Origin of the sequence: Sphingobium sp. LF-16 (genome assembly GCF_003711185.1) — a bacterium.
GTDB classification, from domain to species: Bacteria; Pseudomonadota; Alphaproteobacteria; order Sphingomonadales; family Sphingomonadaceae; genus Sphingobium; species Sphingobium yanoikuyae_A.
Genome location: NZ_CP029335.1, coordinates 2,718,776 through 2,834,118, shown reverse-complemented (window position 1 = coordinate 2,834,118; position 115,343 = coordinate 2,718,776). Strand labels below are relative to the sequence as shown.

Below are 115,343 nucleotides of genomic sequence, written 5' to 3'. Positions count from 1 at the left end.
CCCTTGTCGACAGCGAAATTGACAGCCCGCGCGCGGATCAGCCGCATCGCGCGCTGGGCATCCTGCAACGGCACGTCCTGCCGCTGCACCCAGCCTTCGCCGGGCAGGCGATAGAGCAGGATGAAGGCGGTGATGCCCTGTTCGTTGAGCCAGGCGGCCTGGCTCGTGCCTTCATTGTCATAGGACAGGAAGCCATAGCCGCCGCCCGGCACTACCAGCATCGCCGCGCCATTGGGGCGGGCAGGGCGGCGCACCACCAGCACTGGGCGGGCGATCCCCGTCACCCAGCGATCGGACTTGGCCGGGTCTTTCGACTGATCGTCGATCTTGCGGACGATCCGCGCGCCCGTGTTTCCGGGCGGCGGGCCGGGCCACAGCTCGATCACCTCGTCGGCCGTCGTCGTCTGCGCGGCGGCAAGGCCGGGCAGGGCGGCAAGGCCGGCGGCGGCGATCAGCGCGGTGCGGCGATCCAGCAGGGTCATTGCTCTTCCTCCATGGCGTTGGCGCGGGACGGCGCATCCTTGATCGGCGACATGGCCGCGCCGATCGCCTGCGCGGCGGCGCGCACCAGGTCATTGCACTGCTCGATGCTCGCCCGGTTGGCGGCGCCGTCGACGAAGGGCATGGTCAGCGATGCACGGGCGATCCCGCCGACCAGGATCGGCGCCGACAGGTCGGTGATGCCGGTCAGCATCGGGCTGGGAGACACCGCGCCGCCCGCCGCGACGGCGGCGTCCAGCCGCGCGACCAGATCGCCTTCCTCGAACTGCGGATCACTCGCCCGGATGTCCTTCAGCATCGCCTCGCGATTTTCGGGCGACTGGAAGGCGAGCAGGATGCGGCCGGAATTGGAGCGGTGCAGCGGCCGGCGATAGCCCACGCGCACTGCAAAGCCCGACAGGCCCGGCGCCTCGATCGCGATGATGACGACCATTTCCGCGCCCGACACCACCGCCATATGACAGCTTTGCCCGGCCTGCCGCGCCAGTTCCTGCATGACCGGCAGGGCGGTCGAGGCAAGGTCGCGAATCGGCGGCTGGCTCATGCCCAGGGTGAACAGCCGGTTGGTCAGGCGATAGCCATCCTCGGCGCGGGCGATATAGCCATGTTCCTCCAGCACCTGGAGCATGCGGAAAATCTCGCTGACCGACCGGCCGAGCGCGGCGGAGATGTCGGACATGATCAGCGGCTCGCTGGAACCGGCCAGAAGCTCCAGAATTTCCAGCCCTTTCTTCAGGGCCGGCGCTTGGTAGCGCGCCTTGCCTTCCATCCCGATCCCCTCACCAATCGGGCGCTATCTCGCCTTTGGTAGCGCCATCATCTGTTGGTCCTTCCCTACACACCATCTACAGGTGAAATCAATTTTTATATTTCACAAATTGGAAACGGAGAGTAATAGGGCGCCGCGTTGGTATCGCTCCCAATAGGGAAATATCACGGCAGGGGAATATGTTTTTGCCGCGGCATCGCGGCGCCGAATCGATCAGTGCTCCGACCAGGGGCCAGGGGAGAGGAAGGGACCAAATGTTCAAGAATTTTAACGTGCCGTCGCGTGCGGAATTGCTCGCCGGTATCTCGCTCGCCAGCGTCATGCTGGGGTGCAGCGTCCAGGCGCACGCCCAGGATGTGGCTGCGGAACAGTCGAGCGATGCTCCTGCGTCCGAAGATGGCATCGTTGTCACCGGTGTCCGCGCCAGCCTTTCCAGCGCCCAGTCGATCAAGCGCAACAGCGACGTGATCGTCGACTCGATCGTCGCCGAAGACATTGGCAAGCTGCCCGACCGGAATGTCGCCGAAGCGCTGCAGCGCATCACCGGCATCCAGGTCCAGCGTCAATATGGCGAAGGCAGCTCGGTCGCGATCCGCGGCCTGACCCAGGTCCGCACCGAACTCAACGGCCGCGACATCTTCACCGCCTCGGGCGCCAACCAGCTGAACCTGGAAGACATCCCGTCCGAACTGCTGTCGGGCATCGACGTCTACAAGAATCCGTCGGCCGATCTGATCGAGGATCAGCTGTCGGGCACGATCAACTTCCGCACCCGCAAGCCGTTCGACTTTGACGGTCTGAAGGTCGCCGCCACCGCGACCCAGAGCTATTTCGACCTGACCGACAAGTTCAAGCCGTCGGCCTCGCTGATGGTCAGCGACCGCTGGGACACCGGCATCGGTGAAATCGGTATCCTCGCCAGCGTCTCCTTCCAGAAGACCGCCTTCCGTCAGGACACGATCTCGACCGAGCCCTTCTACACGCTCGATCCGACCAACGCGACCGACGCCGAAGTGCTGGCGAGCCTGGGCCGCACCGGCCAGACCACGACCCTGCCGCATGGTACCGGTATCGGCGAAGTCTATGGCGATCGTCGTCGCCTCGGCACCGATGTCGCGCTCCAGTGGCGCCCCAGCGACACGCTGGAGCTGACTGCCGAAGTCTTCCGTTCGGACTACAAGTTCCGTTTCGACGACTATAGCTTCTTTGCCTACAGCTCGGGCAGCGCAATCATCCCGCAGCCGGGCGCTGCCTTCACCTATGCCGACAATGGCGATTTCGAGAGCGGCACCTTCATCGACGTGCCGGTCGGCAACAACACCAGCGCCCAGACCCGTCATTCGACGACGACGGACTATTCGCTGAACCTGAAGTGGAAGCCGGTCGACAATCTGACGATCACCGCCGACGGCCAGTATGTCGATGCCAAGACCAAGAATCTGCGCTCGATCTTCGGCCTGAACGGCGTTGCCGACACGCTCTATCAGGATATTTCGGGTTCGATCCCGGTCGTGAACATCGGTTCGGAAACCGGCCTCACCAACCCGGCGACCTACACCAGCGCCTTCTATCTCGATAACCTCAATGAATCGAAGGCGTCGGACAAGACCGCGCGCCTCGACGCCGAATATCGCTTCGATGCCGGCATCCTGTCGTCGATCAAGGCCGGCTTCCGCTATGCCGACCGCAAGAACCGCACGATCGACACCGGCTATCGCTATACTGGCCTGTCGGGCATCCCCAGCGAACTGGAAACGGTTGACCTGGGCGACTTCTTCCGCGGCGACGCCGACCTGTTCGGCAACATCATCGCCTTCAACCGCGGCATCATCCGCAACTATCAGAACACGCTCGACACGCTGGGCATTGCCAGCGCGCCGGCCTATACCCAGAGCGGCACCAACCAGCAGCGGCAGAAGACCTTCACCGGCTATGCCACCGCCTTCTTCAAGGCCGATCCGATCGACGGCAATATCGGCGTCCGCGTGGTCCGCACCAATCTCGACGTGTCGGGCTATTATCAGCAGACCCCGATCGTGCTGGACGAAAATGGCAATGAAGTCAGCGGCCCGACCGTGTTCAACCCGATCGCCGTGTCGCAGGATTATACCTCGGTCCTGCCGAGCCTGAACCTGCGCGTCCACCTGACCGACAATCTGCAGCTGCGTTTCGCCGCCGCGAAGAACATCTCGCGTCCGACCTTCACGCAGCTCAACCCCAGCCTGACGATCAGCGAACCGGGCGCCGCGCAGCAGGATCAGATCCACACGGCCAGCGGCGGCAACCCGTATCTGAAGCCGATGAAGTCGGACAATCTGGACGCGACGGTGGAATGGTATTTCTCGCGGACCGGCTCGCTGACCGCAGCGGCTTTCTACAAGAATATCAAGAACTACATCCAGACCGCCGTGTCCTATCGCGACGTCACCTTCGACAATGGCAACAGCTATGAATATGAAGTGACGTCCTACAACAATGTCGCCAAGGGCAAGGTGAAGGGCTTTGAACTCGCCTATCAGCAGTTCTTCGACTTCCTGCCCGGTCCGTTCGACGGCCTCGGCATGCAGGCGAACTTCACCTATGTGGACTCGCAGGCACCGTCGCCCGCCACCAGCGGCCCGGTCACCAACGTTCCGCTCGAACTGCTGTCGAAATATAATTACAATATCGTCGGCATCTACGAGAAGGGCGGCCTGTCGGCCCGCGTCGCCTATAACTGGCGCAGCAAATATGTCGTGACCACGGCGGGCAACGGCACCGGCAGCCTGCCGGTGTTCAACAAGCCCTTCGGTCAGCTCGATGCGTCGATCAGCTATAATGTGACGCCGCAGTTCGCGCTGGCGCTGGACGGCACCAACCTGACCAACACCCGTCGTGCGACCTATTTCGGTATCGACAGCCGTCCGCGTGACGTGGTGGTCAATGACCGTCGCATCAGCCTGACGGCCCGGATCACCTACTGATCCGCATGGGAGGCGTGTAGCCTCCCCCGACTGCGCAGGCCCGATCCCAACAGGGACGGGCCTGCCATGTTCGCCAATAGAGAGGATGGGTGATGCAGGCAGATGCCAGGGTAGACAGACAGGAAGATAGCGGCGCCACAAGGATGGCGGTCATGCTGACGATCGGCCTCTTCTTCCTCTGGGGCCTTGCCAATAATCTCAACGACGTGCTGATCGCCCATTTCCGGCACGCCTTCGCCCTTTCGGACTTCGCCTCGGGCCTGGTCCAGTCGGCCTTTTATCTGGGCTATTTCTGCTTCGCCATTCCCGCCGCGCTGACGGCGCAGCGTTTCGGCTACAAGGCGACGGTGATCCTGGGCCTGCTGCTGTTCGCGCTTGGCGCCTTGCTGTTCCTGCCGGCCTCCGCCGCGGTCAGCTATCCCTTCTTCCTGTTCGCCCTGTTCGTGATCGCCAGTGGCCTGGCTTTCCTCGAAACCGCCGCCAATCCGATGGTCGCGGTGCTGGGCGATGCCGCCGGTGCCGCCCGCCGCCTCAATCTCGCCCAGGCGTTCAATCCGCTCGGCTCGATCACCGGCGTGGCGCTGGGCGCGACGCTGATCCTGTCCGATGCGCCGGCACAGGGCGCCGCTGCTGCCGCGGCCGTGCGCCTGCCCTATCTGCTGATCGCGCTGGTCGTGCTGGCCTGGGCGGCTCTGCTCGCGCGCACCTCCTTCCCGAAGGCGGCGGTGGAGGGCCATGCCGGCGCCACTTCGCCGCTGGCCGGCTATCGCCAGTTGCTGCGTCGTCCGCGCTATCTGGCCGGGGTCGCAGCTCAATTCTTCTATGTCGGCGCGCAGGTCGGCATCTGGAGCTATCTCATCCGCTATGCGCAGGCGGCGCTGCCGGGCATCACCGCCCAGCATGCCGCCTGGCTGCTGACCCTGTCGCTCGGCCTGTTCATGGCCGGTCGCTTTGCCGGTGCGGCGCTGCTCTCCCGCTTCGATGGCGCGCGGCTGATGCGGCTGTTCGCGCTCGTCAATCTCGGCCTCGCGCTGGTCGGTTCGGTCTGGCTCGGCCTGCCCGGCGTCGTCGCGCTGGTGGCGGCCAGCTTCTTCATGTCGATCATGTATCCGACCATCTTCGTCCTCTCGCTCGACGGCCTCGGCCCGCTGACCAAGCCGGGCGCATCGATGATCGTCATGGCCATCATCGGCGGCGCGGTGCTGACGGCCGTGATGGGACTGATTTCCGACCTGGCCGGCACGATCAACGCCGCGATGGCGGTGCCCGCTTTCTGCTTCCTGGTGGTCGCGGACTATGCCCATCGCATGCGGGGCAAGGGCGGGGCGGCATGATCGACGCCCATGTCCATCTCTGGCAGCTTGGCTGCAACGATTGCAGCTGGCCCGGCGAAGACCTGCCGGCGATCCATCGCGATTATGGGCTGGATGATCTGCTCGTGCAGCTAGATGCCAACAAGGTCGACGCCGCGATCCTGGTGCAGAGCCAGGAATCGGATGCCGACACCCATTGGCTGCTGTCACTCGCTGCCGAAACCGATCGCATCGCCGGCGTCGTCGGCTGGGTCGATCTTACGGGAGACGTCGCCGCTCGCGTCGCCGCGATGCAGGTCGCCGGGCCGCTGGTCGGCATCCGTCCGATGATGCAGGGCCGCGCGCCCGACTGTTTCGACGATCCGGCACTGGTACCCGGCTTTGCGGCGCTCGCCCGCGAAGGGCTGGTGCTCGACGCGCTGGTGCGGCCGCAGCATCTTGCCTCGCTCGCCCGGCTGGCCCGGCGCCAGCCCGACCTCAGCATAATCGTCGATCACGCCGCCAAGCCGCTGGTCGGCGACGCGATCCCGACGGACTGGCGCGCCGCCATGGCCGATCTCGCCGCTTGCCCGAATGTCGCCTGCAAGCTGTCGGGCCTGCTGACAGAGCTGGCGCCGGGGGCAGGGGAGGGCGCCGCCGCTCCCTTCACCGCCGAACTGCTCGCCCTGTTCGGCCCGGATCGCCTGCTCTGGGGCAGCGACTGGCCGGTGCTGACCCTCGCGTCCGACTATGCCGCCTGGCTCGATCTCGCGCGCACATCGCTGCCGGTCGTGGCCCATCGCGCCATCTTCGCCGACAATGCCGCGCGCCTCTATAGCGTCACGCTGGGAGCCGCCGCATGATCGATTTTCCCACCCTCGGCATGGGCACCGCGCCCATCGGCAATCTCTATCGCGTCGTCAGCGATGCGGAGGCGCGCGCCACCCTCGACGCCGCCTTCGCCGCCGGCATCGCCTATTTTGACACCGCCCCCCATTATGGCTTTGGCCTCGCCGAACGGCGGCTGGGTGCGGCGCTTGCCGACCATGACCCGCAGAACAAGGCGCGGGTCTCGACCAAGGTCGGCCGCCTGCTGCGGCCCACCGAAGCGCAGGGCGAACGCCATGGCTTCGTCGATGCCGACCCGTTCGAGCCGCATTTCGACTATGGCCATGACGCCGTGCTGCGCTCCTTCGAAAGCAGCCAGAAGCGCCTGCTCCGCGACCGGATCGACCTGCTGCTCGCCCATGATATCGGCCGCCTGACCCATGGCGACGCGCATGATGATCATCTCGCCGCCTTCCTCGACGGCGGCTATCGGGCGATGCGTGACCTGCGGGACGCCGGCGCGATCGGCGCGATCGGCATCGGCGTCAACGAGGTCGCGATCTGCCACGAATTGCTCGACCGGGTGGAACTGGACGCGATCCTGATCGCCGGCCGCTACACCTTGCTCGATCGCGGCGCGGAGGAACTGCTCGACCGCTGCGCCAGCGCCGATGTGCAGGTCATCGTCGGTGGCCCTTATAATAGCGGCATCCTCGCCCGTGATCTCAGCGGCCCGCTCCATTTCGATTATGCCGCACCGGACCCGGCGATCCTCGCCCGCGCTCATGCCATGGCGGCGCTCTGCCGCGATGCCGGCGTTGCGCTGCCCGCCGCCGCGCTGCAATATCCGCTGCGCCACCCACAGGTCATGGCCGTGATCCCCGGCCTGGTCGGCGCGGATCAGGTCCATGACACGATCGCCCGCCTGGGCGCCTCCATTCCAGACACGCTCTGGCCGGCGCTCGACGCCGCCGCCCGTGCCCATCCTCTTGCCAAGGCCCACAGCCATGCTTGAACATGACAGCCGCCTCATCCTGCTGCACCCTAACGACAATGTGCTGATCTGCGTCAGCGCGATCGAGGCGGGCGATATCCTGCCCGTCGCCGGTGGCACCATCCCCGCGCGCGAAGGCATCGCGATCGGCCACAAGATCGCCCGTATGGCGCTGGCGCAGGGCGACAAGGTCATCAAATATGGCGCGCCGATCGGCTCGATGACCGCGCCGGTCGTCGCCGGCCAATGGGTCCATATGCATAATATGAAGAGCGATTATATCAGCAGCCACACCCGCACCGCGCTGGAGCAGGGCGCATGATCCAGGGCTGGCTCCGTTCCGACGGGCGCAAGGGCATCCGCAATGTCGTCGCCGTCGCCTATCTGGTCGAATGCGCGCACCATGTCGCGCGCCGCATCGTAGACAAGGCCGATGATCCCGATGTCCAGCTGATCGGCTTCCCCGGCTGCTATCCCAACGCCTATGCGGCCAAGGTGATGGAGGCGATCGCCACCCATCCCAATGTCGGCGGCCTCGTCATCGTCTCGCTCGGCTGCGAAAGCTTCAACCGCGAAAAGCTCCGCGCCGTCGTGGAGGCGAGCGGCCGTCCGGCCGAGCTGCTGGTGATCCAGGAAAAGGGCGGCACCGCCGCCACCATCGCCGCCGGTCTGGAAGCGGTCGAGCGGGTGCGGGCGCAGATCGCCGGGGTCGAGCGCGTGCCGATGGGCGTCGAGGAACTGGTCGTCGCCACCATCTGTGGCGGGTCGGACGGCACCAGCGGCATCACCGCCAATCCGGCGGTCGGCCGCGCCTTCGACCGGCTAGTGGCGGAAGGGGCAGCCTGCATCTTCGAGGAGACCGGCGAACTGGTCGGCTGCGAGAAGATCATGGCCGACCGCGCCGCCACGCCCGAACTCGCCGCGGCGATCGAGGCCTGCGTGCAGAAGGCGGAGGCCTATTATACCGTCATGGGCTTTGGCAGCTTCGCGCCGGGCAATGCCGAAGGCGGCCTCACCACCCAGGAGGAAAAATCCATGGGTGCCTACAGCAAGTCGGGCAGCTCGCGGATCGACGGCATCTTGAAGCCGGGCGATATCCCCCCGATGGGCGGCCTCTATCTGCTCGACGTCGTGCCCGATGGCGAGCCGCGCTTCGGCTTCCCCAACATCTCCGACAATGCCGAGATCGTCGAGCTGATCGCCTGCGGCGCGCATGTCACCTTGTTCACCACCGGGCGCGGATCGGTGGTCGGATCGGCGATCTCGCCGGTCATCAAGATCTGCGCCAATCCCGAAACCGGCCGCCGCCTGGCCGCCGACATGGACGTCAATGCCGGCCGCATCCTGGAGGGGGAAGCGACCCTCGATCAGGTCGGCCAGGAAATCTATGATGCCATCCTCGCCGTCGCGGCGGGCGAGCGCAGCCTTTCCGAACAACTGGGCCATCAGGAGTTTATTTTGACCTACAAGGCTTTCGATCCCATCGGTCCCGAATGTCTGCCGATGGTGGCGCGCGCATGAGCGCCCCGCAGAACGGCCGCCTCGCCGGCAAGACCGCGCTCATCACCGCCGCCGCCCGCGGCATCGGCCGGGCTTCGGTCGAGCGTTTCGTGGCGGAGGGCGCGCGCGTCTTCGCCACCGACCGCGATCTTGATGCACTCGACGGGCTGGAGGGCTGCGAGCGGCTCGCCCTCGACGTCACCGACGGCGCTGCCGTGCGCGCACTGGCCGCAGACATCGGCCCGATCGACATCCTCGCCAACATTGCCGGCGTGGTCCATGCCGGCAATATCCTGGAATGCAGCCAGTCCGACTGGGACTTTGCCGTCGCGCTCAACATGACCGCCCAATATCACACCATCTCGGCCTTCCTGCCGGGCATGGTGGAAAAGGGCGCGGGCGCGATCGTCAACATGTCCTCCATCGCCAGCTCGGTGAAGGGCATCCCCAACCGCTTCGCCTATGGCGCGACCAAGGCGGGCGTGATCGGCCTGACCAAGGCGGTCGCCGCCGATTTCGTCGGGCAGGGCATTCGCTGCAACTGCATCTGCCCCGGCACCGTCGACACCCCCTCGCTGCAGCAGCGGCTGCACGACACCGGCGATTATGAAGCCGCCCAGACCGCCTTCGTCGCGCGCCAGCCGATGGGACGCCTCGGCAAGGCGGAGGAGATTGCCGGCCTGGTCCTCTATCTCGCCAGCGACGATGCCGCCTTCACCACCGGCGCGGTCCATGTGATCGACGGCGGCTGGGTGATGTGATGCGTCATGTGTTGCTGATCGACCTGGCCGACGATGCGGCCGCCATCGCCCAATATGAGGCATGGCATGCGTCCGGCGCACTGCCGCCGGCCATCGGCGCCAGCATCCGTGCCGCCGATGTCCGGGCGATGGATATCTATCGCAGCGGCAACCGGCTGGTCATGCTGATGGAGACCGGCCCGGATTTCGACCCGGCGGCCAAGGCGGCGGCCGACGCCGCCGATCCGGCGGTGCAGGCCTGGGAAGCGGAGATGGACGGCGTCCAGCGGCCGTTGCCCTGGTCCGTCCCCGGCGCCAAATGGACCGCCGCCACCCGCATATTTTCCCTAGACGAACAGCCCTGAGAGACCCGATCTGATGCGCAATCTTCTTCCCCTGCTCACGGGCGCCATGCTGCTCGCAACCCCCGCGCTCGCCCAGAATGGCGGACAAGTGCCGCATATCGAGAGCAAGAATGGCCGCCATGCCCTGATCGTCGACGGCGCGCCCTTCCTGATGCTGGGTGGCCAGGTCAATAACAGCAGCAATTATGCCGCGCCCCTGAAGCAGGTCTGGGACCGGCTCGACAGCATCCATGCCAATACGGTCGAAGTGCCGGTCGCCTGGGAGCAGCTTGAGCCCAAGGAAGGCCAGTTCGACTATAGCTTCGTCCAGACCCTGCTTGACGAGGCGCGCGCCCATGACAAGCGCATCGTCCTCCTCTGGTTCGGCGCCTGGAAGAATACCGGCCTTGCCTATACCCCCGACTGGGTGAAGCTCGACAATCGCCGCTTCCCGCGCATGAAGACCGCCGATGGCAAGGATCATGGCGTGCTTTCGCCCCATGGCGCGGCCACGCTGGCGGCGGACAAGCGCGCCTTTCTGAAGCTCATAACCTATGTGCGCGACCATGATGCGCAGAATACGGTCATCATGGTGCAGCCCGAAAATGAGGTCGGCAGCTACCAGAATCCCCGTGACTTCAGCGCCGCCGCGCAGAAACTGTTCGAAGGCCCGGTCCCGGCCGAACTGACCCGTGCCCTCAAGAAGCCGGCGGGCAACTGGAAGAGCGTGTTCGGCGACACCGCCGATCGCACTTTCAATACCTGGTACACCGCCCGCTATATCGAGGAACTGGCCAAGGCCGGCAAGGCGATCAAGCCGCTGCCCATGTATGTGAACGCCTCGCTGACCGATCCCTACAAGCCGGTCGACCCGATGACCGTGTCGAGTGGCGGGCCGCAGGGCGATGTGATCGATATCTGGAAGGCGGCGGCACCCTCGCTCGATTTGGCCGCGCCCGACATTTATGACCGGGGCAGCCGCAACGTCTTCAAGCATCTCGATCTCTACACCCGTCCCGACAATGCGCTGATGGTGCCGGAGATCGGCAATGCCGCCGAATATGCCCGCTATTTCTGGTCGGCGCTGGGGCGCGGGGCGATCGGCTTCGCGCCCTTCGGCATGGATGATGCCGACTATTTCAACTATCCGCTCGGCGCCAAGAGCTTCGACGACGCGACCATCCACGCCTTCGCCTCGAAATTCGGTGTGCTCGGCGCGGCGATGCGTCCCTGGGCCAAGATCGCCTTCGCCCACCCGACCTGGGGCGCGGCGCGGCCGGACGACGGCACGCCGCTCAGCACCACCATGGGCGACTGGACGGTGACGGCCAGCTTTGGCCAGTGGCAGTTCGGCCAGCGCGAATGGTTCCCCAATGCCGACACCCCGGCCTGGGACAAGGCGATGGTCGGCGGCATGGTCGTGGCGCAGCTTTCGGCCAACGAATTTCTCTTCACCGGTGACCATGTCCGCGTCCAGTTCGGCTCGCGCGAAGGCGCCCCGGCCAACGGCATGATCGTCAAGGTCGAGGAAGGCCATTTCGAAGGCGACAACTGGGTCTTCGATCGCATCTGGAATGGCGACCAGACCGATTATGGCCTCAACATCATCGACAAGCCGGTCTGGCTCAAGGTGACGATGGGCCGCTATCGCTAAGCAGCACGCGACCCAATTCCTCCCCAAGCTTGCTTGGGGAGGGAGACCGCCGCAGGCGGTGGAGGGGCACAGGCCCAATAGCGCAGCACTAAGAGGCACCTGCCCCTCCGTCAGCGCTTCGCGCTGCCACCTCCCCGTTCCGGGGAGGAATGTCCGACATTGATCGCCTGCGGTCGTCTGGCGGCGCTTTCCTATTCGGTCTTTCTCTGATCTATCCTGCCGGATGAAACAGGCCGCTCTTCCGACATCACGCCTTTTGCCGGTTCGCTATTCGGCGTCGCGCGCGCCGCCCGGCGCCGGTCCGACTGTCGCCTTGCTGTCGCTTCACTGTCGCCTGACTGTCGCGTCAAAGGAGCGTCAGTGTAGCGCCACTGTCGCTTCGTCGGCGCGTAACAGGCGCATTGCGCCCATTTTCGGCCCGCCAGCGCTGGCTATCGACACTATGAACTTTCAACTGTCGCGTCGGTGTGACCCTATCCCAGCCAGGCCAGATCCCAGCCAGATCAGGGCCCGGTCGCGCAGTTCGCTCGCCGGGACATTGGTGGTCAGGATCATCGCCCCTTCCTCGGGCAGCGGCGGTTCCAGCGTGGCGAGCTGGCTGTCGAGCAGGCTGGCGGGCATATAATGGCCCGGCCGGTTGCCCAGCCGCGCCAGCAGTTCGTCGCGGTCATTGTCGAGCAGGATGAAATGCACCGGCACGCCGATCGCCGCGCGCAGCCGGTCGCGATAGGCGCGCTTCAATGCGGAGCAGGCCGCCACCGCCACGCCCTGCGCCGCCACCGTCCCGGCGATCGCCGCGCCCAGCCGGTCGAGCCAGGGCCAGCGATCATCGTCGGTCAGCGCCTGCCCGCCGCGCATCTTCTCCACCGCCGCCGCCGAATGATAGCTGTCCCCCTCCAGGAAGGGGCAGTCCAGCGCCTGGGCCAGCATCGCGCCCAGCGTCGACTTGCCACAGCCGCTGACCCCCATGACGATGACGGCGCGTCCCACGGCTTTGGGCGAAACGGGGGCAGGGTCGGCGGAAATCGGCAAGCGGGCGTCCTTGGTCGCTGGGGCAGGGGGATTGGTTTTTCCGCTATAAGGCCGCGCCACCCCGCAGGAAAACTACGACCTTTGTCGCAAGTGCCAAGCCGCGACCGCTCCCCTAGCCATGCACCATCTATAAAAATGAGGATGGGAGGCGGACATGATCGGACGCAGCATGATCGCGGCTTTGCTGGCGGCAACAACGCTTGGGGCACCGGCCTTCGCCGCGACGACCTCGGTCTTCCCGGTCGCGCCGGCCGAGCCCCATGCGGTGACGGTGAAGGCCGTCGGCGACGGCCGTGCCGACGACAGCGCCGCGATCCAGCAGGCGCTCGACCAGGCCCGCGACGCGACCGGCCATGGCATCGTCTTCCTGCCATCGGGCACCTATCGTATCACCCGCTCGCTGATCGTGCCGGCGGGCGTGCGCGTCTATGGCGTCGGCCCGACCCGCCCGGTGATCCTGCTCGGCGCCAACACGCCGGGCTTCCAGCAGGGCGTGTCGACCATGGTGATCTTCGCCGGCGGCGATCAATATCAGGTCGGCAAGGTGCCGGTCCCGGTGCCGACCGTCGTGCCCCGCGACAAGGTCGTGCGGGATGCCAATTCGGGCACCTTCTATTCGTCGATGAGCAATGTCGATATCGAGATCGGCGCCGGCAATCCGGCCGCCGCCGGCGTGCGCTTCCGCATGGCCCAGCATGCTTTCTTGAGCCATATGGAATTCCGCCTCGGCACCGCCTTTGCCGGCGTCTATCAGGCCGGAAACGTGATCGAGAATGTCCATTTCCAGGGCGGCCGATACGGCATCGTCACCGAAAAAACCTCGCCCGCCTGGCAGTTCACCCTGCTCGATTCGACCTTCGACGGCCAGCGCGACGCGGCGATCCGCGAGCATGAGGTCGACCTTACCCTCGTCAATGTCGCGATCAGGAACACGCCGGTCGGGATCGAGATCGACCGGGGCTACAGCGACAGCCTCTGGGGCAAGGATGTCCGGTTCGAAAATGTGTCCAGGGCCGGGGTCGTCATCTCGAACGAGAAGAATGTCTTCACCCAGGTCGGATTCGAAAACGCCCTGGCGGTCAACAGCCCGGTCTTCGCCCGCTTCCGCGACAGCGGCAGGACGATCGACGGCAAGGGCAAGGCCTATAGGATCGCCAATTTCTCCTATGGCCTCGCCGTGCCCGCACTCGGCCACACGGGCGACTATGCCACCACCGCCGACATTCAGCCGCTCTCCGCCATGCCGGCGCCGCGTGCGCCCGCGATCCGCGACCTGCCGCCGATGGACCAGTGGGTCAATGTCCGCACCCTGGGCGCAGTCGGCGACGGCAAGGCGGACGACACCGCCGCCCTGCAAAAGGCGATCGACGCCAACCGCATCCTCTATTTCCCGACCGGCTTCTACAAGGTGACGGACAGGCTGACCCTACGGCCGGACAGCATCCTCATCGGCCTGCACCCGGCCATCACCCAGCTCTTCATTCCCGACAATAACCCCAAACATGCCGGCCTCGGCGCCGTCCTGCCGATCCTCGAAAGCCGCAAGGGCGGCGACAATATCCTCTCCGGCCTTGGCCTTTTCACCGGCCGGGTGAACCCGCGCGCCTCCGCTCTGCTCTGGCGATCGGGCGAACAGAGCCTGGTCGAGGACGTCAAGATCATGGGTGGCGGCGGCACGCCCACCGCCGATGGCAAGATGCTCGGCACGCTGCGCGTCAACACCGGTGATCCGGTCACCGACAGCCGGCTCGACGCCCAATATCCCAGCATCTGGGTGACGGATGGCGGCGGCGGCACCTTCGCCGATGTCTGGAGCCCCAACAGCTTTGCCCAAGCGGGCTTCTACATCACCGACACCGACACGCCCGGCCATGTCTATGAAATGTCGGTCGAACATCATGCCCGCAATGAATTCGTGCTCGATAACGTCCATAATTGGGAGTTTCTGGCACCCCAGACCGAGCAGGAGGTCGATGATGGCCCCGACGCCATCTCGCTCGATATCCGCAACTCCAGCAACCTGCTGTTCGCCAATTATCATGGCTATCGCGTGACCCGCACCTATGCGCCGGAAAAGAGCGCGGTGAAGATCACCAACTCCGGCAATATCCGCTTCCGCAACGTCCATGTGAATGGCGAGAGCGGTTATGCCACCTGCGACGATGAAGGCTGCGGCACCTTCCTGCGCGCCAGCAAATATCCGTTCGACAATGCGATCGAGGATGTCAGCCGCAAGCTGCTGGTGCGCGAGCGTGAGTTTGCCGCACTGGATATCGGCCCGGCCGGCAGCGCGGTCCCTGCGGTCGCGCCTTCGGGCACGAAGGTCGAGAAGCTGGAGGATGGCTTCTGGTCGATCTCCGGCGCGGCAGTCGATGCACAGGGGGCGCTCTATTTCATCGATCGCCGCTTCCAGCGCATCCACCGTTGGAGCGAGGGCAAGGGGCTGGAAATCGTCCGCGACCATGCGCTCGATCCGGTCAATCTCGCCATCGACGCTTCGGGTCATGTCATGGTCCTGTCCTCGCTCGGCGCGAAGGGCGGCGCCTATTCTTTCGACCCGGCTGGCCCCAAGGACGCGCTGACGCTGATCCAGCCGACTCCGGTGCGCAGCACTGGCGCGGGCAAGACGCTGCTGCCGGTCAACTGGTGGAATAATGGCGAGTTTCGCGACCAGCTCGACCCCAAGACCTACGAGTTCACGACGCTGGCCGAAATGTTCGCCCGTGACGTCGGCACGCCCAAGGCCAAGGAATATGTCTCACCCGACGGCAGCCTGTCCTTGCCGGCCTTTCGCGTCTGGCAGCAGGGGCCGATCGATCACACCGGCTGGCGCTGGTCCGACGGGCTCAACGCCAATGGCTTCGTTTCCGGCAAGATCGGCGATCGCCTGTTCGTCACCAACGGGTCGGAGAATATCACCTATAGCGGCACGGTAGGGCCGGGCGGCACGCTGACGGCGCTCAAGCCCTTCGCCAATCGCGGCGGCGAAAGCGTCGCGGTGGACGGGCAGGGCAGGGTGTTCGTCGCCAATGGCCAGATATTCGTCTACGGCCCCGACGGCAAGGAAACGGGCCGGATCGATGTGCCCGACCGGCCGCTCCAGATCCTGTTCGGCGGCCCCGACAAACGCACGCTTTTCATCCTGACGCATCACGCGCTCTACGCCGCAAAGCCCTGAAAAAGCGACGGTTCGCCGCCGCCTACGACCTATGTCGTAAGTGCGGTGGCGACCGCTCGGGATTAATACTCACACAATAGCCCGCCATGGGCGCGCCGACGCCGGGAGGGCGCCTGGTGACAAGAGGGGAAGAGGAATGAACGTGCAGATCGCAATCCACCGGCATATGGCGGGCGTCAGCCTGGCCGCCGTCGCCATCATGGCGCTGGCCGGCACCGCCCAGGCCCAGACCGAACCGGCGGCCGAACCCGTGCCGCAGGCCCAGACGAGCGATGCGCCTGCCGCACAGAGCGCCGACATCATCGTCACCGGATCGCGCATCACCACCAGCGGCTTCAATGCGCCGACGCCCACCACCGTCATCGGTGAGGAGCAGATCGCCAACAACGCCCAGCCCAACATCTTCAACACCATCGCCCAGCTGCCCTCGCTCCAGGGCTCGACCGGCGCCGCCACCGGCACCTTCTCCACGTCCAGCGGCCAGCAGGGCCTCAGCTCCTTCTCGCTGCGTGGCCTGGGCGCGATCCGCACCCTGACCCTGCTCGACGGCCAGCGCGTCGTCGGCGCCAATGTCACCGGCGTGCCCGACATCTCGATGTTTCCGCAGCTGCTGGTGAAGCGCGTCGATGTCGTCACCGGCGGCGCGTCGGCCTCCTATGGTTCGGATGCGGTCGGCGGCGTCGTCAACTTCATCACCGACACCCATTTTGAAGGCTTCAAGGGCAATATCCTGGGCAGCATCACCAAATATGGCGATGACGAAACCGCGCTGGTCCAGGCCGCCTACGGCAAATCCTTCATGGATGATCGCCTGCATGTCGTCGTCAGCGGCGAATATGACCATGAAGGCGGCGTGGGCGCCGGCGACTTCGGCACCGATCTGGCCGGCAGCCGCAACTGGTATCGCGCCACCACGCTGATGAATACCGGCCAGACCAACAATGGCCTGCCGCAATATAATTACCGCGACTATGCCCAGCCCTATCAATATGCCCGCTACGGCCTGATCAACAATGGCCCGCTGCAGGGCATAGCCTTCGACCAGAATGGCAATCCCTATCAGTTCAACTATGGCTCGAACGGTACGCCGACCGGCACCGGCGCGGTCACCAACTGCTATCGCGGCAACAGCTTCTGCGAGGGCGGCGACCTGTCGGGCGCACCCGGCTCGGGCGCCTCGCTCAAATCCTCGCTGGAACGCATCAACGGCTATGGCCGGATCGGCTATGATTTCGCCGACAACAACGAAGCCTATGTCACGGTCAATGTCGCGCAGGTGAAGACCAACAACCAGCCCAGCCCCGGCTATGGCCGCGCCAACCTGACCGTCCAATGTTCCAACCCCTATCTGCCTCAGTCGGTGCGCGACCAGTGCGCCACGGCCGGCATTACCTCCTTCGGCTTCGGCTCGTCCAACGCCGCCTTCCCCGATCCGCAGGTCTATACCGATCGCAAGCAATATCGCTTCGTCGCCGGCGCCAAGGGCAAGTTCGGCGCGGCCGGCACCGACTGGAATTATGACGCCTATTATGAGCATGGCATCACCATCTCGGACATCCGGGTGAAGGATATCGTGCTGCAGAACCGCTATGCCGCAGCGGCCAATGCGATCGAACTGAACGGCGCGATCGTCTGCGCCGATCCGGCCGCCCGCGCGCTGGGTTGCCAGCCGATCAACATCTTCGGTGGCTTCACCCCCTCGGCCGCCGCGCTCGCCTATGTCGCGCCGCATGACAATGGTCCGTTCCAGCACACCAAGCTGACCCAGGACGTCGCCAGCCTCAACTTCTCGGGCAATCCGGTGGAATTGTGGGCGGGACCGCTGTCGGTCGCCTTCGGTGCCGAATATCGCCGCGAATTCTATCGCGTGAACGCCGACCCCTATGGCGCGGGCGTGTCCGACCTCAGCCCCAACAGCGCCGATTATCCGGCCGACCCGCTGCTCAACGGTGCGCAGGGCAGCAACTGGGCAGCCGGCAATTACAAGAATGGTCGCGGCAAATATGAAGTCTATGAAGGCTTCGTGGAAATCGACATGCCGCTGTTCGACAGCGAGGCGGTCGGCCGCGCCAATTTGAACGCCGCGGGCCGTGGCACCCATTACAGCACGTCGGGCACGGTCTGGGCGTGGAAGGTCGGCGGCACCTGGGACACGCCGCTCGACGGCATCCGCCTGCGCGCCGTCACCTCGCGCGACGTCCGGGCGCCGAACCTGTCGGAACTGTTCGCCGCGCCGACCGTCACGACCCTGCCGAACTTCAGCGATCCCTTCCAGGGCGCAGCGGTTCAGGCATTCCAGAACACCATCGGCAATCCCAATCTGAAGCCGGAAATCGCCCGCAACACCGAAATCGGCATCGTGCTGGCGCGTCCCTCCTGGCTGCCGGGCCTCAGCCTGTCGTTCGACTATTATGACATCAAGCTGAAGGGCGTCGTCTCCAGCCTGTCGGCGCAGCAGATCGTCCAGTTTTGCTATGACGGCAATCAGGCCTTCTGTGGCGGCTTTAGCCTCGACAATGCCAATCCCAGCCTCAACTATATCAATGTCCAGCCGTTCAACCTTGCCTCCTGGCGGACCAGCGGCTTCGATATCGAGGCGAGCTATCAGTGGCAGCAGCCGCTCGGCCTGCCGGGCAGCTTCACCGTCCGCGCGCTGGGCACCCATATCCGCAAGTTCATTGTGGAGGCGGGCATTGCCGGTGTCGATCCGGTCGATCAGGCTGGCGCCAACAACGGCAACACCCCCGACTGGAAATGGCTGGCGGTGCAGACCTATGACAGCGGCAAGTTCAGCCTGACGGTGCAGGAACGCTGGATCAGCGACGGCACCTTCGGCAACCAATATGTCGTGTGCCAGTCGTCCTGCCCGACCTCGACCGCGAACCACCCGACCATCGACTATAACAAGATGAAGGGGGCCTTCTATGTCGACATCGGCGCCACCTTCAAGTTCAGCGATCGTGTCTCCCTTTATGGCAAGGTCGACAATCTGTTCGACAAGGATCCGGTCGCCTCGCCCCAGACCAACACCGGTCTCGATATCAACCCGGCGCTCTACGACACGCTGGGCCGCATCTATCGCGCCGGTGTCCGCTTCAATTTCTGATAAAACATAACATCTCTCCCCCCAAACTTGTCCCGGTCCTGCACGGCCGGGACATCTTCTTTTTACGGAGCCTGATAGATGTATCGTGGATTGAGCGGAGCCTGCGCATCCGTCCTGCTGTGCCTGGCCGCAGCACAGCCCGCCGCCGCTTCCCCGTCCGTCTATACCGCCATGCCCGACGATGCGCGCGCCGTGACGGTGAAGGGCGTGGGCGATGGCCGCGCCGATGACAGCGCCGCGATCCAGCAGGCGCTCGATGCCGCCGCCGCGACGCCCGGCGGCGGCATCGTCTTCCTGCCCCAGGGCACCTATCGCATCAGCCGCACCCTGTTCCTGTGGCCGGGCGTGCGCATCTTCGGCATCGGCGCCCAGCGTCCGGTGATCCTGCTCGGCACCAACACGCCCGGTTTCCAGCGCGGCGTCGCCCATATGCTGATCTTCACCGGTGGCAAGCGTCAGACCGACAAGGACAGCTGGCCCGCCGCCTTCCCGCCGGCCGGCAGCGTGCCGTTCGACAAGACAATTGCCGACGCCAATCCGGGCACCTTCTATTCCGCGCTCGGCAATATCGATTTCCGCATCATGGACGGCAATCCGGCGGCGACCGCGATCCGCTTCCATTCCGCCCAGCACAGCTTCGTCAGCCATGTCGATTTCGACATCGGTTCGGGCCTCGCGGGCCTCTACCATGTCGCCAACGAGGCGGAGGATCTGCACTTCAAGGGCGGCCGCTATGGCATCCTCGCGGAAAAGACCTCGCCGGCCTGGCCTTTCGCCCTGGTCGACGCGACCTTCGAGGGACAGCGCGACGCCGCCATTCGCGAGCATGAAGCGGGCCTGACCCTGCTCAATGTCGCCTTCCGCAATGTGCCGGTCGGGATCGAGATTGACCGGGGCTATGGCGACTGGCTCTGGGGTCAGGATGTCCGGTTCGAAAATGTGTCGAAGGCCGGCGTCATCATCTCCAACGAGAAGAATGTCTACACCCAGGTCGGCTTCCAGAATGTACTGGCCGCCAACATGCCCACCTTCGCCCGCTTCCGCGAAAGCGGCCGGACGGTGGCGGGGCAGGGGAAGGCTTACAAGGTCTCCTCCTTCACCCATGGCCTGACCCTGCCGGGGCTTGGCCGGATCGGCGACTACAAGACCGATATGCAGGCGCAGCCGATCGCCAGCCTGCCGGCGCCCGGCGCGCCCGCCATTCGCCCGCTGCCGCCCGTCTCCGAATGGGTGAATGTCCGCACCTTGGGGGCGAAGGGCGACAATAGCACGGACGACACCGCCGTGCTGCAGAAGGCGATCGACAGCCATCGTGTCGTCTACCTCCCTGCCGGCTTCTACAAGGTCAGCGACACGCTGCGGCTGCGCGCCGACACGGTGCTGCTTGGCCTCCACCCCAGCCTGACCCAGATCGTCCTGCCCGACGGCACGCCTGCCTTCCAGGGGGTCGGTGCGCCCAAGGCGCTCATTGAAAGCGCGCAGGGCGGCGATGCGATCGTCGCCGGCCTGGCACTCGACACCAATGGTGCCAATCCGCGCGCGACCGGCCTGTTGTGGAAGGCCGGCGCCAACTCGATGGTCAACGACGTCAAGTTCCAGGGCGGCCATGGCACCGATGCCTTCGACGGCAGCCGGCGCACCCCCTACAACAACAACGCCACCGCCGATCCCGACGCATCGCGCCGCTGGGGTGGCCAATATGCCAGCCTCTGGGTGACGCAGGGGGGCGGAGGCACCTTCGCCAATATCTGGAGCCCCAGCACCTTCGGCCATCCGGGCATATTGATCTCCGACACGGACACGCCGGGCCGGTTGATCCAGGCCTCGGTCGAACATCATGTCCGCACCGAAATCGGCCTCAACCGCGTCGCAAACTGGGAATTGCTGGCGCCCCAGACCGAGGGGGAGGCGGGCGAGAGCGGCGATGCCGTCGCGCTCGAAATCCGCGACTCCCGTAACATCCTGGTCGCCAATTTCCACGGCTATCGCGTCACCCGCACGCGCAAGCCTGCGCCGACCGCCGTGTCGCTCTACAATTCCCACGACATCCGCTTCCGCAACGTCCATGTGAACGCGGAAAGCGGGGTCGGCACCTGCGATGAAAATGGCTGCGGCACCTTCCTGCGCCTCACCAAATATCCGTTCGAGAATGCGATTCAGGACATCACCCACGGCCTGGAAGTGCGCGAACGCGAATTCGCTGTGTTGGATGTGCCGGCGAAACCCGATCCGGTCGCCCCCTCGACCTTTGGCGGCGCCAGCGTGGAGAAGCTCGCTGACGGCTTCTATGGGTTGGGCGGCGGCGCGGTGGACGCACAGGGCCGGCTCTATTTCATCGACCGTTTCTTCCAGCGCATCTGGCGCTGGTCCGACGCGGGCCGGCTGGAGATGATCCGCGACGCCGCGCTCGATCCGGTGAACCTGACCATCGACAAGTCGGGCAACCTGCTCGTGCTCTCCTCCTATGGCCGCAACGGTACGGTCTACAGCGTCACCCCCGGCGCGCCCGACACGCAGGTCAGCGTTATCCCGGTGACGCCCGCGGGGCAGGGCAGCGCGGCCACGATCTTCCCGGTCAACTGGTGGGTGAATGGCGAATTCAGGGACCAGATCGATCCCAAGACCTATGCGTTCACCACGCTTGCCGAGATGTTCGCCCGCGACACGGCGCAGCCCAATGCGCAGGCCTATGTCTCGCCCGATGGCAGCATCGCCCTGCCGGCCTGGCGCGTCTTCGCCCAGGGACCGGTCGACCATCGCGGCCTGCGCTTCTCCCACACGCTCGACAGCTATGGCTTCGTCCAGGGCAAGCCGGGCCAGCGCATCTATGTCACCAACGGATCGGAAAACCGTACCTACAGCGCGCTGGTCGCCGGCAACGGTACCCTCACCGACCTCAAGCCCTTCGCCGATCGCGGTGGCGAGGGCGTGGTGAGCGACGCGCAGGGCCGGGTCTATGTCGCCAATGGCCAGGTCTTCGTCTACGCGCCCGACGGCAAGCCGATCGGCCGGATCGACGTGCCCGAACGGCCGCTACAGCTGCTGTTCGGCGGCCCGGACGGCAAGACCCTGTTCATGCTGTCGCACCACGGCCTTTACGCAGCGCGGGTCGAGTAGGGGATCAAACTATCAGTCCGGGGATGATCTTGTTCGTCTCCAGACTGCCCGTGCCCCAACGGTCGACCGGCACGCCCATCGCCTGTTGCAGGGTCAGGCCGACCCGGCTGACCGGCGATCCGTCGCCGGTGATATATTGGCCGGTATGGATGCGCCCGCCGGCCGATCCCGCCGTCATCATCGGGATATTGTCGATGGTGTGGAATTTGGCGAACTCGGTCTCGCTATGGGCAAAGACCAGGCTGTTATCCAGCAGGGTGCGGTCGCCTTCCTTCACCGCGTCCATCGCCTTGATGAAATAGGTCCAGGCTTCCATGCACTTGTCGACATAGAAGGTGACTTCGGGCTGATAGCCCAGCCGGTTGTCCAGCACCTCCTCATGGGTCAGCTGATGATGGGTGATGGTGCTGCCCACCCGCGTCAGCGACGATGCGCCATTGTTGAAGTTCATGTTGAACAGCCGGACATTGTCGCAGGCCATCGCCATCACCAGCAGATCGGTCATGATCTCGTGATTGCGCATCACATTCTCGATCTCGGCATTGACCGGCAGGTCGGGCACCTTGGGCGGGACGACACAGGCCTGCATCGGCGCCGGCTTGGTCAGCTGCACGTCGAGCTGGTTTTCCAGCTGCCGCAGCGAGGTGAAATATTGGTCGAGCCGCTGCCTGTCGGCCGCGCCCAGCCGCGCCTCCAGCGCCTGGCGCTGGTCGGACACGCCGGACAGGACACTGCGCCGCGCCATGACCGCCGGATCGGGGGTGAAGGTCGCGCTGTTGGGATCATGGAAGCCCGCGCCGAACAGCCTTGTATAAAGGGCGGCGGGCGACACTTCCGCCGGGTTGAGATTGCCATTGCCGCGCCCGGACAGCGAATTGCGCGGATCGCCGGTCGCCGACAGTTCGATCGAGCGGAAACGGGTACGGGTGCCGATCACATCGCCGATCGACACGTCGAAGGACGGCCCCGGCAGGCCCCGGTCGGAATCGATCGCCATGCCGGTGCGGATGCCGATGCCGCCGCTGATGTGCGGCAGGTTGGGCTTGCCATCGAGCGGCAGGGTGAAATCGCCCAGGATATTGACCTTGTGCTTGAGCGCCTCGATCGAGGCCAGCTCGACCTTCAGCTCATAATCCTTGCCGGCGGCAGTGGGGAACCAGCGCGGCGGATTGACGCCCAGCCCCCAGAACCAGGTGCCGAAACGGATCGGCATCGGCGCGCCGGTCGCCGCCATGGCGGTGCCGTTGCCGTCGAGGAAGATGTCGAGCAGCGGCAGGCCGACGGCCACGGCCATGCCGTTGACCATGCCGCGCAGCGCAGTGCGGCGATCGAGGGTGAAGCTCATGGACGGTCTCCTTCACGGATATGCGGGCTGGTCATCATCGCGACCTGCGGCTTGGCCAGCGGTGGGGTGCTGATGCGATAGGCATCGGCCATGGTCGCGACCCGCAGGAACAGCGCCTGGATGCGATAGCCATCGGCAGCAAAACCCTGTTCCAGCGCCATGGCGGTCGCCTCCTCATCCTCCGGCATGCGCCCGGTCGCATATTGGAAAGCGCGCCCCGCAACGCATTCGGTGGTCGATTTGCTCGCCGCCAGCGCCTGCCCCAGGCCGACATTGCCCTGGAAGGCCGTCCCCTCGAACACGCCGGCGGTATCGATCGGCGCGTCATTCTCGGTCCGGCGGAAGGCGCCGATGCCGTCAAACCGTTCCAGCGGCAGGCCCAGCGGGTCGGTGATCTTGTGGCAGGCGGCACAGACCGGATCGCTGTTATGGGCGTTCAGGCGAATGCGCGCGGTCGGCATCGCCTTGTTGCCGACATCCTGCACGGCGGTGAAATTGACGTTGCCAGGCGGATTGGGCACCGGCTGGCACAGCAGCAGTTCGCGGATCGCCCGGCCGCGCAGGGTCGGCGAACTGCGCCCCGAATGGGAATAGAGCGCCAGGAAACCGGCTTGGCCCAGCAGCCCGGCGCGATCGTCGCCATCGGCAAATTCATAGGGCACCCAGCCCTGCATGCTGGACACCTTGGCCTGATAGAGCGGCCCCAGCGCCCGGTTGATGAAGGTCCGCCGGGTGGTGAACAGGTCGCGATAATCGCCCTGCCGCGTCACCAGCTGGTCGACGATCATGCGCAGCATCTGTTCGGACAGGGCCGACGCCACATCGGGGTTGAAGCGGGGATAGACGATCTGGTCCTTGGCCATCTCGTCGAACTTCTCGAACAGCAGCATGTCGGCGAAGAAGGCCCGCACGCCGTCCTCCAGCCGCGGCGAACGCACCATCTTCTGCGCGATTGCTGCGAGCTGGGCCGGATCGGTCAGCTTGCCCTCGTCGGCCGCGCGCAGCAGCGCCTCATTGGGCGTCGTGTTCCACAGCAGATAGCTCAGCCGCGCGGCGCGGGCATGATTGTCGAGCCGCAGGCTGCCGGGCGCTTCCGGGTCGGGCTCCGCGCTCTCGATGATGTAGAGGAATTGTGGCGATACCAGCATGGCGGCGAGCGCCAGCTGCATCCCGTCATAGAAACCCTGGCCATCGCCAGCGCCCTTGCCGGCCATCATGACGAAGGCGCCGATCTCTTCCTGCGTCATCGGCCGGCGAAACAGGTAGCGGCCGATCGGCATCAGCGTCCGCGCAGCGCAATCGGCATCGGGTGCGGCTGCATCGCGCGGGGCGCAGGGCATGAACTGGGCGCGGCGATCCGGCGCGAAGACCTGCGCGGCGATATTGCGCGCCATCGCGTCGAACTGCTCCAGTCCGGCGGGTGAGATGGTCGATGCGCTGGCGCCGGTCGAGATCAACTCATGCACCGGCCGCACGATCGGCTCGAACCGGCCTGCCACCTTGATGTCGGGACCGAAAATGTCCGCGATGCTGTTGCGATATTGCGCTTCGGTCAGACGGCGCATCCCCGCCACCTGGCCCAGCGGCGTCTTCAAGGGCGCGAAGCTGGCCTCGGGCGTGGCGGCGGTCTGCGGCGCCTTCTCGACCGTGCAGGCGCTCAGCAGCAATCCGGCGAGCAGCGCCCCGCGCGCCCGGCGGCGAAACGGCCAGCTCATCGCTGCGCCACCTTGGGCTGGGGCAGGCGGTCGGTGATGAAGGCGGGCACGGCCCAGGCCTCCATGCCGCTGGAAATGCGGCGGCACTGGCCGGTCGCCGGATCGCGATCGCCATCGGCCATCGCCTTCAAGGCGGCATACATGGCGGCGCAGTCATAGCCGGCCGTGGTCGCCGCGCCCTCGCCACCGACCGAGGCGCTGGCCATCACGTTCCAGATCGGCTGATAGCCGCCGACGATGCCCTTGATCGATCCGTCCGGCTGGAAGGTGAAGCGCAGCCGCGCCTTGGTGAAATCATATTCGTTGCGCCGGCCGCGAATGTCCCGCTCCGATCCCTGGCCCCAATTCTGCTTCAGGCGGATATGGGCCGGCTCGGTGGTCAGCACGCCATTGACGATCCGCCCTTTCAGCACATTGCGATGGGCGGCATTGGCGGTGACGCTGTAGCTGGCGCCGGGGATGAAATTCTGGCGCGAATCCACCACCGCCCGATCCTCGGTATTGGCGTAGATCACCGTCACGTCGGGATCATTCTCCAGACTGTCGACGCCGCTCAGCAACAGCACTTGGCTATGTTCGCCGCTGACCAGAAACTGGGTCAGGCCCTTGACGATATCGCCGCCCATACCGTCGACCCCGCGCCAGGTGCGCACGCAGCCCATCGCCCGCCACATCTGGTTGTCGACACCTGGCTCGCCGGCAGGCCCGGTAAAATTGGCATGGCCGCACGTGTCGCCCGCCGCCGCGCCGTCCGCATCATCGTCCAGGTTCAGCCCCTGCGCGACCTTGCCCTGCACCATGCGCTGGGGCGGCCGATCGAACTTGTCGGGATGGGTGCAGATGTTGATATTGTCGGGACCAAAGGCATAGCCGGTCCAGCGCGCGGTCAGTTCTTTCTCGTTCGCCTTTTCCAGCAGCCGCGCCCGCTCGCCAACCGGCTGGGTCTGGAGATAATTTTCGCGCAGGGTGGCGGCCAGGCCCTGCGGGCAATCTTCCTTGCCCTGATAGATGGCGGGCGCGAAATGGCTGACAACGAAGCCCATCTCGCCATTGGCCGGCGGCGCGGGCAGCGCTGCGGGTTTCGCGGGGGCATCGCCCTGCGCTGACACAGATGCCGGCACCGACGCCGCGAGTGGCAGCGCGCCCAGCAGCAGGACCAGTGTGCGATGATACTGCACGATCATCCTCTCCTTGCGAAATGTCATGGGATCAGCGGTTCGGCCTCGGCGGGAATGTCCGCCGGGTCGTCGCCCGCGATGGTGAAGACCGGCCGGTCGCGATAGGCCCATTGGGCGCGGTCGCCATCGGGCCGCACGGTCCAGGCGCCCATGCCCCGCCGCGCCATGCCCGCCGGGAAGACGCGCCAGTCGGCGCAGGCCGTGCCACAGGCCTTGCCCTTATGCGTAATCAGCAAATTCCCCTGACCATCGACCAGCAGATAGCGTCCGTCCACCAGCCGCGCCGTCACATCGGCCGGCGCGTCGATCTTGGGCGCGGCCGGCACATATTTGAGGCTGTTCCAGACCAGAGCGTCCTCGCCTTCATGCCCGATCGTGCCGGGCCGATCGCCGGCATGGGTGAAGACCAGATTGACCCGCTTATAGACCCATTGCGGCCCGCTCGGTCCCTGCATCACGATCCAGTCGGCGCCGTCCTGCTTCAGCCGGGGCGCCTTGCGATCGCCGCCGAACTCGGGCGGTGCAGGCACGATCTCCGCCTTGGCCGGCGCGGCCAGCGGCGTCCATTGCATCAGGCAATCGCCCGAACACCAGAGCGGCTGATGCCCGGTCCGCCCGGTCACGGCGCGCATGTCCATGCCATAGAGGGTGCGGCCATGGGCATCGACATAGATGCTCTGCTCGCCGACCTTGCGGACGCTGACGCCGGCCGGCAGCGGCTCGCCGCTCGCGGCCTCGGGCGGCAGGTCGGCGGCCTGCGCCCAGAGCGCGGCCGGCTGCACCAGCCACAGGATCGCGGCCGCCCGGCGCCACATCAGCGCTTCTCCTCGACGCGGAAGCTGCGATGGCAGGTGCCACAGCTTTGCCCCAGCGTCTTGGCCGCAACCCGCATCTTCGCCACGTCGCCGCTCGCCGCCACGGTGGCGAAGCTGTTGGCCTGTGCGGTAAAGCCGTCCTGCGCCGCCTTGAATGCGGCCGGCTGGCTCCAGATTTCGGGCTTGGCCGCCGTCTTGACGCCGGGTTTCAGGCCGCTGCCGGCCGGGAACCAGCCCTGCTGCTGGCGCGCATAATCGCGGATCTGCCGCGCCGAAATCTGGATCACATAGGTTTGCGGCGTGGCCGATTTCAGCTCGTCATTGATATTCTTGAACGCCGCGCCGACCTCGCGAAAACCCGCGATCCGGGTGGCGACGATATCGCCGGGCGCGGCCGCCAGCGGTGCCGCGCAGAGCAGTGCCAGCATCGCGATCGGCCGCTTCATCCGGGCTGTATCGTGCATCCTCATCCTCGTCCCTTTCATGTCTGTCACAGCATCGGATCGGCAAAGACCCACCAGGCGAGGCTGCCCGCCAGCAGGATGGCGACGGCGAAGGCGACAGGCGACGCGCGCCGCACCGCCACCGGCTCGCCGGTCACTTTCGCGCGGCCGCTGACCATCGGCCCGATCAGGTTGCGCCGCCGCACCAGCAGGTAGAACAGCACCGCCAGGACATGCAGGCCGATCAGCATCTGCAGGATGGTGAAGCTGATGCCGTGAATCTCGGAGGCGAGCCGGCCCTGATCGAAATCGACCAGATGCGACAGCGGCCCGGATTCGATGCCGTCGATATCGACCGCGAACAGGCCGGTGCCGACTTGCACCGACAGCGCCAGTAGCATCGCCAGCACGCTCCAGCCGCCCAGCGGATTATGGCCCGGCGCCGCGGGCACACGGCCGGTCAGATAGGCGAAGATCGCGCGCGGCCCGCGCAGGAACTGGGCAAAGCGCGCAGGCCCCGATCCGATCACGCCCCAGATCAGGCGAAAGGCGATCAGGAACAGCACGGCCTGACCCGACAGGCGATGCCAGTCCATGTGATAGGTTTCCGCGCTCCACCAGGAAAAGCCGATCAGGCCGACCAGCGACCAGTGAAACAGGCGGATGGGCAAGTCCCAGACATATTGGCGGGCTGGGTTCGCCATCAGCTCTTCTTCGCCCAGCTGTCGCACACGCCTTCGGCCGGCACGATGCCGCCGCTCAGCAGCGCGCATTTGCCGCAACCGGGCTGGGCGGCGGTGAAAAAGGCGCACAGGCCGCAGCGCTTGGTCGCATCGCTCGACGTGCGAAAGCCCAGCGACTTGCGCATGCTCTTCTGCGCGGCCGACAGGCTGGCGGGATCGACGCATTCGGCGGCATTGGCGATGCTCGCAATCCCCAGCGGCACGCAGGCGATCAGGCCCAGCGCCGATCGGCGGCTCCAGTGACGGACATGATGATGGCTTGCCGCCATGCGGCCCACTCCTCTTCCGTGCCGGCCCGGTTGCTCCGGTCCTCTTGTGCGATCCTTCTAGCAGGGGGGCGGCGGATTAATTTGTCAGCGCCGACAAAATCGGCGCAGAATGCAGGCGCTTATTCCGCCCTTTGTGTCGGGCCTGACAAAATCCGGCGCGGGCCGGCGGCTAGAAGGAGCGGCATGGGAAGAGGAGAGGTAAGGGTGACAGCGAAGCTGACAGGCGACAGCGCGCCGGGCGACACGCATATCCTGATCGTCGATGACGATCCGTCGCTGCGCGCGCTGGTCCGCGCTTTCCTGATACAGGAAGGCTATGTCGTCAGCGAAGCGGCCGATGGCCCGGCGATGCGGGCCATACTCGCCCATCAGCCGGTCGACATCATCGTCCTCGACGTCATGATGCCGGGCGAGGATGGGCTGTCGATCGCCCGTTCGCTCGCGGGACAGCAGGATGCCGGCATCATCATGGTGTCGGCGCTGGGGACGGAGGGGGACCGGATCACCGGCCTGGAAATGGGCGCCGACGACTATCTGCCAAAGCCGCTGTCGCCGCGCGAGTTGCTCGCCCGCATCCGTGCGCTGCAGCGCCGCCGTCGCCCGGTCGCCGACACCCGCCAGCCGGTGCTAGCCCATTATCATTTCGAAGGGTGGCAACTCGATCCGGTGCGCCGGGTGCTGCGCGATCCCGCCGGCATCATCATCAGCCTGTCGGAGGGGGAGTTCGCCCTGCTGCTCGCCTTCATCGAACATCCCCAGCAGATATTGAACCGCGACGCGCTGGTCGAACTGGCGCGCGGCGAGGATGCCGATGTGTTCGACCGGGCGATCGACACCCAGGTCAGCCGCTTGCGCCGCAAGCTCGGCACCCGCGCGCGCGGCGAATTGATCCACACCGTCCGGTCTGAAGGCTATATCTTCCAGGCGCCGGTGCAGCGCGGATGAAGGCGGGCTTCCTGCGCTGGGCCAATTCGATCCACGCCCATCTGCTGGCGCTGGCCCTGGTCGTGATCCTGACGCTGACCGCCTTCAGCCTGACCCTGCTGCTCTATTTCATCCCGCCCGAACGGGTGCCGCTGTCGGTCTATGAGATTGCCCGCATCGTCCATGGCCAGCCCCTGCTGCGCGACGAGCCGGTGGTGCATGAGGTGCGGCAGGCCATCGCGCCGCCGGCATCGACCGACCCGGCCGATCGGCTGATCGCCGCGCTGCTGGCCCGGCGCCTCAGCCTGCCGGCGGCCGATGTGCGCATCCGTCTCGACCCCGGCGATCGCGAGCGGATCGGCCAGTTCGTGGCGGAGATGCAGCTTTATGGCCCCGATGGCGTCGCCGATCCCTTCATCCTGGGCACCTTCACCGCCGCGATCCGCCAGCCCGACGGTCAGTGGCGGATGATCACGCGGGAAGCGCGGGGCGGGCGGTCGCTCTGGCGGCTGCTCGGCCAATATGCCTTCCTCGTCGGCATCCTGCTGGTGGTGCCGCTCAGCCTCTGGTTCAGCGCGCGGCTGACCCGCCCGATCCGCGCCTTCGCCGCCTCGGCCGAGCGGATGGGGGCAGGGCAGGAGGAACAGCCGATCCCGCTCGACGGGCCGAGCGAGATCCGGCTGGCGGCGCAATCGATCAACGAGATGCAGGCGCGCATCGCCCGCTATGTGCGCGAACGCACCTCGGTCGTCGGCGCGATCGCGCATGATCTGCGCACGCCGCTGTCGCGCCTCCATTTCCACCTCACCGCCGCGCCCGCGCCGGTGCGGATCGCGGCCGAGGAGGAAATCCGCCAGATGGAGGCGCTGATCGGTACGACGCTGGACTTCGTCGACAATGAAAACCGCCCCCGCCTCAAGGAACCGCTCGACCTTGGCCTGCTGGTCGAGGGGCTGGTCGACGATTTTTCCGATATGGGCCGTGACGTGACCCTGCTGGGCGCGGAGCCTGTCATCATCGCGGGTGACATGATCCTGCTCAAACGGCTGTTCACCAACCTGATCGACAATGCGATCAAATATGGCAATCGCGCGCGGGTGCGGGTGATGCGCGACGAGGGGCGGGCGATCGTCACGATCGAGGATGACGGGCCGGGCATGGAACAGGCCGATATCGCCCGCGCCTTCGAGCCCTTCTATCGCGGCGAACCCTCGCGCAACCGCAGCACCGGCGGCGTGGGTCTGGGGCTGTCGATCGTCCAGTCGGCAGCGCAGGCGCATCAGGGGCGGGTGCTGCTGGCGCGCACGCCCGATGGTGGGCTGCGCGCGCAGGTCGAGCTGCCAGTTTAGAGCGTTTTCTGATCAGGTGGAATCACCTGATGACTCGGAAAACGCGTTAAACCAAAAACTTAGAGCAACCGATCTGACGCAGTCGGATCGGAATTTGCTCTAAAGCCCTTCCGCCTCCACCCATTGCGCGCCGGTCAACGCGCGCGCCATGTCCCAGCTATGGCGGCGGATATCGGGCACGGCGACGATCTCCCAATGAGCGCCGCGCGTCATCGGCCCGACCACCAGCAGCCGTTCCTGCGCGCTGCCGTCGCGTGCGATGGCATGGCCCTGCCGGTTGGTGTCGATGCCGATCGCCAGCGCATCGGGCCGGATTGCGCCACGATCCGCCAGCCGGCGCAGCAGCACATCGTCGGTCCGGCCCAGATCGGCCAGCGGCCCGGTGCAATTGACCACCCGCGCCACCCGGATATCCTGCACCTGTTCGCCGCCGCGCGGCCGCCATTGCACGATCAGCCCCTGGTCGGCGTCCTGCGCGCCGATGATTCGGCCCGCCGCGATCCGCAGCCGCCCGCTCGCCTGCATCGCGGCGATCCGTTCAGCCACCTGCGGCGCGATGCGGTGGCGATGCACGTCCCAATAGGGCCGGGCATGACGCAGGAAGCGCGCCCGTTCGACCGGGGAGGCCGCCCGCCATATATCCTGGGTGAAGGGGCGCAGTTCATCGACCGCGCGGCGCCAGCCGACCGCATCGGCGCGCTGGCGGATGGTGCGGACCAGCCCGGCGCAATGGGCGGCGGGCCGTTCGCGCAGGGCAGGGAAGGGCGCGGCCGGCGCATGGCTGTGCGGCACCAGCCCGCGCCGCGACAGCGCCAGGATCGATCCGCGAAAGCCGGCGCTGTCCAGCGTCTGCGCGCAATCCACCGCGGTCAGGCCCGTGCCCAGCAGCAGTATCTTGTCGCTCGGCGTCAGCCCCTCGGCAATGTCCGCGCCCCAGGGTTCGGATACATAGAGCGGGGGCGCCTTGTCCCGGAATGGCGGCAGGTCATGCGGCGGCAGATTGCCCGGTGCCAGCGCCACCGCGTCGGCCGTCAGCACCTTGCCCGACGCCAGTTCGACGACACAGCCATCGCCGGTCATGCGGATGTCGACCGCCGCATCATCGATCACGTCCAGCCGGTCGCCCGCCTCGGCGCGGGTCTTGTCCAGCAGCGCGGAAAGATAGCGGCCATAGGTCGCCCGCGTCGCGAAGCTGGCGTCCGATCCGCCACTCGTCTCCGCCAGCCATTGCGCGAAATGGCCCGGCTGGTCGGGAAAGGCGCTCATGTTGCCGGCGCGGACGTTGAGGATATGATCGGGCAGGGCGCTGCCGAACGCGACACCCTTGCCCAGCCGTTCGGGCCGCCGCTCGACCAATGTCACCCGCATCGTCCCGTAGCGCAGCAGGTTGATCGCCAGCAGCGTGCCGCTGAACCCGCCACCGACGATGATCAGGTGGGAAACTTGGAACATGGGGGAAATCTCTCCGGGCAGGGAAGGGGCCTGCCAGATAGAGCAGCCCGTCGGGGCGCTGTCGAGGGGGCGGCACAGGTCGCGTCTCATGCCCGCCTCGTCCCGCAGACGGGGCGATCCGACCGAAGGTCCAATTGCACCGGCGGCCTGCTTTGCCATCTTCTGAAGGCTGAAAGACGATCACAAAATCGACCCAGGAGACAAGATGATGCTGCAACAGGCGCTGGATAAATTCGCCGGCCAGACCCTGATCCGCGACCGCTACGACAATTATATCGGCGGGCAGTGGACGGCACCGGCCAAGGGCCAGTATTTCGACAATATCTCGCCGGTCACCGGCCAGGTCGTGTGCCAGGTCGCGCGCGGCACGGCGGACGATATCGAGGCCGCGCTCGACGCCGCCCATGCTGCCAAGGACGCCTGGGGCAAGATGTCGTCGACGCAGCGGTCCAACATCCTGCTCAAGATGGCCGATCGCATGGAGGCCAATCTCGACCTCATCGCGCTCGCCGAGACGATCGACAATGGCAAGCCGATCCGCGAGACCACCCATGCCGACATTCCGCTCGCCATCGATCATTTCCGCTATTTCGCCGGCTGCGCCCGCGCCCAGGAAGGATCGATCAGCGAGATCGACCATGACACCATCGCCTATCATTTCCACGAGCCGCTGGGTGTCGTCGGCCAGATCATCCCCTGGAACTTCCCGATCCTGATGGCGGTGTGGAAGCTGGCGCCGGCGCTGGCCGCCGGCAACTGCATCGTGCTCAAGCCCGCCGAGCAGACGCCGATGTCGGTGCTGGTCCTGGCCGAGATCATCGGCGACCTGCTGCCGCCGGGCGTGCTCAACATCGTCAACGGCTTCGGCGTGGAAGCGGGCAAGCCGCTGGCGTCGAACAAGCGGATAGCCAAGATCGCCTTCACCGGCGAGACCACGACCGGCCGCCTGATCATGCAATATGCCTCGGAAAACCTGATCCCCGTCACGCTGGAACTGGGCGGCAAGTCGCCCAACATCTTCTTCGAGGATGTGATGGATGCGGACGATGATTATTTCGACAAATGCCTCGAAGGCTTCGCCATGTTCGCGCTCAACCAGGGTGAGGTCTGCACCTGTCCCAGCCGCGCGCTGATCCAGGAATCGATCTACGAAAAGTTCATCGAGCGGGCGATCGCGCGGGTAAAGGCGATCAAGCAGGGCAGCCCGCTCGATCCTTCGACGATGATCGGCGCCCAGGCGTCGAACGACCAGCTCGAAAAGATCCTCTCCTACATCGCGATCGGCAAGGAAGAGGGCGCACAAGTGCTGACCGGCGGCGATCGCGCCACCCATGACGGCGAACTGGCCGATGGCTTCTATGTGACGCCCACCGTGCTCAAGGGGCATAACAGGATGCGTATCTTCCAGGAGGAGATTTTCGGCCCGGTGCTGGCCGTCACCACCTTCAAGGACGAGGCGGAGGCGCTCGCCATCGCCAATGACACGCTCTACGGCCTGGGCGCGGGCGTGTGGACCCGCGACGGCGCCCGTGCCTATCGCATGGGTCGGGGCATCCAGGCCGGTCGCGTCTGGACCAACTGCTACCACGCCTATCCGGCCCATGCGGCCTTCGGTGGTTACAAGCAGTCGGGCATCGGCCGCGAAAATCACAAGATGATGCTCGACCATTATCAGCAGACCAAGAATCTGCTGGTCAGCTACAGCCCCAAGGCGCTGGGCTTCTTCTGACGGATCCACAGCGGAGCGCCCCTTCTCTCTCCTTTCTCGGCGCTCCGCACCTTTGGCGGGCATCCTCCCCCGGATGCCCGCCAGCTTTGGTTCTGCCAATGTTGCCAATGGCGGTTTTGGTTCTGAAGGATCGGATCGATGGCCGATTGTCCTGCCCGCATTCTCGCCACGCCCGCGGCCGACGCGCTGATCGCGCGCCTGACCGATCAGCATGGCCCGCTGATGTTCCACCAGTCGGGCGGCTGCTGCGACGGTTCCGCGCCGATGTGCTTCCCGCGCGGCGAGTTCCGGGTCGGCCCGCAGGATGTGCTGCTGGGCCATGTCGCGGGCGATGTGCCGGTGTGGATCGGCGCGGCCCAGTTCGAATATTGGCGCCATACCCAGGTGACGATCGACGTGGTGCCGGGGCGTGGCGCCGGCATGTCGCTCGAAAGCCCGGAGGGGCAGCGCTTCATCGTCCGCTCGCGCGTCTTCACCGATGCGGAGGCGGATCTGCTGGAAGCCGCTGGAGAGCCGGCGCGTGGTGGCTGAGCGGCGCTTCACCGAACATGCGCTGCGCCCGCAGGTGGTGGGCGAGATGCAATTGCGCCGCGAACCTGCGCTGACGGTCCCGGCACGGATGATCCAGCTTGTCCGCCTGCTCGATGCGGACGCGCGCACGGCCGAACTGGCGGCCGTGTCCGCCATGCCGGGCGATCTGCGTCCAGGGCATGACAGCCGCCATCGCGAGACCCGGCTGGGCGCCGACATCCATCTTCACTGGGAGCAGCATAGCGAGGCCAGCACGGTCACCCTGGTGCGCGGCGGCAGCGATCCGGTCGGCTGGGATTTTCCCGATGCGGCCGACGCCCGTGCCGCGATCGCCTGGGCCGAATATCTGCCGGGTGCGGTGATCCGCGCCGTGCGGCTGGCGATCGTCGCGGATGAAGGCGCCGCCGCTGAGCTGGTGGCCAGTGCCGGTTTCCCGGCGGGCCAGCTCGTCACCTGCCATGTCGGTGGCGGCGCGCGCATCTGGACCGATTTCCGCATCCATGATGATGGCTATGGCCGGATGGTGGTGGCCGCCAACGGCCTGCTGCCCGGCGATCTTGCCCGCTGCGTCCAGCGGCTGCAGGAACTGGGCAATTATCGCAATCTGGCGCTGCTTGGCCTGCCGCCCGCGCGCACGGCCTGGGCCGATCTCGACTGGCTGGAACAGGCGCTGGAGCAGGTCGGCCGGGCGCTGGCCGCCGGCGAGGTGCGCGACGATGTGCTGCTGGGCCGACTGATCCAGTTGTCCGCCGACATATTGTCGATCGACAGCGGCTGCGCCTATCGGATGAGCGCGACCGCCGCCTATGGCCGGATCGTCGCCAGTCGCCTCGCCGAACTGGACGTCGTGCCGATCGCCGGTCATCGCTCGCTCGCCGACTTCACCGAAAGGCGGCTCTGGCCTGCCGTGCGCACCTGCGCGGCGCTGACCGATCGGCTGGCGCTGCTCAACGGCCGCGCGGCGCAGTTCACCGCCCTGCTGCGCACCCGGATCGAAACCCATATCGAGAACCAGAATGGCCGCCTGCTCGCCTCGATGGACCGCAGCGCACGGATGCAGCTCCAGCTTCAGCAACTGGTTGAGGGGCTGTCGACGGCTGCCGTCAGCTATTATGCGCTTGGCCTGCTCTCCTATCCGCTCAAGGCCGTGGAAAAGCACTGGCCGCGCCTGTCCGCGACGCTGCTGCTGGGGCTTGCCATGCCATTCGTCGCATTGCTGGTCTTCCACCTGATCCACGGCGCCAGAAGCCGGCTTGTTTCGCGTGACAGGCCAGCGGAACCCGCTACATGATAATGCCCCAAAGCATAAGAAAATGGGCGATGGGGAGAGACAATGGCGACAGGCGCAGGGGTAAGGGCAGGGATAGGATTTGCGTCCTCCCATGCCGACGATCCGTTCGAGGCGATGGCGGATCTGGTGGATCAACTCGGCACGGAGCCGCTGGCCGGCGCCGTGATCTTCTGTTCCCAGCATTATGACCGGGATAGCCTGGCGCGGGCGATCAACCTGCATAGCGAATGCACCACCGTGATCGGCTGCACCAGCTCGGGCGAACTGACCGATGCGGGCTATGATCATGACAGCCTGACCGTGATCGGCTTTCCCGCTGCCGATTTCTGCATGACGTCCCATTGCTTCGACGACATCGACAATTTCGATCCGGTCGCCGCGCGCGAAATCGTGCGGACGCTGGCGGCGCAGGCGGAACGGGACAGCCGCCGACTGGGCGGGCTGGTCAACCATGTCGCGCTGTTCCTGGTCGACGGCCTCTCGCACCGGGAGGAACTGCTGACCATGACGATCCAGGATGCGCTGGGTGATATTCCGCTGATCGGTGGATCATCCGGCGACGATCTCGCCTTCCGCCAGACCGCGATCTTCGATGGCGGCCGCTTCCATGCCCGCGCCGCCGTGGTGGCGATCCTCTCCTCGACCCGGCCGATGCACGTCTTCAAGGCGCAGCATTATCAGCCTGGCGCCGCCAAGATGGTGATTACCGGCGCGATCCCGCACGAACGCATCGTGACCGAGATCAATGCAGAGCCGGCCGCGGCCGAATATCTGCGGCTGGCCGGCCATGCCGGCGAGGAGCTGGGGATGGAATTTTTCGCGGCGCATCCGCCGATGGTCCGGGCCGGCGGCGAATATCATGTCCGCTCGATCCAGAGCGCCAACCCGGACGGCAGCCTGACCTTCTATTGCGCGATCGACGAGGGGATCGTGCTCAACATCGGCGAGCCAGTGGATCGGATCGCCGGCATGCGCCAGCTCTTCTCCGACCTGCACGCCCGCGTGGGCGAGGTGGACCGGATCATCGCCTTCGACTGCGTGCTCAACCGCATCGATGCCGAACAGCGCCAGATTTCGCGCGATGTTTCCGCCCTCTATGCCGGCAACCGGGTCATTGGCTTCAACACCTATGGCGAGCAATATCATGCGTTGCACGTCAACCAGACCTTCAGCGGATTGGCGATCGGCCGATGAGCGAGCTGCGCACCGCCCTTGAAACCGACGCGGAGCTGGATGCCCTGCGCGAGGAGGTGCGCAAGCTGCGCAAGATCAACGGCGCGCTGATGGACCGGGTGGAACGCTCGACCGACATGTCGGCCAACGCCTTTTCCATGTTCGAAACCGCCATCTCGCTTGAAGCCAAGGTGCGCGACCGGACGCTCCAGCTGGAGGATGCGCTGGGCCGCCTCGCCAAGGCCAATGCCGATCTGGCCGAGGCCCATGCCGATGCGGACGCCGCGCAGGTGCGCCTGCGCGATGCGATCGAATCGATCAACGAAGGCTTCGTGCTGTTCGATGCCGAAGACCGGCTGATCCTGTACAATGAAGCCTATCTCGGCTTCTGGCCGCAGGTCGCCGAGCGGCTGGACCAGAATCTGACCTTCCACGACATCGCCCGCATCGCCGCCCACAGCCAGGGGCCGGCCGGGGCACAGGTCGCGCCCGATCGCTGGGTGTCGGATCGCCTGGCAAAGCATGGCATCGCCGATGGTGGCCAGGTGCAGCGGCTGGCCGATGGTCGCTGGATACAGATCAACGAACTGCGCACCAGCGAAGGCGGCATCGTCGGCATCTATACCGACATTACCGAGGCGAAGGCGGAGGATGCCCGCGCCCGTGCCCGCGAACTGGCCGAACGCAACGTCGTGCTGCAGTCGACGCTCGACAATCTGTCGGAGGGGGTCTGCGTGTTCGACGGCAGTGGACAACTGGCCGCCTGGAACGACGCGCTGCGCCGGCTGCTCGCTTTGCCGGAAAATTTCGCCGGCGCGCTTGGCAGTCATGCCGAATTGCAGCGCTGGTGCCGCGAGACGCTGGCGATGGACGATCAGGGCTGCCTCGACTGGCGCGGCGGCGGCGCGGACCAGCAGGCGATGGTCTGCCTCTGCACCGCCGGGGAACGGCATTTCGAATTGCGCAGCAACGCCATGGCCGATGGCGGCCAGGTGTTCGGCTTCACCGACGTCACCGACATGCTGCGCGCCCAGGCCAGCCTTCAGGAAACGGCTGAAACGCTGGAACGGCGCGTGTCGGAACGCACCGGCGAACTGGTCGACCTCAACCGCAAGCTGGAAGGCGAAGTGGCCGAGCGCCGCGCGATCGAGGCGGCGCTGATCGATGCCAAGATCGTCGCGGAAAAGGCGAACCTGTCCAAGACCCGCTTCCTCGCCGCCGCCAGCCATGATCTGCTCCAGCCGCTCAATGCCGCCCGCCTGTTCGTCGCGGCGCTGGGCGACCGGCGGCTGGCGCTGCCGACCCGCGCGCTGGTCAACCAGACCTCGACCGCGCTCGACTCGGTCGAGGATCTGCTGGAGGCGCTGCTGGAAATCTCGCGCCTGGATGCCGGTGCGATCCAGCCGGAAATCGGCCCGTTCCGCATCGATCGGCTGCTCCAGACGCTGAATGTCGAATTTGCCCCCATGGCCCGATCGGCTGGCCTTGCCTTCCGGATCGAGGCGCAGCCGCTCTGGGTCGAGACCGACCTGCGCCTGCTGCGCCGTATCCTCCAGAATTTCATCTCCAACGCCATCCGCTACACGCCGCGCGGCACGGTTTCGGTCGCCTGCATCCAGCATGACGACCGGGTGGAGATCAGCGTGACCGACAGTGGCCCCGGCATCGCGCCCGAGCAACAGGCGCTGATCTTCGAGGAGTTTCGCCGGCTCGACACCCGCAGCCAGGGCAAGGGGCTGGGCCTCGCCATCGTCAAGCGGGCCAGCGACATGCTCGGCCACCCCATCACCTTGCGCTCGCAGCCGGGGCAGGGGGCGACCTTCGCCATCGCCCTCCCCATCGGCCAGCCCCAGCGCGAGGAGGATGGCGACACCGGCCAGCCGACCCGCGACCGGTCGATGCGCGACCTGTCGGTGCTGGTGGTCGACAATGAAAAGCAGATCCAATCGGGCATGCGCACCCTGCTCACCGGCTGGGGGTGCAGCGTCGTCACCGCCGACGGCTATGACCAGGCGTCCGCGCTGTTCGCCGATGGCCGCCGGCCCGACATCATCCTGGTCGACTATCATCTCAAGGACGGGGAGACCGGCGACACGGTCATCACCCGCCTGCACGATCATTTCGGCGTCCGCATCCCCGCCGTCATGATCTCGGCCGATCGCGGCGAACCGCTCAAGACCCAGCTCGCCGCCGCCAACATCCCCCTGCTCAACAAGCCGGTAAAGCCCGCCCAGTTGCGCGCGCTGCTGCGCACCATGCTGGCCTGAAAGGGGACGGGACAAGGCGTGCCGCGCCATCTTCCCCCGCAGGCCGAATCCCGGTAAGGGCTGGCGATGACTTCATCGCCCGCGCCGCTGACCCGCTCCCTCTTCGTCTTTTCCATCCTTTATGGCGGCATGGTCTGCATGGCCGGCGTGCTGGGGGTGAAACAGGTCGCGCTGGGGCCGCTCGCGGTGGAGGCCGGCATCTTCGCCTTCCTGCTGCTGGTCATCATTTCCAGCGCCGTGTCGGAACTGCACGGCCAGAAGACGGCGACCGCGCTGGTGCGCCTGGGCTTCGTGCCGCTGCTGGTGTCGGCCGCGCTGATCCATATCGTCATCGCCCTGCCGCATGATCCGGGCATGTATCCGCCCGCCGTCGATGCCTTCCCGATCGTCGTGGGACAGGGATCGCGGATGATGCTGGCGGGCCTCATTTCCTATGGCACGTCGCAGACGCTCAACGTCTTCATCTTCTCGCGCCTGGCCGGGGGCGAGGGCCGTCTGGTCTGGCTGCGCGGCATGGTGGCCAGCGTCGTGTCGCAGATCGTCGACACCCTGCTGTTCATCACCATCTCCTTCTATGGCGAGCGGCCGATCATGGACCTGATGGTCGGACAGATGATTACCAAGGTGCTGCTGTCGATCATCCTGGTGCCGCCGCTCATCTCCGCAGCGGTCGCATTGGGCCGTCGCCTCGATCGATAACTTGCCGTAGCGCGCATATGGGCTTATGCGCGCGCGCATGACCAGCAACTACGCCCCCGATCCCGCGCTCCTCGCGAAGGCCGAAACCCTTGTCGAGGCGCTGCCCTATATGCAGCGCTATGCGGGCAAGACCTTCGTCGTGAAATATGGCGGCCACGCCATGGGCGATCCGGAGGCTGCACGCGACTTCGCCGAGGACGTCGTCCTGATGAAGGCGGTCGGCATCAATGTCGTCGTCGTCCATGGCGGCGGGCCGCAGATCGGCGCGATGCTCAAGAAGCTGGGCGTCGAATCGCAGTTCGTGAACGGCCTGCGCGTCACCGACAAGGAAACCGCCCAGATCGCCGAAATGGTGCTGGCCGGTTCCATCAACAAGGAAATCGTCGGCTGGATCAGCGGCGCGGGCGGCCGGGCCGTAGGCATCTCCGGCAAGGATGGCGGCCTCGTCCTGTGCGAGAAGGTCGGCCACAGCCGCGCGCCCGATCCCAATTCGGGCATTGAGCGCCATGTCGACCTGGGCTTTGTTGGCGATCCGGTCTCGGTCGATCGTCGCATCCTCGACACGCTGACCCAGGACGGCATCATCCCTGTGGTCGCGCCCGTGGGCATCGGCGCCGATGGCCATACCTATAATGTCAATGCCGACACCATGGCCGGCGCGATCGCCGCCGAACTTCAGGCGTCGCGCTTCTTCCTGCTGACCGACGTGCCGGGCGTGCTCAACAAGGACAAGGAATTGCTGACCGATCTCGATCCGGCGGCGATCCATGCGTTGCAGGTCGACGGCACCATCACCGGCGGCATGATCCCGAAGCTGGAAACCTGCGTCAAGGCGGTCGAGAGCGGCGTCGATGCCGCCGTCATCCTAGACGGCCGGGTGCCGCATGCGATGCTGCTGGAAATCTTCACCGATCGCGGTGCGGGCACGCTGATCCGCAAATAAGCCCGGATTTACCGGAGCAGGATTGCCGGATCAGCCCAATATATGCGCTTTTCCGGCAGGGTCCGGCCGTCCGGGCCGGGCTTGTCCCAATCCTCGACCTCGACCCCGCCGCGCGAGGCATAGAAGCCGCGCGCGGCCAAATTGTCGCTGTAGCACCACAGGAACAGGCCGGTCTGCGGCCAGCCCTCGATCGCCCATTGCGCCCCGCGCGCCAGCAATGCCGTGCCAAGGCCCGTGCCGCGCGCGGCGGGCAGGGCGTGGAGATTGTCGACCAGCGTGCCCCAGCGATCATCGGCCCCGCCGATGATGCAGGTGAAGCCCATCGGCTGCCCGTCCCGTTCGGCGATGATGATGCGCTGTCCCGGCGCCGGATGTTCGAGCCGCTGTGTCCATGTGGCCAGCCGCTCGGCCTCGATCCCGCCCGCCAGATAGGCCGGGTCCATGATATGGGCATAGGCGATGCGCCAGCTTTCCACATGCATGGCGGCGATCAGCGGGGCATCGGCGGGGGAGGCGTCACGAAAATCCATGGCTCCGCTATAGCGCGACGGGCTGGTCCCGCTACCCCTTCCTGCCGAACCGGCTTTTGCAGAACTATGGCGTCCTTTGGTGGAATAAGGGACTGTCGCGACTTGTGGCCGGCCCCATGCCTCGGCTAGAGCGAGCGCCAACCGCTCTTTCGGAGACCGCATGGCCTACGCCCTCTATCAGACCATCGTCATCCTGCTCGACGTGCTGTGGTGGATCATCATCATCCAGGCCGTCATGAGCTGGCTGATCGCCTTCAACGTCGTCAACATGGGCAGCGATTTCGTGCGCACCGTGATGGTCGCGCTCGATCGGATGACGGCGCCCATCTATAATCCGATCCGCCGGGTCATGCCGGACCTTGGCGCGCTCGACCTGACGCCGATGGTTGTCCTGCTGGGCATTCTCATCATCCGCCAGGCGATCCTGCCGCCGCTCTTCTCCAGCCTGATGTGACCGGGTGGCGCCGGGACGGGGATGACCTCATTCTGGCGGTCCGCCTGACGCCCGGCGCCACGCGCGAGGATGTCGGTGGGCGCTGGACCGACGAACATGATGCGCACTGGCTGTCCGCCCGCGTGCGCGCCGTGCCGGAAAAGGGAAAGGCCAATGCGGCGCTGATCGCGCTGCTGGCCAAGCGGCTGGATTGGCCCAGGGGCGCGATTTTGCTGGAATCGGGTGATACCAACCGGCTAAAGCGATTGCGGATACAGGGCGGGGCGCAGGCGTTGGACCGGCTGACCGCCATCATCGAGACATGGATAGACGCGACATGACGATCGGCAAGATTATCGACGGCAAGGCTTTTGCGGCCGGACTGCGGGACAAGGTGGCCGATGGCGTCGCCGCCTTCGTGGAACAGACGGGCCGCAAGCCGGGCCTGGCCGTGGTGCTGGTGGGCGAAGATCCCGCGAGCAGCGTCTATGTCCGCAACAAGGGCAAGATGACCCTGGCCGCCGGCATGGAAAGCTTCGAGTTCAAGCGCCCCGACAGCATCGGCGAGGATGACTTGCTCGACCTGATCGAGGAACTGAACCATGACGACCGCGTCGATGGTATCCTGGTCCAGCTGCCGCTGCCCAAGCATATCGATGAAGCGGCGGTGATCGCCGCGATCGACCCGGCCAAGGATGTCGACGGCTTCCATGTCGTCAACACGGGGCGTCTGGCCACCGGACAGGATGCGCTGGTGCCCTGCACGCCGCTCGGCTGCATCATGCTGCTGAAGGATGAACTGGGCGACCTGTCGGGCATGGAGGCGGTCGTGGTCGGTCGTTCCAACATCGTCGGCAAGCCGATGGCGGCGCTGCTGCTCGCGGAAAATTGCACCGTCACTATTGCCCATAGCCGCACCCGCGACATCGCCAGCATCGTCCACCGCGCTGACATCGTGGTCGCTGCCGTCGGCCGCGCCGAAATGGTGAAGGGCGAATGGATCAAGCCGGGCGCGACGGTGATCGACGTCGGCATCAACCGCGTGGTCGATACCGAAGATGGCAAGGGCCGGATCGTCGGCGATGTCGCCACGGCCGAAGCGCTGTCCCATGTCCGCGCCATCACCCCGGTCCCCGGCGGCGTCGGCCCGATGACGATCGCGGTGCTGCTGCGCAACACGCTGGTCGCCGCCCATGCGCGCGCGGGCCTCGCCAAGCCGGAGGGGCTGTGAAGGGGCGCGGCGCGCTCCTCGCCCTCAGCCTGGTGATGCTGGTCGCGGCCAAGCCGCCGATGCGTTACCAGCCCGATCCCAGCTCGGTGATCGCGGCCGAAATCGCCTTCAACCGGCTTGCCCAGCAAAAGGGGCAATGGACCGCCTTTCGCGAGACGGCAGCGGATGACGCCGTGATGTTCGTGCCGCAGCGGGTGGTGGCGAAGGACTGGCTGAAGAAGCAGGCGGACCCGCCGGCCTCGGTCAGCTGGTCGCCCTCGATCGTCTATGTCTCCTGCGACGGCCTGCTTGCCGCCAGCACCGGCAACTGGAAACGGCCGGACGGATCGGTCGGCTATTTCACCACCCTGTGGAGGCGCGACAAGAAGGGCCGCTGGCAGTGGATCCTCGATCATGGCGATCGTCTGGCGACCGAACGGGAGGTGCCGGAATTTCTGACCGGCAAGGTCGCGACCTGCAAGCGCGGCGCGCGGCCCGAAGGTCCGCCCCCGGCAAAGGGGGAGGCGCCGCCGGTGCCGCAGGATGACAGCCTGATCTGGTCCGCCGATGTCGCGACCGACGGCAGCCGCCGGATCACCGTCCGCATGTGGAACGGGACCGGCTATGATGTGGTAATCGACGACAAGGTGGGGGCGCCGTCATGATGGAATTGTTCATATCCGCTTTCGTCACCCTGTTCGTGGTGATCGATCCGCCGGGCTGCGCGCCCATCTATGCCAGCCTGACCAGCGGGGCGAGCATCGCCCAGCGTCGGTCGATGGCGATCCGCGCGGTCGGCATTGCCGCCGCCATCCTGCTGGTCTTCGCCCTGTGGGGCAAGCAGCTGCTTGGCGTGCTCGGCATCGAACTGGACAGTTTCCGCATTGCCGGCGGCATCATGCTGTTCATGATCGCGATGGACATGGTGTTCGAAAAGCGCACCCAGCGGCGCGAGGACCGGGCGCAGAAGATCGCCGAGACGCCGGAGGTGGAGGATGTCTCCGTCTTCCCGATGGCGATGCCGATGATCGCCGGACCGGGCTCGATCGCGACCGTCATGCTGTTGATGTCGCGCGCCGATGGCATGGTCGACCGGCTGGTCGTGCTGGTCGCCGTCGCGGTGACTTTGGTGCTGATGCTGGGCGCCTTGCTGGCGGCCGGGCCGTTGATGGCGATCCTGGGCACCAAGATCGAGGCGGTGATTACCCGCCTGCTCGGCGTGCTGCTCGCCGCGCTCGCGGCGCAGTTCGTGATCGACGGGCTGAAGGCCAGCTTCTGACCCGTCCCTGCCTGTCCTACAGCCCCTGTTCCATGCTAGTCGGGAACAGGGGACGATAGGGATGAGGCGCGCAACATGATTTCCAACATCGGCATCAAAATGTCGAAATGTGCGGGAAATATGCGAAGTTAAGCGCGGGATTTCCTATTTTTCGCGCTCAATTGTCGCCGTCGAAATGGACCCGGTTGGCCAGGATCACCGCCTGGGTCCGGCTGAAGACGTTGAGCTTCTGCAGGATCGCGGACACATGCGCCTTCACCGTGGTCATCGACACGCTCAGGTCATGGGCGATCTGCTTGTTCAGCCGGCCATGGACCAGATGAGTCAGCACGATCCGCTGCTGCGGCGTCAGGCTGCCGATCCGGGTCAGGATATCGGCTTCCTCGGCGCTTTCCTGCGGCGCCTCATCGATCGCGTCGGGCATGTAGATTTCGCCGGACACCACCCGATGCAGTGCATCGACGATGGCGCTGCGCTTCATCGACTTGGGGATGAAGCCCGCCGCGCCGGCGCCCAGCGCCTCGCGTACGATTCCCCGGTCGAACGCGCCCGACACCATCACCACCGGCAGGATCGGATGGCGACTGCGCAGCAGTTTCAGGCCATCGAGCCGCTTCACGTCGGGAATATTGAGATCGAGCAGCACCAGGTCGAAATTGGACTGTTTCTCCAGCGTCGCCAGCGCTTCCTCCAGGCTGGCCGCCTCGAAAATCTCGCAGCCGTCGAAACTGACCGCGATCACGCTGCGCAGCCCGTCGCGCACCAGCGGGTGATCGTCGACGATCAGCACCCTTTCCATCATCGCATCACTGTCTTCGACCTGCATGTCCGCCCCCTGGCCATGATGATGGATCATAGGCGGGGGCGCGGCAAATTGCCCGCGATTTCCGCCGTGCATATGCTGTCCGCGCCCCATGACGATCATCGTCCTCGCCTCCTTATTTGGCCAGCTTGAACACCCAGAGCGAACCGCCCTGATTGATATCCTTGAAGGACTTGGCCACTTCGCCGCCCCACAGCGGCACCGCGCCGCCCCAGCCGGACATGACGGCGACATATTGCTCGCCATCCTGTTCCCAGGTGACCGGCGATCCGACCACGCCCGACCCGGTCTGGAACTTCCACAATTCCTTGCCGGTCTTGGCGTCGAAGGCCTTCAGATAGCCTTCGGGCGTGCCGGTGAAGACCAGGTTGCCGGCGGTCGACAGCACGCCGCCCCACAGCGGCGCCTTGTTCTTATATTCCCAGACGATCTTGCCGGTCCTGGGGTCCATCGCCCGCAGCGCACCGATATGATCCTCGGCGATCGGCTTGATGGTGAAGCCCGCGCCCAGATAGGCGGCGCCCTTCTTGTAGGCGATCGGCTCGTTCCAGATGTCCATGCCCCAGTCGTTGGACGGGATGTAGAACAGGCCGGTGTCCTTGCTATAGGCCATCGGCATCCAGTTCTTTCCCCCTAAGAAGCTGGGCGAGGAGAAAACGGTGCTGCCCTTCTCGGTCGCGCTCGGCGCGCCGGGGCGACCGGCCGGGATCACGATCGGCTTGCCATTCTTGTCATAGCCGCTGGCCCAGGTCGTCTGCATGACGAAGCGGTTGGCGCTGACGAACTTGCCGTTGGTCCGGTCGAGCACGAAGAAATAGCCGTTGCGGTCCGCCTTGGCGCCCAGCTTCATCGGCTTGCCGTTGATCGTCGCGTCGAACGGGATGAACTCGTTAACCCCGTCGAAATCCCAGCCGTCATGCGGGGTGGTCTGGTAATGCCATTTGATCACGCCGGTTTCGGGATCGATCGCCAGCGTGGACGCGGTGTAGAGATTATCGCCGGGCCGCAAATGGCTGTTCCAGGGGGCCGGGTTGCCGGTGCCGAAATAGAGAAGATTGGTTTCCGGATCATAGGTGCCACCCAGCCAGGTCGCGCCGCCGCCGGTCTTGTAGAGATCGCCCTGCCAGGTCGCGTTGAGCTTGCCGGTGATGCCATTATCCTTGCCGCGCAAGGTGCCAATGTTTCCTTCGATCACCGGGCGGTGCCAGATCAGCTCGCCGGTATCCACGTCGCGGGCCTCGACCGCGCCGACGATGCCGAACTCGCCGCCCGAATTGCCGGTGATGACCATGCCCTTGACGATCAGCGGCGCGGCGGTCGCGCTGTAGCCGGCCTTGTAATCGGCAATCTGCTTGTTCCACACCACCTTGCCGGTATGGCGATTGAGCGCCACCAGCCGCGCGTCGAGCGTGGCGAAGATGATCTTGTCGCCATGGATCGCCGCGCCGCGATTGACGACGTCGCAGCAGGGCATGATGTCGTCGGGCAGGCGGGCATTATATTCCCATTTCTCCTCGCCGGTGCGGGAGTCGAAGGCATAGAGCCGCGAATAGGAACCGGTGACATAGATGGTGCCATCATAGACTAGAGGCTGAGCCTCCTGGCCACGCTGCTTCTCGCCACCCAGTGACGAAGCGAAGGCGGGCACCAGCTTGCTGACGGTGTCGGTGTTGATCTGGTTGAGCGTGCTGAAACGCTGCGCCTGCGGTCCCATGCCATAGGTCAGCACGTCGCCGGTCGATGCGGCATCGTTCATCAGGTCGGCATCGGTCGGCCCGCCTGCCGCATCGGCCGCCAGCAGTGGCGCGGCCCCGGCCACCAGCGCGATCGCGGCTGCCCCCAGGAACGAACGCGTGAAACGTCCCGTCATAGTCATCCTCCCTTGTTTTCCGGCGTGATCAACGCCGTCGATGCAGCACCTTATGGGGCACGGCGGCCGTGCCAATTGGACCTTGGGTCGCCCGTTCAGCCGGCCGCGACGGCCGGCGCATAGGCGACGCCATGGCGCTCGAAGATCGCCTTGAGCGCGCCCGATTGCGTCATGTCGGCCAGGATGGTCTCGACCGCATCGCCCAGGTTCCGGCTATTCTCCTTCACCGCCATGCCGATGTCCCATCCGGCCGAGGTGAAGGCGGGCAGGGGGCTGGTGCGGCGGACGATGTTGGTGGCGCCGCTGTCGTGCAGCACCGCCTCTATCTGCGCCCGGCTGGCGAGCGCGCCATCGGCCCGGCCATCGGTCAGCGCGGTGACGGCTTCCGTCCCGCCGGGGAAATGGACGACATTCCTGGCCAATATGCCGCCGAATGTGCCGATCAGGTAGAAATCAGGAATGGAGTCGATCTCGACCGCCAGCCGCTTGCCGCGATATTGGGTCGGCGGCGCGTTGACGTCGATCTCGCCCTTGACCGCCGCAAACTGGAAGCTTTCGCGATAATAGGGGGCGATGATCGCGACCTGATCGTTGCGTGCGGCGAAAGTCCGGTCGAACGGCACATGCAGCATGATGTCGGCCGGCTGGAAGCCCAGAAGGCCGCCCTTCCACACGCCGTTGCGCAGGTCGTCGTCGGCGCTTTCGTCCGCGACCAGTTCGGCAATGTCGGCGCGCACGCCCAGCCCCTTGGCCAGCGCCTGGGCCAGGTCGACGTCGATCCCGGTCAGCTTGCCGTCCTTGCGCCAGGACCAGGGGCGGTTGTCCTTATAGACTGCGACCCGAAGGACACCCAATTCCCTGACCTTGCCGAGCGGCGCGGCCTTTGCCGCCTGCCCGCCCGAAATATAACCAACCAGCGCGGCGGCCGCCGCGCTGCTCAAGAAGGCGCGGCGATCCATCGCGATCACTCCTGATGCTTGGTTTCGAGCCAGGCGCGGATCGCCCATCCGGCCTTCTGTCCCAGCACGTCGCCAAAGGGCGGCATATAAACCTTGCCGTCATGGCTGGAGCCATGCTGGAAACGCTGGATATACCATTCGTCGCCGCTGTCGCCGACTTCCAGATAGCGCAGGTCCGGCGCGATGCCGCCGCTTTCCGCGTCCAGCCCGTGGCAGCGTGCGCAATTCTGGCCATAGGCGGATTCGCCGATCTTCGCCGCCGTGGCATTGCCGCGATAGGGGTTGTGCTGAACCCAGTCGGCACCGATTTCCGGCAGGGCCGATGTGTCGACCGCCTGCGGCGTGACATTGCCATGCGCCATCAGTGCCGATGTGATCGATGCGCCCGCCAGGCAGGCCGCGCCGAACAATGCGATCCGTCCGTAATTCCTCATCCCAAACCCTCGTCTGTGCCGCGTGCCTGTGCTGGCCGCATGTCGTCCCTGTCGCTGATGACTGTAGGGGAGGGCGGGGGCGGCCCCCATTGGCCATTGGTACAATCCCGCCGCGACGGGCCGGGGGCTAATCCGCTATCAGGCCAAAAGAACGAGAGGATGCGGGCATGATGAAGGGCGTGATTGCGGGGCTTGCGCTGACGGTGGCGATCCCGTCGGTCCGGGCCGAGACGCTCTATGTCTCCAACGAGCGGGGCAATAGCGTCAGCGTCATCGATGCCGCCACAATGCAGACGGTCGCGACCTGGCCGGTGGGCGGACGGCCGCGCGGCATCACCCTCACCAAGGACGGCAAATATATCCTACTCTGCGCCAGCAACGACCATGCGGTGCAGATGATCGACCGCGCGACCGGCAAGGTCGTCGCGGACCTGCCATCGGGGCAGGATCCCGAGCAATTCTTCCTGTCGCGCGATGGCCGGACCTTGTTCGTCGCCAATGAGGATAATGCCGCGCTGACCGCGATCGACCTCGACAGCCGCAAGGTCGCCTTCCAGGTCGATGTCGGCAAGGAGCCCGAGGGCGTGGCGCAAAGCCCCGACGGCAAATGGGTGGTGGTGACATCGGAGGATGACGGCGTCGTCAACTGGATCGACCTGGCGAACAAGACGATGGTCGACGCGACCGAGACTGATCAGCGCCCCCGCCATGTCGAATTTACCGCCGATGGCAAGGAGCTGTGGATCGCGGCGGAGATGGGCGGCACGGTGCAGATTGCCGATCCGGCCACGCGCAGGATCGTCGAGACGCTGCATTTCGCCATTTCCGGCGTGCAGGATTATCAGCTATTGCCCTGCGGCATACGCTTCACGCCGGACGGCAAGACGGCGGTCGTGGCGCTCGGCCGCGCCAACCATGTCGCGCTGGTCGATGTCGCCACCCGCAAGGTCCGCGCCTATGTGCCGGTCGGCAAGCGGGTCTGGCATGTCGCGGTCAGCCCGGACGGCGTGCGCGCTTTTGCCGTCAATGGCCTTTCGGACAATGTCTCGGTGATCGACCTGGCTGCCGGCAAGGTCGTCGGTACGGTAGCGGTCGGCGCCGGGCCGTGGGGCATCGCCGTCGCGCCCTGACCAAAAGTATAGCGAGGTGCGCGGAGGGAGGACGAGAACCAAAGTCCAATTTCGGCCGCCATCGCCGCCGCCCACTCTTCCCGACAGCCGGCACGACCGGCGCATAAGAGGGAGGATGAGATGGCACGGGGAACATTCCTCGGCAGCGCCGCCATGGCGTTGCTGTTCGTCGCAGGGGCAACGCCGGCCAGCGCCGGCACGACGAGCGAACTGCTGAAAAGGCTGCATGAAAAGGGGATCCTCACCGACGAGGAATATGCCCAGCTGGCAAAGGAAGACGCTGCGGCGCCGGCCGCTGCCGCTGCGCCCGCCGCATCGGACGGCAAGCCCGTGGTGCGCGTCGCCGACAGCGGCGTCGGGTTTGAGGTGGGCGATGTCACGGTCAAGATGTCCGGCTCGGTCAACGGTTTCTACACCCATGAAAATGGCCAGGCGGCCGGGCCGAATACCGATGTCGTCGGCGGCGTGGTGCCGGTTGGCGGCAATAGTTCGGCGATCCGCAACGGCCTGCTGCCCGGCTACCTGAAGTTCGACGTCACGACCAATCAGGGCGGCTGGGACGTCGGCGCTCATTTCGGCATGTATCCCGGTATCAACAGCGCGGATTATTCCGTCGGCGGCGGCGCCAATGCCGGCGGCCGGCCGGTGGCGCTGCAGACCGCCGGCATCGATTTCCGCCAGACCTACATGACCATCGGCCGTTCCGGCCTAGGCGAGTTCAAGCTGGGTCGCGACATCGGCCTGTTCGGCTCGGAAGGCATATTGAACGACATCACCCTGCTGTCGGTCGGGTCGAGCGGCGGCAATGTCGCGCCGTCCAACACTTCGCTTGGCCGCATCGGCATCGGCTATATCTATACCGACTTCCAGCCGCAGATCACTTACACGTCGCCCAGCCTGTCGGGCTTCCAGGTCTCGGTCGGCGTCTTCCAGCCGCTCGAATCGCTGACCGGACCGGGCGAAAGCAACAAGTCGCCCGGCTTCCAAGGCAAGATCGTCTATGACGGCAAGTTCGGCGATTTTTCGGCCCGCGCCTGGCTGTCGGGCATCGCCCAGCGGCATAATCGCGTCGACGGCATTTCCTATACCGGCAGCGGTTTCGATACCGGCGCCAAGATCGGCTATGGCCCGATCGTCCTGACCGGCTATTATTATAATGGCTCGGGGCTGGGCACGACGGCGCTCAACCTGTTCGACACCGATGCCGCCGGCAACAAGCGCGACAGCGACGGCTTCTATCTTCAGGGGCTGGCGACCTTCGGCAAATTCTCGGTCGGTGGCAGCTATGGCGAGAGCAATCTCCATTATGCCAATGCCGCGGACGCGCTCGCCAACCCGACGTTGATCCGCAAGAACAGCAGCTGGGTGGGGCAGGGCCGTTATGGCCTGACCAGCTGGGTGACGCTGATCGGCGAATATATCCACAGCACCTCAAAGGCGCATAATGGCAATGAGGCGCAGGGCGACACGATTGCCGCCGGCGCCATCCTCTTCTTCTGAGCGGGGGAAGGGCCATCGGCCCAAAGGCCAATGTTCCGGCAAGGGGCGGCATCCTATCGAAGGGATGCCGCCCCTTCGCATGACGGGGCGGCAGGGGAGGATATATGCGCAGAACAAAATGGCTCGCGCTCGGCATGGCAATGGCGCCCTTCGCGGCGCAGGCGGAAACACCCGATGGCGCTGGCGAGGCGATGGCCGCCGCGTCGATCGTGGTGACCGGCACGGGCCTCGCCCTGCCGCCTGGGACGCCGGCCTATGGCTCTGTGGTGATCGACCGGGATCGGCTTGAGGATGCGGCGTCGGGTCGGATCGAGAGCGTGCTGGCCGATGTCGCGGGCTTCCAGCAGTTCCGCCGCTCTGACAGCCGAGCGTCCAATCCCTCGAACCAGGGCGCCACCCTGCGCGCGCTGGGTGGCAATGCGTCGAGCCGGACCCTGGTGCTGCTTGATGGCGTGCCGGTGGCTGATCCCTTCTTCGGCTATATCCCCTTCTCGGCTTTGGTGCCCGACCGGCTGGCGCTGGTGCGGGTGACGCGCGGCGGGGGCAGTGGCGCGTTCGGGGCCGGCGCGGTTGCCGGCACGATCGAACTGGCCAGCGCCACCCGCGACCAGATGCCACACTTCGGCGCCAGCGCCTTCTACGGCAGCAGGGATGCGACCGAGCTGTCGGCCAGCATCGCGCCGGATCTGGGCAGCGGTTACGTGTCGCTGTCCGGCCGCTGGGATCGGGGCGACGGTTTCCAGACCACGCCGAAGGACCAGCGCGTCGCCGCCACCGTGCCCGCCGCCTATGACAGCTGGTCGACCAATTTGCGCGCCGTCGCGCCGATCAATGCGACCTCGGAAATCCAGTTTCGCGGCACCCTGTTCCAGGATAATCGCACGCTGCGCTTTGCCGGCGCCGACAGCATGAGCCAGGGCCAGGATGCCAGCATTCGCTATATCAGCCGCGGCCGCTGGCAGGTCGATGCACTCGCCTATCTCCAGGCGCGCAACTTCTCCAATATCGTCATCTCCTCCACCAGCTTCCGCAAGTCGCTCGACCAGCGCAACACCCCCTCGACCGGGATCGGCGGCAAGATCGAGCTGCGCCCGCCGGTGGGCGCGGATCATGTGCTGCGTATCGGCGTGGATAGCCGCTTTGCCACCGGCGACATGTATGAGGATGCCTATAATGCGGGCCTCGCCAGCAACCCGCTGACAGCGCGCCGCCATGCCGGTGGCGACCAGATCACATCCGGCATCTTTGCCGAGGATGACTGGACGATTGGCAATCTTGTCCTGACCGGCGGGGTGCGGGCGGATCGCTGGTCGATCCGCAACGGCTTCTACAAGGCGGTCAGTGCGGCTGGGACGGTGACGCAGGACAGCAGCTACGCCAATCGCTCGGACTGGGCCTTCTCCGGTCGGGCCGGCGCGCTCTACCATATCAGCGATGCGGTGGCGCTGCGCGGCGCGGCCTATAGCGGCTTCCGCTTGCCGACGCTCAACGAGTTGTATCGACCCTTCGTCGTCTTCCCGATCACCACCCAGGCCAATGCGGCACTCAAGCCAGAGAAGCTCAAGGGCGTGGAGGGGGGCATCGACCTCACCCCGGCACCGGGCATGCAGCTCTCCGCCACGCTTTTCTACAACCGGCTCGACGATGCGATCGCCAATGTCACCATCGATAGTGTCACCCGCAAGCGCCAGAATGTGAACGCGATCGTGGCCAAGGGCGTGGAACTGACCGCCAGCGCGCAACTGCCGGCCAATTTCTCGCTGCTCGCTTCCTATGCCTATAGTCACAGCAAGGTCGATGCGCCGGGCATGGCATTCGACGGCTTCGCGCCGGCGCAGGTGCCGCGCCACTCCGCCAGCGCGACGCTGGCCTGGGCGCCCAAGGCCGGACCGGAGCTTTCGGCGACGCTGCGCTACACGGCCAAGCAATATGAGGATGATCTGCAGAGCGATGTGCTGCCCGATGCGCTGACGCTCGACGCCCTCGCCCGGCTGCCGATCGGCCATGGCATCAGCCTGGTCGCGCGCGGAGAAAATCTGTTCGACGAGGATGTCGTCACCCGCAATGCCGGTGGATCGATCGACCTGGGCACCCCCAGGACGCTCTGGATCGGCGTGCGGTTCGGCCAATGAAGGGAGCCATCATGTCCGAAGACCTGTTTCCGATACCTGCCGACTGGGCGGCCCATGCCCGCATGAACCAGGCGGCGCGCGCCGCCGATTATCGCCGGTCGCTCGACGCGGGCGACGCCTATTGGCTGGAACAGGCGCAGCGGCTGGACTGGATCACGCCGCCGACCCGCGCGTCGGAAAGCAGCTTCGACGAAGCGGATTTCGGCATCCAGTGGTTCGCCGACGGCACGCTCAACGTGTCGGCCAATTGCCTCGACCGGCATCTGGCCGAGCGGGGCGACGTTACCGCGATCCTCTGGGAACCCGATGATCCGTCTGAAGCGCCGCGTAGCCTGACCTATCGTGAATTGCATGCCGAGGTCTGCCGGTTCGCCAATGTGCTCAAGGATGCTGGCGCACGCCGGGGCGACCGCATCACCATCTATATGCCGATGATCCCAGAGGCGGCGGTGGCGCTGCTCGCCTGCGCCCGGATCGGCGCGATCCACAGCGTCGTGTTCGGCGGCTTTTCGCCCGAGGCGCTGGCAGGCCGCATCACCGATTGCGATTCCAGCATCGTCGTCACCGCCGACGAGGGGCGGCGCGGCGGCAAGCGCGTGCCGCTCAAGGCGAATGTCGACGCGGCGCTGGCGCTCGACCATTGTACCAGCGTGCGCCGCGTATTGGTGGTGCGCGCGACCGGCGGGGCGGTGGCGATGCAGCCCGGCCGCGACAGCTGGTATGACGAGGCAATGGCCGGCGTCGCGCCCGATTGCCCGGCCGAGGTGATGAATGCGGAAGACCCGCTGTTCCTGCTCTACACCTCCGGCTCCACCGGCAAGCCCAAGGGCGTGGTCCATTCGAGCGGCGGTTATCTGCTCTGGGCCAGCCTCACCCATGCGCTCTGCTTCGACTATCGGCCCGGTGACGTCTGGTGGTGCGCGGCCGATGTCGGCTGGGTCACGGGGCACAGCTATATCGTCTATGGCCCGCTGGCCAATGGCGCGACGACGCTGATGTATGAAGGGCTACCGAGCTGGCCGACGCCCAGCCGCATCTGGGAGGTGGTCGACCGTCATCAGGTCCACACCCTCTTCACCGCGCCGACCGTACTGCGCGCGCTGATGAAGGAGGGCGACCATCATGTCGCGAAGACCAGCCGCGCGTCGCTCAAATTGCTGGGCAGCGTGGGCGAGCCGATCAATCCGGAGGCCTGGCGCTGGTATCATGGCGTCGCGGGCGAGGGGCGCTGCCCGATCATCGACACCTGGTGGCAGACCGAGACGGGCGGCGCGATGATCGCGCCGATGCCGGGCGCCACGGACCTGAAGCCCGGCAGTGCGACCTTCCCCATGCCCGGTGTCGAGGCGCAGATCGTCGACGGCGAGGGCGTGGTGCAGGAGGGGGCGAGCGAAGGCAATCTGTTGATCGCCCGGTCCTGGCCCGGCCAGATGCGCACCGTCTGGAACGATCATGAGCGCTTCTTCCAGACCTATTTCACCACTTTCCCCGGCAAATATACCACCGGCGACGGCGCACGGCGGGATGCGGACGGCTATTATTGGATCACCGGCCGCGTCGACGATGTCATCAACGTATCGGGCCATCGCATGGGCACGGCCGAGGTCGAGAGCGCGCTGGTGCTGCATGCGACCGTGGCGGAGGCGGCGGTGGTCGGCATGCCGCACGACATCAAGGGGCAGGGCATCTATGCCTATGTCACGCTGAATGTGGGTGAGGAACCGAGCGAGGATTTGCGCCGGACCCTGACCCAATGGGTGCGCAGCGAGATCGGGCCGATTGCCACGCCGGACGTGATCCAGTTCGCGCCCGGCCTGCCCAAGACACGATCGGGCAAGATCATGCGCCGCATCCTGCGCAAGATCGCCGAGGGGGAGGTGTCGGCACAGGCGCTGGGCGATGTCAGCACGCTGGCCGATCCCAGCGTGGTCGCGGACCTGGTGCGCAGTCGCGCCGGGGTCGCGGCCTGATTTTCGCACGCGACCCAAGGTATAATGGAGGCGATGGCCAGCCCTCCCTAGCGTTCTTTCCATAAACAGAGATGGGAGAGGAATATGCGGGGCAGGGGCTGGCTTTGCGCGGGTCTGGCGGGCGTGGCGCTGATACCGGCGCTGGCATGGGCGGAAGAACCCGATGCCGGCCCGGCGCAGACGATCATCGTCACCGCGCCGGGCGGGGCGATCGACGTCGATGATGCGCTGTCCATCTCCGGCCGGGATATCGGCATTGGCGGCACGCCCGACCTGCTCGGCGTTCTCACCCGCAATATTGCCGGCATCACGCTGCAGGACGCGCAGAATAACCCCTGGCAACCCAATCTTCTCTATCGCGGCTTCGTTGCCTCGCCGCTGCAGGGGCAGGCGCAGGGGCTGGCCGTCTATATGGACGGCGCCCGTTTCAACCAGCCGTTCGGCGATACCGTCCAGTTCGACCTGATCCCCGAAGCGGCGATCCGTAAGCTGAGCCTGCTCGACGCCAGCCCGGTCTATGGCCTCAATGCGCTGGGCGGGGCGATCCTGCTGGAAACGAAGGACGGGCGCAGCGATCCGGGGCTGGAGGCAAGCATGACCGGCGGCCGTTTCGGCTATGCCGAGGCGAGCATCGCCGGCGGCTTTGCGCGCGGCAATTTCAGTGCGTTCGGCGCGTTTCAGTATAGCCATGACGATGGCTGGCGCGATCATAGCCCGTCGCATCTCTATAATGGCTATGCCGACCTGGGTTTCGACACGGAGAAGGGCGGGCTGCACATGAAGCTGGTCGGGGCCAAGACCGACCTGACCGGCAATGGCGTGTCGCCGGTCGAGCTGCTGGCGGCGGACCGGCGCGCCGTCTTCACCTGGCCCGACAATAGCCGCAGCAGCTATGGCCGGATCAGCCTGCACCCCTGGGGCGCGCTGTCCGACACGACCCGGATCGAAGGGACGCTCTATGCCCAGCGGTTGACCTTGCGCACGGTCAATGGCGACGCCGCCGATATCGAGGGGTGCGAGGATGAGGATGACGCCGGGCTGCTCTGCCTGGAGACGGTGGGGAGCGATGATGACGGGGACGAGGTGCAGTCGGTCCTGACCGATGCCAACGGCAACGCCATTGCCGACAGCCTGGGCGGCGAGGGCTATGGCGTGCTCAATCGGGGGCGGACGCGGACCGATGCGATGGGCGCGCTGGTGCAGTTGATCGACGATCGCGCGCTGATGGGCGGCACCAATCATTTTGCGATCGGCATGAGTTACGACACGAGCCGCACCCGGTTCGATACATCGACCGAATTGGGGGCGATGACGGACGAGCGCAGCGTCGAGGGGCTGGGGTCGATCATCGTCCAGCCGGATGGTGCGATCGCGCCGGTCGGACTGGTCGCGCACACCGATTATTGGGGCGTCTTCGTGCAGGACCGGTTGCCGCTGGCGCCCGGGCTGACGGCGGAACTGGGGCTGCGCTGGAACCATGCGCGGATCGAACTGGTCGACCAGATCGGCACGGCACTGAACGGGCGGCATAATTTCCAGCGGCTGAACCCCGGCGCGGAGCTGGACTATCGGGTTTCGGACGGGCTGTCGCTGCGGGTCGGCTATGCCGAGACCAACCGCGCGCCGACCCCGGCCGAACTGTCCTGCGCCGACGAGAATGCGCCGTGCAGCCTGACCAATTTCTTCATCGCCGATCCGCCGCTCAAGCAGGTGGTGGCGAAAAGCTGGGAGGCGGGCGGTTCGGGCCGCTTCGCCGTCGGGGGATGGACCGCCGACTGGCTGGTTTCCGCCTATCGCACCGGCAATCATGACGACATCCAATATATTGCGTCGGACATTCGCGGTCGGGCCTATTTCCAGAATATCGGCAAGACCCGGCGCCAGGGTGTCGAGGCATCGGTCAAGGCGGCGCGGGGCGGATTTACCGCAGGCCTCAGCTATGCCTTCACCGATGCCACCTATCGCAGCGCGCTGACATTGAGCAGCCCGGCCAATCCCGAGGCCAATGACGACGGCACGATCGACGTCGGCAAGGGCGATCGCCTGACCGGTATCCCTCGCCATAGTGCGACCCTGACGCTGGATTATGTTGGCATCATGGGCGGTCAGCGCCATTGGTCGGTCGGCGGCGACCTGATCGCCCGGTCGGGCCAATATCTGGTCGGTGACGAGGCCAACCGGAATGCCAAAGTGCCCGGCTACCTGATCGCCAATATCCGCGCCGGCATCGACATCATTCCCGGCGTCACCCTGTTCGGCGAGGTCCGCAACCTGTTCGACCGCCACTATGCGACCTTCGGCACCTTTACCGAGGTGGATGAGATCGAACTGGACGAGGCGCCGGGGGCGAGCGACCCGAGGGCCTATGGCGCGGGCGCGCCACGCCGCTGGTATGCCGGGGTGAAGGCGACATTCTGAAGCATGGCGGCGCCCGCGATCGGGCGCGCGTCTGCCGAAGTTCACAGTGTAAACGGCCTGTTGGGGGTGTTTGCGCCTGTCGCGCACCTGCGACGCGTCGGTAACGCGCCTGTGCCGCGCCGGGGGTAATGGGGGCAGGGGCATGGAAGCGCGTCGCCCTTGCCCCTGTCGCGCGCCCATGACGCGACAGCCGCGCGCTACATAGGCGCCTGCCACGCGCCGGGCGGCCGGGTTGGGCGAGGGGGAACAGCCTCTGTCGCATGGCGAGGGACAGATCAGAAAAGCGGCGTGTAGGACATCGATGCCCGTGGCAGCGCTATCGCCCTGCAGACGGAAACATCTGCCGGAGCGAGGCGGGCGCATGGCATTTGCGGATCGCGGTTTCGACATGGCGGGCGCGTTCGGCGGTCAGCGAGGCGGCGGACAGGGCGAAGCGCCGTTCATGGGCGACTTCCTCGGCGGTGAAGGGCGGGCTGCCCTGCGGCACGCTGCCGCCGCCCAGGCCGAAGACGACGAAGTTCATCATGTCGGCCAGTTGCTGATTATCCTTGATCCGGCTGAGCGCGACATTGGGCAGGCGGATGAGATAGGCGCGGGTCTGGGGCGTGCAGAGGAACCAGCCGACCCGGCCGCGCAGTTCGGGCAGGGCCGCAGGCGCGGCGCTGCCCTGCACCCCGTGGCAGCCGCCACAATTTTCGACATAGTCGGACCGGGCGAGGTCCGGGTCAGTGATCGCGCTGGGCAACAGGCCCATCGGCGGCAGGGCGGCGCGGCCGATGCCGACCGCGCCGAGCAGCGCCAGCGATCCGATCAGCAGCGCGTGCCGCATGTCCTGCCGGCCTCAGCTGGCCGCGCCGACCAGCACGGCGGTCGAACAATGATATTCCATGCTGCTGGTGCCGAAGCACCAGATCACGTCATTGTTGAGCTGGGGCATGTAGAGCTGGGTTTCGCGATCGGTATTGTCGCAGCCGCACTGGCCGCAGGCGGGCTTGCCGCAACAGTCGCGATAGGCGATCAGATAGGCCTTGCCGTCGTCCGGGTTGATGCAGGTGCCGACCCAGGAGACGGGCGAGGGTTCCGAACCCGCCGGGCAGCTATGGATGCCGCCGCCGCAGCAGGTGCAGAGTGCGCCGTCGATCGCGCAATAGCGCCAATAGTCGCACTTGGTCTCGTCCTTGCTCTGCGCAGTGCGGGCGAAGGCGGTCTTGGCCTCGGGCGAGCGGTCGGGCTTGGCCGCTTCGGCGCGGCTGACCGGCAGCAGCGGGAAGGCGGGCGCAGCGACCAGGGCGGCCCCCAGGCGCGAGAGCATCGAGCGGCGGGATGTCCCCCCGGCGAGGCGTCGCAGCAGCTTTTCCCCCATGGCGTCGGCGTCGAACTTCTTCATGTCACGGACCCCCTTTGAACTTGCGATCAGGCCGCCTGCGCTTTGAGCGAGCCGATATAATCCTGCACCGTGGCGATCCCCATTTCATGGGCGACGACCAGGCTTTCGAGATGCTCGCGGCTGTTGACCAGTCCCTTGGACAGGATGGTGCCCTCGGCATCGAGCAGCACGGCGAAGGGCAGCTTGGCGACACCATAGGCCTGGCCCGCTTCCGGCCCGTTGACGAAGGCATAGGCCTCCAGCCCGTGCTGGGCGATCATCGCGCGCTGGGCGGCGACATCATCGTCGCCCACGAAGGTCAGCGCGACCCGCTCGTCCCGCGCGAAGGACTTGGCCATCGGGATGATATTCTTGCACAGCGGGCATTGGGCGGAGACGAACATCAAGAGGCGCAGCGCCGTGCCATGGGCATGGCCGCCGATCGTGACGGGCGCGCCGTCGATGGTGCGGGTATCGATCTTGACGATGGCGTCGCCCACCGCTGGGCCGCCGCTGGTGGCGAGCGCGCCGGCGGGCGCGACGCGGATGTGCAGCACGCCGACCTGCCGCGCGACCGCCAGCAGGGCGATGCCGAGCGCGAAAATGGCGACCCAGGACAGGATCTGCGCGATGATGAGCGAGGTCAGCATAGGTCTTCTATCTCCGGTAGGCGGCAGCGGGCGTGGCGATCAGCGCCAGGATGGCGCCGAGCAGATGGAAGGCGAGGAACAGAGCGATGCCGCCAGCGGCGGCGGTGGCGATGTCCAGCACGGACAGTGGCGGGGCGGGCAGCAGGCGCGGCGCGACGAGCGCGACCAGCAGCAGGTTGCGGATCACCAGCGGCCAGCCGATCGGATGGCGTAACTGTGAACGGCCGCAGCCGCAGTCGATATGGCTGCGCCCGCGCGCGATGTTGATCGCCATCGCGCCGGCAAAGAGGCTAAGCAGCAGCATGGCAAGCAGCACCGGCACCGGGGCAAGACCGGCGATCAGCGTGGCGCCGATGGCGATCTCCGCCAGCGGCAGCAGGATCGCGGCGGGCGCGACCAGCGCCGGCGGCAGCAGCCGGTAATTGGCGATCACGCCGGGCAGCAGGACACGGTGGCGCAGCTTCGACAGGCCCGCCTGCAACAGGATGAGGCCGATCCCGATGGCAGCCGCCAGCGCGGCGATCGCCAGACCCAGTGTCATGGTCAGGACGGGTCCGCGACCGTGATGGTGCTGCCGCCGGCCTTCTCGATCTTGTGCTTTTCTTCCCAGGTGGCGAGGTCGATGACGAGGGCCGTGCCCTTCTCGCCGTCCATGATCAGCAGCGGCTTGTCCGACTGGGTGACCTCGATATTGTTCATGGGCTCTTCCAGCGGGCGGCGCTTCACCACCTTCTGCGTGGCGAGATCGACTTCCCACACTTCCGTGCCCGACGCCTTGTGCGACCAATATTCGCCCATGTGCATCAGCACGAACAGATGGCCGGTGGCGCGGTGCAGCGCCATCGGCTGGCGCCCGCCGGGATACCAGTTCAGTTCCAGCGGCTTGGTTTCGCCCGGCCGGATGCCGGCGGCCGCCTGGATCGAGAAGGGCGCGGAGATGGTCGGCGCCGGGCCAAGCTTCGCGGTCCAGATCTGGCCGGTGTAGCTGAGGAACGTCGTTTCCTTCTTCTTCCGGTCATAGGTGAAATTGTCGAAGATCGGATCGTCGGTGGCCGAGAAGAAGGGCGCGCTATGGGTGATGTCGGCCTTGCTGCCAGTCAGCTTCACGGTGGCGAGCGATCCGTCGGCGCAGAGCGCGGAAAAGCCGACGCCCGGATTGGGCATCATGCTGGCGCAGCCGGGCACTTCGACATTGGCGACGAACTTGCGCTTCACCAGATCGACGATGTTCACCGAGGAGGCGGGGCTGAGATTATAGACGAAGCCGGTCTTGCCATCATCGCTGATGATGAAATTGTTCTTGCGCGATCCGATCAGGATGCGGTCGGGAATGGTGATTTCGGTGACCAGCTTCAGTTCGCGCGTGTCATAGACCGACACCATGTCCTGCCGCGTGCCGCGATCGCCCTTCGACCAGATCGTCTCGGCGACATAATAATATTTGCCGGCCGGATCGATTGCCATGTCTGCGAGGCGCCGGGTTTCGACCATGCCCACCATCTTGCCGCTGTCGCCGTCGAAGATGCTGGTGCCCGGCATGTCCCATCCGCCGTCGACGAAGAACCAGTTGGGCTTGGGTGGCTCCATCGTCACCACATCGGACGTTTCCGGCTCCAGCGCGGCCGTGGTGTCGGCGGGCGCGGCATGGACGGTGATGGCTGCGCACAGGGCGAAACCCATGGCGGCGGTGGCGAAAAATCCCCTGACGGCGGCGCTCGACATCTGGTGTGATCCCCCTTGATCGGTGCGGCGGCGCTGGACTCATCTGGTCCGCGTTCCGGCGCTGAAATGAAGGCTGGACAAGTGTCAAGGATTGGTCAAGGGGGTGGAGGCGCTCCCCGCAAAATAATTTTGCGCCGCAGCAAAACTAAGCGATAATCTCGTGCACGCCCTCGATCCGGGGCAGGCGCAGCCTGTCGGGGGCAGCAGCGACCAGCAGCGCGAAACAGCCGCCGGTGAGCGCGACCAGCGCGCCATCGACCAGCCCCTGTTGCCCCAACCCGTCGGACAGCAGCGATCCCGCCACCGGCCCGGCGATCATGCCCAGGCTGTGGACGCAGGCGACGAAGCGGCGGAACAGCGGACTGCCGCCGCCCGCTGCCGTGGCAAGGCCGGAAAAGCGGATGATGGTGGCGGTCGACCCGATATTGAGCAGGCCGATCGCCAGGATGAACAGGGTCGGTGCGCCGGGGCGGGTGAGGGCGAGCGGGGCAAGCAGGCAGAAGGCGCACAGCAGGCCGGTCAGCGGCAGCGGCACGATGCTCTGTTCGCGCATCAGCGCGATCGCGGTTAGCGCGCCGATCACCGATCCGATCGCCACCGCCTCGCCGATCACGCTGTCGTCGATGCCGGCGGCCAGCGCCAGCGCGCCGGAAAAGCTCCAGATCATCATGGTGGCGGCGATGAAGCAGAACAGGGCAACGGCCAGCGCCCAGGCGCGGGCCGGGGTGGGCGCGCGTTCATTGGCGTCGCCGGTGGGCGTCTGCGCCGGATCGGCGGCCGGCATCAGCAGGCTGAGCAGCAGCACGCCGATCGGTGCGAGCGCCAGCAGGCGCAGCGCAGCGGCCGGCCCGGCGCTGTCGCCGATCGCCGGCAGCGCCAGCGCGACCAGGGTGGACAGCAGCAACTGGACCAGGAAGACGGCGGCATAGGCGCCGGTCGGGCGCTGCGAGGCGGCGGCGCTCATCGCGTGGGTATAGGCGACGCCCATGCCGACGCCGAACAGACCGCGCGCGGCGATGAGCGTTGCCAGTTCGTCGAGCGCCGGCGTTATCAGGCTGGCGGCCAGCGCGATCAGCGCGGCGAAGGCCGGCGCGCCGGCCGGCAGGTGCGCGCCGCCGCGCCAGACGAGGATCGCGCCGATCGCCATGCCACCCTGGGTCGCGCCGACGATCCAGCCATGGTCGGATGGATCAAGCCGGGTGGCAGCGGTCAGCAGGGTGAGGAAGACGGGATCGATGCCGGGTTGCAGCAGCGCGAGCGCGGCGGCGGCGATGCAGGCGATGGTCCGGTCCGGTGCCCATCCGGGCAATATACGGCTTTGCGTCATGATGGCCCCCACAGCATGAACAGGCGCCGGTGGCGCCCCTGCCGTTCAGACCATCTCTCCCCCTTGGGGCGGCGTCAGGCCGCTTCTGTCATCAGCCCTGCAAGATCGCGCGAAGTCACCGTCTTGGCAAGATGCACGAACGACATTGCCGCCAGCGCGGTAAAGACCGGCATCTTGGCCGCCCAGGGCTTCTGATGCCCCAGGAAAGGCGTCGATCCTTCCATCGACGCGCTGATGAACAGGGCGACGCTATGCACCTCGTCCGGGGACAGGGCCGGATTGATCTGCGCCACATATTCGCCGATCACCTCATGCACCTTGCTGTAGAACAGGCGCACCCGGTCGGCGACGAACTCGCTCTGGTTGGCGAGCGCCCAGAGTTCGGTGAACAAATGGGTGGTGCGCTTGGTCTGGATATCCTCCAGGCACAGGATGATGACCAGCTTGAGCCGTTCCTCGGCGGTGAGGCCGGGCTTGCGCACCATCTCCTCCAGCAGCTTGTCATAGGATTCCAGCATCTCGTCCAGCATCACCTGGATCAGCATTTCCTTGCGCGGGAAATGATAGCTGACATTGCCGACCTTCATGTCGCAGCGCGCGGCGATGCGGCGCAGGGTGAAGGCATCGGCACCCTCGTCGATCAGCACGTCCAGTGCTGCCTTGAGGATCTGGTCCACCGTTTCGGACCCGCGGGCATAGATGCCGGGCCGTGAGGGAGCGAGTATCATATCACATCTGCCTTGGCGGCCCTCCTACCACGGCGCGGCCCGGTTCGCCACCCTTTGCGCATCGCTCGCAACGGCGGGCTTGACGAATATTTGAAGACTGTCCAGTATTTGCGCATCCACATAATCTTGGGAAGAGGCGTGAAATCCGGTGCGGCACCCTGGCGGGGGCGGCTTCCGGGGTAAACGTCCATATGTGCGGGGACATTTCAGGCGATGATTCAGGGTATCAAGCGCGTCATATTCTCTCTGCTGGCGGTTGCGGCGGTAGGTTTGCCGGGGGCGGCACAGGCGACTGGTCCGCAGACCTTCGCCAACCGCTGCTCCATGTGCCATCAGCCCTCGGGCGCGGGCCTGCCGGGCCAGTTTCCGCGTCTCAACGGCCGGGTCGCGCAGATCGCGACCAGCCCGGAGGGGCGGCGCTATCTCGCCATGGTGCTGCTCTATGGCATCTATGGCCCGATCACCGTGGACGACAGGAAGATCACCGGCCTGATGCCCGGCATGGGCACCATGTCCGATCAGGATATTGCCGATGTGCTGAATCATGCGGTGTCGCTCAAGAAGGCGGCCAAGCCCGCCGCGCCCTTCACCGCGGCGGAGGTCGCCAAGGTGCGCGCCGGCGGCAAGCAGACCGCGGCGCAGGTCGCGGCCGAACGCGGCCGTCTGGCGGGCAAGGGACTGATCCCGTCCTGATCCGGGCGGCCATCCTATAACTCTATGCTATGGGATAGTCGGTCTTGAGCGGTTAAATGGCGGTGCCGGGCTGTGGGATAAGGGGGCTTCAAGGAGATCCCCCATGTCCAACGCCATCGCCACCGTTTCGCTGCGCGGCACGCTTGAAGAGAAATTGCGTGCCGCTGCCGCGGCCGGCTTTGCCGGGGTCGAGATATTCGAGAATGACCTGATCGGGTCGGAATTGGCGCCGCGAGACGTGCGGCGCATGCTGGACGATCTGGGCCTTGCCTGCATGCTCTACCAGCCCTTCCGCGATTTCGAGGGGATGCCGGGCGCGCTGCGCCAGCGCGCCTTCGACCGGGCCGAGCGCAAGTTCGACCTGATGGGCGAACTGGGCACCGATCGCATCCTGGTCTGCTCCAACTGCTCGCCTGCCTCTCTGGGCGAACGGGAGCGGATCGTCGACGATTTCCGGGATCTGGGCGAGCGGGCGGCCAAGCGCGGCCTATTGGTGGGCTATGAGGCGCTGGCCTGGGGCCGGCATGTGTTCGATCATCGCGATGTCTGGTCGATCGTCGAGCAGGTCGACCATCCCCATATCGGCATCATCCTCGACAGCTTCCATTCGCTGTCGCGCAAGATTCCGAGCGACAGCATCCGCGATATCCGTGGCGACAAGATCGTCTTCGTTCAGCTCGCCGATGCGCCGCTGCTCGACATGGACCTGCTCTATTGGAGCCGCCATTTCCGCAACCTGCCGGGGCAGGGCGGGCTGGATGTCGCCGGCTTCGTCGCGGAGATATTGGCCACTGGCTATGACGGGCCGTTGTCGCTGGAAATCTTCAACGACCGGTTCCGCTCCAATGCGGCGACGCTGGTGGCGGAGGACGGGCATCGTTCGCTCGACTATGTGCGCGATGCGGCGCTGCGGCAGTTGGGGCGCCCGTCGACCATGCCGGCGCCGGAGCCGGTGCTGGGCGCCGAATTCGTGGAATTCACCACCGCCAGCGCCGATTCCGCGCGGCTGGGCCGCACGCTGACGACACTGGGCTTCAGCCTTGCCGGCGAGCATCGCCAGAAGAAGGTGACGAGATGGCGCCAGGACGGCGTCAACCTGGTCATCAATGCCGAACCCAAGGGCTTTGCCAGCGCCTATCGTGCGGCGCATGGATCGTCCATCTGCGCGATCGGCGTGCGGGTGAGGGACAAGGCGGCGGTGCAGGCGCGCGCGGCGGCGCTGGGGATCAAGGCCTATAGCGCGGAAGGCCGCCCCGGCCGGATGGCGATGCCGGCGCTGCGCGGGGTCGGCGGCAGCCTGGTCTATCTGATCGACGATAATGAGGTCGAAGGGCTGTGGGCACGGGAGTTCCAAGCGATCGAGGCAGCGCCCGATGCGCCGGTCCATGCCCATGGCTTCGACCATCTCGCCGCCGTCGTCCATAATGACGAATTCCTGTCCTGGCAGCTTTACTGGCGCGCCCTGTTCGGGCTGGAGGCCAAGGCGGCGCAGGATGTGATCGATCCGTCGGGACTGGTGCATAGCCAGGCCTTGCAGGCGCCCGACGGCGCCTTCCGCGTGACACTCAATGCGTCGGACGCGCGCGAGACGCTGTCGTCCCGCTTCCTCGACCAGGGGATTGGCGGCGGCTATCAGCATGTGGCGCTGGCGACCGACGATATCTTCGCGACGGCGCAGGCATTGCGGGATGAGGGCGCCGCGGTGCTGACCATCCCGGCCAATTATTATGCGGACATCGCCGCGCGCTTCGGCTTTGACGATGCGCTGGTGGCTCGGATGCAGGCGCTGGGCATCCTCTATGACGAGGACGCCGATGGGCACGGCTTCTGGCAGCTTTACAGCCGCGCTTTCGACAAGCTGTTCTTCTTCGAGTTCGTCCAGCGCGATCGTGGCTATACGGGCTATGGCGCACCCAATGCCGGCGTCCGGCTGGCCGCACAGAACCGGTTCCGCGCCGAGAACCCGGTCGATTGAGCGGGGTCAGAGGATCAGCTTGATCGTCATGCCGGCCACCACCGCATCGGGATAGCGGCTCGTCGCCCCGACGCGGTGGATATATTGGAGGTTGGGGCGCAGCAGCAATGCGCGGGTCGCCTGCCAGCCATAGAAGATTTCGCCGCTTGCTTCCCAGCGCTGCGGATCGACATCCTGTCCCAGCATCTGCTGGTCGCGCTGCCGATCGGCGATGCGCGGATTGACCCTGGCATAGACGAGGCCGAGGCCGAAATTGTCCCTGGGCCGATTGTCCCACAGGCCGCGCGCGACGAAGCCGCCGCTCAGGAACAGGGGCACGCGCGCGGTCGCCCGGTCGGACAGGGTCATGGTGCCGAACAGCGACAGGCCGCGTTCGCCGGGGCCGAAGCGGACGATCATCTTTTCCGCCATGGCCCAGGCGCTCCACCGTTCGCGCCGGGTGGCCGGGGCGAGGCCGGACAGGGCGTAGGAATCGCCATTGGCGTCGGCATAGACGTCGGGCTTGTCGGTCGTGTCGATGAGGCCGCCGACCCGGACCAGGCCGGGCAATTGCCCCGCGCCCTGGCCCGATTTCCAGCCCAGTTCGACCGGCAGGACGACACTGTCGAAACGCGGCGCCAGTTGCCAGCCATTGCCGGTCTGGGCGCGGATGCTGTTCACTTCGAAGGCGGCGACGCTGATGCTCAGCCCATGGCCGATGTCCTGCCGGGCGCGGATGCCCCAGCGCGGGATCGGGAAGCCGGAAAAGCCGCTATTGTAGAAGAGCGTGGTCGGGCGCGGGCAGAAGGCGAAATTCTGGAACTGGCAGCCCGAGGGCAAGGTCGCGAAATCGTCGCCCGTATGATAGAGGCCGATCTTGAGCGCGGTCCGGCCGCCGTTCAACTGCTGCTCATAGCTCAGTTCCGCCGGGCGCAGATCCTGCCCGCCGCCGAACAGTTCCTGCACCTCGAACAGATTGCCGATGCGGGTCGCGGTCAGATCCTGCCCCTTGCGATGGATGATCGTCGCGATGATCTTCCCGCCTGAAAGGCCGAACGCCTTGCCGGTGTCGACGACCGCCGATGCCAGCAATTGCTGGGTATAGGCTGCGCCCTGATCGCGCCCGCCGCTGATCGATGCGGCGCTTTCGGAGACATAGGAGAAGGTGAGGTTGACGCCGCTGTCCTTGAGCCGTGTGCGCCAGCCGGCCTGGGGCGCGGCCGGCGGCGGGGGTGGGGGCGTCTGTGGTCCGGCGGGCGGCCCCTGCAATTGCGGCGCGGGCTTCACCGCTTCGGCGACCTGGACGGGCAGGACGATGGCGGGCGGGCTGTCGGCGATCATGGCGCGACAGCCGCATCGGTCGCGCGGGCGAAGTCCGCCAGCATGCGGTTGCTGTCCGGTGCGACCGCTGTGAACAGGGCGAAGGCATGGGCCGCCTGCATCACCGCCATGCCGCCGCCGGTCAGTATGGCGCAGCCCTTGGCCTGCGCCGCCACCAGCAACGGGGTGTGCAGCGGGAAATAGATGATGTCCGACACCCATTGATCGGGCGTCAGCAGATCGGGATCGAAGGGCAGGCCGGGATGGCTGAGCATGCCGATCGGGGAGGTCTGGACCACGCCATCGGCGCCGGCTATGGCATCGGCCGCATGGGCCATGGCCTGCACCTGCGCCGCCGGGAAGAGCGCGCCAAGCCGATCGGCCAGCGCCGCCGCGCGGTCCTGTGCCGGATCGACGATGGCAAGATGCGTCGCGCCAAGGTCGAGATGGGCATAGCCGACCGCTGCCGCAGCGCCGCCTGCACCGATCATCGCGATCCGGCCGCGCGGGCGATCGGCAAGGCCTGCGACTAAATGGGCGCGATAGCCCGACCAGTCCGTATTGTCGCCATGCGCCCGGCCGTTGCGGAACAATATGGTGTTGACCGCGCCCAATGCCCGCGCCGCGTCGGACAGGCTGTCGAGCAAGGGGATGACCGCCTGCTTGAAGGGATGGGTGACGTTGATCCCGTCAAAGCCCATCGCGCCCAGCATCGGCAGCAGGCGGGGCAGGTCGTCCGCGTCATAGCCCATCCGATCGGCATCGAGGATGCGGTAGACGAGGGTCAGGCCGAGCGCCTTTGCCTCCGTCTCGTGCATGTGCGGGCTGCGCGATCCGGCGATGCCCTGGCCGATCAGGCCGCAGAGAATGGACGCGCGGGGGCGATCCGCGACGGGCGCGGGGGACTGGAACATGGCATTATCCTTGGAAGAGGGGCGGTCAGTCGGCCTTGGGCAGGCGGATCATCGCGGCGCAGATGCCCGCGATGACGGCTGGCACCGCGAAGACACCGAAGATGACAGGCAGTGAGACTTTCGCCGCGAGCAGGAAGCCGCCCAGCATCGGCCCGATCACTGCGCCGATCCGGCCGACGCCCATGGCCCAGCCGATGCCGGTGCCGCGTGCTTCGGGCGGATAGAGGCTGGCGGCGAGCGGGTAGCAGCCGTTGAAGCCGCCCTGGACGAAGACGCCGATCAGGAAGGCGGTGGCGAGCGTCGCGATCAGCGGCATGGTGACCGATCCGAACAGGACCAGCGTGACGGCGGCGGCCGACATATAGCCCAGGATCAGACGGCGCAGGTCGAAATGGGTGCCGGCTATGCCGATCAGGGTCACGCCGACAAAGGCACCGATATTGTAGATGGCGCCGGCATAGATGGCGTCCTTGGCCGGCAGGCCGGCCTCGACCGCCAGCTTGGGGATCCAGCTGATGACGAAATAGAGCGTCATGAAGCCGGAGATGGTAGCCATCCACAGCAGGATGGTGCCGGTCGCGCGGCCATCGGTCAGCAGGCCGCGCACACCGGCCTTGTTGGCTTCATGCACCTTCCTGGCGGGCAGCGTGTCGACCGCCGGCTGGCCCATCGAGCGGAGCAGGCGGTTGGCCTTTTCCAGCGCGCCCTTGGGCTGGCGGCTGAGCAGGAAGTCGATGCTTTCGGGCAGCAACAGCCAGACGAAGGGCAGGGACAGGGTGCAGAGGATCGCCGCGCCCAGCAGCATCGCCTGCCAGCCGTAAATGGGCAGCAAGTTGGCGACGATGAAGCCGGTGATGGTGGCGCCGACCGGATAGCCGGCCTGGAGGAAACCGACCGCGAAGGTGCGATGCCGGGGCGGGGCATATTCGGCGGTGAGCGCTGCCATGCTGGCCAGCACCGTGCCGATGCCGATGCCGACGATGAAGCGGCTGACGATCAGTTCGCCGATATTGGCGGCCATGGCCGAGCCGAACATGGCGCCGGCCATCATCACCAGCGAGGCGAGGATCAGCTTGCGGCGGCCGAACCTGTCGGCCATCGGCGCGATCAGCAGGCCGCCGGCGGCCATACCGGCCAGCCCGGCGCTGAACACCACGCCCAGCCGTTCGGGCGTCACCTGCCAGTCGGTCGACAGGGCGGGGGCGATATAGGACAGGATCAGCACGTCCATGCCGTCAAGCATGTTGAGGATGAAGCAGATGGCGACGACCAGTATCTGGCGCGCGGTCCATAGGCTGTCCGATGCGACGGGCGCAGCCTGGCCGTCAACGGTCACATAGGGCCGCACGGACACGCTGCCGGTGGCGGAATAGCTGGCCATCTCGAATAATGCCTTTCATCCTCTCGCGGCGCCCTGCGCCCTTGCCTTGCTTGTCCGGTGGCCTGTCGGCTTCTATTCTGCGGATGGCTATGCCTCATCCATTCAATAGGTAATTTCCACCGCTCCAGATGCGCTTCGCTATATCGCTATGTTATGGCTTTGGCGGGCGCGGCAGGGCGAGCATCGCACTGCGGGCAATCTCCTCGAAGGTTTCGCCGATGATGGCGCGCGGCGATTCCATATTGCGGTTGATATAGACCGGAAGCACGCCGGGGTCTTCAAATTCCAGGAAGCGGACGGTGTCGGCATGGGGCTGCATCGCGGTGAAGCTGTCGACCAGCGCCACGCCCATGCCGTTCGCGACGAAGGCGACCGCGGTTTCGGCGAAGCGGATATAGGTGGAAACGTCCGGTTCCTGCCCGGCGCGGGCGAACATGTCGGTGATGATCCGCCCATGGGGCGTGTCGGGGCGGAAGGATTGCAGTTGCGCGCCGGCAAGGTCCGCCACGCCGATCCGGTCGCGATCCGCCAGTGGATGATGGCTGGGCACGGCGCAGACCATGCGCCCGGCGCCGATCCGGCTGGACAGGATGTTGGGATGATCGATCGGAAAGACGGTCAGCGCATATTCGCCGCGCTGGAGCGCGAGATAATCGATCGCCTGTTCGACCGAGAGAATGTCGAACTGGATGGTGAGGCCGGGATAATTGGCGCTGAGGCGGGCCAGCATCTGGGGCAGGATCGAATGGCCGAGCGAGGGCGATGCGCCGACGCGAAAGGTCTTGTCCTCCCCCTTGGCCAGCCGGCGGATGACATGGGCGAGATCGTCGAAGCCCTTGTAGATGCGTTCGATCTCCTCGAACAGCACGCCCGCTTCCTGGGTCGGCACCAGCCGGCCGCGGGTGCGGTCGAACAGGCGGAACTGCAGCCTGTCCTCCATATGGCCGAGCATCCGGCTGAGGCCGGGCTGGGACGTGCCGAGCATCCGCGCGGCGCCGCTGACCGTCTTGGTAATCATGACGGCGCGGAAAATTTCTATCTGTCGAACCGTGAGCATCGAACGTCCATGATCCTGCACCGGATGGATAGCGCGTGCTAGCCCAGCGGGGCGGCGCATGAAAGCCCGCCGCGTGCGTGCCGGTCGTTCGAAGGCGGGTTTTCAATGTGCGCGGGCAGGGGGCAAGGGGTTGCCCGCGCACATCGATCAGCCAGGGATCAGAAGCGAACCTTGGCGCCGACCGTCATGTAACGGCCGATCGTGTCATAGTGGATCGCGCCATAGGTGGTCAGCGGCGGATCGCGGTCGAACAGGTTGTTGACGTTGGCGAACAGGGTAAACTTGTCGACATTCACCTGGGCACCGAGGTCGACATAGACGCGGGCGGCGATGTCGTTGTTGGCGATATCCAGCGCATGGTTGAACTTGCCGCCGCCGACATAGCGGACGCGGGCGTCGACCGAGACGTCCTGGCTGCTGTAGTTGATCGACCCGGTGGCGCGCCAGTGCGGCGTGCCGAAGCTGACATTGTCGCCCACGTCACCGGCGCGGTCGACGCTGGTCATGCCGTCGTTGATCAGCACCTTGTCGACATAGGTGGCAAGGCCGCGGAAGCGCATCGTGCCGCCCAGGCCGCCGCTCACCTTGCTCAGCGGCAGGGTGTAGCTGGCCTCGATATCCACGCCGGCGGTCTTGTATTCGGCCAAGTTGATATAGGTGGTGTAGATGGTGGTCGGGGCACCGGCAGTGTCACGCACGATCTGGCTGCACAGGTCGGTATTGCCGTTGGCGCAACCGCTGATGACGTCCTGCGCACCCAGCGAGGTGATCGCGTCCTTGAGCTTGATGTTGTAATAGTCGACCGACAGGTTGAAGCCCGGCAGGAAGGTCGGCGTGAACACCGCGCCGGCGGTCAGCGTGCTGCCGATTTCGGGCTTCAGGTTCGCATTGCCGCCGCCATAGCGGGTGATCGAGTAGGTGCTGCCATTTTCCGCGACCGTGGTGAAGCTGGTCGTGGTGGTGGTGTAGAGTTCCGCCAGGCTGCCGGAGCGGATGTCACGCGAACGCGACACGCGCAGCAGCAGATTGTCGAAGATGCGATCGGTCACACCCAGCTTCCACGACCAGATGCCACCGCTGGTGCTGTAGCGGCTGTAGCGGGCCGCACCGTTGACATCGAGCTTGCTGAACGGCTGGTCGAGCAGCGGGATGGCGACTTCGCCGAACGCTTCCTGGACGTTGAACCCGCCGTCGAGCGGCGAGAAGTTGAAGCGGCTGAAGCCCTTGGCGGCCGAGGTGGCGTCGAGGCTGTTGGTGACCTGCTCTTCCCAGCGGGCTTCCGCACCGAAGGCGACCGAAACCGGGCCGGCCCAGGTGGAGAAGGGATCGCCGCGCAGGCTGGCGCCGGCGCTGTCGAGCTTGGTGGTGTAGACGACGCGGGCGACATTGCCGAACACATAGTCGATCGCGTCCTGGCTGGCGGCGCCTTCGCCCAGGATGTTGAGCGGGCGGCAGGCGGTCGTCGGATCGGTGAGCGCGGTGCGGCAGACGATATTGCCGCTGCTGTCGGTCACGGCATCCAGCGCGGCGGTCAGGTTCGCGCCGGTGATCTGGTTGTCATAGCTCTGCATGTTGCGGTTTTCGCCATGGCTGTAATAGGCCGAATAGCGCCATTTGCCGTCCGCGAAGCTGCCATCGACGCCGATCGCGCCTTCCACATTCTGGCGATAATAGCCGAAGGTGCGATAGCCATAATCCTCGAAGAAGCGGCCGACCTTGATGCTGGTCTCGCCGGCGGCGGCGAGCTGATCGCGGATCGACTGCGACAGATAGGGATTGCTGGCCGACAGGGTGTAGGTGCCATTTTCCGCATAGAAGGGATATTTGGCCCAGATGCGGCTGTAGCTGCCGTCCGCCCAGAAGGTGGCGTCGCCAACCTCAAAGCTGGCGCGGGCATAGCTGTTGACGCGCTGATAAGGGTTGGTCAGCGCATATTCGTCGTTGGTGGCCACGCCTTCGCCGCCGACCATGGTCGAACCGCTGATCTGGCTGCCGTACTGGAAGGCGCGCAGCGTGCCGTCCGAATTGAAGGTCTGGCCCTTGAGCGTGCCCGAGGTGATCAGGCCGCCGAGGCTGGTGGTCGAGCTGTTGACGTCGCGCACCAGGATATAGTCATGGTCGCCCGTGGTCGGCGAGAAGAGGTTGGCGCTGCCGACATTCTTGCGCGAGTTGCGGTCGAGAATGCCCTCGTCATTCTGATATTCGGCGCCGATCATGAAGTGGCCGCGGCCGTCGGCGAAATGGGTGCCGAAGGTGCCGTCGAAGCTGTAGCGATAGCCGTCGCCGCGCGACGACACGCCGTTCTGCGCGCCGATGGTCAGGCCTTCCAGATCATCGTCGAGCATGATGTTGACGACGCCGCCGATCGCGCCCGAGCCCCAGGCTGCGCTGGCGCCGCCGGTGACGATCTCGACCCGCTTCACCAGGCCCTGCGGCACGGTGTTGAGGTCCGACGAGCCGGTGAAGCGGCGGTTGTTGAGCAGGGTCAGGGTGCGGGTGACGCCCAGGCCGCGAAGGTCCATCGCCGACGAGGAGGAGTTGGTGTTGGCGACGGTGCTGGCCGGCGACTGGGTTGCGCGGAACTGCGGCAGGTCGTTCAGCACCTGCGCGATGCTGGGACGGGCGCCCTGGCGCAGTTCGCTTTCGCCCACGACGGTGGTCGGGGTCGGCGCGTCGAAGCCCTTGCGGTCGATGCGCGAACCGGTGACGACGATCGAACCGGCGTCATCGTCGGCGGCGGGCGTGCTGTCCTGTGCCATGGCGAGCTGCGCCGAGGCGAGGGACAGGACCAGAGCGGCCCCGGCGCTGCCCGCCATCAGCAGGCGGCGAAATCCAGTGTCTTCAATACGCATTTCCAATAGTCCCCTTTTGCTCTTGCTTTGTTGTGGCCGCGACCCGAGCGGCTCTTGTGTGATGGCTGAAAATCAGTCGGCGACGCGGCGGAAGGCGACGTCGTAGGCACGCCCTTCGCCAAAGCGCAGCGCGGTGACCGCGCCCGATGCGTCGCGTTCGAACTTGACGGTGATGCGGCCCGCGCCCGGCGCGGCCTCGCCGGTGAAGACGTCGGCATAGGCGGGGCTGAGCGGCGTGTTGTACCAGCGCGGGCCGCTATAGGTCAGCGTGTCGCCCTGCTGCTTGAAGCTGAGGCAGGCGAAGGTGTCGACGCCGCAGAAGCGGCCGACATAGGGCTTGGCGTCGAAGGCGGTGACGGCATCGACCTTGCGATAGGCGATCTTCTCGCCCTCGCGATGTTCCAGCGTCAGGCCGGTCTTGCCAAAGGCGAAGATATCCTCGCGCTGGGCCCAGCGGCCCGGACCCACCGGGGTCAGCACCCGGCCGTCTGCGCGCAGATTGCCCTTGTCGTCGCTGTCGAAGCGGACCGGGAAGCCGGTCATGCTGTCGGCATAGGTGCCCGAGGGCAGCGGCCCCTTGGGGGTATAGGTCTTGGCCTTGTAGGCGGGCAGGAAGATGTCGGCGACATCGCGGCCCAGCACCGGCGTGTCGGCATTGCCGGTATTGCAGAGCAGCGACACGGCCAGCTTGTGCTGCGGATAGCGGGCCATCCAGGCGCGGTAGCCGCCGGTCGACCCGCTATGGCTGACTTCCTGCTGGCCATGATGGTCGAGGTTCACCAGCGCCAGCGCATAGGCGATCGGCGTGCCGTCATTGAGCTTGGTCGGCGTCTGCATCTGCGCGGTGAAGCCGGCGCCGAACGTGTCGGCGTCGAGCGCCGCCTGCCACTTCACCAGATCGCCGACCGTGGTCAGCAGGCCGCCATTGCCATAGGCGTCCTCAATCACCTGGTCGTTGCGATAGACGCCATCGTCGAATTCATAGGCACCGGTGCGGCCCGGCACGACATCGCCATGATCGTCGCGCCAGCGTGTGTGGGTCATGCCCAGCGGCTTGAAGATATGGTCCTGGGTGAAGTCGGCGAGCGACTGGCCGCTGACCCGCGCGACGATGATGGCGAGCAGGTTATAATTGCTGTTGCTGTAGAGATAATGGCTGCCGGGCGCGAAGTTCAGTTCCTTCTGGCGCGCGACGATGTTCAGCATGTCCTGATTGTCGGCGGTGCGGCTGTTGCGCGGCCAGCCCTCGATCGCGGCGACCGAGCCCCAGTCGCGCAGGCCGCTGGTGTGGTGCAGCAGGTGGCGGATCGTGACCGGGGTGCCGTAATCGGGCATTTCCGGCACGACCTTGCGGATGTCATCGTCCAGCGACAGCTTGCCGGCATGTGCCAGCATCAGGGTCGCGGCGGCGGTGAACTGCTTGGAGTCCGATCCGGCCTCGAAGATGCTGTCCGGGGTGAGGGGGACGCCCAGTTCCAGGCTGGCCATGCCATAGGCGCGGGTAGCGATCGCCTGGCCATTGCGCGAGACGGCGACGGCGCAGCCGGGGGCGGTCTCGCTGTTCCAGCGCGCAAACAGCGCGTCGAGACGGGCGAGCGATGCGGCATCAGCCGGGGCCGGGCTGGCCGATTGCGCCATGGCGGCAGCGGGCAGTGCCGCAGCCATGCAGATGAGCGCCCCCGCGAGCGAGGACCGAACGGTCGTCATATCTATTTTCCCCTTGTGCGCCCGAAGCGCTCTTGCCGCGCTGCGATCTGTTTTTTCTGGCGGCGCGTACGGCGGAAAATCCGTCGTCGTCCGTCTTTCCTGGCGAGTCCTAACCGGAGTCGCTGTCACGAACCTGACACAGAGAGGGGTGGGGCGGCCGATCTTGCAATCAACGGCAAGATAAGGGCTTTTTATTTGGTATTTGCATTCCTGCTGCGGATGCGTATCGCAATTTAATGTCGATCGAGGGTGCCTGCCGGGATCGGTAGGAGTGCTGTAATGCGTTTGTTGCTGGTGGAAGATGATGAGCGTCTGGCGCGGGGGATCATGGCCTCGCTGGAAGGCGCGGGCTTTGCCGTCGACATATTGACCAGCGGCGAGGATGCGCTGCGGCTGGCCGATCAGGAACCCTATAGCGCGATCATCCTGGACCTGGGCCTGCCCGATCTGGACGGCCTGGAAGTGCTGAGCCGGCTGCGCGCGCGCGGTGCGCGGACGCCGATCATCATCCTGACCGCACGTGACATGATCGACGACCGGATCAATGGTCTGGATCGCGGGGCCGACGATTATATGGCCAAGCCGTTCGATCCGCGCGAGCTGGAATCGCGGGTCCGCGCGCTGGTGCGACGCAGCCAGGGCACACTCGATCCGGTGCTGCGCATCGGCACGCTGACCTTCGACCGGTCCAGCCGCACTGTCTATCTGGAAGGCAGCATGATCGACCTGCGCCGACGCGAACTGGCGGTGCTGGAGACGCTGATGGGCCGGCCGGGCAAGGTGGTGGCCAAGGAAAGGCTGTCGGCCGAAGTGTTCAACTTCGACGATGCCGTCACGCCCAATGCGCTGGAGGTCTATGTCGGCCGCCTGCGCCGCAAGTTGCAGCCGTCCGGCCCGTCGATCCGCACGATCCGCGGGCTGGGCTATATGATCGAAGCGGCCTGAGCGCCGGACTGATCGACCGCCACGCACATGCGCAGATTGTCTTCCTCGCTGCGGCTGCGCCTGACGGGGGCGGTGATGATGCCGCTGACGGCGCTGGTGCTGGTCTTTTCCGTCATCACCGCACTGGTCAATCACAATACGGAGGCGGACACGGTCGATCGGGTGCTGGTGGGGTCGGTCCGGACGCTCAGCCTTGCCTATAACAGCCCGCCGGCCGACCAGAAGCGGCTGGTGCCGCTGGTCATTCACCTGCTTCAGCGCCGCGCCCGGCCGGTGGTCCATTACAGCGTCTATCGTGGCGATACGCTGGTCGCCGGCGATCCCAGCCTGAAACCGCCTGCCGACTATCGCGCGGACTGGGACGGCGTGACCGATCGCCATCCGCCCGCGACCTTCAAGAATGCCTATCGCAAGACGCCGCTGGTGCGCGGCTATCTCGATCCGGCGGACGCCCATTATGTTACCCAGGCGGCCTATCTGCGCAGCAGCACGCTGCACGGCAAGCCGGTGCGGATCGCGACCGAGATGCGCCGTGCCTATGGCGATGACAAGCTGATCGCGATCCAGATTGCCGACTATCTGGATGATCGGTCCGCCTATGAACGGCTGTTCCTGCGCCAGGTGCTGCTGGTCGGCGTCGCGGTGCTGCTGGTCACCGGGCTGCTCTTCTGGTGGGCGATCCGCTGGGGACTGCGACCGCTGTCGGACCTGACGGGGCAGGTGGAGGCCGCCCGGCGCGAGGCGTCGCCGGCTTTCCGCATGGAAATGGCGGAAGCCACGCCGGTCGAGATCAAGCCGTTCGTCGCGGCCTTCAACGGGCTGATGGCGCGGCTGGAGCGGGCGACCAATTCGCTGCGGCAGTTCACCTCCAACGCCTCGCACCAGATGCGCACGCCGCTTGCCGTGGCGCGGGTCCATCTCGATGTGCTTGATCGCTATGGCGCGGCCTCGCCCCAGGGCAAGGCGGCGTTGCAGGATATTCCCCACGCCATCGACAGCCTCGAACAATTGCTGCGCCAGTTGATCGCGCTCGCCCGCAGCGAGGAGGATGGCGACATGCGGATGGTACCGTTCGACCTGTCCGAAGTTGCCGCGGACGTGATCGCCGATCGCGCGGCCCAGGCGCCGGCCGATATCGAGATCGGCTATGACAAGGCGATGGTCGGTCCGGCCATGGCAGTCGGCCAGCCGGGGCTGGCGGCGGAGCTGATCGGCAATCTGCTCGACAATGCGATCCGCTACAATCGGCCGGGCGGCACGGTGACCGTCCATCTCTATCGCCGCGAGGGGCAGGCGATGGTCGATATCGACGATGATGGTCCGGGCATTCCCGAGGCTCAGCGCGAGAAGGTGTGGGACCGTTTCTACCGCATGCCGGGCAACAGCGCGACGCCGGGCACCGGCCTTGGCCTGCCGATCGCCCGCGCGCTCGCCGACCGGATGGGCGCGCAGATCAGCCTGGCCGACGGACGGACCGGCCGAGGGTTGTGCGTCACCATCGCGTTTCGCGCCGAATAGGCTCGCCGAACAGAAAAGCCTGTCCCGGCGACAGGTTCATGTCAGCCCGACCGGCTATCCCCGACACAAAGTTACAAAGGGGAAGTCCGTTGATGCTGTCCAAGATTCTTCGCCGCCGCGCGGTGCGCAGCCTGTCGCTGGCCGGCGCCGCGCTGATGCTGACCGCGCCGATCACGGCCCATGCCGAGGAAGAGGAAAGCGGCGGCCAGCTGTCGACCCGCCGCGTGCCGACCAGCCCGATCGCCGGTGATTTCAGCTTCGCGGCGGTCGGCGACCTCATCTATCTGCGGCCGATGCTGGCGACGATCGAGCAGCAGTCGCCCGACATGCTGCGCATCCTGCGTGGCGCGGACGTGACCTTCGGCAATTTCGAGACGACCGCGCTCGACCTCAAGACCTTCAAGGGCTCGCCGCAGGCGGAGTCGGGCGGCACCTGGATGCTGGCCGATCCCGCCGTCCCGGCCGATGTGGCGAAGATGGGCATCGACATTGTCGGCCATGCCAACAACCATGCCACCGACTGGGGCGTGGAGGGGCTGTATGACACGCTGGCGCTGCTCGACGGCGCGCATATCGTCCATGCCGGCACCGGCCGGTCGATGACCGCGGCCCGTGCGCCGGCCTATTATGACGGGCCGCATGGCCGCGTCGGGCTGGTGTCGGCCACCACCAGCTTCACGCCGATGACGCCGGCCTCCGATCCACTGGGCCAGGTGCCCGGCCGTGGCGGCGCCAACACCATCCGCAGCGTCGAGGTCGGCCTGGTGTCCGATACCGACCTGGCGACGATCGCCCGGCTGGCGGGCACCAAGGCGGGGGCGTCGGTCAAGATGAAGGGCCGCGAATATCGGACGACGACAACCCCGACCGCACCGATGACGATCGAATATGATCTCAACGCCAGGGATGTCGCCGCCAACATGCTGGCCGTGCGCCAGGCCAAGCAGAATGGCAATTTCGCCGTCTTCTCGCTGCATAATCATGAGCCCGGCAATGCCAGCCAGACGCCCGCCAATTTCGCCCAGGGTCTGGCCCATCAGGCGATCGATGCCGGCGCGGACGCCTATGTCGGCCATGGCCCGCACCAGCTGCGCGGGATCGAAATCTACAAGGGCAAGCCGATCTTCTATTCGCTCGGCAACTTCGCGATGATGAACAACAGCCTGGATGACCTGCCGGCCGACATGTACGACCAGTTCGGCATCACGCCGGGCAGCGTGACCGCACCCGAACTGCTGCAGGCGCGCGGCGCGAAGGAATTTGGCGATCCCAACCTCTATGAAACGGTAATCGCGGTGAGCCATTACAAGGATGGCCAGTTGAGCGAAATCCGCCTCTATCCCGTCGACCTGGGCGTCAACGCGACGGGTGCGGGCAAGGGCGTGCCGCACCTGGCCGATGCCACGGTCGGTGCGCGCATCCTGGAACGGCTGCAGCGCCTGTCCACGCCGTTCGGCACGAAGATCGAAACGGTCAAGGGCGTGGGCGTGATCCGCGTGGCAGCTTCGCGCCCCTGATCGAATGGCGGCTTCAGGGGCGCAGGACGGCGCCCCTGAAGCCGCCTTGTCCTATTCCGCGCTGTCGAGCGCGAAGAGGTCGAGCCGTTCGGCCAGCGCGGCATCGTCCAGATGCTGCGGGTTGGCGGCGCGCATCTGGGTGCGGGCATGGGGCTTGATGCGGACGGCTTCGGCGCTGGCATTGTCGCCATGGCGGAACACGTCGATCACGCTGTCGAGATTTTCATAGACGACCGCGCGCTTTTCCGATGGGGCGGCGATCACCACCTGCAGCCCGATATCGTCGTAAAATTCGAGCAGGGTGCGCTGGTTGGGGCCGTCCATCTTGCTGAACGCCTCGTCGAACACGGCAAGGCCCAGACCCAGCTCCGCCCGCTCATATTGCCGGCGCGCGCCATGATAGATGCTGGCCAGCGCCGCGCCGATCACCACATAATAGGGCACTTGCCGCTCCGCGCCGCTCGCCGTGCCCTTGCGCTTGTCATAGCTGGTGGTGCGCCCCTTGTTCACATCCTTCATGCGCAGGTCGAAGGTGAAATAGTTGCGGTAATCCTGGTAGGCCGAGAAATCGAGGGACTCGTCGCTCAGCAGCCGTTCGACCTCCGCCAGCGCCTGGGCATGTTCGGCGTCGCGCGGGGCGGCCCGGCCAAAGAGGGCGTCGAAGGTCAGTTCGTCATGCTCGCTCTCGCGCGCCAGCCGGTGGAGCGCGGCAAACTCCTCCTTGGGACGGGCATGGAGCGTGTAGATCTCGCCGTGGAGCGGCCGCATCCGCAGCGCGCGGGTGAGGTTGTCCAACTCCGAACGCAGATCGTTGAAGCGGGCGTTCAGCTCATGGATGAAGGCGGTGCGGAACAGCTGGCCGATCTGCTCGGCGGCTTCGTCGGCCTGGCGCCGATACTGGATCAGCTCATTTTCCTCCAGCGCCGCGATATTGGCGGCGAGCCAGGGCTTCACCTCGGTCGCGATCGCGCCGGGCAGGGCAATGGGCGCGCTATTGTCGAAATCGGCGCGGTAATGGCCCAGCGTCTCGCGAATTTCGCCCTGCAACGCCTGATAGGCGTCGCGGGCCTCGTCCGCGCGCTTCATCATCTCCTGCACCAGTCGGGGCAGGGGACGTCCGCGCTGCTGGCGATAGGCCTCGCGCAGGATCGAGAGGCTGGCCGATGAGCGCACCCGATCCTTGAACAGGGCGCGCCGCGAGCGCAGGCAGAGCCAGGAGCCGGGCTGGGCATCGCCCGCATCCAGCCGCCGCTGGATTTCGATCCTGGCCTGGCCAAGCTGGCCGCGCCGGCCGATCAGTTCTTCCTTTTCCTCGGTGGCGCTGCGCAGTTGCAGCTTCACCTTGTCCAGATTGTGCTGGATCGCCGGATCGACCGTCATCGCGATCTTGTCGAGCCGGTGCTGCAATTCGGTGCGGCTTTCCTCATGCTGGTCGATCGCGGCGACCAGCAGGTCGAGCCGGTCGGCCGGATCGACATCGGCCATCAGCGGCAGCAGCTTGCGATGAATATCGTCATGGAACCGCTCGGTTTCGGCATGGACGGCGATCAGCGCCTGCCGATCCTCGATCCGGGCGAGCAGTTCGGCCTCCATCAGCGGGGCTGCGGCCCGGCCGATCTTGAGGTCGCGGGTGCGCAGCACCTCGACCACGATGCCGCTATTATAGGCGCCATCGCGCATGATCGCGCGGCCGCCCGCCAGCAATTCCGCCTGGGTGCCGGCGAGGCGCACCTGACCCGTGCGGAAGCGCAGGAAGGCGATCGCCAGCGGATCGTCGCTGGCAAAGACGGTGGCGAGGGAATCGGTGTCGAAGCCGGGCGGCTGTTCGGCGAGGCGCCGGCTGTTGATGACCCGGCATCCGCGGAAGCCGTCGCGGTTGGCGCGCACGATCTCGACCGCGCGGGACGCATGTTCGGGATCGACCAGGATCGCCTCTCGGTCGCGCCCGAGCAGTGCCTCGGCCGCTTCGCGCCATTGCGGATCGACGATTTCGGCCACCTGGCAGAGCGTGCGCGGGCGCATATTCTCCCGCTCCAGCGCGGCCATCAGGCGGATGGTGCGATCATCCAGGCTCACCTGGCCGGCGCGCGCCTTGTCGCGGCGCGCGACCAGATCGGGCAGTTCGTCCTGCAGGCCACGCCGCTGGGCGATCGCCTGGTCGCGCCGTTCCTGGATCTTGGCGACGCTATCGATGGCGCTGCGGCGGGCGGTGGCGATCAGATCCTCCATCGCCAGCGGATCGCGTGGCCATGTCGGCGGCTCCAGCCCGTCGCTCTGCTGCCGCAGCGCCTCCAGCGCCTGGAACAGGGCGCCGAGTTTCAGGGGCGCGAGCCGCTCGCGATGGTCGAGCAGGCTGGCGCCGAGCGCGGCCGCACGGAAGCGGGCTTCGAGCCGTTGCACCACGCCGGTGCGGGCCAGGTCCACGGCCTTGAGTTCGCTGGCGACCACGGCACGCTTGCCGGCAGCACCCTCCGCCACGGACTGGGCGAGCAGGCTGTCCTGCCGATCGCCCAGTGCCGCGATCTCCGCATCGCAGCGGCCGATATCGTGCTGGATGTCGTCCAGTTCCGCCAGCGTGTCGCGCCGTTCGCGCAGATTGGCGATCAGCGCGGCGCCCGCCTCGATCATGGCGGCGAGGCGGGCGGTGCCACGGGCGACATCCTCCCGTTCCAGCAAGGTGACGAAGCGGGACACAAGTTCGGCCAGCGCCCGCAGCGCGTCGAGCCGCCGTTCCAGCTCATGCACATCCTTCTGGATGTCGCGATAGCGCTGGATGCCCTCGCGCAGCTCGCCGATGTCGATGTCGTTCCGGGCGAGCAGGAAATTATGCACGAAGCCCTCGACCGAGCGCATATCCTCGAACGACAGGGCCATGACGAAGGCGCGGATGAACCGATCCGGATCGCTGTGGCGCCGGCCGGTGAACAGCTGGCGCATATATTCGCGGATATGGTTGCGTGGGCCGTCGGGGCGAATGAGTTGGGTGCCGGCCGCTGTGCAGGCCTGCTCCAGCCGTTCGCGCACCAGGCTCCAGGGCGCCGAGCGCTGCTGCCCGCCGTCCAGATGCTCGATCAGCAGATCGGTATCCACCCGCACGCCGGGCGCGATATAGCGGCCGACCACCTGCGCATCCTCGATCGCGGATGCCTCGACGCACAGGCCCACACTCACCGGCGGACGCAGGCCATCGGGATCGTCGAACGTCAGCACGATGTGGGTGACGGATTCCTGGCGCAGAAATTCATGTTCGTTGAGCTGGCCGAGGCAATAGCCGCGCAGCGTGCGTTCCGACTTGCGGCTGCCGGTTTCGCCGGCGGAACGATTGAACTGATACCAGCGCCGCGAACCGCCGGTCATCACCGCCTGGATGAGGTCGATCAGCGTCGACTTGCCGGAGCGGTTCTGGCCCAGCACGGCGGTGTCGCCGCCGACGGCCAGGTCCTCGCGACCGAACAGATGCCATTGCACCAGTGCGATATGGGCAAGCTGCATCATGCGACCTCCTCCTCGTCGGCGTCATCCAGATCGATGACGGGCTCCTCCGTCTCGCTTTCCTGATAGTCGCCGCCGGCCAGCAATTGTTCGAGATGGGCCATGAACTCCTCGCCCGCGACGGTGGCGATCAGCGCGCGGATGGTGATCGGCATGTCCTCCATCTCGTCGTCGATGTCGCCCATATGGACGATCGCCCGGCGGTCGAGTGCGGTGACCAGTGCCTTGAACTCGTTGATGCCCAGCGTCGCGCGGCGGGCGCGGGCGACCATGTCCTGATAGGCGTCATAGGCGGCGTTGAGCGTCACCATCACGCTGCCATAGCGTTCGACATCGCCTTCCTGGATGCCTTCTTCCCACAATCGGCGGAACAGCAGCAGCACCAGCGTCTCGTCGATCCGCATGCGCGGATGGCCGATCTGTTCGGTGTCGGGCAGGATGCCGGCCCAGCCCTCGCTTTCGCGCACCACCAGCCGGTAGCCGGCGACTTCGAAATAATCCGCCACCAGCCGCTCGACCTCGGGGCGGAGCAGGACTTCGAGCAGCGCCGATGAGCCGCGATCCTGCACATGCAGGAACTGATGGCGCAGCAACTGGCTGATCGCCTGGGTCACGCGGTGCATCCGGCGCGGATCGCGCGCCTCCAGGGTCTGAAATTCACTGAGCATCTTGTATCTCTGGGGTCACGGCATCGCCGATGCGCGAGACGGTGAAGCCCGCGCAGTGCAGCCAGTCATTGTCGATGGTCGATCCGGTATCGACCGAGAAGCGGAAATGGGGCGCCAGATGGTTGGCGATGGTATTGCCCCGGCCGTCGGCATCGGCGGCCAGCACGGACAGGCGCAGCGCTTCGAGCGTCAGGAAATCATCGACCGTCTCGATCGCGAAGCGGCTGGCCTCGCCCGATCCGAAGGGCGCCACGCGCCGTTCGAGGAAGCGGCTCACCTGTTCGGGCGTGACGGCAAGGCGGGCCAGATAGTCCCGGTCCAGCCGCTTGCGCCATTCGCGCAGGGGATCGGGCGGCGGCAGGACCAGCAGGCCGCCCGAAACCGTCGAACGATAGGTGCGCGGCCGAGCAAGCAGGGCGGGGGACCAGTAGGACCGGCGCGGTTCCAGCAGACCGGACATGGACGGCGCCATATCCTGTCCATCCGTCCGGGCGAGCAGCCGATCGAGTTGCAGCAGCATCGGCTCGCTGCGCTGGAGGAAGCTGTTGCCGCGCCGTCCGGCATAGCGGACGGTGTTGCGCAGCCGCGTCTCCAGCCGGCTGCGATGCTGCTGGATGCGCTCGAAAGCCTCCTCTATCTGGTCGAACACGCGCCGCACCTTGTGCAGATCGTCATAGACCAGATCGCGGGCGGCAGACGGATCGGGCGCCAGTCGGGCCTCATTATAGGCTTCGGCGATGGCGGCGACGTCGGCGATCGAATCCTCGATCGCGTCCAGCGCGGTGAAGATGCGATGGCGGAAGCGATAGGGGTGGGAAGTGGTCGAGATGGCCGCATAATCCTGCAGCAGCAGCTTCTCGACGAAATCCTCGAAATAATGGCGCAGCCGGCGGCCGACGCTGTCGCTTTCCACCACCCGCTTGTCGATGTCGCGCAGCGCGCTCAGCACGCTGCGCAGATAGCGGCCGAAGCTGGCGGCGTCGCGCGCCGCCTTGTGCAGGCCGGGCGCATTTTCCCGCGCATTGCGCTGCAGGGCTTCCAGCTCGTTCTTCACCTGGATGACAAGGCCGCCAAGCTGGTCGGACAGGCCTTCGCGCAAGCTGCAGAGAAATTCGGCCAGGCGCATGGCGCCGGCCGGCATGTCGACCGTGACCTTCAGGCCATAGCGGCTTTCCTCGATCCAGCCGGTTGCCTGCAGTCGGTTGTAGATATGCCGGGCGCGCATCATCGCCGCGCTGGTCGCCTGCGCGTCGGCGGCTTCCAGCTTGCGCCGGCGCACGCGGCGGCCCGGTCGCGCGGCCAGCTTGTCCAGCACCACCGGGCTTTCATCCTCGCGCCACAGCTCCGCATTGTCGCCCAGCAGCGTATAGATCAGCTGGACGACCTCGCCCTGGGTCGGGAAATGCAGGTCGGAACGGTAGAAGCCTTCATAGAGGCCGATCAGCACGCGCTCGTAGAGAAAGCGGTTCGACCCGGCGAACAGCGCGAAGATATCGGAATGGAGTTGGCCGAACAGCATCAGGCGGCACCATGCGCCGCCAGGCGGGACGCGCGATCGGGTGCGGTCGCGGCGATGGAGACATCGCCGGTGCGCTGATGGTCGGACAGGGACGGATGACGGGCAGGCTGGCGCATTGTCCTCGGCGATGCCGGAGAAGCGCCTCCAAGGGCCGGGCGCAGCGTTGCACACGACCATAGACAGGGGCTCGTCCGGCAAAAATATGGGTTCGGCCGGCGCAGATGCCATGTTCGGGCGAGCCGGGCAAGCCGATGCCGGAATTGCAGAAAAGAGCGCGCGGTTGACGTATAACTTGTAAATTATGCCGCCAATCCAAGCCCGTTTTCTGTAATTTCATATGTAAATATTGGCCATGTCGAGAAAGGCAGGCGATCATTTTGCGAACAGAACAGGCAAAGGCCTCTTAACCATTGTAAAATGCTTCCATGGCCTAATAATGCGATGGATGAGGCAGGGTTGCTCAAGGTTTTGAACCCTCCCGCGCGCGCGGGCAGCATGGACGCGTCCTGCACCATGTCCGCCTATTTGCCTGCGGCTTTGCTGTTGCTGGCGGGGCTGGTCGGGCTGGCGGCCGCCTGGATCATGAGCGGCAGCGGTTCGGGCCGCTATCTGGTGATCGCGCCCTGGGGGGCGTCGCGGGCCGAGGCGATCAACCTGGTGCGGGCGGCCGACGGGGGGCTGGTCGGCATGGGGCGCCTGTCCAACATCATCATTGCCGGGTCGAACCGGCCGGATTTCGCGGCGGCGTTGCGCAGGGCGGGGGCCTGGGGCGTGATCGCGACGCCGTCGCGGATCGAATGCGGCGAACCATTGCCGGGGGGGCAGACATCATGATTATCGAGCTGGACAAGCTGCGTTTCCATTTCGGTCGCTTCCTCGTGCCGCTCTTCTGGGCGCATGTGCCGTTGCTGGCGACGGTGGCCCTGCTTACGGGCCATTCGCCGATCGCGGCGGCGCTGGGCGGCACATTGCTGGCGGGGGCCTATCATCTGACCTGGTGGCGCCAGGGGATCGCCCCTGCAACCCGCTATCTGTCCGCCGTCGCACTGATGGGCGAGCCGGCGATCCTGCTGTTCCTGCTGCGCGGCCATGCCTGGCAGATGGACATGCACATGTATTTCTTCGCCATGCTGGCGCTGACCATCGCCTGGTGCGACAAGCGCGCCATCCTGGCGGCGGCGACGGCGACGGCGCTGCATCATCTGCTGCTGCTCTATCTTCTGCCCTATGCGGTGTTTCCGGGGCAGGGCAATCTGGAACGGGTGCTGCTGCATGCCGGCATCGTCGCCTTCCAGACGGCGGTGCTGGTCTGGCTGAGCGACAAGCTGGTCGAGAGTTTCCAGCGCAACCAGAAGATGGGCGAGGAGATATTGGCCAAGAATCAGGCGCTGGAGGCACGGACCCGCGAGGCCGAGGAGGCCAATCGCGCGAAGAGCCTGTTCCTGGCCAATATGAGCCATGAAATCCGCACGCCGATGAATGCCATATTGGGCTTCTGCCATCTGGTCGCCCGGACCGACCTCGACCCCAAGCAGCAGGATTATATCGGCAAGATCAACCAGGCTGGCGTGTCGCTGCTGCGGCTGATCAACGACATCCTCGATTTTTCGAAAAATGAAGCGGGCAAGCTGACGCTGGAGGCGCATCCCTTCACCCTGCGCAGCGCGATCGAGAACCAGATCCAGCTGGTCGCGGCCAATGCCGAGGCGAAGCAGGTCAGGGTCGTCTCGCGGGTCGACGCCGATGTGCCCGAGCGGCTTATCGGCGACGAAATGCGCTTCTGCCAGGTGGTGCTCAACCTGATGAGCAATGCCGTCAAATTTTCCGAGGAAGGCACCGTCACCATCGGCCTGTCGGCGTCCGAGCAGAATGGCCGGTTGCGGCTGCAGCTGACGGTGCGCGACACCGGCATCGGCATGACGCCCGAGCAGCAGAAATCGCTGTTCCATTCCTTCACCCAGGCGGACAGTTCGACCACGCGGCGGTTCGGTGGCACCGGCCTTGGCCTCGCCATCTGTCGCCAGATCGTCGAGCAGATGGGCGGCGACATCGCGGTCGAAAGCGCACCCGGCCAGGGCAGCAGCTTCATCTGCCACATGCTGATGGATGCGGACGACCGGGCGATGGGGCTGGAAATGCCGATGTCGGCGCATGTCCGCCGGCTGCGCGTGCTGGCCGCCGACGACAATCCGGCGTCGCGCCAGATCATCCATGACGTCTTTGCCGGCTGGGGCATGGCGGTGGACCTGGTGGCGTCGGGCGGCGAGGCGATCGCCGCGATCGAACATGCCGACGAACGGGGCGAGCCCTATGACCTCGCCCTGCTCGACTGGAAGATGCCCGGCATGGACGGGATGGAAACAGTCGATGCGCTGCGCGCCAAAGCGCTGCGGCATCCCTGTCCCAAGGCGCTGATCATCACCGCCTATGGCGCCGACGATCTGTTGCAGGGTGTCGATACCGACAAGGTTGCCGCCTTCCTGACCAAGCCGGTCGTGCCCAAGATATTGCTGGATACGATCACCGAGATCTTCGCCGAGGAACATGCGCCCGTCGTTCATGTCGCCGCTTCGGCCACGCCCGCCCTGCCGATGGTGGCCGAGGCGCTGCGCGGGCTGCGCGTGCTGTTGGTCGAGGATAATGAGATCAACCGCGAGATTGCGGCCGAACTGCTGGACGATGCCGGGTTGAAGGTGGATTTCGCGGAAAATGGCCGCATCGCCTGCGACATGGTGCGCGAGAAGGGGGCCGGTTATGCCGCCGTGCTGATGGACGTGCAGATGCCCGAAATGGACGGCATCAGCGCCACCCGCATCATCCGCGAGCAATGGAACGCCGAGGATCTGCCGATCATCGCCATGACGGCCCATGCCTATGAGGAGGAAAAGCAGCGCTGCAAGGCCGCGGGCATGAACGATCATATCGCCAAGCCGGTAGAGCCGCCGGTGCTGGTCCGGGTGCTGGATCGCTGGCTGAAGGCGGGTCGAGTGACCACGCAAGTGGCGCCGACAGTGGCACCGCCGGTTGCCAGTTCGTCGCTGCCCGATCGGCTGCCGCCCTTCGACCTGCCCGCCGCACTGGCGCGGGTCAATGGCAAGACCGGGCTGCTGCGCAAGCTGATCGTCACCTTCGGTGACAGCTATGACCATGTTGGCCGGGATTTGCGGGCGCATTTGGCGGCAGGGTTGCTGCCCGATGCGCGGCGCCTGGCCCATAGCCTGAAGGGCGTGGCCGGATCGCTGGAACTGCCCGGCGTCCAGCAGATCGCGTCGGACATCGAACGGATGTTGGCGGCGGGCGAAACCGGGCCGGCGCTGGCCGCGATCGTTGATCTGGAGGTGGCGATAGCACCAGCGATCGCCGCCGCGCGCAGCCTGACGGCGGGGGCAGAGGCATCGGACGTTGCGATCGTCACCGTCCAGGATGATGACGCGGTCGAACAGGCGCGCACCGAGTTGCGCGGGCTGCTCGCGCGCCGGAGCCTCAGCGCCCGCGCCGGGTTCGAGCGGCTGGCGCAGGCAATGGGACTGACGCCCGATCAGCGCTCCGGCCATCCCGTTCAGCGGGCGCTGGAGCAACTGGATTATGAAACCGCCCTCGCGCTGATCGATGCGCCGGGCGCGGGCACAGCAGGCCGGTCGATCGATCCGGCAGGAGCGACATCATGAGCAAGGCCACCATCCTGATCGTCGATGACGAGATTTCGAACATCGAAATCATGAACGCCGTGCTGGAGGATGATTATGAGATCTGCTTCGCCACGTCGGGCCAGCAGGCGCTGGACATTGCACGCACGGTGCAGCCCGACCTGATCCTGCTGGATGTGCTGATGCCGGGCATCGACGGGTTCGAAGTCTGTCGCCAGATCAAGGCGGACATCATGCTGGTCGATATACCGATCATCTTCACCACCGGGCTTGGCGATACGGAAGATGAGATGCGCGGCCTGTCGCTGGGCGCGATCGACTATGTGACCAAGCCGATCCAGCCGGCGATATTGCGCGCGCGGGTCGGCAACCATGTCGAACTCAAGCGCCTGCGCGATCAGCTCGCGACGCTGGCCGTCACCGATGCGCTAACGGGCCTGAGCAATCGTCGCCACATGGAACGGTCGCTGCAGGCGGAAAGCGCGCGCTTGACCCGGACCGGGGAATGGATGTCGGTCATCATGCTCGACATCGATTTCTTCAAGCAGTTCAACGACACCTATGGCCATCCCGCCGGGGATCGCTGCATCGCGATGGTCGGCGCCGCACTGACCCGCGCGGTCAAGCGCGCGACCGACCTGCCGGCGCGCTATGGCGGCGAGGAGTTCGCCTGCATCCTGCCCGGCGCGGACCCCCAGGGGGCAGAACTGGTTGCGCAGGAAATCCGGCTGCAGATCCAGTCGCTCAACATTCCCCATGCCCAGTCGCAGGTCAGTCCCTTCATCACCGTCAGCATCGGCGTCGCCAGTGCCCGTTGCCATGCCGACCTGCCCGCCGAGCTGTGGATGGCGGAAGCCGATCGCCAGCTTTACGCCAGCAAGCAGCGCGGCCGCGATTGCATCACGACCACCCAGTTCGACGCGCAGACCTGCCATGGCTATTCCCTGGCAGCCAATGAATAGGCGCTGTTCAGAGTCGCCTGATCAGAAGATGACCGTGACCAGCACCGTGTCCGAATAACTGCCGGGCGGGACATTCTGCCCGGCCGGGATACGGCCATAGACGGTCGTGGTTTGATCCAGACTCAATAGCGCAATGAAATTGCTGGTCACCGTCTGCGATCCGCCGGTCCCATCGCCCCAGACCTGGTTGCGCGCATTGCTGGTGTAGAGATTATAGGCGAGCGTCGAGCCGCCACTGGTCAGGACGCGTGGCGCATAGGTGGACGATGTCCCCTTGCTCAGCTGGATCGTGTAGCTGCCGCCCAGCGCGACCACCAGCGAGCAGCGCACGCGCACCGTTCCCGATGAATCATTATCCCCGCTGGCGACCGGGTTGTAATTGCCGAAGCTCAGGCCGCTTGCCGATACGGTGCAGGTGCACAGGGCCAGGGGATCGCACGCCGCCTGCGCGGGGGCCGCCATGAACAGGGCCGCCAGCGCGACCGCAACGGCGTAGAGGGCATGGCCAGTGCGCATCCTCATCCTCCTTATGGCACGCATGTCAGCGGCCCGATCACTGGTAGCATTTCGTCCGGCACGGCGTCGACCCGAACATGGCAGGGGCCGTCCCCCGTATCGACGGACAGCATCATGCCGGGATGAAGGCTGCGGATGAAGACGGCGCCGTCGTTGCCGACAAAGGATTTTTCATCTTCCGCGGTGACGCTGGCGCCGATTTCCGCCGGCGCGCCGTCCGGCATGACGATGCGCAATGTCGCCGGATGCTCCCGGACCGCGACGAAACGCGCGCTGACGGCGCCCCGGTAGCGCGGCACCACCCTGATCTGGTCATTGGGCATTCGGATGTCGATCGGCACGTCCGCCGCCGCGATGCTGAGGCGATTGACTTCATAGGGGCGCAGGTCGGGAATGACGGCCATGCCACGGGCGTCGGTCCGCGCGACCAGTCGGTTTTCCTGATAGATGCGCACATCTGCCTGGCCGGGCACGCGCACCACGGCAAAGCCGCTTTCCACCCGGCGGGTCGGGAACAGCGCGCCATCGGCCAGCAACAGCCCGCCCTGGCCGGTGACACGCCAACCGGTTTGTCCGCCGGCACGGTCCACCTGCGCGGTCATCTCCACCGCATTGCCGCGCCACAGGATCTCGCCCTGTTGCTGCGCATTGCTGCCGGTCGAAATCGCCGCCCGATAGCCCCAGCCTCCGCTTTGCGGCGGAGTGCTGCGCATTTCCGCCCGCACGCCACCCCGATCGGCCTGGAGATAGGCGCTGCTGCGCGGGCCGAAGGGGATGGTCAGATTGAAGCCGATGCTGTTTTCATGGCCGCTTTCCGAAAAGTGGCTGCGGATCGCGTAGGCGCTGACAAAGGCCTTGTCGCGCAGGGACAGGCTGTAATTGCCCGACAGGACGCGGGCGGACTGGCTGTCGGCATAGGTCAGGCTGGTATAGGATGCGCCGATCGTGCCCATCGTGCCCAGGCTCCATCCGGCAGAGCCCTGCACCTGTTCCACGATCCGCTCGCTGGCACGCTCCACGCCGATTTCGCGATAGCGGTTCGACGCCCGCTGGTAACTGAGAGCGACGTTCCAGGTCGGCGCGTTGCGGGCAAAGGCTGCCCGATACAACAGGCCCTCACCGGCCTGGCTCGTCGATCCCGCTGCCGCCAGGCTGATCTCGCCGATCGGAACGATGATCATGTTGACGCCGCCGCCGGCCATGGTGACGTCGGCGCTGGCTTCGGCCCGTCCCTCGATCGTCAGCCGGTCGGTCAGGCCGCGGCGATAGGTGCCGGCCAGGAAGGGATTGTCATAGCCGAAGCTGCGCAGCCCATAGCCGCGCCGTTCGGCTCCTGCCTCCATAGACCAGGACGCCAGGCCCGCGCGCAGCAGGTGGGAACTCACATAGTAGCTGGACGTGACGCGCCGCTCTACACCCAGCGGATCGCGGATGACCAGCGTCACCTGGCCGGCGCCCGTGACCAGCGGCACCTGATTGATGGAGAAGGGCCCCTGGCCGACATCGGTCTGGAAGCGTTGGGTGCCGTTCACCAGCAGCTCCACGTTCGACGGCACGGCGGCGCTGCCGGCAAGGGACGGGGTCGGAAAGGTCAGGAGGCTTGGCTGCAGGGCGAACTCGGTGCCGAAGCGCACGCCGCCAAAGCGGATCTGCCGCGTCCAGTCGCGCGCATCCGTTACGCCATCGCCGATGACGAGGCGCGTCAGGTTGATCGGATCGTCACGCAGATAATAGCTGTCCAGCCGGGTCGCCCGACCATAGACCGTGCCGTTGCCCAGCAGCATGCTGTTCGACACCACGCCCCAGTCATCGGACAGCCCGGCCTCCACGAAGGCGCCCAGGCGCGCCTTGCCGGCATATTCGGCAGAAATGTCATAGTTGAGGAAGGCGGCGAGCATATTGTCGCTGGGCGCGGCGACGGCGCTGGCCGGCGCAACGCTGGTCGCTTCGAAGGCTTCGGGCGACACCGTCAGCAACAGGGCCTGGTTGGGCTCGTCGAAGGCGGCCGCGACGCCGCCGAGCGCGGATAGCGCGACAAAGGCGTCGCCATCGATCAGCACTGCCGTGCCCGTCGGCGGGCGCATCCGCCAGGCGGCCAGATCCTTCACGCGCACCAGGAATGCGCCGGCGCGTCGCGCAAGCAGATAGTCGCCTGGCAACAGCCGGCCGTTGAGCGTGACCGAGGCCAGCATCATTGTGGGCGCCGTCGCATCCGCCGTCGTCGCAACCGCGCCTGTCGTCGGCGCGCTGTCCTGCGCGCTGGCAATGCCGCAACTGGCCACGACGCAGGGCAGGACAAGAAGGGTGCTAGCGCGTCCCACCGGCATGGGATGCCGACTGGAGGACGAGCTCTGCGGTCAGGCTGCGCTGGCCGGTGGCCGCCTCCAGCGTCAGCTTCTCTCCGCCGCCCACCGGTCGTTGCATGTCGAACAGGAAGCTGCGTGTCGCGCCGGGAAGGATGTAGATCGATTCCTGCCTCGTCGCCAATGCGGTGCCGTCGGCCCGCTTCAGGTCAAGGCGATTGAGGTGAACATGCGCGCTGCCTTCATTGCGTGCGGTCAGCGTGAGCTGCCTGTCATTGGTGGCGGTTAGCTGCCACGCCAGGGATGCCTGCGCACCGGGCGCGGTCACGAATATGGGGATGCTGACGCGCAGCAATGTGCGGATCTCGCCAGCGGCGGTCGGGCGATCGGTCGGGATTTCCTCCAGGAAGACGCGATAGCTTTTCTCGGTCGGTGTGGCGGCCGTGCGCAGGCCGAAGCGCGCAATCTGCTGCCCGCCTGCGGCTATTTCGAACAGCGGCGGATTGGCCAGGATGTCGCGTGTTTCCTCGAACAGATCCTGCCCATTATCCTGCCGCCATGCCACGACCCGCACCTGCATGCGGGCCGGCGCATCGCCGCTATTTTCGATCGTCATCGTCTCGACCGGGGTCTTGTCGTCAAGCGCGACCAGGACCGGATAGATTTTCAGCGTCGCGGCCCAGGCGGTGGTTGGCTGTGCCAGGGCGAGCAGGGCCGCTGCCGCGCGTCGTGCGAACATCTTGGGCATGGCCGCCTCGCTCCGGATCGATCAATAGACGACGTTGACGGTGATGGTGTCGCTATAGGAACCGATCGGGACATTCTGGCCGGCCGTGATCCGGCCATAGACGGTCAGGGCATTGGTGCCGACCGGCGCCGTCGCGGCGGCGGTGTCGGTCGCAGGCGTGTTGCCCCAGTTCGTCGTATGCGCCGAATCCTGATACAGCGCATAGCTCAGCAGATTGCTTCCGCTCGACATCTTGCGCGTGGTCACGGTCGCCCCCGATGCCGTGCCCGCGGTCAGGCCGACCGTGTAGGTGGTGCCGACCGTGCAGAGAACCGACAGGGTGGAGGTGGCGTCGGTTGGCCCGGTCGCGGTCGGGTCATAATTGCCGAACGCCAGCGCCGTGGCCGACACGACGCAGGCCTTGATCACGGTTGCGGTAACCGGGAAGGTCGTGGTGGTGGTGGCTGCCTGGGCCGTGCCTGCAAGACCCGTGAGCAGGGCCGCGGCTGCGAGGGATGCGGCCAGTTTGAAACGAAACATGTGTCCTCCAACACCTCAAGCTTTGATGGAGGGAGTATCGTCAATGTCGGTTAATAACGCGCTTTTGGGCAAAAGGCGGCTTTACCAATATTTTGCGTAAATCGCCTTCGTCGCAAGATAACGGATCGGTCCGTCAGAATTCATAGGACAGGATGTCGTCCTGCCGGCTGTGATCCATATTGCCGCTGCGAAGGGAGACGACTGTTCCGTTGTCGCTGGACGATTTCACCATGCGATAATGATATTGTCCGCAATTTCCAGCAGCCTGGTCGCTGGAAATGCGGCAGGGCTGCACGACCACCGCGCCGACCAGCAGCGAGCCATGCGCGGCCTGCTGCGCAGGCGCAGCAGTGCCGATGGCCATCGATCCCGCAATCAGGAAGGTGCGGCCGGAATGGCGCAACATGCAAATAACCCCGTTCATCGCGCCCTCCTAACGGATCGAAGCGGCAACTGACAGCGATTCCTGACCGGCGGCCGAAGGGCAGACGATGCGTGGAATAGGGAATCTATGCATAGACCATGAGGGGGAGACGCTGACGGCGGAGCGCAGTGGGGCGTCAAAGCGGCTCGGACCGGTCGATCCGGCCGCTGTCGAGCAGCGGTGCGGCGTCGATCGAATCTGCGTCCATCAGCATCGCCAGCCTTTCTGTTGCGGCGAGGATCATGGCCTGTTCCCAGCTTGGCAGGGCGTCGAAGCGATCGGTGAAGCGCTTCTGCAGTGGGTCGGGGGCGTCGGCCAGGGCATCACGACCGGCGGGTAGCAGGGTCAGGTGGATCTGGCGCTTGTCGCGTTCGCCGCGCTGGCGCTGGACGAAGCCGAGCGCGACCAGCCGGTCGACGATCGCGGTGATCGTCGCCTGGCTGAATTGCAACGCCTGCGCCACGGCGGAGGGGGTGACGGACAGGCGCGTGTCGATTTCCCGCAGCACCAGCAATTGTGAGGGGGTGAGCCCGGTCGTCGTCGCCAGCTGACGGCTGCCGATTTCGGTCGCGCGAAGGACGCGGCGCAGCGCGCGCAGGGTCAGGGAGGCGATTTCGGAATCCATGGGAAGGCGCATAGCGCGAAGTCCCGCAAAGCGCCAACGGGCCCAAAAGTTCCTCACCATATACTTCATCATGTGAAATATAATTTCGGCTTTGGGGTTGAAGATGGCGCTGATGATCGGCATATAACCGCCCGTCTCGCCGGAGAATCTGCTTCTCCGAGTAAAATATAATTCGGGAGATGAACAATCTTCGATTCCCAAGCTACAGCGGCTGCTTCGCCGCCACGGGCTTCTGCGCGCTCTCGATCGGGCGAGGGGCAGGACATCGTCTTACGCAAGCCCGTCGCCACGGACGGGCCAGCCATCAGCGGATTGATCGCGGCCTGTCCGCCGCTTGATCCCAATTCGGCCTATTGCAACCTGCTGCAATGCACGGACTTTGCCGACAACTGCATCGTCGCCGAGCGCGGCGGTGCGGTGGTCGGCTGGGTATCGGGCTATCGCCCGCCGGCAGCGCCCGACAATCTTTTCGTGTGGCAGGTCGCGGTGTCGTCCGCCGCGCGTGGCCAGCGCCTTGCCGGGCGCATGATCGAGGCGCTGCTGGCCCGGCCCGCGCAGGCCGGCGTCACCCATCTGACGACGACCATCACCGACGATAATCGCGCCTCCTGGGCCCTGTTCCAGGGGCTGGCGCGGCGGTGGGGCGTTCGGATCGAAAAGACCGCCCGCTTTGAAGAACAGGCCCATTTTGCCGGCGCCCACGCCACCGAATGGCAGGCGCGCATCGGCCCGCTGCCGACCCTGGCACAGAGTTGAGAGAGATTGAAAAGCATGACCGTCACGACCCAGCCCAAACCCACCAGTGCCATGCCCGACACGGCCATTTATGAGCGGCGCGAGTCCGCCGTGCGCAGCTATGCCCGCGCCATGCCGCGCCAGTTCAACCGCGCGGAAGGCGTGTGGATGCACGACAATCAGGGCGGCCGCTATCTCGACTTCCTGTCGGGCTGCTCCACGCTCAATTATGGCCACAACCACCCGGTCCTGAAGGCCGCGCTGGTCGACTATATTGCCGGCGACGGCATCACCCATGGCCTCGACCTGCACACCGATGCCAAGGCCGACTTCCTTGCCACGCTGGAGGATGTGATCCTGCGTCCCCGCGGGCTTGATTATCGCGCCATGTTCACCGGGCCGACCGGCACCAATGCGGTCGAAGCCGCGATCAAGCTGGCGCGCAAGATAACGGGTCGCGAACTGGTGATCGCCTTCACCAACGGTTTCCACGGCATGACGCTGGGCGCGCTCGCCTGCACCGGCAATGCCGCCAAGCGCGGCGGCGCGGGCGTGCCGCTCAGCCATGTCGCCCATGAACCCTATGACGGCTATCATGGTCCCGATGTCGATACCGCCGACCTGCTGGAACGGCGCCTGTCCGATCCGTCGAGCGGCCTTGATGCGCCGGCCGCCATCCTGGTGGAGACGGTGCAGGGGGAAGGTGGCCTCAATGCCGCCTCGCCGCAATGGCTGCGCCGGATCGCCGAGATCGCCAGGCGCCATGGCGCGCTGATGATCGTCGACGACATCCAGGCCGGCTGTGGCCGCACCGGCAATTTCTTCAGCTTCGAAGGCATGGGCTTCACCCCCGACATCGTCACCATGGCGAAGTCGCTGTCGGGTATGGGCCTGCCCTTCGCGCTCACCCTGTTCCGTCCGGAACTGGATCAATGGGCGCCGGGCGAACATAATGGCACCTTCCGGGGCAATAACCATGCCTTCGTCACCGCCACCGCCGCGCTGCGCCATTTCTGGGGCGATGCGCAGTTCGAACAGGATATCGCCCGTCGCGGCGCGCTGCTGGAACGGCGGCTGGACGCGATGGCGGCCGAACATGGCCTGTCGACGCGCGGCCGCGGCATGATGCGCGGCATCGACGTCGGATCGGGCGAAGTCGCTCAGACCATCACCGCCGCCTGCTTTGCGCAGGGGCTCATCATCGAAACCAGCGGCGCGCATGACGAGATCGTCAAGATACTGGCGCCCCTCGTGATCGAGGACGCCGTGCTGTCGGCCGGCCTCGACATTCTCGAGGAGAGCATCCGGTCCGCGCTGACCGTCACCTATGGCGTCGCCGCAGAATAAGAGGAGATTTCAGACATGATCGTTCGCAAGCTTCAGGACATCCGCAAGTCCGACCGCAATGTGAAGTCCAAGGGCTGGGAAAGTGCCCGCCTTCTGCTGAAGGACGACAATATGGGCTTTTCCTTCCACGTCACTACCATGTACGCGGGCGAGGAATTGCACATGCACTACCAGAACCATCTGGAGGCGGTGCTGGTGCTCAAGGGCACGGGCACGATCGAGGATCTGGGCACGGGCATCACCCATCAGCTGGCGCCCGGCGTTATGTATGCGCTCAATGCCCATGACCAGCATATCGTGCGGCCGGAAACCGACATATTGTGCGCCTGCACCTTCAATCCGCCGGTCACCGGCAAGGAAGTGCATGACGAGAATGGCGCCTATCCCGCCGATATCAGCGCCGCGCGCGAGCCTGCGCTGGCCGACTGATGCGTGACGCTCCAGCATTTTCAAAGCAGATGGCCACATCTGCTGACTCGGAAAATGCGGACAACAACGAAAATTGGAGCTTGATCCGATTCAGTATGAACGGATCAAGCTCTGGCTTGGGGGCTGCCCGAGCCAGCCACGCCCTTATTATCTTAGATTGAAAAAGGGGGAGTCCCATGAAAGACCTCTACCCGTCCCGCCATGCCGACATGGCGGAATTCCTGCCGCGCCACGATCCGGTCGTCCATGCCGACTGGAGCGCAGGCGCGCCGATCAGCCGCGACCAGGCCGATGCCTTCGACCGCGACGGCTATCTCGTGCTGGAAGACATTTTCTCCGACGCGGAAGTCGCCTTCCTCCAGCACGAGGCCCGCAAGCTGCTGGCCGATCCCGATGCGCTGGAAGCCGAAACGGTGATCACCGAACCGGGCGGCAAGGAAGTTCGTTCCATCTTCCGCATCCATGCCCAGAGCCGGGTGATCGAGCGGCTGGCGGCGGACAGTCGCCTGGCCGGCGTGGCCCGCTTCCTGCTGGGTGACGATGTCTATATCCACCAGTCACGGCTCAACTATAAACCCGGTTTCCAGGGCAAGGAATTCTACTGGCACAGCGATTTCGAGACCTGGCATGTGGAGGATGGCATGCCGCGCATGCGCGCGCTGTCCATGTCGGTGCTGCTGGCGGAAAACACGCCGCATAACGGCCCGCTGATGCTGATCCCCGGATCGCATCGCCAATATCTGACCTGCGTCGGCGAGACGCCCGAGGACCATTATCGCCAGTCGCTCAAGCGCCAGGAATATGGCGTTCCCGACGAGGATAGCCTGGCCGAACTGGCGCATCATCATGGCATCGTCGCGCCGACCGGCAAGCCCGGATCGGTGGTGATCTTCGACTGCAACATCATGCACGGGTCGAACGGCAACATCACGCCCTTCCCGCGCGCCAATGCCTTCCTGGTCTATAATGCGGTGTCCAACCGGCTGGAGGCGCCCTTTGGTGTCGACCGGCCGCGCCCCGCCTTCATCGCTGCGCGCGGCGAACCGGAACTGATCGCTCCGGTCACCGGCCCCCTGATGCAGGAGGCGCTGGCATGAGCAGCCTGCATAGCGTCGAGAAGATCGGCGGCACATCCATGGCCGCGACCGCGACATTGTTCGACAATGTGCTGATCGCCGGCCGCAAGGGCGCGGATCTCTATCATCGCATCTTCGTCGTGTCGGCCTATGCCGGCATGACCGACCTGCTGCTGGAGCACAAGAAAAGCGGCGAACCGGGTGTCTATGCCCGCTTCGTGGCGGACGAGGATGCGGATGGCTGGCGCCAGGCGATGGAGACGGTGCGCCGCGCCATGCGGGAGCGCAATGCGACGATGTTCGTCCGCGCCGACCGGCTGGCGGAGGCCAATGCCTTTGTCGACATGCGGATCGATGCGGTCGCCGCCTGTCTCGACGATCTGGCGCGGCTGCGCAGCCATGGTCGCTTCTGCGTCAAGGAACAACTGGTAACGGTGCGCGAACTGCTGGCGGGTCTCGGCGAAGCGCATAGCGCGCATTCGACCGCGCTGCTGCTCCGCGACCGGGGCGTCAATGCGCAGTTTGTCGACCTGACCCTGTGGGACCAGCAGGACATGCGCGAACTGGACGACCGGATCGGCCAGGCGTTCGCGCCGATCGACCTTTCCACCACCCTGCCGATCGTCACCGGCTATGCCGGATGCAGCGAGGGCATGGTGCGCCTCTATGCCCGTGGCTATTCGGAAATGACCTTTTCACGCATCGCCGTGCTGACCAAGGCGCGCGAGGCGATCATCCACAAGGAGTTTCACCTGTCGAGCGCCGACCCGCGCCTGGTGGGGACGGACAAGGCGCGCAAGATCGGCCGCACCAATTATGATGTGGCGGACCAGCTTGCCAATCTGGGGATGGAGGCGATCCATCCCGGCGCCGGCCGGGGGCTGCGCCAGACCGACATTCCACTGCGGGTGCGCAACACATTCGACCGGGAAGATGGCGGGACGCTGATCTGCGGCGCCTATGTGTCCGACACGCCGCGCGTCGAGATCGTCACCGGCGTGCGCCATGCGCAGGCGCTTCAGTTCTTCGAGCAGGATATGGTCGGCGTGAAAGGCTATGACGCGGCGATATTGGACGCGCTGGCCCGCCATGGCGCCTGGATCGTCAGCAAGGCGTCGAACGCTAACACCATCACCCATTATCTGTCCGCGGATGCGGCGACGGTCAAGCGGGTGATCGCGGATTTGCAGGCGCGCTATCCCGACGCTGCCATATCGGCCCAGCCGGTGGCGATCGTGTCGGTCATCGGCAGCGACATATCCCGGCCGGGGCTGGTGCCCGATGCCCTGCAGGCGCTGGCCGATGCCCATGTGCCGATCGTCGCGATGCAGCACCAGATCCGCAATGTCGACGTCCAGTTCATCGTCGATGTCGATCATTATGAGACCGCCGTGGGCGCGCTGCACCGCGCCCTGGTGGAGGACGGGGCGGAACCGGCGGAGGATCGGCGCGCGGCCTGATCCGCACCCGATTGTCCCCCATGTTCGCCGCGATCCACCCCGTCCGCAGTCTGCTGCTCGCCATCTTCATGCTGATGGCGGGCAGCGGCTTCCTGTCCACGCTGATCGGCCTGCGGCTGGAGCGGGCAGGGGCAGGCACGATGGCGATCGGTGCGGTCGCCACCGCCTATTTCGGCGGACTTGTGGTGGGCGCGTTGCGCGCCGGGGCGATCGTGCGACAGGTGGGGCATATCCGCGCCTTCGCCGCCTTCGTCTCGCTGCTGTCGGCCAGCACATTGGCCTATGCACTGGTCCAATATCCGCTCTTCTGGGCCTGCCTGCGCCTGATCGACGGCATCTGCGTGGCGGGCGTGTTCATCTGTCTGGAAAGCTGGCTCAACGACCGGGCGGAGGCGGAAACGCGCGGCAGCGTGCTCGCCGCCTATATGGTCGCGCTTTATTCAGGGCAGGCGGTCGGGCAATTGCTGCTGGGCGCCAGCGGTGCGTTGCCGGCGGTGCCATTCCAGATCGCCTCCATTCTCATTTCCCTGGCCATCATCCCGCTCTGCCTGACGCGCAGCAGCGCGCCCGCGCCGGTCGATGCCCAAGCCTTCACCATCCGCGCCCTTTATGCCGCCTCGCCGCTCGGCACGGTCGGCTCGGTTGCGACCGGGCTGATGCTGGGCGCCTTCTATGGCATGGCGGCGGTGCATGTGCGCCGGCTGGGGCTGGATCTTGGCGCGACCGCCAGTTTCATGATGATCGTCATCCTGGGTGGCGTCGCGCTGCAATGGCCGCTGGGGCGCCTGTCGGACCGGCTCGACCGGCGCCGGGTGATCGTCGGCTGCTTTGCCGCGACGCTGGCTGTCTGCACGGCGCTGGCGATGCTGGTGTCGGGCGGCCCGCTGCTGCTGGCGCTTGGCGCCCTGTTCGGCGGCCTCAGTTTCGCCCTCTATCCGCTCTGCGTCGCCCACTGCAACGACCGGCTGCTGGCGACCGAGCGGGTCGCGGCGAGCGGGCGGCTGGTGCTGCTCTATTCGGTCGGCGCGGCGATCGGTCCGCTCGGCGCTGCGCTGCTGATGAGCCTGGCGCCGACGAGCGGCCTCTTTCTGTTCATTGCCCTGTGTGCCGGCGCGACGCTGGCCTTCGGCCTCTGGCGCCAGACGGCGACCCCGCCCGTGCCGGTGCCCGACCAGCAGGACTTCCAGATCGTGCCGCGCACCACGCCGGTGGCCTCGCTGCTCGATCCCAATACCGTAGACGGACAGACTGAATGACCGCTTCCGCCGTTCCTGCCAGCCCTGCTGTCCCGGTGCAGGCCGACAAGGCCACCCTGCGCCGGGCCATCGCCGCGTCGGCGCTGGGCAATGCCACCGAATGGTTCGACTATGGCATCTATGCCTATGGCGTGACCTATATTTCCGCCGCGCTCTTTCCCGGCGAGGTGGACGATGCCATTCTGTTCGCGCTGGCGACCTTTGCCATTTCCTTCCTCGTCCGGCCATTGGGTGGCCTGTTCTGGGGACCGCTGGGTGACCGTCTAGGGCGCAAGTCGGTGCTCGCGCTGACCATATTGCTGATGTCGGGCGCGACACTGGCCGTCGGCCTCATCCCCTCCTATGCGCAGATTGGCTGGGCGGCGCCTGCGCTGCTCATCATCCTGCGCATGGTGCAGGGATTTTCCACTGGCGGCGAATATGGCGGCGCCGCGACCTTCATGGCTGAATATGCGCCCGACGCCCGACGCGGCTTCTATGGCAGTTTCCTGGAGTTCGGCACGCTTGCCGGATTCTCCTTCGGTGCGGCGCTGATGCTCGGCTTTTCGCTGCTGCTGGGGGACGCAGTCATGCACGCCTGGGGATGGCGCATTCCCTTCCTGGTGGCCGCGCCCATGGGCCTCATCGGCATGTATCTGCGGTCGCGGATGGAGGACACGCCGGTCTTCCGCGAGCAGGCGGCCGAAGGCAGCGGATCGCCGTCCCTTTCCCGGCTGCTGCGCGACCATAAGCGGCCGATGCTGGTCGTGGGCGGGCTGGTCGTGGCGCTCAACGTCGTCAACTATACGCTGCTCAGCTACATGCCGACCTATTTGCAGCGCCGCATCGGCCTGTCCCCGGACGAGGCGCTGGTGGTGCCGATCATCGGCATGCTCTTCATGATGGTCTTCCTGCCGATCGCCGGCCATATGTCCGATCGGATCGGGCGGCGGCCGATGTGGCGGCTGTCGCTCATTGGCCTGCTGGTCGCGGTGGTGCCGCTCTACATGCTGATGGCGACGGGCCTGGCCGGCGCGATCATCGGCTTCGTCCTGCTCGGCCTGCTCTATGTGCCGCAACTGGCGACGATTTCGGCGACCTTCCCGGCGCTGTTCCCCACCATCGCACGCTTCGCCGGCTTCGCGATCGCCTATAATCTGTCGACCTCGCTGTTCGGCGGCACGGCGCCGGCGATCGGCAGCGCGCTGATCGGCGCGACCGGCAATGAACTCATGCCGGCCTTCTACATGATGGCGGCCTGCATCATCGGCCTGATTGCGCTCCGCTTCATGCCGGAAACGGCAGGCCAGTCGCTCCATGACGATCCGTTTACACGGGAGCGTGCAGCATGATCAGCCAGCTCTATATCGCGTCGGACAGCCTCCAGATCCTGACCCGCGGCTATGTTGAGAATGTCTGGTTGCAGGCCATGACGGGATTGCTGCTGCTTGGCGCATTCGCCTGGGCGGCCAACTGGGTGGCCAAGCGTATCGTCCTGACCCTGTTGCTGCGACTGATCGATCATCTGCCGTTCCGGGTCGAGGCCGCGCATATTGGTGCCGTCGTCGCGCGCCTGTCCAACATCGTGCCGGCGCTCATCATCCAGTCGGGCGTCGCCGCCGTCCCGCATCTGCCGGTCAGGCTCGCCGGCTTCATCGCCAGCCTGTGCGCCGCCTTCATCATCCTGACGCTGGCCATCGCCTTGAGCGGCCTGCTGACGCTCGGCAACGACCTGTATCAGCGCCGCCCCGATGCCGCGAACCGGCCGATCAAGGGCTATGTGCAGGTGGCCAAGCTGCTGGTCTATGGCGCGGCGAGCATCCTGATGATCGCGGCGCTAATGGACCAGTCGCCCTTGCTGCTATTGTCGGGGCTGGGGGCGATGGCGGCCGTGCTGATGCTGGTGTTCAAGGACACGATCCTGTCGCTGGTCGCATCCGTCCAGATCGGCTCCAACGACATGATCCGGGTCGGCGACTGGATCGAGATGCCGCAGCTCGACGCCAATGGCGATGTTATCGATATCGCGCTGCATACGGTGAAGGTCCAGAATTTCGATCGCACCATCACCACCATCCCGACGCACAGGCTGATCAGCGAGAGTTTTCGCAACTGGCGCGGGATGCAGGAATCGGGCGGCCGCCGGATCATGCGGGCGCTGGTGATCGACCAGAACAGTGTCGGCTTTCTCGATGAGGCAGGGTTTGATGCCGTCGCACGCTTCGGCCTGCTCCGAACCTATCTGCATGACAAGCAGCATGACCTGTCACGCTGGAATGGGGACCATGCGGCGGACAACAGGCTGGATGGCCGGCGCTTGACCAATATCGGCACCTTTCGCGCCTATGTGCTGGCCTATCTGCGCGCGCATCCCAATATCCGGCCCGACCAGACCCTGTTGGTGCGCCAACTGGCGCCCAGCGAACATGGACTGCCGCTGGAAATCTACGCCTTCGCCAACAGCATCGTCTGGGCCGAATATGAAGGCATACAGGCCGATATTTTCGACCATCTGATCGCGATCCTGCCCGAATTCGGGCTGCGCCTGTTCCAGCGGCCCGCGGGAAGCGATCTGGGGCAGCTCATGTCGGGCACCCGGATATAGAAGGGGCTGGGCGCGCTCGAAGCGCAAGCGCTGTGTCAGGTGGGGTGAACGGCGCGGGTTTTTCCGTTCGGTCTGCTGCCGGATACTGCAATATCTGGTATGAGAAATAGTTTTTCTCGTTCACAGCATGCCGGCATCGCTCGATGCATTGCCGATCAGCAGCAGCATTTTCGAACGTGCATCCTCACCGTCTCCTCGCATGATCGCGTCGAAAACGGCGTCATGGTCGGGCATCGGATCGCGCGACTCCTGGCGCTCATCGCGCGCAAAGCGCGTGGTCCAGGCAACTACCGCCGTGACCGATGTCGCGAGCGTGATGAGGGACTCATTGCGGGTTGCGAGCAGGATCTGGCGGTGAAAATTCTGGTCGGCTGCGCGTCCCTCCATCGTCTGGAGTCCGCAGCGCCGCATTTCCTCGAGCGCATGACCCATGCGTGAAATGTCCTGCGTATCACGGCGCAGCGCTGCAAACTGAGCTGCGGCCGGCTCCACCACGATACGCAATTCGAAGATGTCGCGGAGAAACTCGGGCGTGGGTCCGGCTTCGAACATCCATGCAAGAACGTCCAGGTCCAGCATGTTCCAGCGAAGCCGGTCGTTGATGCGCGTGCCGCTCTTCGTCCGGCTATGGACCAGCCCCTTGGCTGACAAGACGCGGACCGCCTCACGATAGGCGGTCCGCGAGATGCCCTGTTCGGCGCTATAACGCTCCTCGCCTGGCAATATGTCTCCCGGCTGATAGCGGCCGCCCACGATGGCGATGCCCAGGTCATGCGCGATCCTGTCGTGCACGGCGCGCTGGGGCTGGCTGGCGGGGCGGGACAGTGGGTGCTCATCTGCTTGCGTCATAGGTTCTCGTCCGATTTGCGGCTGCGATCGTCAAGCCTGATCCGACATTTGCCAGAACTGGTATGAGGAAAAATAGAAAATTTTCGACATATCCCTATTACTCCGTCAAAATATCGCTTGAAACCGCCTTTAATTCGCATAACCTAGTATGAGAAATAAAAATGACTCGGAGGGATTGCTGTGATGAAAGGTGCTATGAAGCTGTCCATCTCATTGGTCGCGTTGCTGGCGGCGCAAGAGGCCGTGGCACAGGGTGATGCGGAGGCGAGCGGGACGGGCGTGAGCGATGTCGACATCATCGTCACCGGCATGCGAGCCAGCCTTTCGTCGGCACAAAACATCAAGCGCAATGCGCAGCAGTTGGTGGATTCTGTCGTTGCCGAGGATATCGGCAAGCTACCCGACAACAATGTGGTCGAGGCGCTTCAGCGCGTGCCCGGCATCCAGGTTTCGCCCCGCGCGCGCGGCGAATCCGCGACCGTGCTGATCCGTGGCCTTCCCGACGTCGTGACATTGGTCAACGGCCGCAACATCTTCAGTACCACCGGCCGTTCCCTGTCGCTGGCCGATGTGCCGGCAGACCTGGTTGCCGGCGTCGACGTCTACAAATCGCGTTCCGCCGATCAACTGGAAGGCGGCATTGCCGGGCTCATCAACGTGCGCACCCGCCGGCCCTTCGACTTCAAGGGGCTGGAAGTCGCGCTGGCCGGACGCGAAGTCTATAGCGAGCAGCCCGATACGATCGATCCCTATGCCAGCGCGCTCATCAGCAATCGCTGGTCGACCGGCATCGGCGAGATTGGCGCATTGGTGAGCGTCTCCTACCACAAGACCCGCTATCGCGACTTCACGGTCTATAGCGGCGGATATTTCGGCTATAATCTCGACAATAGCCGCGCGCCCTACACCCCGGGCGTCCCGCTCGACCCGCGCGGTAACGGCGCAAATGACCCTGCCGTGTTTCGGACCGACGTTATCGGTGCCTTCGATCGGATCGGCACCCGGACCCGCCCGGCCGTCAATGCCACGCTGCAATGGGCGCCGGATGATCGCCTGACCATTCATGCCGACGGCCTTTTCTACGGCTATCGCGAACGCGGCAACGGCAATCAGAATTTCACGTCGATGAATGGCACATTGCGCTCGCCGCTCGCATTCGTGGGCGATACCAAGCTGGTAGAATCGCTCAGCATCAGCGGCGGGCGTGTCGCCAATTTCGGCACGGCCTACCGAAACAAGGCGGATCGCTGGCAAGGGGCGATCGGTGCGGATTGGGAGGCCAACGACTGGAAGGCCGCGACGGAACTGTCCTACACAAGGTCTAAGACCACCGATGTCGGCAATAATCTGGACGTCGACTTCATCGCGTCCCGCACCGATGCCGTCTTCAATGATGGATCGGGCACCCCCTATTTCTCCCTGCCCAATGACGACATTGCCGATCCGGACCGCTATTATCTGTCTCGCCTGTCCACCACGCGCACGATCGGCGACGGCAGGGAATGGGCCTGGCGGGGCGATCTCTCCTACCGCGCGCCTTTCCTGATCTTTTCCGGGCTGGATACGGGCCTTCGGATCAGCCAGCGCGATGCGCAGTCGGACAGTTTCACCCAGACCGTGAATTGCGGTCCGGCGGTTTCGGTCAAATGCTATGCTGTCAAGGCGGCCAGCCTGCCGGGGCTGATGACGGTGACACCTGGCGGATTCGATACGGGAACCGGCAAGTTCGTGGAGCAATGGGCAACGCCGGGCACCGACTATCTGCTGAACAATATCGGATCGCTGCGGCAATTATTCGGTCTCGCGCCCGGCGATCCGGCTTTCCAGGATACCCAGCATTTCGACATCAAGGAGAAAAACCAGGCCGGCTATGGCCAGGCCAATATCGAGGTCGGACAACTGGACGGGCAGGTCGGCGTGCGCGTGATCCGCACCGACATCACATCCAATGCCTTCCTGGTTCTGCGCGGCGCCACCTCACCCGTCACGATCCGGAACAAGAGCACGGATGTGTTGCCCAGCCTGGCGCTGCGCTACAAGCTAAAGGACAATCTCTTCCTGCGCTTCGCTGCCAGCAAGACGATCACGCGCCCGAGCTTCACACAGCTCAATCCGGCGCTCACTTTGACGCCACCGGTACCCGGTCAGCAACCGTTCGGCCGGGGAACGAGCGGCAACGCCGATCTGAAACCGATCCGCTCCGACAATTACGACCTGTCGCTCGAATGGTATATCGACCGTTCCAGCTCGATCACCGCCACGATCTTCCGTCGCGACGTCAAGGGCTTCATCCAGTCGGTTACCAGCAATTTCGACATCGATTATCTGGGCGCCGACAATGGCGTCTATCAGATCACCCGCCCGGAAAATTCCGGTTCGGGACGCCTGCAGGGAATTGAGGGCGGCTTCACCTTCTTCCCCAAGGGACTGCCCCAGTGGCTGGACGGCATCGGCATCAGCGCCAACGGCACCTATATCGATGGCAACAACAAGGCGCTCTCGCCGCTGCCCGGCGTCACCGGCTATATGGACATCCCCTTCCAGAATGTGTCCAAATATTCCGGCACCGCCACCTTCATCTATGAAAAGGGCGGCTTTTCCGGGCGGGCCTCCTATGTCTGGCGCGACAAATATAATGCCGGCCTGCATTTTACCGGGGTCAATCCCAGTTTCATCACGAACGGCGCGATCAGCAATCTGGACCTGTCTTTGTCCTACGAGATCAATCCCCAGTTTACGGTCGTGTTCGACGCGACCAACATTCTGAAAAATCTCTATCAAACCTCGTTCAACGACCCCAATCTCTATCCGCGCGATACCGTTCTCTACACGCGCACCTTCGCCCTTGGTTTCCGGGCAAAGCTTTGAACAAGCCCATATCGAGAGGATGTTCCATGACCATTTCCCGAGTGATCGCGTCCCTGTCGGTGCTGCTGGCGCTGCCGCAACTGGCCCATGCCCAGACAGCGCCGGCCCGGCAGGTCGCGATCAGCGTGGACGCGGCCAAGCCAGCAGGCAAGCTGCCGCCCGTCTGGCGCTTCTTCGGCGCGGACGAGCCCAATTATGCGACCATGAAGGACGGCCGGAAATTGCTGCTCGAACTGGGCGAACTGAAGAAGGGTGAGATCTATTTCCGTGCCCATAACCTGTTGAGCAGCGGCGATGGCACCGCCGCCTTCAAATGGGGCAGCAGCAACGCCTATACCGAAACCAGGGACGGCAAGCCGGTCTATGACTGGAAAGTCGTGGACGGCATCATCGACACCTATCTGGCACGCGGCGTTCGGCCCTATCTGCAGATCGGCTTCATGCCCGAAGCCATGTCAGCCGCGCCGGCCGGCACGCCCTATCAGCATAGCTGGCGGCCCGGGTTCGATTACAAGCTGATCGCGACCGGCTGGACCTATCCCCCCAAGGATTACGAGAAATGGGCGGAACTGGTCTATCAATGGACGCTCCACAATATCGAGAAATACGGCAAGGCCGAGGTCGAGAAATGGTATTTCGAGGTCTGGAACGAGCCGAACTCGCCCTTCTACTGGACCGCTTCGCCAGAGGAATTCTACAAGCTGCATGACTATGCGATCAGCGCGGTGCGCCGCGCGCTGCCAACCGCGCGGGTCGGTGGTCCGGACGTTGCGGGCGCTGGCGGCGCTTTCATGGACGGCTTCCTGAAGCATGTGTCGTCCGGCAAGAATTATGTGACCGGCCAGACCGGGACGCCCACCGACTTCCTGTCCTTCCATGCCAAGGGCCGGCCGGAATTTGTCGATGGCCATGTCCGCATGGGGATCGCGACCCATTTGCGGGAAGCGGATCGCGGCTTTACCAAAGTGCTGTCGATCCCGTCGCTGGCCGGGAAGCCGGTGGTGATCGGCGAAAGCGATCCCGAAGGCTGCGCGGCCTGTCCGGGACCGCAAAACGACTATCGCAATGGCACCATGTATTCGAGCTACACCGCCGCCAGCTTCGCGCGCATCTGGGAATTGGCGGAACGGAGAAAGGTCAATCTGGAAGGTGTCCTGTCCTGGTCGTTCGAGTTCGAGGATCAGCCCTGGTTCGCAGGTTATCGCCAGCTCTCGACCAATGGCGTCGACTTGCCGGTTCTCAATGTCTTCCGCATGTTTGCGCAGCTTGGCGAAACGAAGCTCTCAACCGTCAACAGCGCGCAGATCCCGCTCGATCAGGCGATGACGAAGGGCATCCAGGGTGATGCCGATATTGGGTCGATCGCCACCCGCACAGCGGACGGCAAGGTCGCCTTGCTACTCTGGCATTATCATGACGATGATGTCGCTGGGCCGGATGCGCAGCTGAAGATCGGCTTGAAGGGACTGAAGGCTGCGCCGTCCTCGGCGACGCTGTGGCGAGTGGATGGCGATCATGCCAATGCCTTTGCCGCCTGGAAGAAGATGGGCTCGCCCCAGTCGCCCGATCAGGATCAATATGCGCAGTTGGAGGCCGCGTCGGTCATGAAGGCGGAGACGGTCGCTGTCGCCGGCCCACGTGGCGCGGCCAGCATCGATCTTGCGCTTCCGCGCCAGGGTGTCGCCCTGCTGATCCTGGACGCGCAATAGGATGGCCGTTGTGGCCGCATCGGAGCCGTACCGGGAACGCTGGGCGATTGCGGCGATGATCACCGTCGCCATCGCCATCTCCTACCTTGATCGCCAGACGCTTCCCTGGGCGATCAAATATATCGAAGCCGACATCCCCATCGGCAACCAGACCAAGGCCGTTCTCGATTCCGCCTTCCTCGCCACCTACGGCCTCATGTATCTGGGTGGCGGCTGGCTGCTGGATCGAGTGGGAACGCGGCGCGGCTTTCTGGCGATCATGATCTTCTGGTCGCTGGCGTGCGCCAGCCATGGCGTGGCGGGCGGCATCGCCGCGCTGGTGGTCAGCCGGCTGCTGCTCGGCATAGGGGAGGGCGGGGGCTTCCCCGCCGCCACCCGCGCCATTGCCGAATGGTTTCCGCCTGAACGCCGCGCGGCCGCCATGGGCCTCGTCAATGCCGGGACGGCAGTGGGCGCCGTCGTCGCACCGCCCTTAATCGCGGGCATTCTAGCCTACGGGCACTGGTTCGATCTGTCGAGCTGGCGGTGGGTTTTCTTCATCACCGGCGGGTTCGGCCTCGCCTGGGCGCTCTGGTGGTTCCTGACCTATCGCACGCCCGCCGGGGACGTCGTCTCCGCAGGCGAGGACGCCGGACTGGCGCCGACCGTGGCCATGCTCCTTGCCCGCCGTGAAGTGCGTGGCCTTGTCGGCGCCAAGTTCCTGAGCGACGGCGCCTGGTATTTCTACCTCTTCTGGCTGCCCAAATATCTGTTCGAGGCGCATGGCTTCGACCTGAAACAGGCGGCGACCATCGGCTGGATTCCCTATGCGGCATCGGGTGTCGGCAGTCTGTGCGGTGGCTGGCTCTCCAGCCGCCTTCTTTCCGCCGGCCGTTCGGTCGATGCCGCCCGCAAGATCGCTCTGGGCCTGAGCGCCGCCTGCATGCCCTGGGTCATGCTGGCGCCCGCGACTGCCTCGGTCGCAGCGGTCATTGGCATCTTCAGCCTCGCCTTCTTCGGGCAGCAAAGCTGGTCGACCCTCGTCATGACCCTGCCGACCGACCTTGCGCCGCGCAGCGCCCTGGGACGTCTTGCCGGGCTGGTCGGCCTTGGTGGCGCCTTTGGTGGCATCGTCATGGGTCAGGCGGCTGGCTGGGCACTCGACGCCGGGCTTGGCTACGCGCCGGTGCTGACCGTTGCTGCCACCCTGCACCTGATCGCCTTTGCGCTGATCTGCCGCTCGATTCCTCGCATTTCGCCTCTCAGCTTCACTCGAAAGGTCGTCCCTTGAAAATCACCGAAATCCGCACCCGCGTCGTCCAGTGGGAAGGCGAAACCGTGCCGCTGCCGCCGCACTTCTGCACCAATCCCATGGATATGGTGTCGCCAATGCTGTCGCCCGAAACCATGGGCACCTTCACCTTCCATGGCTGGCTGATTGTCGAAATCTTCACCGACCAGGGGCTGGTCGGGATCGGCAATGCCGCGCTCGCGCCGTTCGTGACCAAGCAACTGATCGACCAGTATCTTGCCCCCTTGTTGATCGGCCAGGATCCGTGGGACAGCGAGTTTCTGTGGCAGCATATGTATCGCAAGACCATGGCGTTCGGGCGCAAGGGCGTGGCGCTGGTTGCGATTTCCGCGCTCGACATCGCGATCTGGGATCTGATGGGTAAGGCGGCGAAACAGCCCGTCTTCCGCCTGCTGGGCGGCCGGACCAAGGCAAAGATTCCGGTCTATGCGAGCCGCCTCTACTCGATCCCGCTCGACGAACTGGCGCAGGAAGCCGCCGCCTACAAGGCGCAGGGCTACAAGGCGATGAAGCTGCGTTTCGGCTGGGGGCCGATCGACGGGGCGGAGGGCATGGCACGCAATGTCGAACTGATCCGCACCGTGCGCGAAACGGTGGGTGACGAAATCGACATCATGGCGGACGCCTATATGGGCTGGAGCCTCGACTATGCGAAGCGCATGATGCGCCTCATCGAACCCTTCAACCTGCGCTGGCTGGAGGAGGCGATCATCCCCGACGATATCAACGGCTATCATGAACTGCGCCGGTTCGGCACGACGCCGATCGCGGCGGGCGAGCATGAATTTACCAGCTATGGCTTCCGCCAGATGATCGAGGCGAAATCGCTCGACTACTTCCAGTTCGACACCAACCGCGTCGGCGGCATCACCGCTGCCCGCAAGATACAGGCGCTGGCAGAAGCCTATTCCATCCCCGTCGTGCCCCATGCCGGCCAGATGCACAATTATCATGTGGTGATGGCGAGCCTCAACAGCCCCATCGCCGAATATTTCCCGATGGTCGATGTGGAGGTGGGCAACGAGCTCTTTTGGTACATCTTCAAGGGCGAGCCCCAGGCGGTCGATGGCCATATCGATCTCGACGATAATCTCCCGGGTCTGGGGCTCGAAATCGACGAAGCTGCACTCTCGCGTTTCAAGGTGATCGGATGATGAAGATTGCAATATTGGGGCTGGGCATCATGGGGGGGGGCATGGCGCGCCAGTTGCTGGCGGCCGGCTTCGACCTGACTATGTGGAACCGCAGCGCAGGCAAGGCCGAGGCGTTGCGCGCGGCTGGCGGACGCGTGGCCGCGACGCCGGCGGATGCGGTGCAACATGCCGACATCGTCATCGCCATGCTGGCCAATGACGATGTGTCGAAAACCGTTTGGACCGGCGAGGATGGCGCACTTGCCGCCATGAAGGCCGGCGCGATCGCGATCGAATCCAGCACCCTGACCGGCGACTGGGTATTCGACCTTGCCCGCCAAGCGGTCGCCCGAGGCGTGCGCTTCCTGGAAGCGCCGGTGACCGGCAGCCGGGATCAGGCGGCACAGGGTACGCTCCGCTTCCTCGTCGGCGGTGACGCGGAGGCGATCGAACTCGCTCGCCCAGCCTTCGATGCCATGGGCGGGGCGCTTGTCCATCTCGGACCTGTCGGCAGCGCCGCTACGGTCAAGCTTGCCAATAATTACCTGTGCGGCGTGCAGGCGGCCAGCCTGGCCGAAGCCATCGCCCTGTTCGAGAAACATGGACTGGACATCGAGCAGGCCATGTCCATCCTCTTTGACGGTGCCCCCGCCAGTCCGATGGTGAAGGGGGTGGGCCGTCGGATGCTCGATCGCGATTATGCCCCGCATTTCGTGGTCCCGTTGATGGCAAAGGATCTGGGCTATGCGGCGCAGGCGCTGGCTGATGTAGGGATTGTTTCCGCCATTGCGCAGGCCGCACGGCAGCGCTTCATCGACGCGGATCTGGTTGGCGAAGGTGACCGCGACATCGCCGCGATCGTGGAGCCGCTCAGAAAGGCGTGAGAGGCGCAGGATTGGGAGAGGGGTAATGAAGAAGCGTTTGTTGGTGTCCATCGCGCTGCTTGCAGCGACGATCCTGACGTCCGGTGGACAGGTGACGGCGCAGGAAACCGCGATGCCCGCCGCGACCGTTACGCTGCATTCAGACAAGCCTGGAGCGAGGGTCGATCGTCGGATCTTCAGCCAATTTGCCGAACATCTGGGTTATGGCATTTATGGCGGTATCTGGGTCGGGCCGGAATCGAAAATTCCGAACACGCGCGGCTATCGCAATGATGTCGTCGCGGCGCTCAAGGCATTGTCGGTGCCCCTGGTCCGCTGGCCGGGAGGCTGCTTTGCCGACGAATATCATTGGCGCGAGGGGGTCGGCCCGCGCGGCAAGCGTCCGGTCAAGATCAACACCCATTGGGGCGGCGTTGCTGAACCCAACAGCTTTGGCACGCACGAGTTCATGGATTTCGCCGAACTGATCGGTGCGGAAGCCTATGTGTCGGGCAATGTCGGCAATGGATCGCCGGCGGAAATGGCGGAGTGGGTGGAATATATGACCGCACCGGCCGGGACGCTGGCGCAGGAGCGCGCTAAGAACGGCCGCAAGGAGCCCTGGAAACTTCCCATGTTCGGCATCGGGAACGAGCTATGGGGGTGCGGCGGCAACATGCGCGCCGAATATGCGGCTGACATCACACGCCGTTACGCAACTTTCGTGAAGGCGCCATATGGCGTGAAAATCCTCAAGATCGCGAGCGGGGCAAACAGCCGCGACTATGATTGGACCGATGTGATGATGCGCGTTGCAGGCAAGTCGATCGATGGCATTGGCCTGCATTATTACACCCATCCCACGCGCGGCAAGGTGAAGGGATCGGCGACCCAATTCACCGAAACGGACTATGCCCGCACGCTTGCCAGCACCCTGGTCATGGAGGAACTGCTGGAAAAGCATGGCGCGATCATGGACAAATATGATCCCGAAAAGCGCGTCAACCTGGCGGTGGACGAATGGGGCATCTGGACCGATGTTGAACCCGGCACCAATCCCGGATTCCTCTATCAGCAGAATAGTATGCGCGATGCGATCATCGCCGCGCTCAACATCAACCTGTTCGCCCGCCATGCCGACCGGGTGCGCATGACCAACATCGCCCAGATGGTGAATGTGCTCCAGGCCATGATCCTGACCCGCGACGACAAGATGGTGATGACGCCCACCTATCATGTGTTCGACATGTACAAGCCCTTCCAGGATGCGACCTTCCTGCCCCTGGAATTGGCATCCCCCTGGTACAGCAGGGATCAATGGGCGATGCCTGCGCTCAGCGCAGCGGCGGTGCGCGACAGCGCAGGCATTGTGCATATCGCCCTTACCAACACCGACCCCAATCGACCGATGACAGTGACCGCGAAACTGGAGGGGGTAACCGCCTCTATGGTCGAGGGGCGTATCCTGACCGCGCCGAGTGTCCAGTCGCACAATGATTTCGGATCGCCCGATGTGGTGAGGCCTGTCCCGTTCAGTGGCGCGACCCTCTCGCAAGGCGCTCTGACCGTGACATTGCCCGAGCACAGTGTGGTGATGCTCACGCTGGGGCAGGTCACGCGCAATTGATGTCGCCATGTCCTTTGCAATTATTTCCTATTTATCAACAATTCACTGATTGTATTGGCGTGGCGGTGGAATTAATAGCCGGGATAAAATCAGTTAAAATCAAATATACTATTTCAAATATATTCAACTGCAGTCACGACAATTTACACGTACATCTCTGGCAATCATAAAATTAAAATGTTTTAAAACTCTGAATTTATCTTTCTGTAATGTTCATGAGGTTCGTGAAAATATTTGAATCATGTCATATTTTTCTGTCGATGGGATCTTTATTTTTGGCGTCTCCGCCTCTGGCGGACCACGCCCTATGGCGCCCTGGCGCCTCCGAGACGGCTTTGCCTAACTCGTCCCATATAGGTCGGTCGCTGACGCATTGCAGCCTTTTGGGCTGCTGGCTGCTGCCAGCGCGGCTGCACCGGCTCCTTCTCTTGCGTTGCGGCCCTGCGGGTGCAGCCCGCCCTATGGGCACGGGCCTGCCGTGCGGCTCCTTGCCGCCCATCCCCGCCATTCCGGCGGCCGGTGCTGGAGAGGCAGGAGAAAGGACATGGGTACGGGTAATGGATCGCTCTATGACGATGTGACGCAGCATATCATCGCACAGCTGGAAGAGGGACGGCTGCCATGGGTGCAGCCTTGGGACACGAGCCTCACTGTCACGGGGCTTCTCCGCAATGCGGCAACAGGCCGCTGCTATTCAGGCATCAATATCCTGATCCTGTTGGACCGTCTGTTCGAGCGGGGCTATGGCGCGCAGCGCTGGATCGCCTATCGGCAGGCGCAGGCGCTGGGCGGCAATGTCCGCAAGGGCGAGGTAGGGACCAGCGTCTGCTATGCCGACCGTTTCACGCCGAAGGATGAGCAGGAGAAGGCGGCGAGGGCCAAGAAACTTGGCGACTTCCAGAGAAATCTGTTGATCCACCATGGATGAAACGGGATGAGACTCATCATGCGTCTCTTGCTGATTGAGGACAATAGTCGACTGGCCGGATTGCTGATTGCCGGCCTCGAGCGGCGGGGGTTCCATTGCGACCATGCCGAAACTCTGATCATTGCGACAGAGGCCGTCGCAGCGGAAGTTCATGATGTACTAATTGTCGACCGGGGACTGCCCGATGGCGATGGCATCACTTGGCTGCGCGGCATGCGCCGGGCTGGCTTCATGCAGCCGGCGCTGATCCTGACCGCGCGCGACGCGCTGGAGGATCGGATCACCGGCCTTGATGCCGGCGCCGACGATTATGTCGTGAAACCCGCCGAGGTGGACGAGATCGCAGCCCGCATCCGCGCGCTGATGCGCCGTCCGGGACCGCGTGCCCAGACCGAATTGCGCTTCGGTCCGCTGCTGGTCGATTCGGCGCGGCGTATGACGCTGTGTGCTGGACAGGCGATCGATCTGTCCCGCCGTGAGACCGACTTGCTGGAACTGCTGCTGCGCCAGGCCGGCGCTGTGGTCCGGCGCGAAAGCATCGA

Annotated in this window: 93 protein-coding genes and 1 pseudogene (2 of these 94 running past the window's edge); 55 read left to right on the top strand and 39 right to left on the bottom strand. The window is 65.5% G+C overall.

The window, feature by feature from the left end; translation table 11 throughout:
• Positions 1-482, bottom strand: the 5' portion of a protein-coding gene (locus DIZ22_RS13255) for an alpha/beta hydrolase (protein WP_122928296.1). It extends 487 nt beyond the left edge of the window; only the first 482 of its 969 coding nucleotides appear in the window; its start codon is at positions 480-482; its stop codon lies beyond the left edge, outside the window.
• The gene (locus tag DIZ22_RS13250) at positions 479-1,270 is read right to left on the bottom strand and encodes an IclR family transcriptional regulator (RefSeq protein ID WP_122928295.1); all 792 of its coding nucleotides are present in this window, start codon (positions 1,268-1,270) and stop codon (positions 479-481) included. The genes DIZ22_RS13255 and DIZ22_RS13250 overlap by 4 nt, the downstream gene beginning before the upstream one ends.
• A 254-nt stretch (positions 1,271-1,524) precedes the next feature.
• On the opposite strand from DIZ22_RS13250, the gene DIZ22_RS13245 reads away from it, so the two are divergent.
• The 9 genes from DIZ22_RS13245 (at position 1,525) to DIZ22_RS13205 (ending at position 11,585) form a co-directional block, all read left to right on the top strand.
• Positions 1,525-4,233, top strand: a complete 2,709-nt coding sequence (locus DIZ22_RS13245; RefSeq protein ID WP_122928294.1) for a TonB-dependent receptor — start codon at positions 1,525-1,527, stop codon at positions 4,231-4,233.
• Positions 4,234-4,385: 152 nt separating this feature from the next.
• Positions 4,386-5,567, top strand: coding sequence for an L-fucose:H+ symporter permease (gene fucP, locus DIZ22_RS13240; RefSeq protein WP_240626728.1), 1,182 nt, complete (start codon positions 4,386-4,388; stop codon positions 5,565-5,567).
• Positions 5,564-6,388 (top strand): amidohydrolase family protein, encoded by an 825-nt coding sequence (locus tag DIZ22_RS13235; RefSeq protein WP_122928292.1) that lies wholly within the window; start codon positions 5,564-5,566, stop codon positions 6,386-6,388. Before fucP ends, DIZ22_RS13235 begins: the two co-directional genes overlap by 4 nt.
• Positions 6,385-7,368, top strand: coding sequence for an aldo/keto reductase (locus DIZ22_RS13230; protein ID WP_122928291.1), 984 nt, complete (start codon positions 6,385-6,387; stop codon positions 7,366-7,368). Before DIZ22_RS13235 ends, DIZ22_RS13230 begins: the two co-directional genes overlap by 4 nt.
• Positions 7,361-7,669, top strand: coding sequence for a UxaA family hydrolase (locus DIZ22_RS13225; RefSeq protein WP_122928290.1), 309 nt, complete (start codon positions 7,361-7,363; stop codon positions 7,667-7,669). Before DIZ22_RS13230 ends, DIZ22_RS13225 begins: the two co-directional genes overlap by 8 nt.
• Positions 7,666-8,868, top strand: a complete 1,203-nt coding sequence (locus DIZ22_RS13220; protein WP_048937600.1) for a UxaA family hydrolase — start codon at positions 7,666-7,668, stop codon at positions 8,866-8,868. The genes DIZ22_RS13225 and DIZ22_RS13220 overlap by 4 nt, the downstream gene beginning before the upstream one ends.
• The gene (locus tag DIZ22_RS13215; protein WP_234415724.1) at positions 8,865-9,608 is read left to right on the top strand and encodes an SDR family oxidoreductase; all 744 of its coding nucleotides are present in this window, start codon (positions 8,865-8,867) and stop codon (positions 9,606-9,608) included. The genes DIZ22_RS13220 and DIZ22_RS13215 overlap by 4 nt, the downstream gene beginning before the upstream one ends.
• Positions 9,608-9,952, top strand: coding sequence for an L-rhamnose mutarotase (locus tag DIZ22_RS13210; RefSeq protein ID WP_122928289.1), 345 nt, complete (start codon positions 9,608-9,610; stop codon positions 9,950-9,952). Before DIZ22_RS13215 ends, DIZ22_RS13210 begins: the two co-directional genes overlap by 1 nt.
• A 13-nt stretch (positions 9,953-9,965) precedes the next feature.
• Positions 9,966-11,585 carry a DUF5597 domain-containing protein gene (locus tag DIZ22_RS13205; RefSeq protein WP_122928288.1) on the top strand — a complete coding sequence of 540 codons (1,620 nt, stop codon included), beginning with the start codon at positions 9,966-9,968 and terminating at the stop codon, positions 11,583-11,585.
• A 450-nt stretch (positions 11,586-12,035) separates the two neighbouring features.
• On the opposite strand, the gene DIZ22_RS13200 is transcribed toward DIZ22_RS13205, so the two are convergent.
• Positions 12,036-12,617, bottom strand: a complete 582-nt coding sequence (locus tag DIZ22_RS13200) for a gluconokinase (protein ID WP_122928287.1) — start codon at positions 12,615-12,617, stop codon at positions 12,036-12,038.
• Between the two features lie 154 nt (positions 12,618-12,771).
• On the opposite strand from DIZ22_RS13200, the gene DIZ22_RS13195 reads away from it, so the two are divergent.
• The 3 genes from DIZ22_RS13195 (at position 12,772) to DIZ22_RS13185 (ending at position 22,018) form a co-directional block, all read left to right on the top strand.
• A complete protein-coding gene (locus DIZ22_RS13195; protein WP_122928286.1) occupies positions 12,772-15,795 on the top strand; it encodes a glycosyl hydrolase family 28-related protein in 3,024 nt (1,007 codons plus the stop codon).
• 136 nt (positions 15,796-15,931) lie between these two features.
• On the top strand, positions 15,932-18,901 hold the full coding sequence (locus DIZ22_RS13190; protein WP_122928285.1) for a TonB-dependent receptor: 2,970 nt from the start codon (positions 15,932-15,934) through the stop codon (positions 18,899-18,901).
• 78 nt (positions 18,902-18,979) lie between these two features.
• Complete coding sequence (locus tag DIZ22_RS13185; protein ID WP_122928284.1) at positions 18,980-22,018, top strand: glycosyl hydrolase family 28-related protein; 3,039 nt, start codon at positions 18,980-18,982, stop codon at positions 22,016-22,018.
• 4 nt (positions 22,019-22,022) lie between these two features.
• Here DIZ22_RS13185 and DIZ22_RS13180 read toward each other — a convergent pair whose 3' ends face one another.
• Genes DIZ22_RS13180 through DIZ22_RS13150 form a run of 7 tightly spaced genes read right to left on the bottom strand, consistent with a single transcriptional unit; the run spans position 22,023 to position 28,526 of the window.
• Complete coding sequence (locus DIZ22_RS13180; protein ID WP_122928283.1) at positions 22,023-23,363, bottom strand: DUF1552 domain-containing protein; 1,341 nt, start codon at positions 23,361-23,363, stop codon at positions 22,023-22,025.
• Positions 23,360-25,078: a DUF1592 domain-containing protein gene (locus DIZ22_RS13175; protein ID WP_122928282.1), complete on the bottom strand. Its 1,719-nt coding sequence runs from the start codon at positions 25,076-25,078 to the stop codon at positions 23,360-23,362. Before DIZ22_RS13175 ends, DIZ22_RS13180 begins: the two co-directional genes overlap by 4 nt.
• Positions 25,075-26,262 carry a hypothetical protein gene (locus DIZ22_RS13170; protein ID WP_122928281.1) on the bottom strand — a complete coding sequence of 396 codons (1,188 nt, stop codon included), beginning with the start codon at positions 26,260-26,262 and terminating at the stop codon, positions 25,075-25,077. The genes DIZ22_RS13175 and DIZ22_RS13170 overlap by 4 nt, the downstream gene beginning before the upstream one ends.
• Positions 26,263-26,279: 17 nt before the next feature.
• Positions 26,280-27,071, bottom strand: coding sequence for a hypothetical protein (locus tag DIZ22_RS13165; RefSeq protein WP_122928280.1), 792 nt, complete (start codon positions 27,069-27,071; stop codon positions 26,280-26,282).
• Positions 27,071-27,535 carry a cytochrome c gene (locus DIZ22_RS13160; protein ID WP_122928279.1) on the bottom strand — a complete coding sequence of 155 codons (465 nt, stop codon included), beginning with the start codon at positions 27,533-27,535 and terminating at the stop codon, positions 27,071-27,073. Before DIZ22_RS13160 ends, DIZ22_RS13165 begins: the two co-directional genes overlap by 1 nt.
• Positions 27,536-27,561: 26 nt before the next feature.
• On the bottom strand, positions 27,562-28,218 hold the full coding sequence (locus tag DIZ22_RS13155; RefSeq protein WP_122928278.1) for a cytochrome b/b6 domain-containing protein: 657 nt from the start codon (positions 28,216-28,218) through the stop codon (positions 27,562-27,564).
• A complete protein-coding gene (locus DIZ22_RS13150; RefSeq protein WP_122928277.1) occupies positions 28,218-28,526 on the bottom strand; it encodes a high-potential iron-sulfur protein in 309 nt (102 codons plus the stop codon). The genes DIZ22_RS13155 and DIZ22_RS13150 overlap by 1 nt, the downstream gene beginning before the upstream one ends.
• A gap of 204 nt (positions 28,527-28,730) precedes the next feature.
• On the opposite strand from DIZ22_RS13150, the gene DIZ22_RS13145 reads away from it, so the two are divergent.
• Together DIZ22_RS13145 and DIZ22_RS13140 are read left to right on the top strand one after the other, a co-directional pair.
• The gene (locus DIZ22_RS13145) at positions 28,731-29,471 is read left to right on the top strand and encodes a response regulator (RefSeq protein ID WP_010338467.1); all 741 of its coding nucleotides are present in this window, start codon (positions 28,731-28,733) and stop codon (positions 29,469-29,471) included.
• Complete coding sequence (locus DIZ22_RS13140; RefSeq protein WP_122928276.1) at positions 29,468-30,799, top strand: ATP-binding protein; 1,332 nt, start codon at positions 29,468-29,470, stop codon at positions 30,797-30,799. The genes DIZ22_RS13145 and DIZ22_RS13140 overlap by 4 nt, the downstream gene beginning before the upstream one ends.
• A 99-nt stretch (positions 30,800-30,898) precedes the next feature.
• Here the strand turns inward: DIZ22_RS13140 and DIZ22_RS13135 are convergent, their stop codons facing one another.
• A complete protein-coding gene (locus tag DIZ22_RS13135; RefSeq protein WP_122928275.1) occupies positions 30,899-32,251 on the bottom strand; it encodes an FAD/NAD(P)-binding protein in 1,353 nt (450 codons plus the stop codon).
• A gap of 208 nt (positions 32,252-32,459) precedes the next feature.
• Here DIZ22_RS13135 and adh point away from each other — a divergent pair, with 208 nt between their 5' ends.
• The 7 genes from adh (at position 32,460) to argB (ending at position 40,884) form a co-directional block, all read left to right on the top strand.
• A complete protein-coding gene (adh, locus tag DIZ22_RS13130; RefSeq protein ID WP_122928818.1) occupies positions 32,460-33,980 on the top strand; it encodes an aldehyde dehydrogenase in 1,521 nt (506 codons plus the stop codon).
• A gap of 138 nt (positions 33,981-34,118) precedes the next feature.
• Positions 34,119-34,511 (top strand): DUF779 domain-containing protein, encoded by a 393-nt coding sequence (locus DIZ22_RS13125; protein ID WP_004208356.1) that lies wholly within the window; start codon positions 34,119-34,121, stop codon positions 34,509-34,511.
• Entirely contained in the window at positions 34,501-35,802 is a 1,302-nt protein-coding gene (locus DIZ22_RS13120) for a DUF3422 domain-containing protein (protein ID WP_122928274.1), read from the top strand. Before DIZ22_RS13125 ends, DIZ22_RS13120 begins: the two co-directional genes overlap by 11 nt.
• Positions 35,803-35,844: 42 nt before the next feature.
• Positions 35,845-36,996, top strand: coding sequence for an FIST N-terminal domain-containing protein (locus DIZ22_RS13115; protein ID WP_206364605.1), 1,152 nt, complete (start codon positions 35,845-35,847; stop codon positions 36,994-36,996).
• On the top strand, positions 36,993-39,242 hold the full coding sequence (locus tag DIZ22_RS13110; RefSeq protein WP_122928272.1) for a NahK/ErcS family hybrid sensor histidine kinase/response regulator: 2,250 nt from the start codon (positions 36,993-36,995) through the stop codon (positions 39,240-39,242). The genes DIZ22_RS13115 and DIZ22_RS13110 overlap by 4 nt, the downstream gene beginning before the upstream one ends.
• Positions 39,243-39,308: 66 nt before the next feature.
• Positions 39,309-39,941: a queuosine precursor transporter gene (locus DIZ22_RS13105; protein WP_010338459.1), complete on the top strand. Its 633-nt coding sequence runs from the start codon at positions 39,309-39,311 to the stop codon at positions 39,939-39,941.
• A 25-nt stretch (positions 39,942-39,966) separates the two neighbouring features.
• On the top strand, positions 39,967-40,884 hold the full coding sequence (gene argB / locus DIZ22_RS13100; protein WP_004208351.1) for an acetylglutamate kinase: 918 nt from the start codon (positions 39,967-39,969) through the stop codon (positions 40,882-40,884).
• 8 nt (positions 40,885-40,892) lie between these two features.
• On the opposite strand, the gene DIZ22_RS13095 is transcribed toward argB, so the two are convergent.
• The gene (locus DIZ22_RS13095) at positions 40,893-41,414 is read right to left on the bottom strand and encodes a GNAT family N-acetyltransferase (RefSeq protein WP_037520209.1); all 522 of its coding nucleotides are present in this window, start codon (positions 41,412-41,414) and stop codon (positions 40,893-40,895) included.
• Between the two features lie 160 nt (positions 41,415-41,574).
• Between DIZ22_RS13095 and DIZ22_RS13090 the strand changes: the two genes are divergently transcribed.
• From DIZ22_RS13090 to DIZ22_RS13070, 5 genes are read left to right on the top strand one after another with little or no spacing between them, the layout of a single operon-like run.
• Positions 41,575-41,868, top strand: coding sequence for a YggT family protein (locus DIZ22_RS13090; RefSeq protein ID WP_004208349.1), 294 nt, complete (start codon positions 41,575-41,577; stop codon positions 41,866-41,868).
• Positions 41,865-42,188 (top strand): DUF167 family protein, encoded by a 324-nt coding sequence (locus tag DIZ22_RS13085; RefSeq protein WP_122928271.1) that lies wholly within the window; start codon positions 41,865-41,867, stop codon positions 42,186-42,188. The genes DIZ22_RS13090 and DIZ22_RS13085 overlap by 4 nt, the downstream gene beginning before the upstream one ends.
• Positions 42,185-43,078, top strand: a complete 894-nt coding sequence (folD, locus tag DIZ22_RS13080) for a bifunctional methylenetetrahydrofolate dehydrogenase/methenyltetrahydrofolate cyclohydrolase FolD (RefSeq protein WP_010338455.1) — start codon at positions 42,185-42,187, stop codon at positions 43,076-43,078. The genes DIZ22_RS13085 and folD overlap by 4 nt, the downstream gene beginning before the upstream one ends.
• On the top strand, positions 43,075-43,722 hold the full coding sequence (locus DIZ22_RS13075; protein WP_122928270.1) for a hypothetical protein: 648 nt from the start codon (positions 43,075-43,077) through the stop codon (positions 43,720-43,722). Before folD ends, DIZ22_RS13075 begins: the two co-directional genes overlap by 4 nt.
• Entirely contained in the window at positions 43,719-44,336 is a 618-nt protein-coding gene (locus DIZ22_RS13070; protein ID WP_004208345.1) for a MarC family protein, read from the top strand. Before DIZ22_RS13075 ends, DIZ22_RS13070 begins: the two co-directional genes overlap by 4 nt.
• 157 nt (positions 44,337-44,493) lie before the next feature.
• Here DIZ22_RS13070 and DIZ22_RS13065 read toward each other — a convergent pair whose 3' ends face one another.
• From DIZ22_RS13065 to pedF, 4 genes are all read right to left on the bottom strand, one after another.
• Positions 44,494-45,261 carry a response regulator transcription factor gene (locus DIZ22_RS13065; protein WP_037509058.1) on the bottom strand — a complete coding sequence of 256 codons (768 nt, stop codon included), beginning with the start codon at positions 45,259-45,261 and terminating at the stop codon, positions 44,494-44,496.
• A 13-nt stretch (positions 45,262-45,274) separates the two neighbouring features.
• Complete coding sequence (locus DIZ22_RS13060; RefSeq protein WP_122928269.1) at positions 45,275-47,029, bottom strand: methanol/ethanol family PQQ-dependent dehydrogenase; 1,755 nt, start codon at positions 47,027-47,029, stop codon at positions 45,275-45,277.
• A gap of 95 nt (positions 47,030-47,124) precedes the next feature.
• On the bottom strand, positions 47,125-47,988 hold the full coding sequence (locus tag DIZ22_RS13055; protein ID WP_122928268.1) for a transporter substrate-binding domain-containing protein: 864 nt from the start codon (positions 47,986-47,988) through the stop codon (positions 47,125-47,127).
• A gap of 5 nt (positions 47,989-47,993) precedes the next feature.
• Positions 47,994-48,422: a cytochrome c-550 PedF gene (pedF, locus tag DIZ22_RS13050; RefSeq protein WP_122928267.1), complete on the bottom strand. Its 429-nt coding sequence runs from the start codon at positions 48,420-48,422 to the stop codon at positions 47,994-47,996.
• Between the two features lie 167 nt (positions 48,423-48,589).
• On the opposite strand from pedF, the gene DIZ22_RS13045 reads away from it, so the two are divergent.
• The 5 genes from DIZ22_RS13045 to DIZ22_RS13025 all read left to right on the top strand — a co-directional run bounded on the left by DIZ22_RS13045 (position 48,590) and on the right by DIZ22_RS13025 (position 57,572).
• On the top strand, positions 48,590-49,552 hold the full coding sequence (locus DIZ22_RS13045) for a PQQ-dependent catabolism-associated beta-propeller protein (protein WP_122928266.1): 963 nt from the start codon (positions 48,590-48,592) through the stop codon (positions 49,550-49,552).
• Positions 49,553-49,672: 120 nt separating this feature from the next.
• Positions 49,673-51,052 carry a porin gene (locus DIZ22_RS13040; RefSeq protein WP_122928265.1) on the top strand — a complete coding sequence of 460 codons (1,380 nt, stop codon included), beginning with the start codon at positions 49,673-49,675 and terminating at the stop codon, positions 51,050-51,052.
• Between the two features lie 104 nt (positions 51,053-51,156).
• Positions 51,157-53,184, top strand: a complete 2,028-nt coding sequence (locus DIZ22_RS13035) for a TonB-dependent receptor (protein ID WP_122928264.1) — start codon at positions 51,157-51,159, stop codon at positions 53,182-53,184.
• A gap of 11 nt (positions 53,185-53,195) precedes the next feature.
• Positions 53,196-55,154, top strand: a complete 1,959-nt coding sequence (gene acs / locus DIZ22_RS13030) for an acetate--CoA ligase (RefSeq protein ID WP_122928816.1) — start codon at positions 53,196-53,198, stop codon at positions 55,152-55,154.
• An 84-nt stretch (positions 55,155-55,238) separates the two neighbouring features.
• The gene (locus DIZ22_RS13025) at positions 55,239-57,572 is read left to right on the top strand and encodes a TonB-dependent receptor (RefSeq protein ID WP_122928263.1); all 2,334 of its coding nucleotides are present in this window, start codon (positions 55,239-55,241) and stop codon (positions 57,570-57,572) included.
• Between the two features lie 316 nt (positions 57,573-57,888).
• Here DIZ22_RS13025 and DIZ22_RS13020 read toward each other — a convergent pair whose 3' ends face one another.
• From DIZ22_RS13020 to DIZ22_RS12990, 7 genes are all read right to left on the bottom strand, one after another.
• Entirely contained in the window at positions 57,889-58,401 is a 513-nt protein-coding gene (locus DIZ22_RS13020) for a cytochrome C (RefSeq protein WP_122928262.1), read from the bottom strand.
• A 12-nt stretch (positions 58,402-58,413) separates the two neighbouring features.
• Positions 58,414-58,959, bottom strand: coding sequence for a methylamine dehydrogenase light chain (locus DIZ22_RS13015; RefSeq protein WP_004208334.1), 546 nt, complete (start codon positions 58,957-58,959; stop codon positions 58,414-58,416).
• A 26-nt stretch (positions 58,960-58,985) separates the two neighbouring features.
• Complete coding sequence (locus DIZ22_RS13010; RefSeq protein ID WP_010338488.1) at positions 58,986-59,588, bottom strand: methylamine utilization protein MauD; 603 nt, start codon at positions 59,586-59,588, stop codon at positions 58,986-58,988.
• A gap of 7 nt (positions 59,589-59,595) precedes the next feature.
• Positions 59,596-60,129 carry a MauE/DoxX family redox-associated membrane protein gene (locus tag DIZ22_RS13005; protein ID WP_048938455.1) on the bottom strand — a complete coding sequence of 178 codons (534 nt, stop codon included), beginning with the start codon at positions 60,127-60,129 and terminating at the stop codon, positions 59,596-59,598.
• A gap of 2 nt (positions 60,130-60,131) precedes the next feature.
• The gene (locus tag DIZ22_RS13000) at positions 60,132-61,310 is read right to left on the bottom strand and encodes an amine dehydrogenase large subunit (RefSeq protein ID WP_048938456.1); all 1,179 of its coding nucleotides are present in this window, start codon (positions 61,308-61,310) and stop codon (positions 60,132-60,134) included.
• Positions 61,311-61,455: 145 nt separating this feature from the next.
• Positions 61,456-62,637 (bottom strand): hypothetical protein, encoded by a 1,182-nt coding sequence (locus tag DIZ22_RS12995; protein ID WP_048938457.1) that lies wholly within the window; start codon positions 62,635-62,637, stop codon positions 61,456-61,458.
• A 74-nt stretch (positions 62,638-62,711) separates the two neighbouring features.
• Entirely contained in the window at positions 62,712-63,365 is a 654-nt protein-coding gene (locus tag DIZ22_RS12990; protein WP_004208329.1) for a TetR/AcrR family transcriptional regulator, read from the bottom strand.
• A gap of 213 nt (positions 63,366-63,578) precedes the next feature.
• Here DIZ22_RS12990 and DIZ22_RS12985 point away from each other — a divergent pair, with 213 nt between their 5' ends.
• Both DIZ22_RS12985 and DIZ22_RS12980 read left to right on the top strand, forming a co-directional pair.
• Positions 63,579-64,058, top strand: coding sequence for a cytochrome c (locus DIZ22_RS12985; RefSeq protein ID WP_048938458.1), 480 nt, complete (start codon positions 63,579-63,581; stop codon positions 64,056-64,058).
• A gap of 103 nt (positions 64,059-64,161) precedes the next feature.
• Positions 64,162-66,033 (top strand): sugar phosphate isomerase/epimerase and 4-hydroxyphenylpyruvate domain-containing protein, encoded by a 1,872-nt coding sequence (locus tag DIZ22_RS12980; RefSeq protein WP_122928261.1) that lies wholly within the window; start codon positions 64,162-64,164, stop codon positions 66,031-66,033.
• Positions 66,034-66,039: 6 nt separating this feature from the next.
• Here DIZ22_RS12980 and DIZ22_RS12975 read toward each other — a convergent pair whose 3' ends face one another.
• The 6 genes from DIZ22_RS12975 to DIZ22_RS12950 form a co-directional block, all read right to left on the bottom strand.
• Entirely contained in the window at positions 66,040-67,353 is a 1,314-nt protein-coding gene (locus DIZ22_RS12975) for a carbohydrate porin (RefSeq protein ID WP_122928260.1), read from the bottom strand.
• Positions 67,350-68,246 (bottom strand): shikimate dehydrogenase, encoded by an 897-nt coding sequence (locus DIZ22_RS12970; protein WP_048938461.1) that lies wholly within the window; start codon positions 68,244-68,246, stop codon positions 67,350-67,352. Before DIZ22_RS12970 ends, DIZ22_RS12975 begins: the two co-directional genes overlap by 4 nt.
• Before the next feature lie 25 nt (positions 68,247-68,271).
• A complete protein-coding gene (locus DIZ22_RS12965; protein ID WP_122928259.1) occupies positions 68,272-69,627 on the bottom strand; it encodes an MFS transporter in 1,356 nt (451 codons plus the stop codon).
• Between the two features lie 151 nt (positions 69,628-69,778).
• Complete coding sequence (locus DIZ22_RS12960) at positions 69,779-70,684, bottom strand: LysR family transcriptional regulator (RefSeq protein ID WP_122928258.1); 906 nt, start codon at positions 70,682-70,684, stop codon at positions 69,779-69,781.
• 158 nt (positions 70,685-70,842) lie between these two features.
• Positions 70,843-73,536, bottom strand: coding sequence for a TonB-dependent receptor (locus DIZ22_RS12955; RefSeq protein ID WP_122928257.1), 2,694 nt, complete (start codon positions 73,534-73,536; stop codon positions 70,843-70,845).
• 72 nt (positions 73,537-73,608) lie between these two features.
• On the bottom strand, positions 73,609-75,243 hold the full coding sequence (locus tag DIZ22_RS12950) for a serine hydrolase domain-containing protein (protein ID WP_122928256.1): 1,635 nt from the start codon (positions 75,241-75,243) through the stop codon (positions 73,609-73,611).
• Positions 75,244-75,522: 279 nt separating this feature from the next.
• On the opposite strand from DIZ22_RS12950, the gene DIZ22_RS12945 reads away from it, so the two are divergent.
• The 3 genes from DIZ22_RS12945 to DIZ22_RS12935 all read left to right on the top strand — a co-directional run bounded on the left by DIZ22_RS12945 (position 75,523) and on the right by DIZ22_RS12935 (position 79,223).
• Positions 75,523-76,188 (top strand): response regulator transcription factor, encoded by a 666-nt coding sequence (locus DIZ22_RS12945; RefSeq protein WP_010338501.1) that lies wholly within the window; start codon positions 75,523-75,525, stop codon positions 76,186-76,188.
• 27 nt (positions 76,189-76,215) lie between these two features.
• Entirely contained in the window at positions 76,216-77,706 is a 1,491-nt protein-coding gene (locus DIZ22_RS12940; RefSeq protein ID WP_122928255.1) for a HAMP domain-containing sensor histidine kinase, read from the top strand.
• A 92-nt stretch (positions 77,707-77,798) separates the two neighbouring features.
• Complete coding sequence (locus DIZ22_RS12935; RefSeq protein WP_122928254.1) at positions 77,799-79,223, top strand: CapA family protein; 1,425 nt, start codon at positions 77,799-77,801, stop codon at positions 79,221-79,223.
• Between the two features lie 51 nt (positions 79,224-79,274).
• Here the strand turns inward: DIZ22_RS12935 and DIZ22_RS12930 are convergent, their stop codons facing one another.
• Genes DIZ22_RS12930 through DIZ22_RS12920 form a run of 3 tightly spaced genes read right to left on the bottom strand, consistent with a single transcriptional unit; the run spans position 79,275 to position 84,902 of the window.
• Complete coding sequence (locus tag DIZ22_RS12930; RefSeq protein ID WP_122928253.1) at positions 79,275-82,718, bottom strand: SbcC/MukB-like Walker B domain-containing protein; 3,444 nt, start codon at positions 82,716-82,718, stop codon at positions 79,275-79,277.
• Positions 82,715-83,383, bottom strand: coding sequence for a DUF4194 domain-containing protein (locus tag DIZ22_RS12925; protein WP_048938469.1), 669 nt, complete (start codon positions 83,381-83,383; stop codon positions 82,715-82,717). Before DIZ22_RS12925 ends, DIZ22_RS12930 begins: the two co-directional genes overlap by 4 nt.
• Entirely contained in the window at positions 83,373-84,902 is a 1,530-nt protein-coding gene (locus DIZ22_RS12920; protein ID WP_122928252.1) for a Wadjet anti-phage system protein JetA family protein, read from the bottom strand. Before DIZ22_RS12920 ends, DIZ22_RS12925 begins: the two co-directional genes overlap by 11 nt.
• 513 nt (positions 84,903-85,415) lie before the next feature.
• On the opposite strand from DIZ22_RS12920, the gene DIZ22_RS12910 reads away from it, so the two are divergent.
• Genes DIZ22_RS12910 through DIZ22_RS12900 form a run of 3 tightly spaced genes read left to right on the top strand, consistent with a single transcriptional unit; the run spans position 85,416 to position 89,511 of the window.
• Positions 85,416-85,736 (top strand): hypothetical protein, encoded by a 321-nt coding sequence (locus tag DIZ22_RS12910; protein ID WP_010338507.1) that lies wholly within the window; start codon positions 85,416-85,418, stop codon positions 85,734-85,736.
• Entirely contained in the window at positions 85,733-88,570 is a 2,838-nt protein-coding gene (locus DIZ22_RS12905; protein ID WP_122928249.1) for a response regulator, read from the top strand. The genes DIZ22_RS12910 and DIZ22_RS12905 overlap by 4 nt, the downstream gene beginning before the upstream one ends.
• Positions 88,567-89,511: a diguanylate cyclase gene (locus DIZ22_RS12900; RefSeq protein WP_037507622.1), complete on the top strand. Its 945-nt coding sequence runs from the start codon at positions 88,567-88,569 to the stop codon at positions 89,509-89,511. The genes DIZ22_RS12905 and DIZ22_RS12900 overlap by 4 nt, the downstream gene beginning before the upstream one ends.
• A 21-nt stretch (positions 89,512-89,532) precedes the next feature.
• Here the strand turns inward: DIZ22_RS12900 and DIZ22_RS12895 are convergent, their stop codons facing one another.
• The 6 genes from DIZ22_RS12895 to DIZ22_RS12870 form a co-directional block, all read right to left on the bottom strand.
• On the bottom strand, positions 89,533-90,033 hold the full coding sequence (locus DIZ22_RS12895) for a spore coat U domain-containing protein (RefSeq protein ID WP_240626727.1): 501 nt from the start codon (positions 90,031-90,033) through the stop codon (positions 89,533-89,535).
• Positions 90,034-90,038: 5 nt separating this feature from the next.
• Entirely contained in the window at positions 90,039-92,222 is a 2,184-nt protein-coding gene (locus DIZ22_RS12890; protein WP_048938499.1) for a fimbria/pilus outer membrane usher protein, read from the bottom strand.
• 112 nt (positions 92,223-92,334) lie between these two features.
• Positions 92,335-93,078, bottom strand: a complete 744-nt coding sequence (locus DIZ22_RS12885; protein ID WP_048938474.1) for a fimbria/pilus periplasmic chaperone — start codon at positions 93,076-93,078, stop codon at positions 92,335-92,337.
• 21 nt (positions 93,079-93,099) lie between these two features.
• Positions 93,100-93,597 (bottom strand): spore coat U domain-containing protein, encoded by a 498-nt coding sequence (locus DIZ22_RS12880; RefSeq protein ID WP_004208307.1) that lies wholly within the window; start codon positions 93,595-93,597, stop codon positions 93,100-93,102.
• A 133-nt stretch (positions 93,598-93,730) separates the two neighbouring features.
• On the bottom strand, positions 93,731-94,003 hold the full coding sequence (locus tag DIZ22_RS12875; protein ID WP_048938475.1) for a hypothetical protein: 273 nt from the start codon (positions 94,001-94,003) through the stop codon (positions 93,731-93,733).
• Between the two features lie 154 nt (positions 94,004-94,157).
• On the bottom strand, positions 94,158-94,769 hold the full coding sequence (locus DIZ22_RS12870) for a MarR family transcriptional regulator (RefSeq protein ID WP_122928248.1): 612 nt from the start codon (positions 94,767-94,769) through the stop codon (positions 94,158-94,160).
• A gap of 141 nt (positions 94,770-94,910) precedes the next feature.
• On the opposite strand from DIZ22_RS12870, the gene ectA reads away from it, so the two are divergent.
• The 8 genes from ectA to DIZ22_RS12830 all read left to right on the top strand — a co-directional run bounded on the left by ectA (position 94,911) and on the right by DIZ22_RS12830 (position 103,533).
• Complete coding sequence (gene ectA / locus DIZ22_RS12865; protein WP_080993638.1) at positions 94,911-95,402, top strand: diaminobutyrate acetyltransferase; 492 nt, start codon at positions 94,911-94,913, stop codon at positions 95,400-95,402.
• Positions 95,403-95,417: 15 nt separating this feature from the next.
• The gene (ectB, locus tag DIZ22_RS12860; protein ID WP_048938478.1) at positions 95,418-96,728 is read left to right on the top strand and encodes a diaminobutyrate--2-oxoglutarate transaminase; all 1,311 of its coding nucleotides are present in this window, start codon (positions 95,418-95,420) and stop codon (positions 96,726-96,728) included.
• A 15-nt stretch (positions 96,729-96,743) separates the two neighbouring features.
• Positions 96,744-97,157, top strand: coding sequence for an ectoine synthase (locus DIZ22_RS12855; RefSeq protein ID WP_004208301.1), 414 nt, complete (start codon positions 96,744-96,746; stop codon positions 97,155-97,157).
• 176 nt (positions 97,158-97,333) lie between these two features.
• Positions 97,334-98,254 (top strand): ectoine hydroxylase, encoded by a 921-nt coding sequence (gene thpD / locus DIZ22_RS12850; RefSeq protein WP_048938479.1) that lies wholly within the window; start codon positions 97,334-97,336, stop codon positions 98,252-98,254.
• Positions 98,251-99,693: an aspartate kinase gene (locus DIZ22_RS12845; RefSeq protein ID WP_048938480.1), complete on the top strand. Its 1,443-nt coding sequence runs from the start codon at positions 98,251-98,253 to the stop codon at positions 99,691-99,693. The genes thpD and DIZ22_RS12845 overlap by 4 nt, the downstream gene beginning before the upstream one ends.
• 20 nt (positions 99,694-99,713) lie before the next feature.
• On the top strand, positions 99,714-100,949 hold the full coding sequence (locus DIZ22_RS12840) for an MFS transporter (protein WP_097384403.1): 1,236 nt from the start codon (positions 99,714-99,716) through the stop codon (positions 100,947-100,949).
• Complete coding sequence (locus DIZ22_RS12835; RefSeq protein ID WP_122928247.1) at positions 100,946-102,280, top strand: MFS transporter; 1,335 nt, start codon at positions 100,946-100,948, stop codon at positions 102,278-102,280. Before DIZ22_RS12840 ends, DIZ22_RS12835 begins: the two co-directional genes overlap by 4 nt.
• Positions 102,277-103,533: a mechanosensitive ion channel family protein gene (locus tag DIZ22_RS12830; protein WP_122928246.1), complete on the top strand. Its 1,257-nt coding sequence runs from the start codon at positions 102,277-102,279 to the stop codon at positions 103,531-103,533. Before DIZ22_RS12835 ends, DIZ22_RS12830 begins: the two co-directional genes overlap by 4 nt.
• Positions 103,534-103,653: 120 nt before the next feature.
• On the opposite strand, the gene DIZ22_RS12825 is transcribed toward DIZ22_RS12830, so the two are convergent.
• Positions 103,654-104,382: a FadR/GntR family transcriptional regulator gene (locus DIZ22_RS12825; protein ID WP_017498927.1), complete on the bottom strand. Its 729-nt coding sequence runs from the start codon at positions 104,380-104,382 to the stop codon at positions 103,654-103,656.
• Between the two features lie 195 nt (positions 104,383-104,577).
• Here DIZ22_RS12825 and DIZ22_RS12820 point away from each other — a divergent pair, with 195 nt between their 5' ends.
• The 8 genes and pseudogenes from DIZ22_RS12820 to DIZ22_RS12785 all read left to right on the top strand — a co-directional run.
• Positions 104,578-107,250 (top strand): TonB-dependent receptor, encoded by a 2,673-nt coding sequence (locus tag DIZ22_RS12820; protein WP_122928245.1) that lies wholly within the window; start codon positions 104,578-104,580, stop codon positions 107,248-107,250.
• A gap of 26 nt (positions 107,251-107,276) precedes the next feature.
• A complete protein-coding gene (locus DIZ22_RS12815) occupies positions 107,277-108,959 on the top strand; it encodes a beta-xylosidase (RefSeq protein ID WP_048938484.1) in 1,683 nt (560 codons plus the stop codon).
• 10 nt (positions 108,960-108,969) lie between these two features.
• Positions 108,970-110,229, top strand: coding sequence for an MFS transporter (locus tag DIZ22_RS12810; protein WP_240626726.1), 1,260 nt, complete (start codon positions 108,970-108,972; stop codon positions 110,227-110,229).
• Positions 110,226-111,404 (top strand): L-rhamnonate dehydratase, encoded by a 1,179-nt coding sequence (locus DIZ22_RS12805; protein WP_017498931.1) that lies wholly within the window; start codon positions 110,226-110,228, stop codon positions 111,402-111,404. The genes DIZ22_RS12810 and DIZ22_RS12805 overlap by 4 nt, the downstream gene beginning before the upstream one ends.
• Entirely contained in the window at positions 111,401-112,267 is an 867-nt protein-coding gene (locus tag DIZ22_RS12800) for an NAD(P)-dependent oxidoreductase (RefSeq protein ID WP_234415729.1), read from the top strand. The genes DIZ22_RS12805 and DIZ22_RS12800 overlap by 4 nt, the downstream gene beginning before the upstream one ends.
• 112 nt (positions 112,268-112,379) lie before the next feature.
• Positions 112,380-113,873, top strand: coding sequence for an alpha-N-arabinofuranosidase (locus tag DIZ22_RS12795; RefSeq protein ID WP_234415755.1), 1,494 nt, complete (start codon positions 112,380-112,382; stop codon positions 113,871-113,873).
• Between the two features lie 544 nt (positions 113,874-114,417).
• Positions 114,418-114,756: pseudogene (locus DIZ22_RS12790) on the top strand (ArdC-like ssDNA-binding domain-containing protein); the annotation flags it as partial.
• Positions 114,757-114,819: 63 nt separating this feature from the next.
• A protein-coding gene (locus DIZ22_RS12785) for a response regulator transcription factor (RefSeq protein WP_048938504.1) crosses the window boundary here: on the top strand, positions 114,820-115,343 show its 5' portion. It continues 154 nt past the right edge of the window; 524 of the gene's 678 nt are visible here — the first part of the coding sequence; the start codon lies at positions 114,820-114,822; its stop codon lies beyond the right edge, outside the window.

Coding starts and splice junctions, on each gene's coding strand:
- adh (WP_122928818.1), top strand. CDS start 32,460: ATGCTGCAACAGGCGCTGGATAAATTCGCCGGCCAGACCCTGATCCGC.
- ectB (WP_048938478.1), top strand. CDS start 95,418: ATGACCGTCACGACCCAGCCCAAACCCACCAGTGCCATGCCCGACACG.
- DIZ22_RS13230 (WP_122928291.1), top strand. CDS start 6,385: ATGATCGATTTTCCCACCCTCGGCATGGGCACCGCGCCCATCGGCAAT.
- DIZ22_RS12940 (WP_122928255.1), top strand. CDS start 76,216: ATGCGCAGATTGTCTTCCTCGCTGCGGCTGCGCCTGACGGGGGCGGTG.
- DIZ22_RS12845 (WP_048938480.1), top strand. CDS start 98,251: ATGAGCAGCCTGCATAGCGTCGAGAAGATCGGCGGCACATCCATGGCC.
- DIZ22_RS13060 (WP_122928269.1), bottom strand. CDS start 47,029: ATGACGGGACGTTTCACGCGTTCGTTCCTGGGGGCAGCCGCGATCGCG.
- DIZ22_RS13195 (WP_122928286.1), top strand. CDS start 12,772: ATGATCGGACGCAGCATGATCGCGGCTTTGCTGGCGGCAACAACGCTT.
- fucP (WP_240626728.1), top strand. CDS start 4,386: ATGCTGACGATCGGCCTCTTCTTCCTCTGGGGCCTTGCCAATAATCTC.
- DIZ22_RS12935 (WP_122928254.1), top strand. CDS start 77,799: ATGCTGTCCAAGATTCTTCGCCGCCGCGCGGTGCGCAGCCTGTCGCTG.
- DIZ22_RS12925 (WP_048938469.1), bottom strand. CDS start 83,383: ATGCTCAGTGAATTTCAGACCCTGGAGGCGCGCGATCCGCGCCGGATG.
- DIZ22_RS13015 (WP_004208334.1), bottom strand. CDS start 58,959: ATGAAGAAGTTCGACGCCGACGCCATGGGGGAAAAGCTGCTGCGACGC.
- DIZ22_RS13045 (WP_122928266.1), top strand. CDS start 48,590: ATGATGAAGGGCGTGATTGCGGGGCTTGCGCTGACGGTGGCGATCCCG.
- DIZ22_RS12825 (WP_017498927.1), bottom strand. CDS start 104,382: ATGACGCAAGCAGATGAGCACCCACTGTCCCGCCCCGCCAGCCAGCCC.
- DIZ22_RS12820 (WP_122928245.1), top strand. CDS start 104,578: ATGAAGCTGTCCATCTCATTGGTCGCGTTGCTGGCGGCGCAAGAGGCC.
- DIZ22_RS12950 (WP_122928256.1), bottom strand. CDS start 75,243: ATGACGACCGTTCGGTCCTCGCTCGCGGGGGCGCTCATCTGCATGGCT.
- DIZ22_RS12900 (WP_037507622.1), top strand. CDS start 88,567: ATGAGCAAGGCCACCATCCTGATCGTCGATGACGAGATTTCGAACATC.
- DIZ22_RS13250 (WP_122928295.1), bottom strand. CDS start 1,270: ATGGAAGGCAAGGCGCGCTACCAAGCGCCGGCCCTGAAGAAAGGGCTG.
- DIZ22_RS13190 (WP_122928285.1), top strand. CDS start 15,932: ATGAACGTGCAGATCGCAATCCACCGGCATATGGCGGGCGTCAGCCTG.
- thpD (WP_048938479.1), top strand. CDS start 97,334: ATGAAAGACCTCTACCCGTCCCGCCATGCCGACATGGCGGAATTCCTG.
- acs (WP_122928816.1), top strand. CDS start 53,196: ATGTCCGAAGACCTGTTTCCGATACCTGCCGACTGGGCGGCCCATGCC.
- DIZ22_RS12965 (WP_122928259.1), bottom strand. CDS start 69,627: ATGGCCAGCTATTCCGCCACCGGCAGCGTGTCCGTGCGGCCCTATGTG.
- DIZ22_RS13220 (WP_048937600.1), top strand. CDS start 7,666: ATGATCCAGGGCTGGCTCCGTTCCGACGGGCGCAAGGGCATCCGCAAT.
- DIZ22_RS12970 (WP_048938461.1), bottom strand. CDS start 68,246: ATGTTCCAGTCCCCCGCGCCCGTCGCGGATCGCCCCCGCGCGTCCATT.
- DIZ22_RS13140 (WP_122928276.1), top strand. CDS start 29,468: ATGAAGGCGGGCTTCCTGCGCTGGGCCAATTCGATCCACGCCCATCTG.
- DIZ22_RS12840 (WP_097384403.1), top strand. CDS start 99,714: ATGTTCGCCGCGATCCACCCCGTCCGCAGTCTGCTGCTCGCCATCTTC.
- DIZ22_RS13235 (WP_122928292.1), top strand. CDS start 5,564: ATGATCGACGCCCATGTCCATCTCTGGCAGCTTGGCTGCAACGATTGC.
- argB (WP_004208351.1), top strand. CDS start 39,967: ATGCGCGCGCGCATGACCAGCAACTACGCCCCCGATCCCGCGCTCCTC.
- DIZ22_RS13110 (WP_122928272.1), top strand. CDS start 36,993: ATGAGCGAGCTGCGCACCGCCCTTGAAACCGACGCGGAGCTGGATGCC.
- DIZ22_RS13175 (WP_122928282.1), bottom strand. CDS start 25,078: ATGAGCTGGCCGTTTCGCCGCCGGGCGCGCGGGGCGCTGCTCGCCGGA.
- DIZ22_RS13135 (WP_122928275.1), bottom strand. CDS start 32,251: ATGTTCCAAGTTTCCCACCTGATCATCGTCGGTGGCGGGTTCAGCGGC.
- DIZ22_RS12895 (WP_240626727.1), bottom strand. CDS start 90,033: ATGAGGATGCGCACTGGCCATGCCCTCTACGCCGTTGCGGTCGCGCTG.
- DIZ22_RS13090 (WP_004208349.1), top strand. CDS start 41,575: ATGGCCTACGCCCTCTATCAGACCATCGTCATCCTGCTCGACGTGCTG.
- DIZ22_RS13215 (WP_234415724.1), top strand. CDS start 8,865: ATGAGCGCCCCGCAGAACGGCCGCCTCGCCGGCAAGACCGCGCTCATC.
- DIZ22_RS12870 (WP_122928248.1), bottom strand. CDS start 94,769: ATGCCGATCATCAGCGCCATCTTCAACCCCAAAGCCGAAATTATATTT.
- DIZ22_RS12905 (WP_122928249.1), top strand. CDS start 85,733: ATGATTATCGAGCTGGACAAGCTGCGTTTCCATTTCGGTCGCTTCCTC.
- DIZ22_RS13055 (WP_122928268.1), bottom strand. CDS start 47,988: ATGGATCGCCGCGCCTTCTTGAGCAGCGCGGCGGCCGCCGCGCTGGTT.
- DIZ22_RS13105 (WP_010338459.1), top strand. CDS start 39,309: ATGACTTCATCGCCCGCGCCGCTGACCCGCTCCCTCTTCGTCTTTTCC.
- DIZ22_RS12920 (WP_122928252.1), bottom strand. CDS start 84,902: ATGCTGTTCGGCCAACTCCATTCCGATATCTTCGCGCTGTTCGCCGGG.
- DIZ22_RS12835 (WP_122928247.1), top strand. CDS start 100,946: ATGACCGCTTCCGCCGTTCCTGCCAGCCCTGCTGTCCCGGTGCAGGCC.
- DIZ22_RS13065 (WP_037509058.1), bottom strand. CDS start 45,261: ATGATCGTCATGGGGCGCGGACAGCATATGCACGGCGGAAATCGCGGG.
- DIZ22_RS13185 (WP_122928284.1), top strand. CDS start 18,980: ATGTATCGTGGATTGAGCGGAGCCTGCGCATCCGTCCTGCTGTGCCTG.
- DIZ22_RS13070 (WP_004208345.1), top strand. CDS start 43,719: ATGATGGAATTGTTCATATCCGCTTTCGTCACCCTGTTCGTGGTGATC.
- DIZ22_RS12945 (WP_010338501.1), top strand. CDS start 75,523: ATGCGTTTGTTGCTGGTGGAAGATGATGAGCGTCTGGCGCGGGGGATC.
- DIZ22_RS12885 (WP_048938474.1), bottom strand. CDS start 93,078: ATGCCCAAGATGTTCGCACGACGCGCGGCAGCGGCCCTGCTCGCCCTG.
- DIZ22_RS13170 (WP_122928281.1), bottom strand. CDS start 26,262: ATGATCGTGCAGTATCATCGCACACTGGTCCTGCTGCTGGGCGCGCTG.
- DIZ22_RS12975 (WP_122928260.1), bottom strand. CDS start 67,353: ATGATCGCCGACAGCCCGCCCGCCATCGTCCTGCCCGTCCAGGTCGCC.
- DIZ22_RS13010 (WP_010338488.1), bottom strand. CDS start 59,588: ATGCTGACCTCGCTCATCATCGCGCAGATCCTGTCCTGGGTCGCCATT.
- pedF (WP_122928267.1), bottom strand. CDS start 48,422: ATGAGGAATTACGGACGGATCGCATTGTTCGGCGCGGCCTGCCTGGCG.
- DIZ22_RS12985 (WP_048938458.1), top strand. CDS start 63,579: ATGATTCAGGGTATCAAGCGCGTCATATTCTCTCTGCTGGCGGTTGCG.
- DIZ22_RS12960 (WP_122928258.1), bottom strand. CDS start 70,684: ATGCTCACGGTTCGACAGATAGAAATTTTCCGCGCCGTCATGATTACC.
- DIZ22_RS13165 (WP_122928280.1), bottom strand. CDS start 27,071: ATGTGGCGCCGGGCGGCCGCGATCCTGTGGCTGGTGCAGCCGGCCGCG.
- DIZ22_RS12955 (WP_122928257.1), bottom strand. CDS start 73,536: ATGCGTATTGAAGACACTGGATTTCGCCGCCTGCTGATGGCGGGCAGC.
- DIZ22_RS13155 (WP_122928278.1), bottom strand. CDS start 28,218: ATGGCGAACCCAGCCCGCCAATATGTCTGGGACTTGCCCATCCGCCTG.
- DIZ22_RS13095 (WP_037520209.1), bottom strand. CDS start 41,414: ATGGATTTTCGTGACGCCTCCCCCGCCGATGCCCCGCTGATCGCCGCC.
- DIZ22_RS12910 (WP_010338507.1), top strand. CDS start 85,416: ATGTCCGCCTATTTGCCTGCGGCTTTGCTGTTGCTGGCGGGGCTGGTC.
- DIZ22_RS13245 (WP_122928294.1), top strand. CDS start 1,525: ATGTTCAAGAATTTTAACGTGCCGTCGCGTGCGGAATTGCTCGCCGGT.
- DIZ22_RS13160 (WP_122928279.1), bottom strand. CDS start 27,535: ATGCACGATACAGCCCGGATGAAGCGGCCGATCGCGATGCTGGCACTG.
- DIZ22_RS13225 (WP_122928290.1), top strand. CDS start 7,361: ATGCTTGAACATGACAGCCGCCTCATCCTGCTGCACCCTAACGACAAT.
- DIZ22_RS13000 (WP_048938456.1), bottom strand. CDS start 61,310: ATGTCGAGCGCCGCCGTCAGGGGATTTTTCGCCACCGCCGCCATGGGT.
- DIZ22_RS13005 (WP_048938455.1), bottom strand. CDS start 60,129: ATGACACTGGGTCTGGCGATCGCCGCGCTGGCGGCTGCCATCGGGATC.
- DIZ22_RS12795 (WP_234415755.1), top strand. CDS start 112,380: ATGCCCGCCGCGACCGTTACGCTGCATTCAGACAAGCCTGGAGCGAGG.
- DIZ22_RS12890 (WP_048938499.1), bottom strand. CDS start 92,222: ATGATGCTGGCCTCGGTCACGCTCAACGGCCGGCTGTTGCCAGGCGAC.
- DIZ22_RS13115 (WP_206364605.1), top strand. CDS start 35,845: ATGGCGACAGGCGCAGGGGTAAGGGCAGGGATAGGATTTGCGTCCTCC.
- DIZ22_RS12855 (WP_004208301.1), top strand. CDS start 96,744: ATGATCGTTCGCAAGCTTCAGGACATCCGCAAGTCCGACCGCAATGTG.
- DIZ22_RS13035 (WP_122928264.1), top strand. CDS start 51,157: ATGCGCAGAACAAAATGGCTCGCGCTCGGCATGGCAATGGCGCCCTTC.
- DIZ22_RS12875 (WP_048938475.1), bottom strand. CDS start 94,003: ATGTTGCGCCATTCCGGCCGCACCTTCCTGATTGCGGGATCGATGGCC.
- DIZ22_RS12990 (WP_004208329.1), bottom strand. CDS start 63,365: ATGATACTCGCTCCCTCACGGCCCGGCATCTATGCCCGCGGGTCCGAA.
- DIZ22_RS12980 (WP_122928261.1), top strand. CDS start 64,162: ATGTCCAACGCCATCGCCACCGTTTCGCTGCGCGGCACGCTTGAAGAG.
- DIZ22_RS12880 (WP_004208307.1), bottom strand. CDS start 93,597: ATGTTTCGTTTCAAACTGGCCGCATCCCTCGCAGCCGCGGCCCTGCTC.
- DIZ22_RS13205 (WP_122928288.1), top strand. CDS start 9,966: ATGCGCAATCTTCTTCCCCTGCTCACGGGCGCCATGCTGCTCGCAACC.
- DIZ22_RS13180 (WP_122928283.1), bottom strand. CDS start 23,363: ATGAGCTTCACCCTCGATCGCCGCACTGCGCTGCGCGGCATGGTCAAC.
- DIZ22_RS12995 (WP_048938457.1), bottom strand. CDS start 62,637: ATGACGCAAAGCCGTATATTGCCCGGATGGGCACCGGACCGGACCATC.
- DIZ22_RS13125 (WP_004208356.1), top strand. CDS start 34,119: ATGGCCGATTGTCCTGCCCGCATTCTCGCCACGCCCGCGGCCGACGCG.
- DIZ22_RS13210 (WP_122928289.1), top strand. CDS start 9,608: ATGCGTCATGTGTTGCTGATCGACCTGGCCGACGATGCGGCCGCCATC.
- DIZ22_RS12930 (WP_122928253.1), bottom strand. CDS start 82,718: ATGATGCAGCTTGCCCATATCGCACTGGTGCAATGGCATCTGTTCGGT.
- DIZ22_RS13040 (WP_122928265.1), top strand. CDS start 49,673: ATGGCACGGGGAACATTCCTCGGCAGCGCCGCCATGGCGTTGCTGTTC.
- folD (WP_010338455.1), top strand. CDS start 42,185: ATGACGATCGGCAAGATTATCGACGGCAAGGCTTTTGCGGCCGGACTG.
- DIZ22_RS12815 (WP_048938484.1), top strand. CDS start 107,277: ATGACCATTTCCCGAGTGATCGCGTCCCTGTCGGTGCTGCTGGCGCTG.
- DIZ22_RS12800 (WP_234415729.1), top strand. CDS start 111,401: ATGATGAAGATTGCAATATTGGGGCTGGGCATCATGGGGGGGGGCATG.
- DIZ22_RS13150 (WP_122928277.1), bottom strand. CDS start 28,526: ATGGCGGCAAGCCATCATCATGTCCGTCACTGGAGCCGCCGATCGGCG.
- DIZ22_RS12830 (WP_122928246.1), top strand. CDS start 102,277: ATGATCAGCCAGCTCTATATCGCGTCGGACAGCCTCCAGATCCTGACC.
- DIZ22_RS13025 (WP_122928263.1), top strand. CDS start 55,239: ATGCGGGGCAGGGGCTGGCTTTGCGCGGGTCTGGCGGGCGTGGCGCTG.
- DIZ22_RS13020 (WP_122928262.1), bottom strand. CDS start 58,401: ATGCGGCACGCGCTGCTGATCGGATCGCTGGCGCTGCTCGGCGCGGTC.